This is a genomic window from Streptomyces sp. UC4497 (genome assembly GCF_054871485.1).
In genome coordinates this window covers 1-82,408 of sequence record NZ_JBTYHB010000038.1, presented here as the reverse complement: position 1 = coordinate 82,408, position 82,408 = coordinate 1, and the positions used below count along the sequence as shown (strand labels likewise).

Here is an 82,408-nt window from a genome sequence, read left to right as displayed (position 1 = left end):
GGGGGGGGGGGGCCGGGGGGGGGGGGGGGGGTGGGTGGGGGGGGGGGGGGCCCCCCCGGGGGGGGGGGGGGGGGGGGGGGCCCGCCCCCCCCCCCCCCCCCCCGCCGTGCTGTACGGGCCCGTTGGCCGGTGCACGTATCTTGACGTGGGTCGGGCCGCCGGACGTACCGTCCGACCATGGACGCTGATGCCGTGGATTCCGTGGAAGCGCTGCTGACCGCTCCGGGCGCCCCCTTCGCCGTCGTACGTGGCGAGGACGGGCGCCTTTCCTATGCCGACGGGCCCCGTACGTTGCGGGAGTTCGTCGAGACGACGTGGGCGTTCGGCGACACGCCCTTCGTCATCTCCGAGAACGGGCGCATGACCTACGGGGAGTTCTTCGCGGCGGCGTGCGCGCTGGCCCGCCGCTTCCTCGACGACGAGAGCGCGGGCGGGTACGGGCTGCGGCCGGGGGACCGCGCCGTCATCGCGATGCGCAACCACCCGGAGTGGCAGGTCGCCTTCTGGGGCGCGCAGTTGGCGGGGCTCGTGGCGGTGCCGCTGAACGCGTGGTGGACCGCCGAGGAGTGCGCGTACGCCCTCGACGACTGCGGCCCCGCGGTGCTGGTCGTCGACGGGGAGCGCTACGAGCGGGTGCTCCCGTGGCTCGACGCGGCGAGCCCCCGGCCCTGGACGCTGGTCTGCCACGAGGAGGGCCGGGAGGCGGCCGGCGAGCGGACCGAACGGTGGGCGGACCTGCCCACCCCCGACCCCCAACTCGGGCCGCCCGACGTGGACATCGACCCGTCCGCGGACGCCACGATCCTCTACACCTCGGGTACGACGGGCCGCCCCAAGGGCGCCGTCGCCACCCACCACGCCCACATGGGCGCCGTCACGGGGCCCCGTTACGCCGCGGCCCGCACGGCGCTGGCGCGCGGAATCATGCCCGGCCAGGGGCCGGCCCCCGTCGGCCTGCTCACCTTCCCCTTCTTCCACGTGGCGGCGTTCACCGGCTTCTACGCGGCGATGGGGGTGGGCGGCACGATCGTAGTGCTGCGCAAGTGGGACCCGGACACGGCGCTCGCCATGATCCGCGAACACGGCATCACCAGCTTCGGCGGCGTCCCGGCCACAGCCCTCCAACTCCTCGAACGAGCCAAGGAGTTGGGCGACGAACTCCCCTCCCTTACGGGGTTCAGCACGGGCGGCGCCGCGGCCCCGCCCGGCATCGTGGCCCGCCTCACCGACCGCTACGGCGAGCGCATCGAGCCCCGCAACGGGTACGGCCTCACCGAGACGCTCGGCGGAGTGCTCTCCAACGCCGGTGAGGAGTACCGGAGTTGGCCGGGCAGCGTGGGCCGTCCGGCGCCGGCCGTGGAGGTACGGATCGCGGATCCCCTCGGTGAACCGTTGCCGGACGGTGAGGTGGGCGAGCTCTGCCTCCGCGGCCAGCCGCTGATCCGTGGCTACTGGAACGCTCCGGACGCCACCGGGGCGGCGTTCACGGAGGACGGGTGGTTCCGTACGGGGGACCTGGCGGTGCTCTCGGAGGGCCGGGTCAGTGTCGTCGACCGGATCAAGGACCTGGTGATCCGGGGCGGCGAGAACGTCCACTGCGTGGAGGTGGAGGCGACGCTCCACGACCACCCGGACGTCCTGGAGGCGGCCGTCGTGGGCATCCCGCATCCGGTCCTGGGCGAGGAGGTGGCGGCGGTCCTCCGCACCCGCCCCGGCTCGACGGCGACCCCGGACGACATCCGCGCCTTCGCGGCGAAGTCCCTCGCGGCGTTCAAGGTCCCGAGCCACGTGGTGCTCCAGTCCTCCGAACTCCCGCGCAACGCGACGGGCAAGATCCTGAAGCGCGAGCTGCGGGAGTCCTTGGCGTCCGGGTGACGTGGGGCGGGGCCGGGGCCGTCCGTTTCCGTTGGGCGGCAGCGGGGGGCGGGGTGCTGTGCCGGGGTCGACGCCTATGCGTTCGGCGCGCGGCAGCGGGGGCCGGGGCCTTGCCGGGGTTGGCGCCCCTGCGTTCGGCTCGCGGCACTGGCCCCTGTCCGGCTGCGCCGGTGCCCGCTCATCTCCCACCCGCCCGCCCCCTCCGGGGGCTTGGGCCTGACCGGGGCCCGGGTTGCTGTGCCGGGGTCGGGGCCTCTGGTGCGGGGCGCCGGGGTCTGGAGCTTTGCCGGGGTGGGTGCCTATGCGTTCGGAGCGGTACCGGTCCTTTGCCAGGCTGCGGCGGTACCCGCTCATCTTTCTCCCGCCCGCCCCCTTCGAGGGCTTGGGCCTGTCCGGGGGCCGGTCGCTGCACCGGGGGTCGGGGCCTGCCGTGAGGTGCCCGCGACGCTGGGGCCTTGCTGTGGTCGGCCCCCTCGGCCGCATTGCGCGTCCCCGTGCGGTTCAGGCTGCGCCGCCGGCTCATCTCCTGCCCACCCCTCCGGGGGCTTCGGCCCCGTGGTCCGGGTGTGACAGGTGCGCGGCACCGGACCTTTGGCGAGGTCGGCCCTTTTGGCCCGGTTGCGGGGCACCGTTCCGTTCAGGCTGCGCCGCTGGCCCATTTCCCACCGCCCGCCCGGGGGCCGGGTTGCTGTACCGGGGTGGGGCTCGTTGTGAGGGGTGCGCTGCACGGGGGTGCCGCCTTGCCCACCCTGCCGCCCCAGGCGGCAGATTGCCCAAGGCGGGGGCGGTCGACCGCAAAGGGTGGGGAGTCGTGGTGGGCGGCAGGCAGAGGGCGCGTGTGGTTGACCGTCACGGGTGGGGTGCCGGGCCGGCGGCGGGTTGTCCAAGGTGGGGGTGGTGTCGGCCGTCAGGGGCGGGGAGCCGTGGTGGGTGGCAGGTTGCCCAAGGCGGTGGCGGTCGACCGTCACGGGTGGGGAGCCGTCGTGGGCGGCGGATTGCCCACGGCGGGGGCGGCCTGCTGCCGCGGGTGGGGAGCCGTCTTTACGGTTCGCTCACTCGTGGCGGAGCGGTGGCTGCTCGTGCCCCGTTGGGCCGACGCCCCCGGAGGGGGCGGGTGGGTGGGAGATGGGCGGGCCAACGGCGGGCATTTCAAGCGACACGGCCTTTTGAGCCCCGCGACGGGTGGGCCAATCAAGCCCCGCCGGCGTTTGAGGCGCGGGGTCCGGGGCGGAGCCCCGTGGCGTGTGGCGGGTCGAGTGTGTCGGGGCAGCGCCCCGTGGCCCAGTTACGGGTGACGTACAGCCGCGGCCCCGTTACGAGTGACGTACACCCGTCGCCTAGCTACGCGTCACGTACACCTGATAGTCACCGCCGGACGTGATCCCGCCGACGGTCACCCGCACACCCGCCGACTTGTCCCGGAAGACCTCGCCGGACTGGTACGCCGCGTCGGACAGCTCCGCGTGCACATTGGGCTGCCGGGTGCAGCCTCCGCTGTCCGGCGTCGCGTCCTCGACTTTGACCGGGCCCTGGCCCGTGTCCACGTCCGCGTCGACCTTGTAGACGAGGACCCCGGACCGGCACACCGCCTCGTCGTTGCCCGCCTGCGTACGCACCTCGATCGCGTAGCCCGTCTTCCGGGTCAGCGGCACGAACACCAGCTTCGACCTGCCGTCGTTGCGGGCCAGCGGCGACAGCCGGTACTCGGTCGTGCCGGGCTGCGCGGCGCAGCCGACCTGGCTGTCGTCGAGCCATCCGAGCTTCCACTTGTGCCAGCCGAGCAGATCGTTCCCGGCCCCCCAGTCCTCGCTCATGATGTCCCAGTGCCCGGCGGCCCCACCGCCGTCCTGCGTGTAGAGGTCCGGCAGCCCGAACACGTGCCCGTTCTCGTGCGGCAGCACCCGGTACCCGGTCTGGGCGTACGAGCCCGAGCCGTCGTCCTGCCGGGAGTACACGAACGACGCGTTGGACAGCGGCACCCCGTCGGCGACCGGCGCCTCGTGGTTGCCCGCGAACGTCACCGACAGCACGGTGTCCAGCGCGGAGGGCCCCGCGTTCGGGGTGACCAGGATGTTCACCAGGTCGTACCGGCGGAAGTCCACCTCGGGGTCGGCCGCCGCCGCGATGTCGTCGGCGAGCTTGCGGTAGCCGGGGTCGAAGGGGGCGCCGCGGTCTATCCCGTACGCGGTGAACGGCTTGGGCATCCGCAGCCAGTGGTCGACCGGGGCCTCGGGGACGTAGTCGAGCTTTCCGTACGAGCCGGTGCGGAACCAGTCCTGGGTCTGCGGGAAGAACTCGCCGAGCCGGTCCTTCGCGGTGCCCTCCCCGGGCGCGTCGGGAAAGTCGACCATGAGGTTGAGGGCCCGCACGGTGCCGGTGGACCGGGCGTAGCCGGGGGCGGTGGGCAGGCCCTCCGACATCTGGACGCCGAACGAGCCGCGGATCATGCAGGGCGCGAGGGAGGTCGTGCGCGAGACGGCGACGGGGCCCGCCGCGGTCGTCGAGTCGTCGAGGAGTCTTCCGGTGCTCGCGGTCATCGTCACGGCGAGCGCCACCGCCGTGCTCGCGGCCAGCAGCACCCCACGGCGGCCCCTGCGTATCCGACGCACTGCTCGCATCCGCACCGCCTCACGCTCGGGTCCCTTTCGATCACCCTGTGTCGGGGCGTGGCGGGCCGCTCGCTGGGTGCGCCGATCGTGGGTTTCCGAGGTCAGGGGTGTGTGAGGCAGGTCACATGAAGGGCGGGAAATAACCGGGGACGGTCTCCCCGTTTAGACCCGTGTCCGCACGAAACGGGGACCAGCTCCCCACTTCATCCGAAGCCGAAGCCGAAGCCGAAGCCGAAGCCGAAGCCGAAGCCCGTGCACCCCGACCCGTGAAGGAGGCCGCCGTGACCACCGCGACCGAGAAGCCGCAGCGCCGCGCCCCCCGCCCGCGGGCCGACGCGGTGCGCAACCGGGAGCGGATCGTCGACGCCGCGCGCGAACTGCTCGTGGAACACGGTCCCGTGCTGCCGCTCGACGAGGTCGCCCGCCGCGCCGGCGTCGGCAACGCCACGCTGTACCGGAACTTCAAGGACCGCGGCGAGCTGATGCACCACGTGGTCATCACGGTCACCGACACCATCACCGAGCACGCGGAGCGGGGGCTCGCCGCCGAGGAAGCCGGCGAGACGACCGCGTTCGGCGCGCTGCGGACGTTCGTGCACGCCGCCGCGGAGGAGCGGATCGGCGCCCTGTGCCCGATGCTCGACGCCACCTTCGACAAGGACCATCCGGAGCTGATCGCCGCCCGCGACCGGCTCACCGACGCCGTCGAACAGCTCACCGAACGGGCCCGTGCATCCGGTGACCTGCGCTCCGACGTCGGCGTCGGGGATCTGATGGTCGCCCTCTCCCAGCTCACCCGGCCGCTGCCCGGCACCGGCTGTCTGGGCTTCGACCGGTACGTCCACCGTCATCTGCAGCTGTTTCTCGACGGCCTGATGGCACCCGCCCGCTCGGAACTCCCGGGCGAGCCCGCGACCTTGGAGGACCTCCGCCAGGACTGACGTCCTCGCGCCTCTCCACCTCTCCGTATCCACCTCTTCGTAGCACCACGTTCGCCATGCGACACGCAGCTTCGTAACAACCCGATTTCTCACGCTTATTCACGACTTGGAGTCCCGCTGTGGGTACCCCCTTGCCGGAAACGGCATCCGATTCACGACGCTGGAAGGCACTCGCCTTCATCGCGCTCGCCCAGTTGATGGTGGTTCTCGACGCCACCATCGTGAACATCGCCCTGCCCGCCGCACAGCAGGACCTCGGCATATCCGACGGCAACAAGCAGTGGGTCATCACCGCCTACGCGCTCGCCTTTGGAGGCCTGCTCCTGTTCGGCGGGCGCATCGCGGACCTGTGGGGCCGCAAGCGCACCTTCGTCACCGGCCTGATCGGCTTCGCCCTCGCCTCGGCGCTCGGCGGCGCGGCCGGCGGCGAGGCCATGATGTTCGGCGCCCGCGCACTTCAGGGCCTGTTCGGCGCACTGCTCGCGCCCGCCGCCCTGTCCCTGCTCGCCGTCATGTTCACCGACGCCAAGGAGCGCGCCAAGGCGTTCGGCATCTACGGTGCGATCGCCGGTGGCGGTGGCGCCGTCGGTCTGATCCTCGGCGGCTTCCTCACCGAGTACCTGAACTGGCGCTGGACGTTCTTCGTGAACATCCCGTTCGCGATCATCGCCGCGCTCGGCGCGTACTTCGTCATCCGTGAGCCGGCCGGCACGCGCAACCGCTCGCCGCTCGACATCCCCGGCGTGCTGCTGTCCACGCTCGGCCTGGTCTCGCTCGTCTACGGCTTCACGCGCGCCGAGACCAACGGCTGGTCCGACGCGACCACCGTCGGCATGTTCGTCGCCGCGGCCGTGCTGCTGCTCGCCTTCGTCGCCGTCGAGGCTCGCGTGAAGCACCCGCTGCTGCCGCTGCGCGTCGTCGCCGACCGCAACCGCGGCGGTGTCTACGCCTCGCTCGGCCTCGCGATCATCGCGATGTTCGGCCTGTTCCTCTTCCTGACCTACTACCTCCAGGTCGTGAAGGGCTTCTCGCCGGTCAAGACCGGCTTCGCGTTCCTGCCGATGATCGCGGGCATGATCACGGGCTCCACGCAGATCGGCGCCCGCCTGATGACGCGGGTCCGCCCGCGCCTGCTGATGGGCCCCGGCTTCCTGCTGGCGGCGCTCGGCATGCTGATCCTGACCCAGCTGTCCGTCGACTCCTCGTACGCCGGCCTGATCCTGCCCGCCCAGCTGCTGCTCGGCCTCGGCATGGGTACGGCGTTCATGCCCGCCATGTCGCTCGCCACGATCGGCGTCGAGCCCCGGGACGCGGGTGTCGCCTCCGCGATGGTCAACACCTCGCAGCAGGTCGGCGGCGCCATCGGCACGGCCCTGCTGAACACGATCGCGGCCTCGGCCACCACCGCGTACATCGCGGACCACGCGGCCGGAGCCACGAACCAGCGGCTGCTTCAGGCGCAGGCCATGGTGAGCGGCTACACCCACGCCATCTGGTGGGCCGTCGGCATCCTGGCCGTCGCGTCCCTGATCGCCTTCACGCTGGTCAACACCGCTGCCCCGGGCGCCGGTTCGGCCTCGGCCTCCGGTGACACGGAGGGCGCGGAGGACGAGCTGCTCGTGCCGGTGGTCGCGCACTGACCCCCTGACAGGGGGCTATCGGAGCCAGGGGAGGTCCGCCCCGGCCTCCTTCGGCTGAAGTCCCTCGGCGACGATCATCATGATCTCGCCGAGGGACTTCTGCTGTTCGGGGGTGAGCCGCGCGAAGAGGGCCTGGCGGACGGTCTCGACGTGCCCCGGCGCGGTCCTCTCCAGGACCTTCAGGCCGTCGTCCGTGAGGATCGCGAACTGCCCGCGCTTGTCGGAGGGGCAGTCCTCGCGCCGCACCCACCCGCTCTTCTCCAGACGCGCGATCGCGTGCGAGAGTCGGGAGCGGGTGATCTTCGTTTCCCTCGCCAGCTCGGTCATCCGCAGCCGGCGCCGGGGCGCCTCGCTCAGTCGCACCAGGAGTCCGAAGTAGACGTGCGGCATCTTCGCGTCGCGCTGGAGTTGCCGGTCGAGGTGGTCCTCCAGGAGCGTGGTGGCATGGAGGTACGCGCGCCAGGTGCGCTGCTCGTCCTCGCTGAGCCAGGTGGTGGCCTGCGCGTCGTCGCTGCCCGTGCCCGTGTGCTGCTGCTCCATGGTTCCCATCGTAGTCCCCCTTCTTGAAGATTAAACAAAGAAGGCTTACTTTTGTGGGTAGCCAAAGCTTGAAACTTCAAGGAGGTCGTCGTGAACCGGATGCCTGCGCTCTACCTCTCCCACGGTGCGCCGCCGCTCGCCGACGACGCCCTGTGGCCGGGCCAGCTCGCCGAGTGGTCGGCCGACCTCCCTCGCCCCAAGGCGATCCTGATGATCTCGGCGCACTGGGAGAACGCGCCGCTGGCCCTCGGTGCCACCGAGACCGCGCCGCTCGTGTACGACTTCTGGGGCTTCCCCGAGCACTACTACCAGGTGACGTACGCGGCGCCGGGCGCGCCCGAACTCGCCGATTCAGTAAGGAAGTTGCTGCGCGGCCCCGGCATCCCGGTCCAGGACGTGCCGGACCGCGGGCTCGACCACGGCGCGTACGTCCCGCTGGTCGAGATGTACCCGGACGCCGACATCCCCGTCCTCCAGGTCTCCATGCCGACGCTCGACCCGGCCCGGCTCATGGACATCGGCCGCCGCCTCGCGCCGCTGCGCGACGAGGGCGTGCTGATCGTCGGCTCCGGCTTCTTCACGCACAACCTCGCGGCGCTGCGGCAGGGCGGGATCCCGGCGTGGTCGTCGGAGTTCGACGACTGGGGGCACCGGGCGCTGGAGGCGGGCGACGTGGACGCGCTGCTCGACTTCACGCGCAAGTCCCCGGCGGGCACGTTGGCGCATCCGCGTACCGAGCACTTCGCCCCGCTGTTCGTGACGATGGGCGCGGCGGATGCCTTCGGCGATCTGGGGGAGCAGCGGAGCGTGATCGACGGGTTCTGGCTGGGGCTGGCGAAGCGGTCGGTGCAGTTCGGATGAGTGCGGGGCTTTAAAGGGCCTTCTCGTACCAGGCCACGTCCCAGTACTCCCCGAACTTCCGCCCCACCTCCTCGTACGTCCCCACATGGCGGAAGCCGAAGCGGGCGTGCAGCCGGGCCGACGCCTCGTTCGGCTGCGCGATGCCCGCGTACGCGCGGTGGATGTCCTGCTCGGAGAGGGCCTCGAAGAGTGCCTTGTAGAGCTGCGTGCCGACGCCGCGGCCACCCGCGTCGGGCGCCAGGTAGATCGTGACCTCCACCGACGTGTCGTACGCGGCTTTCGGGCGGAAGCTGCTGGCTGTGGCGTAGCCGAGGATCCGTTTCGAGGTCGTCTCAGTGGCAACCAGTAGCGGATGCCGTTCGTCTACAAGATGGGAGAGCAGCCAAGGACGTCGCTCTTCGGGAGTGAAGACGGCGGTGTCGAATGTGATCGGCGTCTCACGTACATAGTGGTTGTAGAGGTCCGTGAGGGCCTTGAGGTCGCCCTCGACTCCCGGCCTGACCTGCACCTCTGTGGACTCGGACACCATCCTGACTCCCCTCTTCGCGCGTTGTGGCGCGACAGGTTACTGCATGATCAGAAAAAAGATGGGCGGCTTGGGAATTCTGTCCGGATTCCAGTCGTTGATTCCATCGGATGCAGGGCACCCGTAAGGCCCCTCAGGGGGCGTACAGCCGACCTACCACCGCAAGGGAGCACGCATGGCAACCCGTGCCGTAGCCCGTCGTAAGTCCGCCGCGTCCGGCGAGACTGATGCGGCACGCAGTGTTCGCGCCGTAGGCGGGGAGATCGCCGACCGCGACCTGGTCGGCATGTACCTCGACGAGATAGCGCGCACACCGCTGCTCGACGCCGCCAAGGAAGTCGAGCTGTCCCAGACCATCGAGGCGGGCGTCTACGCCCAGCAGATCCTCGACGGCACGGTCTCCGACAGCAAGGCTGCCGTCGAGGCGTCCCGCGAGGAGCTGGAAGCTCTGGTCGCGGCGTCGGAGGACGCGAAGGACATCTTCATCAAGTCGAACCTGCGGCTCGTCGTGGCGGTCGCCCGCCGCTACCCGCGGTCAGGACTGCCCCTGCTCGACCTGATCCAGGAGGGGAACGCGGGCCTGGTGCGCGCGGTCGAGAAGTTCGACTACCGCAAGGGCTTCAAGTTCTCCACGTACGCGACGTGGTGGATCCGCCAGGCCATCACGCGCTCGATCGCCGACCAGTCCCGCACCATCCGCCTCCCCGTCCACCTGGTCGAGGAGCTGGGCCGGATCCGCCGCGTGCAGCGCGAGTTCAACCGCGAGCACGGCCGCGAGCCGGAGCCCACGGAGATCGCCGCCGAGCTCGGCGCGAAGCCGGAGCGCGTCGTCGACGTCCTGGACTGGGCCCGCGACCCGGTCTCGCTGAACATGTCGGTGGACGACGAGGGCGAGACCCAGTTCGGCGACCTGCTCGAGGACACGTCGGCCGTGTCGCCCGAGCAGTCCGTGCTCACGCTGCTGCGCAGCGAGGAGCTGGACGACCTCATCGGCCGGCTCGACCAGCGCACCGCGTCGATCATCAAGATGCGGTACGGGATCGAGGACGGGCGCGAGCGGACGCTCACGGAGGTCGGCAAGGAGCACGGGCTCACGCGTGAGCGGATCCGTCAGATCGAGAAGCATGCGCTTCTTGAGCTGAAGAAGTTGGCGCGCGACACCGGATTTGACGCAGCCGCCTAATGTTTCGGTCGGCCGGGGAACGGTCTCGGGGCTCTGCCCCGGGCCCCGCGCCTCAATCGCCGGCGGGGCTCAAGTTGGTCGATCGCGTCAGTCGCGCGGCCAACTCGCTTACCGCTGTTGTCAGTTCCTCCGGGCCCCGTACCTTGAAGTCGTAGCCCGTCATCGCCAGACGGATCGCCGTCCAGTGGAGCGGGTCCGTCGAGGTTGTGCGGAGGCGGCAGCGGTCGTCCGAGAGCGGTTCCGGGACTCCGACCGCCGCCGGGATGCGCTCCGCGATCGCCTCCGCGGGGGCGTCGAACTCCACGTCCAGTTCGTACGCCGCGCCCGCGCCCCACGACGACACCGAGCGGCGTACGTACTCCGCCGCGTCCCCCTCCGGCACCTCCCGCGGAGCGAACCGCGCACCCGTGGCGAACGGGTCCGCGATGCGGTCGACGCGGAACGTGCGCCAGTCCTCGCGGTCGATGTCGTACGCGACGAGATACCAGCGGCGGCCCGTCGACACCAGCCGGTGCGGCTCCACCAAGCGGCGCGATTCCGCGGTGTCGCGCGCCCGGTAACCGAAGCGCAGGCGCTCGCTGCCCGCGGCCGCCGAGGCGATCACCGTGAGCGTCTCCGGCGCGATCGTCGCGCCGTCTCCCGAGGTCAGGGGGATGGTGGCCGTCTGGAGCGTGGCCACCCGGTGGCGCAGCCGCGAGGGCAGCACCTGTTCGAGTTTGGTGAGGGCCCGTACCGAGGCCTCCTCGACGCCCTCGACCGCGTGTCCTGCCCCGGCCCGCAGGCCCACCGCGATCGCCACCGCCTCCTCGTCGTCGAGCACGAGCGGCGGCAGCGCCTTGCCGGCGACCAGGCGGTAGCCGCCGTCGGCGCCGAGCGTGGCCTGCACGGGATAGCCGAGGTCGCGCAGCCGGTCGATGTCGCGGCGCACGGTGCGGCGCGAGACGCAGAGCCGGTCGGCGAGTTCGCCGCCCGGCCACTCGCGCGGGGTCTGGAGGAGCGACAGAAGTTGGAGGAGCCGGGCCGGGGTGTCCGTCGGGGACGGCGTCATGTTCTCCATGGTTTCAGAATGCCGCCCATCTAGGACACGATCTGGCCTAGATGGCTTCTAGCTTTCCGGCATGACCTCAACGACGACCTCAACCGAGGAACACACCACCGACCGCCGGCGCTGGTTCGCCCTCGCCATCGTGATGACGGCGGCCTTCATGGACCTCGTCGACGTCACGATCGTCAATGTCGCCCTGCCGACCATTCAGCACGACGAGGGCGCCTCGACCGGGCAGATCCAGTGGATCACCGCCGGTTACGCGCTCGCCTTCGCCGCCCTGCTGATCACGGGTGGCCGGCTCGGCGACATCTTCGGCCGCAAGCGGCTCTTCCTGCTCGGGGTCGGCGGATTCACGCTCGCCTCCGCGCTGTGCGGCTTCGCCGCGAACCCCGAGATGCTGGTCGCCTCGCGGATCCTCCAGGGCGGCATGGCGGCGCTGATGGTGCCGCAGGTCCTCTCGATCGTGCACGCGACGTTCCCCGCGCACGAACGCGGAAAGGTCTTCGGCCTGTTCGGCGCGATTGTCGGCATGGGCGCCGTGACCGGGCCACTGCTGGGCGCGCTGCTGACCGAGTGGAACATCTTCGGGCTCGAATGGCGCCCGATCTTCCTCATCAACCTGCCCGTCGGCATCGCCGCCCTGATCCTCGGCTCGCGCGTCATCAGCGAGTCCAAGGCGCCGAAGGCCCTGAAGCTGGACCTCGTCGGCGTCGTCCTCGTCACGCTCGCCATGCTGGCGCTCGTCTACCCGCTCACCCAGGGCCGCGAGAACGGCTGGCCGCTGTGGGGCTACGTGATGATGACGGCGTCCGTCGTGATCGTCGGCGTACTCGTCGCGTACGAGAGGGCGAAGACGCGGCGCGACGGATCGCCGCTGATCGAGCTGTCGCTGTTCAAAGTGAAGAGCTTCGCGGCCGGTATCGCCGTGCAGACCGTCTTCGGGCTCGTCATGGGCATCTTCTTCCTGACCTGGACGCTCTACATGCAACTCGGCCTCGGCTGGAGCGCGTTGCGGGCGGGCCTGACCGGGGTGCCGTTCTCGATCGCGGTCTCGGTCGCCGCCGGAATCTCCGTGCAGAAGCTGGTGCCGCGGTTCGGGCGGAAGGTGTTGCAGGCGGGCGCGCTCCTGATGGCCGTCGGCGTGCTGATCTACGTATACGAATCCGGGCACTACGGGCTCGGCATCGCCTCCTGGCAGATGGCGCTGCCGCTGGTCGTGATGGGGCTCGGCATGGGCCTGATCGTCGCGCCGCTGACCGACGCGGTGCTCTCCGAGGTGCCGCGCGAGCACGCGGGTTCGGCGTCCGGGCTCATCAACACGGTGATGCAGATGGGCAACGCGCTCGGCCTCAGCCTGGTCTCCGTCGTCTTCTTCAACATGGTGGAGGACAAGCTCGCGGCGGGGGTGGGGAACCTGGCGTTCGTGGACGGGTTCCGCAGTGCGTTGGTGTGGGCGGCGGGGATTCTGGTGGGGATCTTTGTGCTGATGTTCGCGCTTCCGAAAGCCTCGGGTGGGTCCGGTGGGGTTGTTTCGGGGGACGTGGAGGACGGTGCGGTGGAGCGGGAGTCGGAGCCGGAGCGCGAGTTGGTGTGACGGTTGCGGGGCTCTGCCCCGGGCCCCGCGCCTCAATCGCCGGCGGGGCTTATATAGGGGCTCACGTTGTCCAGAGACTCCAGGACCTGTGCCGGGTTGCCGCCCGGGGCCACCGCCCCGCCGATCCGCTCACGCACCGCGGAGCGCACCTTGGGCCAGGAGCGCAGGCCCACCGGGTGGAACTCCGCGTCCGGCATCTGGTCGACGAACTTCCACAGCTTCCGCTGCGAACGGTCCGCCCGCAGCTCGTCGGAGGCCGTCACGGTCACCGGCAGCGTGGCCTGTGCGCCGCCGTACGTCTTCGCGGAGCCGGTGCCGAACAGGAACGTCAGGAACTTCCCGGCCTCCTCCACGTGGCCGCCGCTCCTGAACGCCATCATCCAGTCGTTGAGCCCCACCGGGGGCGCCGCCTCGTTCCCCTCCTTGAGCGGGAACGGGGCGTGCGCGTACGGCAGTCGGGCCTTGTCCGCGGCGCCGAGCAGCACCGGGTGGGCGATGAGCATGCCGGCCCTCCCGCGGAGGAACTGGGCGTACGCCTGCGTCCTGGTGAGCCTGCCCGGGGCGGCGCCCGCGAGGCCGGGCCCGACCAGTTCGTCGCGCAGCCAGGTCAGCGTCGCCTTGTTCTCGGCGGAGCCGAAGTCGTACCCGCCGAGATCCGCGTAACCGCCGCCGCCCGAGAGCAGCCACGCGAGAAGCTCGTCCTCCGCGGCCTCGGGGCCGAACTGCAAGGCGTACGGGGTGGGGACCCCGATGGCCTTCAACGCCTTGGCGGCGGCGCGGAGTTCGGCCCAGGAACGGGGCGGGCCCGCGAGGCCGGCCCGCTCGAAGAGGCCCGTGTTGTAGAAGAGGCGCGGGGTGCTGGCGAGGATCGGGATGCCGTACTGCACGGAGTCGACCCGGCCCGCGTCGGCGAAGGAGCGGACGAAGCTCGCCTGCGTGGGCACGTCGAAGAGCCGCTCCGCCGGGTACAGCAGGTGGTCCTCGGCGTACGGGGCGAAGAGGTGCCCCTGCGCGATGTCGGGGGCGCGGCCGTCCTTCACGCGGCGGGCGAGGACCGCGTCGATCTTCAGGAACGGGACGCGCTCCACCTCGACGTGGATGTCCGGATGCTTCTTCTCGAAGGCCCGTACGACGTCGTCCCACTGGTCACCGATGGAGGCGCCGACGCTCTTGTTGTAGCTGGCCACGAGAAGGTCGAGCGTGACCTTGCCGCCGTCGGCGCCGTCGCTCCCGTCGCCCGAACCGCAACCGGTCAGGGCCAGGGCGCCCGCCGCCCCTGCTCCGGCCAGGCCCGTCGTCCTCAGAAAGTGCCGCCGCCGCACTGCTCTCGCCTCGCTCCGCTCGCCATGACCCCTGCTTGGCATGATCATTACTTGATGGTGGCAGATTGTGCCACAGAGACATATCATGCACGCATGGCAGGTATGGCGGGAATGGCAGGTGCTGCGGTGACGAGCCCGACGCTGACGGAGCGGCGCAAGGCCGCCACGCGCCTGGACATCGCCCGCGCCGCGGCCGAACTGTTCACGCGGGACGGCCTGCGGGCCACGCGCGCCGAGGACATCGCGCGGGCGGCGGGCGTCGCGCCGCGCACCTTCTACCGCTACTTCGCGACCAAGGAGGAGTCGGTCGCACCGCTCCTCGACGCCGGGGCCCACCAGTGGGCGGAGGCGGTCCGCGAGGCGCCCGCGCACCTGCTCGTACCGGCCGCGCTGCGGTACGCGGTCGAGCGCGCGCTCTCCGGGGACGACGAGGCCACGCTCCTCTGGGTCCGCGCCCTGCTCCGCCTCACCGACGAGAGCCCGGCGCTGCGCGCGGTGTGGGCCGACACCTGCCGGGTCTCGGAGTCGACCCTCCTCACGGTCCTGGCGGACCGCACGGACGCGGGGCCCGACCCCGACCTGCCACTGCGCCTGCTCGCGGGCATGGCGACCACGGCGGTGCGGGTGGCGGTGGAGACGTGGGCACGATCGGAGGCCCCGCCCACGGGCCCGGGGGGCCCGGCAGCACTGGCACTGGAGTGCCTGGCCCAGTCAGGCCTGGCCGCCACATCGAGCGCCACCGGCAATTCAAGCCCCGCTCTTGGACGAGAGCCCGCGGGGTCCGGGGCGGAGCCCCGAGTCGTAGGCCATGGGGGCCGCAACCAAAAAGGGAGCCGAACATGAACAACCTCACCGGCAAGACGATCCTGGTCACCGGCGGAGCCCGCGGCATAGGTGCCGACATCGCCCGCCTCGCCATCACCGCCGGCGCCAACATCGTCATCGGCGACGTACTCGACGACGAAGGCAAGGCCCTCGCCGCCGAACTCGGCGCCAAGGCCCGCTACACCCACCTCGACGTGACGTCGGAGGGCGAGTGGCAGGCCGCGCTCGCCCACGCCACCACCGAGTTCGGCGGCATCGACGGCCTGGTCAACAACGCGGGCATCTCCACCGGCATGCCCTTCGAGACGGAGAGCGTGGAACGCTTCCGCCAGGTGCTCGACGTCAACCTCGTCGGCGTCTTCGCGGGCATGAAGACCGTCGTCCCCGCGATGAGGGAGGCCGGCGGCGGCTCGATCGTCAACATCTCCTCCGCGGCGGGCCTGATGGGCCTCGCGCTCACCTCCTCGTACGGCGCCTCGAAGTGGGGCGTGCGCGGGCTCACCAAGATCGCGGCGGTCGAGCAGGGCACCGCGCGGATCCGCGTGAACTCCGTGCACCCCGGCATGACGTACACCCCGATGACCGCGCAGGTCGGCATCCAGCAGGGCGAGGGGAACTACCCGAACACGCCGATGGGCCGCGTCGGGGAGGCCGGCGAGATCGCGAAGGCGGTGGTGTTCCTGCTGTCGGACGACGCCTCGTACGTGACGGGCGCGGAGCTGGCCGTGGACGGCGGCTGGACCACGGGTCCGACGGTGAAGTACGTGATGGGGCAGTAGCCCCCGCAGTCCGCACAGGGCCCGGCCCTCCTCTCTGGAGGACCGGGCCCTGTGGTGTGTATGCACTGTATGCATCGGACCGGATGCCCGTTTGTGTCTGCTGGATGCCCGAACCTGTTTACTTTCTGGAAATGCGGTCGTAGCCTCAAGTCAGAGCCACAGATTCGGGCACGCTCGCAGAAGAGGACACAGGTAACCGGACATGTACGCACCCGAGCGCCAGCAGGAGATCCTCCGCCTCGCCCGCGACGGCGGACGGGTCGACGTGCTGTCGCTGGCCGAGGAGTTCCAGGTCACCGCCGAGACCATCCGGCGCGACCTGAAGGCCCTCGACCGCGCGGGCCTCGTCCGGCGCGTGCACGGCGGCGCCATCCCGGCCGGTCGCCTCGACTTCGAGCCCGACCTCGCCGAGCGCGAGGGCACCGCCGCCGACGAGAAGGACCGCATCGCCCACGCCGCGCTCGCCGAGCTGCCGGCCGAGGGCAGCGTGATCCTCGACGCCGGATCGACGGTGTCCCGGCTGGCGACCGCGCTGCCGCTGGAGTCCGAACTGACCGTCGTCACGCACTCGTTGCCCACCGCGGCCCGGCTCGCCGACCACCCCGGCATCCAGCTCCACCTCGTCGGCGGCCGCATCCGGCACCGCACCCGCGCCGCCGTCGACGCCTGGTCGCTGCGCGCGTACGGGGAGATCCGCGCGGACGTCCTCTTCCTCGCGGCCAACGGCTTCTCCGCCGAGGCCGGACTCACCACGCCCGACCTCGCCGAGGCGTCCGTGAAGCGGGCGACCGTCGCCGCGGCCCGCCGCGTGGTGCTGCTCGCCGACTCCGGCAAGTGGGGCCAGGAGCACTTCGCCCGGTTCGGCGACCTCGCCGACGTGGACCTGCTGATCACGGACACCGGCCTCGCCCCCGAGGACGCGGCGGCGATCGAGGCGGGAGGCACGGAGGTGCTCCGCGTATGACCCCAAGAACCAGCACCGGCCACATCAGTACCGGCCCCACCAGCACCACCAGCACCATTCGTACGCAAGCAACGGAAGCGGCGACCCCGGCATGATCCTCACCGTCACCCCCAACCCCTCCCTCGACCGCACCTACGAGGTCCCCGGCCTCGACCGCGGCGAGGTCGTCCGCGCGAGCGGCGAGCGCATGGACCCGGGCGGCAAGGGAGTCAACGTGTCGCGGGCCGTGGCCGCCGCCGGAGCCCCCACGCTGGCCGTCCTCCCGCTGGGCGGCGCCCCCGGCGCCCTGGTCGCCGAACTCCTCGACGGACAGGGCATCAAGGTCGCCCCGGTCCCGGTCGAGGGCCACACCCGGTCGAACATCGCGCTCGCGGAAGCGGACGGAACCCTCACGAAGATCAACGCGCCGGGCCCCGAACTGTCCGCGGCGGAAGCCGAGTTGCTGCTGGGTGTCGTAGGGGAGCGATCGGCGGGCGCCGACTGGATCGCCTGCTGCGGCAGCCTGCCGCGCGGCCTGGAGCCGTCCTGGTACGCCGAGTTGGTGGCCCGCGCGCACGCCGCGGGCGCCCGCATCGCGCTCGACACCTCGGGCCCCGCGCTCCTCGCGGCCCTCCGCGAACGCCCCGACGTCGTGAAGCCCAACGCCGAGGAGCTCGCGGAGGCAGTCGGCCGCCCGCTCGCCACGGTCGGCGACGCGGTCAAGGCGGCGGAAGAACTAAGGGAGTTGGGCGCGGTCGCCGTGCTCGCCTCGCTCGGCGCGGACGGCCAGATCCTGGTCGACGCGAGCGGCGCCTGGTTCGCCTCGGCCCCCGTCGACGCGGTGCGCAGCAACGTCGGGGCCGGCGACTCCTCCCTCGCCGGCTTCCTGATCGCGGGCGGCGAGGGCCCGAAGGCACTGGCCTCGGCGGTCGCCCACGGCGCGGCGGCGGTCCAGCTGCCGGGCAGCGCGATGCCGACCCCGCGGGACCTCCGCCCGGACGCGGTGGAACTGACGGCAGAGGTCCCGGTGGACCGCCCCTTGAAGGAGCCCACGCGATGACACCAGCCGCACGCGCACACCGAAAACCCACCCCAGTGGCCACCCGTGCAGTCGCCCCACCACCCACCCCACCCATGCGTAGGCAAAGGAGCCCGCGATGACGGAGATGATCACCGCGGACCTGGTCGACCTCGACCTGTCCGCCGGAACGAAGGAAGCGGCGGCCAGGTCGCTGGCCGAACGCATGGTGACCCTCGGCAGGGTCACCGACCTCGACGGCTTCCTCGCCGACGTCGCGGCCCGCGAGGCCCAGATGCCGACCGGCCTGGACGGCGGCATCGGCATCCCGCACTGCCGCAGCGAGCACGTCACCGAGCCGACGCTCGCCTTCGGCCGCAGCGCCGACGGCATCGACTTCGGCGCCCCGGACGGCCCCGCCGACCTGATCTTCCTGATCGCGGCCCCGGCGGGCGCGGACGACGCCCACCTCACGATCCTCTCGTCGCTGGCCCGCCAGCTGATGGACGAGGACTTCAAGTCGGCACTGCGCGCGGCGACCGACGCGGGGGCAGCGGCGGCACTGATACGCGGCGACGAGCCGACCCCGGAACCCGCAGCACCGACGGAGCCGACGGCGCAGACGGAGCCGGAAACAGAGACCCCCTCCGAGCACCCGGCCACGTTCAAGATCGTCGCGGTCACCTCCTGCCCCACCGGCATCGCCCACACCTACATGGCGGCCGAGTCCCTGGAGAACACCGGCCGCGACACCGACGGCGTCGAACTCGTCGTCGAAACGCAGGGCTCCTCCGGCTTCACCCGCCTCGACCCGGCCGTCATCGCAGCCGCCGACGGCGTGATCTTCGCCCACGACGTCCCCGTACGCGAGAAGGAACGCTTCGCCGGAAAGCCCACGGTCGACGTCGGCGTCAAGGCCGGCATCAACCGCCCCGCCGAACTCATCACCGAGGTCCGCGAGAAGGCCGCCCGCGGCGAGACCACGGCCCACGCCGACGCGTCATCCACACCTGTGGACAACTCCGGCGACTCCACGGACGGTTACGGCACAAAGCTCCGCAAGTGGCTGATGTCGGGCGTCAGTTACATGGTGCCATTCGTGGCGGCGGGCGGTCTGCTCATCGCGCTCGGCTTCGCGATCGGCGGCTACGAGGTCGCCGACGTCAAGGTCCAGGCGCTGCTCAACAGCTTCGACTGGGGCTCGACGACCAGCTGGGCCGCGCTCCTCTTCTACACCGGCCAAGCCGCCTTCGCGTTCCTGGTCCCGGTCCTCGCCGGCTACATCGCGTACGGCATGGCGGACCGGCCGGGGCTCGTGCCCGGCTTCGTCGCCGGTTCGATCGCGGTGACCACCAACGCGGGCTTCCTCGGCGGTCTGGTCGGCGGACTCATCGCGGGCGCCGTGGTCATGGCGATCCAGAAGGTGAACGTCCCGGCGGTGCTGCGCGGCATCATGCCGGTGGTCGTGATCCCGCTGCTCTCCTCGATCGTCGTCGGCTTCCTGATGTTCGTGGTGATCGGCAAGCCGATCGCCTCGCTGCAGAGCGCCCTGACGGACTGGCTGAACTCCCTGTCCGGCGCCAACGCGATCGTCCTCGGCGTCATCCTCGGCCTGATGATGTGCTTCGATCTCGGCGGTCCGCTCAATAAAGTTGCCTACGCCTTCGCGGTCGGCGGTCTCGCCAACCCCACTGACGGCTCGCTCAAGGTGATGGCCGCGGTGATGGCCGCCGGCATGGTTCCCCCGCTGGCGATGGCGCTCGCCACCACCGTGCGAGGCAAGCTCTTCACCAAGACCGAGCGGGAGAACGGCAAGGCGGCCTGGGTCCTCGGGGCCTCGTTCATCACCGAGGGCGCCATCCCGTTCGCCGCGGCCGACCCGCTGCGCGTGATTCCCGCCTCCATGGCGGGAGGCGCGGTCACCGGCGCCCTGTCGATGGCCTTCGACGCCACGCTGCGCGCCCCGCACGGCGGCATCTTCGTGGTCCCGCTGATCGGCAACGCCTGGCTGTACCTGGTGGCGATCGCGGCCGGTACGTGCGTCACCGCGGCGCTGGTCGTCCTGCTCAAGTCGGTGCGCAAGCAGCCGGCCGCCGCCGGGCAGCCGGAGGCCGTGCAGGCCCCGTCGCAGACGGTGACCGTCGCCGAGCCAGAGGCGGTGCAGCCCGCGAAGGTGTGAGGCTTGCCGCGGTTGGTGCGATTGGCGCGGTTGGCATGGTTGGCGGGGCGTTAGGAGCCTTGCGAGATACGTCACGGTCCGGGACCAAAGTCCCGGACTGTGGTGTTCACTGGAACGCATGCCTGAGCACGTGTCGATCCTTCAGCAGCTGGGCCTGGCTCTGGTCGCTCTTGCGGCCGTGGCATGGGTGATCGGACTGGCCCGCCTGGCGCGCGCCGTCGCTTTCGGGCCGCCGCAGCCGCGGACGCAGCTGCCGATGGGCGCGCTGCCGGCGCAGTCCCGGGCGCCCGCGCTGGAGTCGGTGCCGCTGACGGCCGACGAGCAGGACGCGTTCGCAGGCCTGGTACGGGAGTTCAGCCGCCGGTAGTCCGGGGGAGTGCCGGCGTCGGCAGTCCCCCGGACTACCGGCGGGCCCGTGGGGATGACGCCGCTCGGTGGTCCATTGCCGCTCGCGCCGCCTCCTGCGTCGCGTAGACCTCGCACATGTGGCGGCCGTCCGGCGTCGTCGTGTGCTCGACCTCCCAGAGGCTGAGCTCGCAGCCGTCGTGCAGCAGGAACGCGTGCTCGTACAGGGCGAATCCGTGGCTGACGCGGCAGCCGAAGGCCTGCGTGATCTGGTGTGCGCACGCCTCCCGCAGCAGTCGCGCCGTGCCGGGGCCCGGTCGGGTCGTGACGTCGGGGTTCTCCGCGCGGCGCAGCAGGCGGCGCGCGTGGTCGACGGAGCGTTCCGGGTCGCCGGCGCCGAAGGTGCGGCGCATCGGCGGGGCCGGGGGGAGCTTGACGGGGGTCATGGGGACGTGGAGGTCGAACTCCGGCTCGGCCTCCTGGGGGAGCGGGAGCCGTCCCGTCGCCAGGTGCAGCTCGTCCTCGGACACGTAGACCTCGTGCTGCGGTGTGCCGTCCCGCCCCGTGTTGTGCACGAGTTCCCAGAGGGTGAGCGAGCCGCCGTCGACCAGCAGCCAGTTGTGCCGGTACGTCTCGCGGTGGCGGCCGCCGCTGTGGTGGGCCGAGTGCAGGGAGCCCGCGTATGCGAGCGCGCCGTCGAGCCGCTCCAGCGCCTCGTCGGGCAGGTCGAAGGAGTTGAGCGCGCGGCCGAGGAGTCGCCCGAGCTGTGCTTCGGGTGACGCGTCCGGCTCGGTGCCGAACCCGACATTGGGCTCGGAATCATGCGGAACGCTCAAGGCACCTCCCAGTATTGCTTCGTGTCACCTCGTGGGTGCATACCGTAGTCCTTCGCTCGGACATCATGTCCGTGAAATGACAAACGGGGGGCGGGATTTGAGCGACGTGCCTGGACAACGCGCGGGCCACGCGGGGGGTTCCCGCGCGGCCCGTGTCGGTGAGGGTGCGTGTGTGTCGGTGGGGGCCTGTGTGTCAGGCGGCGCTGCCGGCCGTCCACTGGCTCCACGCCATGTTCCAGCCGTTGAGGCCGTTGTCGGGGGCGATCGTCTCGTCGTGCGAGTTCTTCATGACCACGACGTCGCCGACCAGTGAGTTGTCGAAGAACCACTTGGCGGTCGTGTCGCCGCCCGCGCCCTTCACGTCCCGCATGCCTACGCAGCCGTGGCTGGTGCCCTGCGAGCCGAAGATGCCCGGCGAGCTCCAGTAGTTGCCGTGGATGAACGTCCCGGACTGGGACAGGCGCATCGCGTGCGGCACGTCCGCGATGTCGTACTCACCGCCGAAGCCGACCGTGTCGCCGTTCATGCGCGTCTGCACGAACTTCTCCGAGATCACCATCTGCCCGTTGTACGTCGGGTGTTCGTTGCTCCCGGTCGAGACGGGGACCGTCTTGATCGTCTTGCCGTCGCGGACGACGGTCATCTCCTGCGTGTTCGCGTCGACCGTGGAGACCTGCGAGCGGCCGACGGTGAACGTCACCGTCTTGTCCTGCACGCCGTGCACCCCGTTCGCCCCCTCGACGCCGTCGAGGTCGATCTTCATGGTGACCTTGGAGCCGGCCTTCCAGTACTCCTGGGGCCTGAAGTCCAGGCGCTGCGCGCCGAACCAGTGGCCGACGACCTTCTGGCCGCCGCTGGACGTCACCGTGATGTGCGACTGCACGTCCTTCTTGTTGGTGATCGCCTTGTCGAACGTGAACGAGACCGGCATCCCGACCCCGACCGTCGACCCGTCGTCCGGCGTGTACGTGCCGATGAAGCTGTTGGCGCCGGAGACCGTCGTGAAGATGGAGTTGGCGGCGGCCTTCTGCCCGCTGTCGTCCTTGGCGGACGCGGAGATCCGGTACTTGGTGCCGCGCTCCAGCTGCTCCTTCGGCTTCCACGCCGCGCCGTTCTTCACGATCGTGCCGGGCACGGCCTTGCCGCTCGCCGACTCGGTCATCTTGACGGTGGTCAGCTTGCCGTCGCTGACCTTCACGCCCGTCGTGTTGATCGACGCGCCGGTCGAGCCGTCCTTGGCGGAGATGGTGATCTTCGGGGCGTCGTCGTTCTTGTTGTCGGCGGTGGCGTCGCCCCCGCAGGCCGTGAGGGTCAGTGCGCCGACGGCGATGGTCGCGCACACGACGGCTATGTTCTGCCTGCTCACGGTCTGCTCCCCTTTTCGTGGTTTCTGCTGTTCCGCTGCTTCTCTACCGATGTGTGGGAAGAGCGCGAGACGGCCGGAGGGGTTCCCTCCGCTTGTTGTGAACGCAGCCACAGGGACAGTTCTGTTACGCGGTGGTGGATCTCTGTTACACGGCGTCGGGACGGCCCCCGCAGGGGTCGTTCTACGAGTAGGGGCCGCTCTACGAGTAGAGGTCGTTCTACGAGTAGAGGTCGCTGTACGAGAGGTGGGTGCGGCCGCCTGCCGCTACGGACTCCGCCGCGCGCACGGCCCGCACGATCGCCCGCGTCACGAGGTCCGCGCCCGCCGCGAGGATCTCGTTGAGGGCAAGGGGGTTCGCGGCGTCGAGCGGGCGCTCCCCGGTGGCGAGCGCGAACACCGTGTCCCCGTCGTTGAGCAGGTGCACGGGGCGTACGGACCGCGCGATCCCGTCGTGCGCGGTACCGGCGACCTTCTGCGCCTGGGCGCGGGTGAGGTCGGCGTCGGTGGCGACGATGGCGAGGGTGGTGTTGAGGGGCGCCGGGTCGGTGGGAGCGGTGGGCGCGGTGGCACCGTCCCGCGCGCCGGCCCCGTCCAGCGGTCCCGCCCCGCTCGCCGCGGCCGCCTCCGCCAGCCGCTTGCCCGCCGCCTCGTGCGCCTCCGGCGTCGGGTACGTCACCGGTCCGCGCCCGGTAAAGAACTCGCCGTACAGCGCCCCGGTGGCCGGGTCCACGGCGGAGCCCGCGGCGTTCGCGACGACCAGGGCGGCGACCGTGATCCCGGAGTCGAGGACCGTGGACGCGGTGCCGATGCCGCCGCGCAGCTTCCCGACGAGCGTGCCGGTGCCCGCGCCGATGTTGCCCTCCTGGACGGGGGAACCGGGCTCCGTCGCGGCGGCGGCCTCGACCGCGGCGCGGCCCGTCGCCGCGTCCGGCCGGGCCCGCCAGTCGCCGCCCCGGCCGAGGTCGAACACGCACGCCGCCGGCACCACCGGCACGACCTCCCCGGGGCGGGCGCCGGCCGGGACCCCGCGCCCCTGGTCCTCCAGCCACGCCATCACGCCCGACGCCGAGTCGAGCCCGAAGGCGCTGCCGCCCGTGAGCACGACCGCCTCGATCCGCTGCACGAGGTTGCGCGGGTCCAGCGCGTCGGTCTCCCGCGTGCCGGGGCCGCCTCCGCGCACGTCCACGGCGGTGACCGCGCCGCCTTCCGGGGCGAGCACGACCGTCGTACCGGTCAGGAATCCGTCCCCGACACGGGTGGCGTGTCCGACGCGCAGGCCGGGGACGTCGGTGAGGGCATCGTTGCGTGTCGTCATGTCCCATGCCTACCACGCGAGTTGGTGCCCACCCGGGGTGCTCGGGGCGACCGTGGGGGGTGTGGCGCCCGGGGTGGCCGGTTGTGCCGGGACCCGTCAGGCGGCCTGCGCCTCGCCCGTCCGCGAGGTCAGCGTCACCCCGACCACCACCGTGAGCGCCGCGACGATCCCCGCCGCGAGCACCGCCCAGTGCCCCGCGAACGTGCACAGGAGCACCAGCAACGCGCTGACCGGCAAAGCCAGTTGCTGCGCGGCGCCCACCTTGAAGTACCGCGAGTGCAGCGCCCACACCAGCAGCAGGAACACCGCGGACGGGACCGTCACGGCGGCGGAGGCCGCGGTCGTGGAGATGTGCGCCTCGCCCACCGCCTGCTCGACGGCGACCTCGATGCCGGCGCCGATCGACGCCGCCGAGGCGAGGATGAAGAAGTGGCCGTAGCCCCACACGAACGCCTGCCGGTTGCTGCGCAGCCGGTCGTGGATCGGCACCGCGAAGTAGATCCACCAGGCGGCGAAGACGACGAGGAGGCCGCCGGCCGCGATCGGCAGGAGCTCGCCGAGCGCGTCGTTCTCCTCGATGCCCGACTTCACCGCGACCGTCGCCGCGGCGATCGACTCGCCGAGCACGATGATCGTGAACAGGCCGTAGCGCTCGGCGATGTGGTGCGGGTGCCAGGACGTCTGCCGGTCCCGCTCCGCGTACACCGGTACGCACATCTCCAGGATCACCATCGCCAGGAACACCCAGCCCTGCGCCGCCGTGGGCGTGAACAGCAGCGCCAGCCAGCCGACCTGGCAGGTGAGCACCCCGCCCGCGTACCGCAGCGCCACCCGGCGCTCGGCTCCGGTGGTGGAGGCGGCGGCCCGCAGCCAGTGCGTGGCCATGGCGACCCGCATGATCAGGTAGCCGAGCCAGACCACCATGTAGTTGTCGTGCACGAATGCCTGCGAGACCCCGGCCGCGAGCACCAGCACGCCCGCGATCTGGACGAGGGTGATCAGTCGGTAGAGCGCGTCGTCGTTGTCGTAGGCGGAGGCGAACCAGGTGAAGTTCATCCACGCCCACCAGATCGCGAAGAAGACGCGCGCGTAGTCGATCACGCCGGCGCCCGAGTGTCCCTCCGCGACCGCGTGCACCAGCTCCGCCCCGCCCTGTGCGACGGCGACGACGAAGCACAGGTCGAAGAACAGCTCCAGCGGTGAAGCGGCCCGATGTTCCTCGTCGCGCCCCCTCTCGACCATGCGGCGGATGGGGGAGCGCTTGTCTGGCGTGGTCGTCATGCGCCCACCCCAGCAGATCGGGCCGCGCCGCGGGGGAATCGGCACGCAGTCCACACGTGCGCGGCGGCCTTCGGTACCACGGAAATCCGGCACGTCTCTTGTGAATGCGTTCACAAGCGAACATGGGGCGAAAGTCCCGGAAGAAACCCGAGGTCAACCAGGGTGTGCCAGCGGATTTCGGCCCGAAGTAGGGCCCTACGGTCCTGAACTCAGGACCATTGCCGCCCCTCCGGCGAGCCCCGCAGGAGTGCAATGAACACGTAGCAACCCACTGGTCGAAGAGATGGGGAAGGTGCCGCAGATGACTGCCACTCCCGCGGAAAAGACGACGCACGGCGAGGCCTGGGACGGCTTCAAGGGAGGGCTGTGGCGGGACGCCGTCGACGTCCGCGACTTCGTCCAGCAGAACTACACCCCCTACGAGGGCGACGGCTCCTTCCTCGCGGGACCGACCGAACGCACAACCGCCGTATGGGACAAGCTCCTCGGGATGTTCCCCGCGGAGATCGAGCGCGGCGTCCACGACGTCGACGTGAAGACCCCGTCCCGCATCGACGCCTTCCGCCCCGGCTACATCGACGGCACGCCCGCCGACCACACCGACCTCATCGTGGGCCTCCAGACCGACGCCCCGCTCAAGCGCGCGATCATGCCCAACGGCGGCTGGCGGATGGTCGAGGGCGCCCTCAACGCGTACGGCTACGAGGCCGACCCCGAGGTCCGCGAGATCTACACCCACCTGCGCAAGACCCACAACGAAGGAGTCTTCGACGCCTACACCCCCGAGATCCGCGCCTGCCGCTCCTCCGGCATCATCACCGGCCTCCCGGACGCCTACGGCCGCGGCCGCATCATCGGCGACTACCGCCGCGTCGCCCTCTACGGCGTCGACCGCCTCATCGCCGCCAAGCAGGCCGACAAGGACAAGCTCGCCGCCGAGTGGCCCACCGAGCACGTCATCCGGGACCGCGAGGAGATCTCCGAGCAGATCAAGGCCCTGAACGAGCTCAAGGCCATGGCCATGTCGTACGGCTACGACATCTCGGGCCCGGCCCGCACCGGCCGCGAGGCCGTCCAGTGGCTGTACTTCGCCTACCTCGCCGCCGTGAAGGAGCAGAACGGCGCGGCCATGTCGATCGGCCGCATCGACAACTTCCTCGACATCTACCTCCAGCGCGACATCGAGGCCGGCCGGATCACCGAGTCCGAGGCCCAGGAGTTCGTCGACGACTTCGTCATCAAGCTCCGCATCGTCCGCTTCCTGCGCACCCCCGAGTACAACGACCTCTACTCCGGCGACCCGACCTGGGTCACCTGGTCGATGGCCGGCATCGGCGAGGACGGCCGCCCGCTCGTCTCGCGCACCACCTTCCGCGCGCTGCAGACCCTCTACAACCTCGGCCCGGCCCCCGAGCCGAACCTGACGGTCTTCTGGTCGCGTGAACTGCCGCGCGGCTTCAAGGACTTCGCCTCCCAGGTCGCCATCGACACCTCGGCCATCCAGTTCGAGTCCGACGAACTGATGCGCCCCAAGTACGGCGACGACACCGCGATCGCCTGCTGCGTCTCCGCGATGGCCGTCGGCAAGCAGATGCAGTTCTTCGGCGCCCGCGTGAACGTCGCCAAGGCGCTCCTCTACGCGATCAACGGCGGCCGCGACGAGAAGTCCGGCAAGCAGGTCGTCGAGGGCTTCGAACCCATCGAGGGCGAGTACCTCGACTACGAGACGGTCGCCCGGCAGTACGACGCGATGCTCGACTGGCTGGCGAGGACCTACGTCCACGCGCTCAACGTCATCCACTACATGCACGACAAGTACGCCTACGAGCGCATCGAGATGGCCCTGCACGACCAGGAGATCCTGCGCACCATGGCCTGCGGCATCGCGGGTCTCTCGGTCGCCGCGGACTCCCTCTCGGCGATCAAGCACGCGAACGTCAAGGTCATCCGTGACGAGACCGGCCTCGCCGTCGACTACGAGATCGAGGGCGACTACCCGGCCTACGGCAACAACGACGACCGCGTCGACGAGATCGCCAAGAGCATCGTCCACGGCTTCATGGAGAAGGTCCGCAAGCACCCGACCTACCGGAACGCCGTGCACACCCAGTCGGTGCTCACGATCACCTCGAACGTCGTCTACGGCAAGAAGACCGGCAACACCCCGGACGGCCGCCGCGCCGGCACCCCCTTCGCCCCCGGCGCCAACCCGATGAACGGGCGCGACGAGCACGGCTACATCGCCTCCGCCCTGTCGGTCGCGAAGCTGTCCTACGACGACGCCGAGGACGGCATCTCGCTGACCAACACGATCACCCCGGACGCCCTGGGCCGCACCCCCACCGAGCGGATCGGCAACCTGTCCGGCGTGCTCGACGGCTTCATGGCCAGCGACGGCTTCCACATGAACGTCAACGTCCTCGACAAGGCGACGCTCGAGGACGCCATGGAGCACCCGGAGAACTACCCGCAGCTGACCATCCGGGTCTCCGGGTACGCGGTGAACTTCGTCCGCCTGACGCGCGAGCAGCAGCTGGACGTCATCAACCGCACCTTCCACGGCTCCCTCTGAGCCGGTCCTCACGACCGAGACACCCCGAAGGACACGAGGAGGAACGCCATGACCGTGCTGCTCACCCGGACCGCGAGTGACCTCGGCGCGAACGACGCCGCCACCCCGGCCGCCGCCGCGACCCACCGCCCCATCGAGGGCTCGGTGCACTCCTGGGACCTGTCGACCGGCGTCGACGGGCCGGGCACCCGCTTCGTGACGTTCCTCTCCGGCTGCCCGCTGACCTGCCTGTACTGCCACAACCCCGACACCTGGAGGATGCGGGGCGGCAAGCGCACCGCGGCCGACGCGATCGTCGCCGAAGCCGCCAAGTACACCCGGTTCATCGATGCCGCGGGCGGCGGCGCCACCATCAGCGGCGGCGAACCGCTGCTCCAGCCGGTCTTCGCCGGTGAGCTGCTGCACCGCTTCAAGCACGAGCTGGGCCTGCACACCGCCCTCGACACCTCGGGCTTCCTCGGCGTACGCGCCACCGACGCCCTGCTGCGCGACGTGGACCTGGTGCTGCTCGACATCAAGTCCTGGGACCGCGACACGTACAAGCACGTCACCGGGCGCCCGCTTCAGCCCACCCTCGACTTCGCGCACCGCCTCGCCGACCTCGGCAAGAACGTGTGGGTGCGCTTCGTGCTCGTCCCCGGCCTGACCGACGACCCCGCCAACATCGAGGGCGTCGCCGCCTTCGCGGGCTCCCTCGGCAACGTCTCCCGGGTCGACGTGCTGCCCTTCCACAAGCTCGGCGAGGCGAAGTGGCAGGCGCTCGGCAAGGCCTTCACGCTGCACGACACCCCCTCGCCCACCCCCGAGCAGGTCGCCTCCGCCAAGGCGATCTTCGAGTCCCACGGCCTCACGGCCGTCTGACCCGGCGACGTACCCTGGAGCCATGAGCAGCCCCGCCCCCGACCCCAAGAAGCGCGACCCCAAGGCCGCGCTGATCTTCGACGATCCGCTGACGGCGCAGTCCTCCGACGACACGGACCGCGGCTGGGGCGAGCGGCCGACAGCCGGCGACAACAGCGCCGCCGACCTGGCCCGCTTCCTCGACGAGAAGCCGCCCCACCACATCTGAAGGGCCGCGGCGAGCCCCGCTAGGACTCGGTGTGCCCCGAGCCGCGCTGCGCCACGAGCGCGTCGCGGATCTCCTTGAGCACCTCCAGCTCGGAGACCTCCAGCACCTCCTGGGTGCCTTCCTTCTCGGCCTTCTTCGCGGCCTGCCGTGCGAGGTACTTGGCCATCGGCAGCACCATCAGGAAGTACACGACGGCAGCCGTGATCAGGAAGCTGATGGCGGCACTGAGGACAGTGCCCCACATGATCTGGATGCTGTCGTCGCCCTTGCCGTCGCACGTGCCCTTCAGGCAGTACGCGTACTTGTTCAGGTCCTGCGTCCCGAACGCTCCGACGATCGGGTTGATGACCCCTTCCACCACCGCGTTCACGATGTTGGTGAATGCGGCGCCGATGACCACGGCGACCGCGAGGTCGATCACATTCCCGCGCATGAGGAAGGCTTTGAAGCCTTCCCACAGGCTCGGCCCGTTGTTCTCGCTCACCAGAAGGCCTCTCTTCACATGTCCAGGTAGTGGAGCAAACGCTTCCGCAACCTAAGACAGTTCGGGTCAGACCTGTCCAATTCGGTAGCTCGAACGGGGGACTTGAGGAGATATACGTCACCACACCGTCACCGCCAACCTAGAGGCGGCTCCGGTACCCGCGAGCCGCGCCGCGGTCGCGCGTTCCACCGTCAGCACCACCAACGCCCCGCTCGTCGTCGAGGTTTCGCCGATGTCGCCGCCTTGACCGAGAGTTGGCCTCGGCTTCGGCACGGACGCCACGCGCGCTCCGGACGCGAGCACCCGCACCCCCGGCCTGCCGTCCGCCCGCGCCGCCACCACGTCGACCCGGTCGCCCGGTCGCAGCAGCCGCACCGCCCCCGCGTCCGCGATCCGCACCGGCGCCGACACCGGCGCGGCGGACGCGACGGACGAGGCCCCCCGCCCACCCGGCCCCGCCCCCGCGTGCGGAGGCTCGGGCCCGCCTCCCGCCCCGGACGACGGCACCGCGACCGCCAGCGCCGCCGCGGCCAGGACGAGCCCCGCCGCCACGGCCGGCCGGTGCCGGCGCCTGCCCGCGCGCCCCGGCCGCCACCGCGCGCCGCGTACGTGCACGGGAGGGAAGGGCGGCACCTCGGACGTCGGGGGAATGCTGAGCTGGTACGGAACGGGAACAGATGCGGACACAGTCGCCACCGCCTGCGGATCGGTCGGGCCGGACGGGCACCACGCCCGTCTCGCCGACCACGATCCGCCTCCGCGCCACATCCCGCCGGAGCCCGTGCACTACCGAGCGGTTGTGGACAACTCCCTCACCCGAAGGGGAGATTCAGGCCTCACGAGGGGAGCTTCAGGCCTCACGGCAACCGGAACCCCGGATCCATCCCGCCCAGCGCCCCTGCGCACGAGCAGTCCCGCTCCGCGTCCGCCGGCAGCCCCGCCACCGCGTCGAACAGCACGGTCCGCAGCCGGTCCACGTTGGCCGCGAACACCTGGAGCACCTCGTCGTGCGAGACGCCCTCGCCGCTCTCCGCGCCCGCGTCCAGGTCCGTGACGAGGGTCAACGACGTGTAGCAGAGCTCCAGTTCACGGGCGAGCATCGCCTCGGGGTGCCCGGTCATTCCGACCACCGACCAGCCCATGGCGGCATGCCACTGCGACTCGGCGCGGGTGGAGAACCGCGGCCCCTCGACCACCACGAGCGTCCCGCCGTCCACCGGTTCCCAGCCCTTGCCGCGCGCCGCCTTCACCGCGACCCTGCGCCCCGCGGGGCAGTAGGGGTCGGCGGGCGAGACGTGCACGACGTTCGGCACGGTCCCGTCCGGGAGCGGATGCCCGTCGAAGTAGGTCTGCGCCCGCGACTTCGTACGGTCCACGAACTGGTCGGGCACGAGCAGCGTCCCCGGCCCGTACTCGGGCCGCAGGCCGCCCACCGCGCACGGGCCGAGGACCTGGCGCACACCCACGGAACGCAACGCCCAGAGATTGGCGCGGTAGTTGATGCGGTGCGGCGGCAGATGGTGGCCGCGGCCGTGCCGGGGCAGGAAGGCGACCCGGCGCCCCGCCACCTCACCGAGGAAGAGCGAGTCGCTCGGCGGTCCGTAGGGGGTGTCGACGCTGATCTCCGTCACGTCGTCCAGGAACGAGTAGAAGCCGGAGCCGCCGATCACGCCGATCTCGGCGGCGGCGCTTGCGTTCACGTTGCTCGCGTTGGTCCCCATGGATCAGCACAGTAGTCACACGGGGAACGCCGAAGACCCCGTCGTCCGAAGACGACAGGGTCTCGTAAGAATTGCGCTGCTTACGCGGCGGAGGACGTCGAAGAGGTCGAGGTCGACGTCGAGGACTTCGAGTCCGAGGACGACTTCGACTCCGCGGGCTTCGAATCCGAGGACTTCGACTCGGTCGACGACTTCGAGGACGACGCCGGGCTGCTGCTCGACGAGGAGCCGCGGCTGTCGTTGCGGTAGAAGCCGGAGCCCTTGAAGACGATGCCGACGGCGGAGAACACCTTCTTGAGGCGGCCGTTGCAGCTGGGGCACTCGGTCAGGGCGTCATCGGTGAACTTCTGCACCGCCTCGAGGCCCTCGCCGCACTCGGTGCACTGGTACTGGTAAGTCGGCACTGTGTCTTCCTCCTGGCACTCTCACTCGATGAGTGCTAACGACGATCCATAGTGACCTATTCCGCGGGATCAGTCCACTGCCACGGGCTCGCGGTGACCCACACCACGTGCCACGGTCCGTCCCGTCGAGGGCGGCGCGAGCCGCGAGCGCAGCAGGAACATGACCACCAGGGCCAGCACGGTGCCGCCCATCGGGACGAGGAATCCGGCGCCGTCCCAGAAGCGGTCCTCCAGCTGTCCGGACACCGTCACGGCGGCCGCCTGGCCGAGCGCGACGGCCCCGGTCAGCCAGGTGAAGGCCTCGGTGCGGGAGCCCGCGGGGACGATCTTCTCGACCAGCGTGTAGCCCGTGATCAGGGACGGCGCGATGCACACGCCGACCAGCAGGCCGAGCCCGGCGAGCAGCACCACGGACTGCGCCGCCCACAGCCCGGAGGCCATGACGGCGAGGGCCGTGTAGCCGACGAGGAGCCGGCGCTGCGGGGAGATCTTCCACGCGATGGCGCCGCAGACGAGGCCCGAGAGCATGTTGCCGGCGGCGAAGATCCCGTAGAGGACGCCGTTGAGGCCGGGCTCGCCGATCGACTCGGTGTACGCGGCGAGCGAGACCTGCATGCCGCCGAAGACGGAGCCGATGCCGAGGAACGTGACGATCAGGACGCGCACACCGGGCACGCGGAGCGCGGAGGCGTGCTGCACGCGCGCGTGCCCCTCCAGGCCGGCCACGGGCGGCTGGGTGCCCTTCTGGGCGGCGAACAGGAGGCCGCCGACGAGCGTGAGCGCCGCCTCGGTGATCAGGCCCGCGGCCGGGTCGATGCCGGTGCACAGGGCCGTCGCGAACAGCGGGCCGAGTACGAACGTGAACTCGTCGGTGACCGACTCGAAGGCGGCGGCCGTCTGCATCAGGGGCGAACCCTGCAGCTTCACGCCCCAGCGGGAGCGGACCATGGGCCCGATCTGCGGGGTCGAGGCACCCGTGGGCACGGCGGCCAGGAACAGCGCCCACGTGGGCGCCCCGGACAGTGCGAGCACGGTGAGCGTGAGCCCGGCCGCGGTGTGCACGAGGACGCCGGGCAGCAGCACGGCACGCTGCCCGAAGCGGTCGGCCAGCTTGCCGCTGTAGGGCGCGAAGAGCGCCATGGCGACACCGGTCGTCGCGGAGACCGCGCCCGCGGTGCCGTAGGAGCCGGTGGTGTGCTGCACGAGCAGCACTATGGAGATCGTGAGCATCGCGAACGGCTGGCGCGCCGCGAAGCCGGGAAGCAGGAATGTCCAGGCCCCGCGGGTGCGCAGGAGCTGCCCGTAGCCGGGGCGCTCGGCCCGCTGGTTGCCGGGATCGGTGACCGTGTCCTTCTGTGGCACGGCCCTTGCCTTTCTGCCGCCTGGTAGCGCGCGGTCCTCCTGGTCGAGGAGTGCGCGCCGAGAGCCGTCCTCATGCGCCGGGAACCGAGTGATACCTACGGTCCGCGCCAGGAGAGGCCCTGGGCCGAGCAGATGGGGCGCTGTGAAGCGCGGTGCTGCAAGGGGACCGCGGCCGCTTTGCGGTCGCGCCGGCTCTACGTCAGGCAGAGTCGGTCGTACTTGGTCTGTGCACCCATGCTAACGGGCTTCCGGGCCCGCGGTACCCAACCAGCCGGCCAGCTTGCCGCCGAGGGCGACGGCCCGCAGGCGCGCCTCCGCGGCGTCCCGCACCGGGTCCGTGGCGACCACCAGGAGTTCGTCGCCCCGGCGGAGCACGGTGGTCGGGGCGGGCACGGAGGAGGTGCCGTCGCGGACGACGAGCGTGACGGCGGCGCCCTTGGGCAGCCGCAGTTCGCCGACCTCCACGCCGTGCATCCGCGAGTTCTGCGGGATGGACACGGACAGCAGGTGCCCGCGCAGCCGCTCCAGGGGCGCCGATTCGATGCCGAGGTCGGCGGCTTCGGAGGAGCCGGCCAGGCGCAGCTTCCCGGCGAGCCACGGCAGCGTGGGGCCCTGGATGAGGGTGTAGACGACGACCAGGACGAAGACGACGTTGAAGATCCGCTGGCTGTCGGCGACGCCCGTGACCATCGGGATCGTCGCCAGGATGATGGGCACGGCGCCGCGCAGCCCGGCCCACGACATGAGGGCCTTCTCCGCCCACGGTATGCGGAAGGGCACCAGGCTGACGACGACCGACAGGGGGCGCGCGACCATCGTGAGGACCAGGCCGATGAGGAGCGCGGGCACGATGTCGTCGGCCAGTTCGTGCGGGGTCACCAGCAGGCCGAGCAGGACGAACATGCCGATCTGTGCGATCCAGCCGAGTCCTTCGGCGAAGCCGCGGGTGGCCGGCCAGTGCGGCAGCTTGGCGTTGCCCATCACCATCGCGGCCAGGTAGACGGCGAGGAATCCGCTGCCGTGGGCCATGGCGCCCGCGGCGTACGCGGCCGTGGCGATGGCCATGACGGCGATCGGGTAGAGGCCGGACGCGGGAAGGGCCACGTGGCGCAGGCCGAAGGAGCCGAGCCAGCCGACCGCGAGCCCGATGGCGGCGCCGATCGCGAGCTCCAGGGCGATCTCGCCGATGAGGACGTACCAGTGCTCTATGGGGCCCGCCGCGGAGAACGCGACGACGAGGATGACGACAGGGGCGTCGTTGAAGCCGGACTCCGCCTCCAGGACGCCGGTCACGCGCGCGGGAAGCGGCACCCTACGTAGAACGGAGAAAACCGCCGCCGCGTCCGTGGAGGAGACCACCGCGCCGATGATGAGTGCCTGTCGCCATTCGAGGCCCACCAGGTAGTGCGCTCCGGCGGCCGTCACTCCCACGCTCACCGCGACGCCCACGAGGGAGAGGGCGGCGGCTGCTGGGAGTGCGGGTTTGATCTGCTTCCACTTCGTGCCCAGACCGCCTTCGGCGAGGATCACGACGAGTGCCGCGTAGCCGATGACCTGTGTCAGTTCGGCATTGCTGAAGTCGACGTGGCCGATCCCGTCCTGGCCCATCACGACGCCGATGCCGAGGTAGAGCAGGAGGCTCGGCAGTCCGCTGCGCGAGGAGATGCGCACGGCGGCGACCGCCACGAGCAGCACGAGTGCGCCGACGAGCAGGAGCTGGTTGAGCTGGTGGACAGTCAGGGGCTGTTCCTTTCAGGAAGGACACTGCGACAGGGAAGTTACTTCGTTACCTTACCTAATCGTTAACGCTTTCTTGATGCCGAATTGGTCACGCCGCTCTTCGTAGAACGCTGCTTCCCGACTCCGCGTCCGGAGCCGTACCCCAGTGCTCGTAAGGTTGCTCTCGCCCGCAGCCAGCGAAGGACAGCAAGGATCCCGATGCCCTCCACTACGAACGCCTCTGCCGGCAGCCCGCCCGGTAAGAAGAAGGGGCGCCGAGCCCGACTGATCGTGATCGTCCTCGTGTTGGCCGTTCTCGCGGGCATCGGATTCGGTGCCTACTGGAGCGTCGACAGCGTCCGCGCGTCCATGCCGCAGACGACGGGGTCCATCCAACTGGACGGGCTCGACGGGCCGGTGCAGGTCAAGCGGGACAGCTACGGGATCCCGCAGATCTACGCGTCCACGGACCACGACCTGTTCATGGCGCAGGGCTATGTGCAGGCGCAGGACCGGTTCTACGAGATGGACGTGCGGCGCCATACGACCTCCGGTCGGCTCTCCGAGATGTTCGGCAAGGGCCAGGTCAAGAACGATGAGTTCCTGCGCACCATGGGCTGGCGCCGGGTGGCACAGAAGGAATACGACTCCAAGCTGTCGCCCTCGACGAAGAAGTACCTCCAGGCGTACTCCAAGGGAGTCAACTCCTATCTGGGCGGCAAGAGCGGCAAGGACATCTCCGCGGAATACGTCGCGCTCGGCTTCGAGAACGACTACAAGCCGCAGAAGTGGTCGCCGGTGGACTCGGTTGCCTGGCTCAAGGCGATGGCCTGGGACCTGCGCGGCAATATGCAGGAGGAGATCGACCGCTCGCTGATGACGAGCCGGCTCGGCCCGAAGCAGATCGCCGACCTGTACCCCGACTACCCGTACTCGCGGCACAAGCCGATCGTGCAGGAGGGCGGGTACAACACCGCCACGAAGTCGTACGACGCGTCCTCGGGCGGCGGCACGGGCACGCAGGCGGCCGGGGCGGCGGGCACCGGCCTGGCGGGCGACACGGCGGCCCCTGGCGGCCTCCAGAGCCAGCTCGGCGGCCTCTCCAAGGTCCTGGACGAGATCCCCGACTCCGCGGGCCTCGGACCCAACGGCAACGGCATCGGCTCCAACTCCTGGGTGGTCTCGGGCGACCACACCATCACCGGCAAGCCGCTGCTCGCAAACGACCCGCACCTCGCGCCGCAACTGCCGTCCGTCTGGTACCAGATGGGCCTGCACTGCACGAGCGTCTCCAGCAAGTGCCAGTACGACACGTCGGGTTACACCTTCGCCGGCATGCCGGGCGTGGTCATCGGCCACAACCAGAACATCTCCTGGGGCCTGACCAACTCGGGCGTCGACGTCACCGATCTCTACCTGGAGAAGTTCAGCGGCGACGGCTACCTGGTCGACGACAGGACGGTGCCCTTCAAGACCCGCAAGGAGACCATCAAGGTCGCCGGCGGCGACTCCAAGACGATCACCGTGCGGGAGACCGACAACGGGCCGCTGCTGTCCGACCGCAACTCCGAACTCGTGAAGGTCGGCAAGAAGGCCGGCGTGGACGCGGCGGCCCCCGACCGCGGCGACGGCTACGGCATCGCGCTGCGCTGGACCGCGCTGCAGCCGGGCAACACCATGGACGCCGTCTTCGGGCTCGACAAGGCGTCGAACTGGTCGGAGTTCCGCAAGGCCTCCGCCGACTTCCAGGTGCCCTCGCAGAACCTCACCTACGCCGACACCGAGGGCAACATCGGCTACCAGCTGCCGGGCCGGATCCCGACCCGCGGCGAGGGCGACGGCTCGCTGCCGTCCCCCGGCTGGGACTCCGAGTACCGCTGGACCGGCTACATCAAGCAGGACGAGCTGCCCTACGAGTTCAACCCGAAGCGCGGCTACATCGTGACCGCCAACCAGGCCGTGGTCGACGACAGCTACCCGTACACGCTGACCAAGGACTGGGGCTACGGCACCCGCAGCCAGCGCATCACCGACCTGATCGAGTCGAAGATCAAGGACGGCGGGAAGATCTCCACCGACGACATGCGCACCATGCAGATGGACAACAGCAGCGAGATCGCCAAGCTGCTCGTGCCCTACCTGCAGAAGATCGACGTCCAGGACAAGGACGTCAGGGACGCGCAGCAGCTCCTGGACAACTGGGACTACACCCAGAACCCGGACTCGGCGGCCGCGGCGTACTTCAACTCCGTGTGGCGCAACATCCTGAAGCTCGCCTTCGGCAACAAGCTGCCCAAGGAGCTGCGTGTCGAGGGCCAGTGCCTGAGCGTCGAGCCGGTCGACAAGACGGGCCCCGCCGACGAGGACCGCAAGGTCCGCGAGTGCGGCGAGCGGGACACGCACTCGGCACAGCCGGACGGCGGCGACCGCTGGTTCGAGGTCGTCCGAAAGATCATCAAGGATACGAAGAACGACTGGTGGAAGACGCCGGGCAGCCGCACGAACGAGCCCACCGAGAACCGTGACCAGCTGTTCAAGCGCGCCATGGAGGACGCCCGCTGGGACCTCACGGCCAAGCTCGGCAAGGACATCGACACCTGGAGCTGGGGCCGGTTGCACAAGCTGGAGCTGAAGAACCAGACCCTCGGCACCGAGGGCCCCGGCTGGCTGCAGTACGTGCTCAACCGCGGCCCCTGGAAGCTGGGCGGCGGCGAGGCGGCCGTGAACGCGACCGGCTGGAACGCCGCGGGCGGCTACGGAGTCGACTGGGTGCCGTCCATGCGGATGGTGGTCAACATGGCGGACCTCGACAAGTCCAAGTGGATCAACCTCACGGGCGCTTCGGGGCACACCTTCAGCGACCACTACACGGACCAGACCGAGAAGTGGGTCAAGGGTGACCTGCTGCCGTGGCACTTCTCCGAGAAGGCCGTCGGCGACAGCACCGAGGACTCGCTGGTCCTGAAGCCGTAGCCGGACCGACACCGAAAGGGGCCTCACGCGTGCGCGCGTGAGGCCCCTTTCGCATGTGCGGTGCGGTGTTCAGAAGCGCCGCACGCCCGAGGGCGTCACCACCGCGTCCACGGCCTTGTCGTGCGCCTCCTGGGGGAGGTGCGCGACGACCTCGCTGTCGTGGAGCAGTACGACCAGCGTGGGCCGGGCACCGGCCGCCTCCAGGCGCGCGAGCACCCGGTCGTACGAGCCGCCGCCGCGGCCGAGCCGCATCCCGCGCGCGTCCACGGCGAGCCCGGGCAGCAGCACCACGTCCGCCTCCAGGACGGCGGCAGGGCCGAGCCGCTCGCCGCCGGGCTCCAACAGGGCCATCTTTCCCGGGTGTCGCACCGTGGTGAGCGAGTCCGCCCCGTCGTACGCGCCCCAGTCCAGGTCGTTGTCGGGCAGCAGGGCAGGCAGCAGTACGCGCGTCCCGCGCGCGCGAAGGGCGTCGAGGAGCGCGCCCGTCCCCGGCTCGCCGCCCACGGAGACATACGCCGCCACCGTGCGGGCGTTCGCCAACTCGTCGAGTTCGAGAGCCCGGCGGGCCACGGCCCGCTCCGTCTCCCGTGTGTCATCCTCCGTCAATGCGTTCCTCACCCGGAGGAACTCCCTGCGCAATGAACGCTTGTCAGGGTGGGCGCCGAGCGGATCTTTTGCGGGCTCATCGGTGTGCGGACTCATAGCCGGGTCACAAACCTCTCCTATTCGACGCATATATGTGCCTTCAAAGCGGACCCACAGATTCCGCCCATAGCAGCCGGATATGGTGACCCGCATGACTGACGCGCACACCAGGATCACCAAGGCTGTCATCCCCGCAGCGGGCCTCGGCACCCGGTTCCTGCCCGCCACGAAGGCGACGCCCAAGGAGATGCTCCCGGTCGTCGACAAGCCGGCGATCCAGTACGTGGTCGAAGAGGCCGCGGCCGCGGGGCTCGGCGACGTACTGATGATCACAGGTCGCAACAAGCGTCCGCTGGAGGACCACTTCGACCGCAACCACGAGCTGGAGGCGGCCCTTCAAAAGAAGGGCGACGCGGACCGCCTGGCCAAGGTCCAGGAGTCCAACGACCTCGCCACGATCCACTACGTGCGCCAGGGCGACCCCAGAGGTCTCGGCCACGCGGTCCTGTGCGCCGCCCCCCACGTGGGCGACGAGCCGTTCGCGGTGCTGCTCGGCGACGACCTGATCGACCCCCGCGACCCGCTGCTCCAGAAGATGGTGGAGGTCCAGGAGGAGCACGGCGGCAGCGTCATCGCGCTCATGGAGGTGGAGCCCTCCCAGATCCATCTCTACGGATGTGCCGCGGTCCAGGCCACGTCGGACGGCGCCGTCGTCCAGGTCACCGACCTCGTGGAGAAGCCGGATCCGGCCGACGCCCCCTCCAACTACGCGATCATCGGCCGCTACGTACTCGACCCCGCCGTCTTCGACATACTGCGCAAGACCGAGCCCGGCCGCGGCGGCGAGATCCAGCTCACCGACGCGCTCCAGCAGCTCGCCGCCGACGAGAAGATCGGCGGCCCCGTGCACGGCGTCGTCTTCAAGGGCCGCCGCTACGACACCGGCGACCGCGGCGACTACCTCAAGGCGATCGTCCGCCTCGCATGCGAACGTGAGGACCTGGGGCCCGAGTTCCGCGCCTGGCTGCGCGGCTACGTCGCCGAGGAGGTCTGACACCCCGCTCCCCGGCGGACCTGCGCCCCGGTACGGCACACCACCTCCAGGGCGTCGCACAAGGCCCGTGGTAATAACACCGGAGTATCAGGAACACCGGCACGAGGAGCAGGGAGCAGCAGTGAACAGTTTCAGTGCCACGACGGACCGGGCGCAGATCTGGTCGGTGGACGAGCATCTGGAGGACATCCTCGGCACCGTCACCGCGCTCGACCCCATCGAGCTCCAACTCCTCGACGCGCAGGGCTGTGTGCTCGTCGAAGAGGTGACGGTCCCGCTGTCGCTGCCGCCGTTCGACAACAGCTCGATGGACGGGTACGCGGTGCGAGTCGCGGACATCGCGGGCGCGAGCGAGGAGTTCCCCGCCGTCCTCACGGTGATCGGCGACGTCGCCGCGGGCCAGGCCGAACAGCCCACCGTCGGCCCCGGCGAGGCCGCCCGCATCATGACGGGCGCCCCGCTGCCGCCCGGGGCCGAGACCGTGGTCCCCGTGGAGTGGACCGACGGAGGACTCGGCGCGGGCCCCGTCACCTCGATGTCCGCGCACAGCGCGGCCCCTGAGGGCGCCTCAGGAGAGGTCCGCGTGCACCGCCCCGCCGAAGCACGCGCGCACGTACGCGCGCAAGGCAGCGACGTGCAGGCGGGCGACCGTGCGCTCACCGTCGGCACCGTCCTCGGCCCGCCGCAGATCGCCCTGCTCGCCGCCATCGGCCGCGGCACCGTACGCGTGTGCCCGCGCCCGCGCGTGGTCGTCGTCTCCACCGGCACCGAACTCGTCCAGCCCGGCGAGCAGTTGGCGCCCGGCCAGATCTACGACTCCAACAGCTTCGCCCTCACCGCCGCCGCCCGCGACGCCGGAGCCATCGCCTACCGGGTCGGCGCGGTCGACGACGACGCGGAGACGCTGCGCTCCACCATCGAGGACCAGCTGATCCGCGCCGACCTCATCGTGACGACGGGCGGCGTCAGCGTCGGCGCGTACGACGTGGTCAAGGAGGCCCTCACCGGCATCGGCGACCCGGACGACGAGGAGGGCATCGGGGCCGGCAGCGGCGTCGAGTTCCGCAAGCTCGCCATGCAGCCCGGCAAGCCGCAGGGCTTCGGCTCCATCGGCCCCGACCACACCCCGCTGCTCGCGCTGCCGGGCAACCCCGTGTCGTCGTACGTCTCCTTCGAACTCTTCGTACGCCCCGCGATCCGCACCCTCATGGGCCTGCCCGAGGACTCCGTGCACCGCCCGACGGCCCGCGCGACGCTCACCGCCGACAAGGCGCTGACCTCGCCCTCCGGCCGACGCCAGTTCCTGCGCGGCGTGTACGACGCAGAGGCCGGCGAGGTCGCCCCCGTCGGCGGCGCCGGCTCGCACCTCATCGCGGCGCTCGCGCAGGCGGACTCGCTGATCGTGGTCCCCGAGGACACGACGTCGGTGGAGCCTGGCACCGAGGTGGACGTGGTTCTGCTGGGCTGAGGGCGTGGTCCTGGTGGGCTGAGAGAGCCGACTGTCGGAGGCTCGCGATAGCGTGTCGCGCACAAATCGTCCGGCGCGCCGCACCGCGCACGGCTCGGATCGGGAGCGCCACAGCCGCATGAGTACTTCGCCAGACCAACAGGACCAGCAGGACAGCACCGACCGGCTCACGCACATCGACGAAGCGGGCGCCGCCCGCATGGTCGACGTGTCGGAGAAGGCCGTCACCGCGCGCACCGCCCGCGCCAGCGGCCGCGTCCTCGTCTCGCCGCGCGTGGTGGAGCTGCTGCGCGGCGAGGGCGTGCCCAAGGGGGACGCCCTCGCCACGGCACGCATCGCGGGAATCATGGGCGCCAAGCGCACCCCCGACCTGATCCCGCTCTGCCACCCGCTGGCCGTGTCCGGCGTGAAGCTCGACCTGTCCGTGGCGGACGACGCCGTGGAGATCCTCGCCACCGTGAAGACCACGGACCGCACGGGTGTCGAGATGGAGGCGCTCACGGCGGTCTCGGTCGCCGCGCTCACCGTCGTCGACATGGTCAAGGCGGTCGACAAGGGCGCGGTCATCTCGGACGTCCGGGTCGAGGAGAAGTCCGGGGGCAAGTCCGGGGTCTGGAACCGGGAGACGCGGGCATGACCGACAGCTACCGCGCCCTCGTCGTCACGGCCTCCAACAGGGCCGCCGCCGGGGTCTACGAGGACAAGGGCGGCCCCCTGATCGCGGAGGGCCTGAGAAAGCTGGGCTTCGCCGTCGAGGGCCCCCAGGTGGTGCCGGACGGCGACCCCGTGGAGGCCGCCCTGCGGGCCGCGGTCGAGGCGGCGTACGACGTCGTGATCACCACCGGCGGCACCGGCATCTCGCCCACCGACCGCACCCCCGAGGCGACGGCCCGCGTCCTTGACCGCGAGGTACCGGGCATCCCGGAGGCGATCCGCGCGTACGGCCGGGAGAAAGTGCCCACAGCGGCGCTCTCGCGTGGCCTCGCGGGGGTCGCCGGGCGCACACTGATCGTGAACCTGCCGGGTTCCAGCGGGGGCGTGAAGGACGGGCTCGCCGTTCTCGGGCCGCTGCTGACCCACGCCGTCGACCAGATCCACGGCGGCGACCACCCCAGAAGCGATCCCAGACCCGATGTCCAGGCACCCGGGGGTGCGCACTGAACAGCCCGTCGTGGCCCGTCGTGCTGGTGGAGGGCGATGTGGTCCTCCGCCCCATAAAGCTGCGCGACCAGCGTGCCTGGCGCGAAGTGAACCGGCGCAACCGCGACTGGCTGCGCCCCTGGGAGGCGACCATCCCGCCGCCCACCCCGAGCGGCCCGGTCACCCATCGCCCGACATACCGTCAAATGGTGCGCCACCTGCGCTCGGAGGCGAACGCGGGCCGGATGCTGCCCTTCGTCGTCGAGTACCAGGGCCGCCTCGTCGGCCAGTTGACCGTCGCAGGGATCACCTGGGGGTCGATGTGCTCGGGCCATGTCGGGTACTGGGTGGACCAGTCGGTGGCGGGCCGGGGCGTGATGCCGACGGCCGTCGCGCTCGCGGTCGACCACTGCTTCCGCACCGTGGGGCTGCACCGCATCGAGGTCTGTATTCGGCCGGAGAACGGGCCGAGCCGCAGGGTCGTGGAGAAACTCGGATTCCGCGAGGAGGGGATCCGTCCACGATATCTTCACATCGACGGGGCCTGGCGCGATCATCTCGTCTTCGCGCTCACCGCCGAAGAGGTACCGGAGGGACTCCTGAAGCGTCGCCGTCGTGAGCGGCGCGGGAACGCCGCAGGTCCGGGTGCCCCCAATGCGGTCGATCCCGGCACCACCTCGAAATGAAATAAATGTTCGAAATTGATCGATGAGGCACCGTCAGGGGTCATTGAATTCCCCCGAAGGGCGTCCTGTTGATCACATCGACCGCAAAAAAGCTCGGATTATCAGCCAGATCGTGCGACACACCGGCTCAATTGGCGGATGGCCCCCCGCAAACCCCTCTACGGTGTGTCCGTGAGCAGCAGCGGCCTCATCTACGCAGTCATCGTCGGGGCCTGGGCCGCCTACTTGGTGCCGATGTGGCTCCGTAGGCAGGACGAGTTGAACGAAGCTCGTCCGACGGAACGCTTCAGCACCGCCATCCGGCTTCTCTCCGGCCGGGCGGGCATGGAGCGCCGGTACGCCAAGGACCTGCAGGCGCGCTCGCCCGAGTCGGACGAGCGGCGCGGCGACCCGGTCGACCCGGACGCACCCACCGAAGGGGTGGACGTCCGGGACGTCGGCATGTCTCCGTCCGGGGAGCGGCGCTCCCCGCACGCGGGGCGCGAACGTCGCGAAAGCCGTGAACATCACGATTCCGCCCGGGAGTTCGCGGAACCCAGCCGCGAGCGGGCGGAACCCACCCGCGAGCGCGCGGAATCCGCCGCCCGCGAACCCGAACCGGCGGCCGAGCCCACGGCACCCGCCAAGTCCCGGGCCGCCCGCGCCGCTTCCGCCGCCGCTGAGGCACAGGCCGCGCGCGCCCGGCGCACCAAGGTGCTCGCGCGCCGCCGCCGCACGACCGTGCTGCTCTTCGCCGCCTTCACGATCGGCGCCGTCGTGGCCGCCGTCGGAGGCGTCGCGTTCCTCTGGGCGCCCGCGGCACCCGCCCTGCTCCTCAGCGCGTACATCGTCTACCTGCGCACGCAGGAACGACGCCGCTTCGCCTACGTCATGGACCGCCGCCGCGCCGAGGTCGCCGCGCAGCGACTGCGGGAGCGCCAGCCGCGCAGGCGGCAGCCGGCCGCGGCACGCGCCGCGGCCGAGGACCAGGAGGAAGGACCATCGGTGGACGAGACCGCCACCGACCCCGGCCTCGAGGCCCTCGCCGCCGACCGGCGCGCCCTCGTCGAGCAGACCGACCATCAGGAATGGGTCGACCAGCAGCGCGAGCGGCAGCGCCACCCGGGCCCCGGCGACAGCTGGGACCCGGTCCCCGTGCCGCTGCCCACGTACGTCACCGCCCCCGTCGCCCCGCGCGCCACCGGCGGCATCGACTACAACGCACCCGAGACATGGAGCTCCGCGCGCTCCTCCGCCGCGGAACAGGCCGCGCAGGAGGAGCCCGCCGCGGAACCGGCGGAGCCCACCGCGGACTCCGCCGAGCCGGTGGCCGACGACGGCCGCAGCGACGCCCGCCGCGCCGCCTCCGCCCGCCGCTCCCGCGAGCGCGGCCGCACGCCGCTCTTCGACCAGTTCGACGACGACGCCGACGGTAGGCCGCGCGCCGCCAACGAGTGAGCCGGACCACTTCGGAACCCGCCCGGCTGACCAGCCAGGGAACGGATTTCCAAGCACCCGGATCGGGGTGCTAGAGTTTCACTCGTTGCAAGGGCGTGTGGCGCAGTCCGGTAGCGCACCTCGTTCGCATCGAGGGGGCCAGGGGTTCGAATCCCCTCACGTCCACTGCAATGAAAGCCCCGACGGGAAACCGTCGGGGCTTTCGCGTTTCTCCCTGAGGGGAGGGCGCCGCCTACAGCTTCTTCGCGAAGCACCGGCTCAACTCGTCGAACCGGTAGTGGCCGAACTTGGCGCACGGCTCGTAACCGCTCGACGTGTACAGGGCTATCGCCTCCGGCTGCTTGAGGCCCGTCTCCAGAACCATGCGGGTGCGCCCCGCCGCCCGGGCGTCCTCCTCCAGCGCCGCGAGAATCTGCCGGGCCAGGCCCAGGCCGCGCGCCTCCGGAGTGACGTACATGCGCTTCAGCTCGGCGTCGCCGTCCGCGTACCCCTCCTCGTTCTCCTCCTGGCCGCGCCAGCCGCCGGTCGCGAGCGGGGTGCCCGAGGCGTCGTACGCGATCAGGTAGAGGCCGCGCGGCGGCTCGAACATCGTCGGGTCCAGCGGCGTGACATCGCCCTCGTCGCCGTAGCGCTCCGCGTACTCGAGCTGGACGCGGTCGTTCAGCGCGATCGCGTCGCGGTGGCCGAAGGAAGTGGGGAGCAGGACCGGGCCCCCGACACCAGAAAGCTGAATACTCATACGCGCCATCGTAACTCTATGCGGACGCCTGCGGTCGGATAGTCCAGTCTGCCGGTATCGTGCCGGGGTGCTGACTGTGACCTCTGTGAATGTGAACGGGCTCCGGGCCGCCGCCAAGAAGGGCTTCGTGGAGTGGCTCGCCGAGACCTCCGCCGACGCCGTCTGCCTCCAGGAAGTGCGCGCCGAGCCGCACCAGCTGCCGGAGAACGTGCGTGAGCCCGAGGGCTGGCACGTCGTGCACGCGCCGGCCGCCGCCAAGGGCCGGGCGGGCGTCTCCCTCTATACGCGGCGCGAGCCGGAGCGGGTGCAGATCGGGTTCGGCTCGGCCGAGTTCGCGGACAGCGGCCGCTACGTGGAGGTGGACCTGCCGGGCGTCACCGTCGCCAGCCTCTACCTGCCCTCCGGCGAGGTCGGCACGGAGCGCCAGGACGAGAAGCTCCGCTTCATGGGGGAGTTCCTGCCCTACCTGAAGTCCCTGCGCGAGCGCGCCGCCGCCGACGGCCGCGAGGTCGTGGTCTGCGGCGACTGGAACATCGCCCACCAGGAGGCCGACCTCAAGAACTGGAAGGGCAACAAGAAGAACTCCGGCTTCCTGCCGGAGGAGCGCGCATGGCTGTCGTCCGTCTTCAACCCTTCGGGCGGCGGCTACGTCGACGTGGTGCGGGCCCTGCACCCGGACGTCGAGGGCCCGTACTCGTGGTGGTCGTACCGGGGGCGGGCTTTCGACAATGATTCAGGTTGGCGCATCGATTATCAGGTGTCGACGCCGGGGCTCGCCGGGCGTGCGGTGAAGGGCTTCGTCGAGCGGGCCGCCACGCACGACGAGCGGTGGTCGGACCACGCACCCGTCACCGTCGTGTACGAGTAGTCGCCGCAGCCAGGCCGCCGGGCAGCCAGGAAGCCAGGGAGCCGACATGACGGGGCCCCGTCCGGATTTCCGGACGGGGCCCAGTCACATGTGTTCAGGTGGCGTCACTGCTGGAAGCGGTCCTTGGCCTCCTGGGCGGCGTCCTGCGCCTTGTCCTTGGCCTGGTCCGTGCCTTCCTTGGCGCGGTCCTGGCCTTCCTCGGACTTGCCCTCGGAGCCGCCCATGGCGTCCTTGGCCTTGTCCTGCAGCTGCTCGGCCTTGTCCTTGAACTGGTCAGAGATACCCATTTGATGCACTCCATGAAGGGTGGGGGTTGGGCCTCGACCAGACTTGCACGGTGTCCGATTCGCCGCATTTTGATCAATGACGGACTGTGTTCGGGACAGCGGGTGGGGCTAGGAAAGTGCAGGTCAGTGGCCTCGTGCGGCTTCGTCGGCGGCGCCGCCCGCGCCCACGAGGCCCTTGGAGACGGTGTCGAGGCGGCCCTCGAAGCGGCGCATCCGCTGCTGGCCGATGACTCCGATCGCCGCGGGCAGGTAGCCGCGTATGCCCTGCATGCCGCGGAGCCACCACTGCGCGTACACGTGGGGCGAGCGGCGTTCGATGCCGGCCACGAGGCGGTCGACCGCCGGGCCCAGCGGGTACGTCTTGTTCGACGGCCACGGCAGCTGCTGGCGCAGCTCGCGCATCACGTCGTCCTGGTCGGCGCCGCGCACCATGTCGGTGTCCGTCCACGACAGGTAGCCGACGCCGACGCGTACGCCCTTGTGGCCGACCTCGGCGCGCAGGCTGTGGGCGTACGCCTCCACGCCCGACTTCGACGCGCAGTAGGCGGTCATCATCGGGGCGGGCGTGATCGCGGCGAGGGAGGCGATCTGGAGCAGGTAGCCGCGGGACTCCGTCAGTACGGGGAGGAAGGCGCGGGCCGTCACGGCGGAGCCGATGAGGTTGACCTCGATGACGCGGCGCCAGGCCACCGGGTCGGACTCGGCGAAGGGGCCGCCGGTCGCGACGCCGGCGTTGGCGACGACGATGTCGATCTTCCCGAAGCGGTCCTTGACCTCCTGGGCGACCTGCGCCATCGCCACGTGGTCCGTGACGTCCGCGTGCCACCAGTCGGCGTCGGAGTGCAGCCGGCCGGCCACCTGCTTGAGCTCGTCCGGTTCGAGTCCGACGAGCGCGATCTTCGCGCCGCGTGCCGACAGCTTGCGTGCGAGCAGTTCGCCCACGCCGCGCGCGGCTCCCGTGACGACCGCGACCTGACCTTCGAGACTGACCTTGCTCATGCGGCATCCGCCCCCTTCTGCGACTGCGACTGTGACTGTGACTGCGGCTCTGACCTCGGCTGGGCGTGTTTCTGCGAGAGTTCGCGGATCTTCGTCGTGACGGCCTCGGGGGCCTCGACGGGGGTCATGTGGCCGAGGCCCGCCAGTTCGGTCAGGCCCGCGGAGTTGGGCAGCGCGGCGGCGATCCGGCGGGCGTGCGCGACCGGGGTGAGGCGGTCGGCGGTGCCGGCGATGACGGCGACCGGCATGGTCAACCCCTCGACACCGGCATCCAGTTGGAGGTGTTCGAGTACGTGCGACCAGCCGTAGCGCACGTCGCGCGGGCAGGCGTGCACGATCCGGGCGCAGGCCTCGACCTTGTCGGCGGCCGAACCCGGGCCCATCGTCGCGTACTTGAGGACCCGCTTGCCGATCGGTGTGACGGGTCCGAGCGGCGCCTTCGAGCCGAGGATCGCGCGGGTGAACCGGGTCCGCAGGGTGCCCGCCTTCATCAGCGGCACCACGGTCGCCTCGGCCACGAGCTGCGAGCTTCCGGTGCTGCACAGCAGGACGGCGGCCGCGTGCTCCTGGAACTTGGGGCGTCCGGCGGCGGCCATCATCGTCATGCCGCCCATGGAGTGTCCGACGAGCACCGCCTGCTCTCCCGGCTCCAGCGTCGCGCCGAGCACGGCCTCCAGGTCGTCCGCCAACATGTCGGTGGTGTACGGGAGTTGGGTGGCGGCCGGGCTGCGGCCGTGCCCCCGCTGGTCGTACACGATCACCCGGTGGTCGGTGGCGAGGGCCCGCGTCTGCGCGGCCCAGAACGCCGTGGAGCAGGTCCAGCCGTGCGAGAGCAGCACGGCCGGTGCCCCCTCGGGGCCGTGCACCTCGACGTGGAGCCGTGCCCCGTCCGCGGAGGTGACGGTCAGCTCGCGGGCGGCGACGGGCGGTGCGTACGGTCCCGTCGTCACATGGCGCATCAGACGGCTCATGCGGCGTTCACCTCGGCCTTCTTCTTGGTACGCGTGGGCGCGGCCGGCTCCGCGGGCGCGCGCACCACCTCGTACTCGCCTACGTCGACATGCCGGGTGGCGTGCCGGAATTCGGTGGTCGTGCCCGGCCACACCGTCGTGTTGACCCCGTTCTCGTCGAGGTACCAGCTGTTGCAGCCGCCGGTGTTCCACACGGTGCGCTTCATGCGGTCCTGCACGCGGTTGTTCCAGCCGTTGACGGCGGTCTCGCGCGGGTTGAGGGCGACGCGGCCGCCGAGGACGTGCAGCTGGCGCATGTAGTCGGCCAGGTAGTTCAGCTGGGCCTCGATCATGAGGATCATCGAGGAGTTCCCGAGGCCGGTGTTCGGGCCGATGACGGTCATGAAGTTCGGGAATCCGGCGGCCGTGGCGCCTCGCAGCGCCTTCATGCCGTTCTTCCACGACTGCATGAGCGTGTCGCCGTCGGCGCCGATGACCCGGTCCGCGATCGGCATGTCGGTGACGTGGAAGCCGGTGCCGAAGACGATCGCGTCGACCTCGGCCTCGCTGCCGTCCGCCGCGACGAGGGTGTTCCCGCGGATCTCGCTCAGTCCGGAGGCGACGACGTCGACGTTGGGCCGGGCGAGCGCCGGGTAGTACGTGTTGGAGAGCAGGATCCGCTTGCAGCCGATGCGGTAGTCCGGGGTGAGCTTGGCGCGCAGCTCCGGGTCCTTGATCGCCCGGTGCATGTTCCGTTTGGCGAGCCGCTCGACCATGCCCAGTTCGTTCGGGTGCTTGGTGAACGCCTGGACCTGCAGCTCCCGGATGCCCCACAGGAGTCCGCGGCGCGCCTGGGTGGTGAAGGGCAGCTGCCGGTGCAGCCAGCGTTCGGCGGGCGAGATGGCCCGGTCGGCGCGCGGCATCACCCACGGCGGCGTGCGCTGGAAGAGGGTGAGGCGCCCGACCTCCTTCTGGATGGCCGGCACGATCTGGATGGCCGACGCGCCCGTGCCGATCATGGCGACGCGCTTGCCCCGCAGGTCGTACTCGTGGTCCCACTGTGCGGAGTGGAAGACCTTGCCGGGGAAGGTGTCGAGCCCGGCGATGTCCGGCGTCTTCGGGTCGGACAGCGGTCCGGTGGCGGACACGACGACGTCGGCGGTGAGTGTCCCCTTCGCCGTGTCGATCTCCCACCACAGCTTGTCGTTGTCCCAACGCAGCTGGTTCACCTCGGAGTTGAGGCGGATGTGCGGCCGAAGGCGGAAGGTGTCGGCGACGTGCTCCAGGTACTCGCGGATGTGCTCCTGCCCGGAGAACGTCCGCGGCCAGTCCGGGTTGGGCGCGAACGAGAAGGAGTACAGGTGGGACGGGACGTCGCAGGCGCATCCCGGGTAGCTGTTGTCGCGCCAGGTCCCGCCGACCGCGTCGGCCCGCTCCAGGACCACGAAGTCGGTGATCCCCTCGCGCCGCAGCCTGACCGCCGCGCCGAGGCCGCCGAAGCCGGATCCGATCACCGCCACCCGTACGTGCTCGTGCTCGTGCTCCTGCTCGGGCATCCCGGCGCCTCCTTTGCCGCAGCGACTCTGCCAGTGAACACTGGCGTAATTCGGAGAGTAGAGGCTCCGCGTACTCATGGGTAGGGGTCGGGCCAAGGAAAGTTACCGGCAGTACGGCATAAGGTTTCCGACGTGGCACAAGATGAGACGGGACCCGGAAAGCAGCGCGAGTACCGCATGGAGGAGCTGGCGAAGGCGGCCGGCATCACGGTCCGCACCGTGCGCTTCTACCGTGAACGCGGGCTCATCAAGCCACCCCGCCGCGAGGGCCGCATCGCCTGGTACGACGAGACCCACCTGGACCGGCTGCGCACGATCGCCTCGCTGCTGGACCGCGGCCACACCCTCAACGGGATCAGCGAGCTCTCCGAGGCCTTCGACCGCGGTCGCGACGTCGGCGAACTCCTCGGCGTGCAGCCCACGGAGGAGGTCCCCGTCCGCCTCTCGGCCGCCGAGCTCGCCGACCACTTCGCGGACGACGTCACGCCCGAGAACCTTCAGGCCGCCCTGGATCTCGGCTACTTGGGCATCGACGGCGAGGAGATCGTGCACATCAGCCGCCGGCTGCTCGACATCTCGGCGGCCCTGGTCCGCGAGGGCATCCCGCTGGCCGACGTCCTGGCGGCGGCCAAGCGCGTGCGCGAACACGCCGACGCCCTGGCCGGCCTCTTCACCGACCTCGTCGCCGAGCACGCCTCCGACAAGGACATCGACCGCCTGCGTCCGCTGGCGAAGGGCGTGGTGGAGGCGGAGTTGTCGCTCGCGATCGACCGCAGGCTGGAATCGTCCGACGGGTCACCTGGGTAGCCAGCAACTCACCTGGGTAGCCACCAACGGGCCTTGTAGATACCGCCGTTGACGTACTTGAAGGACCCGGCGGGCCGGTGCAGGCTCACGGTCGTCGTCCACCAGGTCTCCCCGAGTCCGCGCTCCGGCACGGTCGTGACCACCCGCCCGGTGCGCGGATCGTCCCCCACGCACTTCACGGACTTCCGGACGATCTCCGACGCTCCCGCGAAGTCCTGTACGAAGCTGCGGCTCGCGATGTCGTACTGGAACACCGCCGCGGACGTCGTCACCCACATCCGCCCCGGGACCCCGGCCACGGGGAACAGGTCGTGCCCGCCGGCGGACTTCCCGGGAGTCGCGACCGGCAGGGGCACGCCGAACCGCCGCACCAGCGAGGGCCGCACCCGCGTCCCCTCCACCCCATAGGCCACCAGCTCGTCGTCGCCCATGGCCCACAGCACCTCGCGCGCCCGGTCCCAGTGCAGCCCGTGCGCCCCCTTCAGCCCGGCCTCCGTGTACCGCGTGGAGTGCGGCCCGAGGGACGCCGCGTACAGGCGCACCCGCGCGCCCGTGCTGCACGCGACGGCGACGTTCCCGTCGGGGAGGATCTCGGCGGTGTGCGGGTTGATCAGATCGTCCCCGGGGCCGAGCGCCCCGGCCCAGTAGCGGCGCCCGCTCGGCCACTCCACCACTCCCGCGAACCCGAACGAGGCCGTGGTCAGCACGAACGTACGCCCGCGATGGCGCCGCACCTTCGCCTCGCTCGGGTACACCCAGCTGATGTCGGGCTCGACGTCCCGGTACCGGGGGTCGCCCAGGGGTGAGAACGCCCAGCGCACGACATCGGGATCCACCGTCGGGTCCCACACGCCCACCCGCGAGTCCATCACCAGCAGCCGTTTGCTCGCCTGCTCGGTGATGAGGACGGGTGGCGGCCCGGGAGTCGCGGCCGCGGCTCTCCCCGTACCGCCGAGTGCCAGCCCCGCCCCGATCCCCACGGCGCCGAGCAGTACCTCTCTTCGCGAACCGTACGACGAACCGCGCAACGAGCCGTACGACGAGCCGTGCGACATGAAACCCCCCTGGGAGACAGGTAGTTGACCGCGTCATCGCCATGTACGCGCCCAGAATCTGTCATGCCAGGGGGGAGGGGAAGGGGGTGAGCCCTCCGCAGGACATTGGTCCGGCACTGGTCCGGTGTCGGTCCTGCGGAGGAGCCCGTCAGCGTGGCGGCAGCCGCGGCCGCCTCCGGTCGGGGACGTCCGAGTAGTCGGGCGGCGTCGTCGCGCCCTGTTCCGTCAACAGGTTGAGCGCCAGCTCCACCGCGTCGTCGAGCTGCGCGTGCCGGCCCTCCGCCCAGTCGAGGGGGGTGCGCAGGGCCTCGATGTCCGGTTCCACGCCCCGGTTCTCGATGGACCAGCCGTACTGGGGGAACCAGGCCGCGTTCATCGGCACCGTGATCACCGTGCCGTCGCCGAGCTTGTGCCGCCCGGTCATGCCGACGACGCCGCCCCAGGTGCGCTGGCCGACGACCGGGCCGAGCGCGAGCAGCTTGAACGCGGCGGCGATCATGTCGCCGTCCGACGAGGTCGCCTCGTCGGCGAGCGCGACGACGGGACCGCGCGGGGCGTTCGAGGCGTACGAGACCGCCTGCGCGTTGCGGGTCAGGTCCCAGCCGATGATCTTCCGGGTGAGTTTCTCGACGACCAGCTCGCTGATGTGGCCGCCCGCGTTGCCGCGCACGTCGACGATGAGCGCGGGCCGGGAGACCTCCATGCGCAGGTCGCGGTTGAACTGGGCCCAGCCGGAGCCGCCCATGTCGGGGATGTGCAGATAGCCGCACTTGCCGCCGCTCAACTCCCGTACGACGGCGCGGCGTTTGGCCACCCAGTCCTGGTAGCGCAACGGGCGTTCGTCGACGAGCGGGACGATGGCGACGCGGCGCGGGCGGCCGCCACCCTCCGCGCACGTGAAGGTCAGCTCGACGGTCGTGCCGCCCGCGCCCGCGAGCAGCGGGTACGGGCCCGTGACCGGGTCGACCGGGCGGCCGTCGACGTGGGTGAGGACGGCGCCGTCGCGGATGCCGGTACCGGCGAGCGGGGAGCGGGCCTTGGAGTCGGAGGAGTCGCCGGGCAGGATCCGCTGGAGCGTCCAACGGCCGTCGCGACACACGAAGTTGGCGCCGAGCAGGCCCTGGGCCCGCTGGTAGTGCGGCGGTCCCTCGTTGCGGCGGGCGGCGGCCACGTAGGCGTGGGACGTGCCGAGTTCGCCGAGGACTTCTCGTAGGAGGTCCGCGAACTCGTCGGGGGACGCGACCCGTTCGACCAGCGGCCGGTACTGGTCGAGCACCGCGTCCCAGTCGATGCCGCACATGTGCGGCTCCCAGAAGTAGGCGCGGATGATCCGGCCCGCCTCGTCGTACGCCTGCCGCCACTCGGCCGCCGGGTCGACCTCGTGCAGGATGCGGCGCAGGTCGATCCAGACGGTGGTGTCGTTGTCGCCGGCCTCGGTGGCGGGCACGGCCTCCAGTTCGCCCTCGTCGACGACGACGAGCCGGGTGCCGTCGCCGCTGACCGCGAACCAGTCCATGTGGGCGACGAGTTGGGACTTCTTCCCCTTGACCAGGTCGAAGTGTTCGAGGGTGGGCTGGGCCGAGGGGTCGGCCGGGTTGGCGAAGGTCTCGCCGAGCGCGCCCGAGATCGGCCAGCGCAGCCACACCAGGCCGCCGCCGGCGACCGCGTGCAGCGACGAGTACTTGGACGCGGAGACGGGGAACGGCACGACACGGTTGGCGAGGCCCTCGATCTCCACGGTCGGCGTGCCGTCGCCGCCCGCGTCCTCGACCGGGTCGAGGCCGCCCGCCGCGGTCCGCCCGTCGGGGGAGAGGGCGAACGGGGACGGCGTCGCGGACGACAGCGGTACGAGGTAGGGGCGGCAGCCCAGCGGGAACGACAGGTCGCCGGTGTGCACGTCGTAGACGGGGTCGAAGCCGCGCCAGGAGAGGAAGGCGAGATAGCGGCCGTCCCGCGTGAACACCGGGTTCTCGTCCTCGAAGCGGCCGTTGGTGACGTCGACGATCGTCGCCGACTCGCCCTTGCCCGGGGGGACCGCGCCGATCGCGGTGGAGCCGCCGCCCCGGTTGATCCGGGCCATCTTGATCTGTCGCAGCGAGCGGCCGATGCCCGGGTGCGACCAGGTCAGCCAGGCGCCGTCGGGGGAGAAGGCGAGATCGCGGACCGGGCCGTTCGTGGAGCGGATCAGCTCGGTGACGGTCGGTTCCTCCAGCGGTGCCTCGCCGCCCTCGTCCTCGCCCACGTCGACGAGGAGCAGCCGCCCGTCGTTCGAGGCGATCGCGAGCCGCTCCCCGTCCGGGTCCGAGACCAGCTCCTGTACGCGGCCCAGCCGGCCGGAGGCGAACCGGCGCGGCGCCCGGTCGCCGCTGGCCCGCGGCAGGTAGGCGATCTCGACGGCGTCCTCGCCGTCGGCGTCGGTGACGTAGGCGACCTGGCCGCCGGAGCCCAGCATCTCGGGCAGGCGCACGCGCACGCCCGGGGTGTCGGCGATGGTGCGGGCGGGGCCGTCGCGGTGCGTGAGCCAGTACAAGCTGCCGCGGACGACGACGGCGCTGGCCCGGCCCGTCTCGTCGACGGAGAGCGAGTCGACGTGCTGGGCGGCGGGGACCTGGTAGCTGCGGCGCCCGGCGCGGGGGCCACCGAGCCTGACCCGCAGCTTGCGCGGCACCGAGTCGGGGTCGAGGTCGTCGAGGATCCACAGGTCGCCCGCGCACTGGTAGACGACGCGGGTGCCGTCGGTGGTGGCGTGCCGGGCGTAGAAGGAGTCGTGGTCGGTGTGGCGGTGCAGGTCGGTGCCGTCGGGGCGGCAGGAGTAGACGTTGCCGATGCCCTCGTGGTCGGAGAGGAACGCGATGCGGCCGTCCACGAACATCGGGTCGTCCAGATGTCCGTCGAGGTCGGCGAGGATGCGCTGCCCGTGCACCCACAACCGGCCCTGGGCGCCACCCCGGTAGCGCTTCCAGGCGGCCGGTTCGTGCGGCGCCGTACCGGTCAGGAGCAGGGTCTGCCGCTCGCCGTCGATGTCGGCGACCTGGATGTCGGAGACCGGGCCCCAGGGGAGCTTGCCGCCGGGGGAGCCGTCGGTCGGGACGCTGTAGGCGAAGGTGAAGTACGAGAAGGGTTCGCCGTGCGAGGCGACCGCGAGGATGTCGCACCGGCCGTCCTTGTCGGGGGGAGTCCAGCCGCGCACCTGGGTGTCGACGCTGCCCCAGTACGTGAGCCGGCGCGCGGAGCCGCCGTCGACGGGCGCCACATGGATCTCCGGGTCGAGGCTGCGCCACGTCGTGTACGCGATGTGCCGGCCGTCGGGGGAGAAGCGCGGGTGGCTGACCTTGGTGCGGTCGACGGTGACCCGCCAGGCCCGTGTCGAGCCGTCGAGCGGCGCGACCCACAGGTCGTCCTCGGCGGCGAAACACAGCCGATCGCCGCTGATGTGCGGGAAACGCAGGTACGCCCGGCCGTCCGCATCCTCGGTTGCCTCAGTCGCCTCAGTCACGTCCTCATGCTTTTCCGCGACGCGGGCTCCGGCAACCGGGACTCACTGAGAAGGGTGGACGGGAGGGGGTGCGGGAAGGGTGCGCGGGACGATGTGGCGCAGCGCACGTACGAAACCGTTTCGTTTCGCTAGCGGGCAGGGTACTTTTATGGCGTACGCATACGGAGAGGTCGGGTGGGTGACATGGTCGCCGAGGCAACGACGCGTCGCAGCCGGATCACGCCCGAGCGCGAGGCCGAGCTGTACGGCGCCGTGCTCGAACTTCTCCGCGAGGTCGGCTACGACGCCCTGACCATGGACGCCGTGGCCACCCGGACGCGGTCCAGCAAGGCCACGCTCTACCGCCAGTGGGGCGGTAAGGCCGAGCTGGTCGTGAAGGCGCTGCGGAGCCAGAAGCCGCACTTCGACGTGGTCGACACTGGTTCGCTGCGCGGTGATCTGCATGCGATGGCCGTCCGTGAGGACGACTGCCACATGGAGCAGAACAGCGCGCTGATGCGCGGCCTGATGGTGGCCGTGCACGCCAATCCGGATCTGCTCGCGGCCTTCAAGGAGTGGATCGTCACTCCCGAGATGTCGGGCCTCGACCGGATGCTGCGCAGAGCGGTGGACAGGGGCGAGATCCGGGCCGACAACCCGGCGCTCGGCTACGCGCTCCACATGCTGGTCGGCGCGTTCGCGACCCGCACGCTCATCGACGAAGAGCCGCCGACGCAGGCCTACCTCTCCGCGTACATCGACGCTGTGGTCCTCCCCGCCCTCAGCGCCTGACCCACCTCTTCCCCACGGTTCCACCTGACGCACAACCGCTCATGTCGTCGGGCCGATCACACCTGCCCCGTTGTCCTGCTGGACCCACGACCTGACCGGGAGTACGCCTCCGTGGCCACATTCCTCTACAAACTCGGCAAACTCGCGTTCCGCCGACGGCACTTCGTCGCGCTGATCTGGGTGGCCCTGCTCACGCTCGCGGGCGTGGGCGCCGCCTCCGCGCCGACCGCCGCCTCCAGTTCCTTCTCCATACCGGGGACCGAGGCACAGAAGGCCTTCGACCTGCTCGACCAGCGCTTCCCCGGATCCGCGGCCGACGGGGCCACCGCCCGCGTCGTCTTCGAGGCGCCGAAGGGGGAGAAGCTCACCGACGCGGCCAACAAGGCCGACATCCAGGACACCGTCGCCGAGATCAAGTCCAGCTCGAAGCATGTCGCGTCCGTCGCGGACCCGTTCGTCGCGAAGACGCTGAGCAAGGACGGCACGATCGCCTACGCCTCGGCGACGTACAAGGTCTCCTCGATGGAGCTGACCGACGCCGACCGGGACGCGTTGCAGGACGTCATCGACGAGGCGAAGCAGACCGGTCTGACCGTCGAGGTCGGCGGTGACGCGCTGCAGGCCATGCCGGAGACGGGCGCCACCGAGGTCATCGGCATCGCGGTCGCGGCCGTCGTCCTGGTGATCACGTTCGGCTCGCTGATCGCGGCGGGTCTTCCGCTGCTGACCGCGCTGATCGGTGTCGGCATCGGCGTCTCCGCCATCACGGCGCTCGCCAACGTGCTCGACCTGGGCAGCACCACCTCCACCCTGGCGATGATGATCGGCCTCGCGGTCGGCATCGACTACGCGCTGTTCATCGTGTCCCGGTACCGGGGCGAACTCGCGGAGGGCCGGGACCGGGAGGAGGCCGCGGGGCGGGCCGTCGGTACCGCAGGGTCGGCCGTCGTCTTCGCCGGGCTCACCGTCGTCATCGCGCTGGTCGGCCTGGCCGTCGTCAACATCCCGATGCTGACCAAGATGGGCATCGCTGCCGCCGGCACGGTCGCCATCGCGGTGCTCATCGCGCTCACCCTGATCCCGGCGCTGCTCGGCTACGTCGGCAAGCGGGTGCACGGCCGCAAAGCCCGTAAGGACCTGTCCGAGGAGAAGCAGCCCAAGGTCAACATGGGCACCCGCTGGGCCGGCTTCGTCCTTCGCCGCCCGGTCACCGTCCTGATCGCGGGCATCGTCGGCCTCGGCGCCATGGCCGTCCCGGTCGCCTCGCTCGAACTCGGCCTGCCCGACGACGGCGCACAGCCGACCAGCACCACCCAGCGCAAGGCGTACGACCTGCTCTCCGAGGGCTTCGGGCCCGGCTTCAACGGCCCGCTCATGACGGTCGTCGACGCCAAGGGCGCGGCCGACCCGAAGGCCGCCGTCTCCGAGGTCGTCCGGGAGATCAAGGGCACGGACGGGGTCGCGGCCGTCACCCCGGCGACGTTCAACAAGGCCGGGGACACCGCCGTGATCAGCGTCGTCTCCAAGTACAAGCCGTCGTCGGTCGACACCGAGAACGTCGTGCACGACATCCGTGACGCGGGCGCCGACATCAAGGCGGACACCGGCGCCGAGCTGAGCGTCACCGGCTCGACGGCGATGAACATCGACGTCTCGCAGAAGCTCAACGACGCGCTGATCCCCTACCTGGCGCTGGTCGTCGGCCTAGCGTTCCTGCTCCTGATGGTGGTCTTCCGCTCGATCCTGGTCCCGCTGAAGGCGGCGCTCGGCTTCCTGCTGTCCGTCCTCGCGGCGCTCGGCGCCGTCGTCGCCGTCTTCCAGTGGGGCTGGCTCGGCTCGCTGTTCGGCGTCGAGCAGACCGGCCCGGTCATGTCGATGATGCCGATCTTCATGGTGGGCGTGGTCTTCGGCCTCGCGATGGACTACGAGGTGTTCCTCGTGACGCGCATGCGTGAGGCGTACGTCCACGGGGAGCGGCCCGCGCAGGCCGTCGTCACCGGGTTCAAGCACGGGGCGCGGGTGGTCACGGCCGCGGCGGTCATCATGATCGCGGTGTTCGCGGGCTTCATCGGAAGCTCCGAGCAGATGGTGAAGATGATCGGCTTCGGTCTCGCCATCGCCGTCTTCTTCGACGCGTTCATCGTCCGTATGACGCTCGTGCCCGCCGTCCTCGCGCTGCTCGGCAAGAAGGCCTGGTGGCTGCCGAAGTGGCTGGCGCGGGTGCTGCCGAACGTGGACGTGGAGGGCGAGGGGCTGAAGACGGCCGACGCCGACCGTCCGGACGACGAGCGGGAGCTCGTCAGCGCGTGACGCCGTTCAACGGGTGACGCCCTTCAGCGGGTGATGCCCTTCAGCGGGTGATGCCCTTCAGCGGGTGACGCCCTTCAGCGGGTGATGCCTTGAGGGGCCTTGGCCGGGGTGACGGTCGTGTAGGTGCGGCGCAGGAAGCGGACCAGCGCTTTCGTGTCGAACTGCACGACCGTCACCCCGCTCGGCTTGTGCGGCGCGTGGAACTCGATGACCGTCTGCACGCGGCCGCACGGCCAGATCCGGACGGCGCCGCCGGTGACCGGGGCGCGCAGACCGCCTTCGAGAAGCTCGCGGGGGAAGGCTCCCCACTCGCCGGAGCCGGGCAGTGCGACATGGACCGTGCCGCTCTCGTGGCGCAGGACGACGGGGACCGCCTGGCCGGCCTCGGGGGAATCGGTGACGACCCGGGCCCGCGCGTACTGCTCTACGTACTGCTCGACAACCGTCATGTCCTTAAATGTCGCATATGTAGGCGTGTACAGACCAGGGGTGACCGGACGCAATCGGTGCTGAGACGCTATTGCAAGGCGTTCGCAACAAAGCACTATCATCGAACGGTTCACCGGACGCCGAAACCGGACGCTGCCCCCGGACCCGAGCGGAGCCCCCACCCATGCATGTCCCCGACGGATTCATCAACGCCCCCGTGTCGGCCGCCGCGGGCGTCGTCGCCGCGGGCGCCGTCGCCGTCAGCCTGCGCGGTGCCCGCCGCGAGCTGGGCTCCGAGCGGGCGGCGCCACTCGCGGGCCTTGTCGCGGCGTTCATCTTCGCCGTGCAGATGCTCAACTTCCCCGTCGCCGCGGGCACCAGCGGACACCTCCTGGGTGGCGCGCTGGCCGCGATACTCGTGGGGCCCTATACCGGGGTCCTCTGCGTGTCCGTGGTGCTGCTCATGCAGGGCGTGCTCTTCGCCGACGGCGGCCTGACCGCGCTCGGCGTGAACATCACCGACATGGCGATCACCACGACCGTCGTCGCCTACCTCGTCTTCCGCGGCCTGGTGAAGCTGCTGCCGAAGAAGCGCCGCTCGATCACCGTCGCGTCCTTCGTCGCGGCGCTGCTGTCCGTCCCTGCCGCCGCCGTCGTCTTCACCCTGATCTACGCCATCGGGGGGACGACCGACGTCTCCATCGGCAAGGTCGCCACCGCGATGGTCGGCGTGCACATCCTCATCGGCATCGGTGAGGCCGTGATCACCGCGCTCACCGTCGGCGCGGTCGTCGCCGTGCGCCCCGACCTCGTGTACGGGGCCCGGGGCCTGCACCAGCCGCTGAAGCTGAAGGTGAACGGGGAGCTGGTGGACGCGGCCACGCCGGTGACCGCCCCCGTGGCCGCCCGCTCGCACCGCAAGGTGTGGCTCGTCGGCCTGGCCGCCTCCCTCGTCCTCGCCGGCTTCGTCTCCTTCTACGCGTCGGCCAACCCCGACGGCCTGGAGAAGGTCGCCCACGACAAGGGCATCGACCGTACGGAGAAGCAGCACGCCTCCTCCGACTCGCCGCTCGCCGACTACGGCGTGAAGGACATCGCCAACGGCCGACTCTCCGGCGGCCTCGCCGGGATCATCGGCGTCGGCGTCACCGTCGTCGCCGGGACCGGGATCTTCTGGGCGCTGCGCAGGCGGCGCACCGGCGACGCGGCCTCGGCCGAGGTCCCCGCCGCTTCGGAACGGGTGTCCTGACATGGGCGCCGGTCACGCCCACCAGCTCTACCGCGCCGGGGCCTCGCCCGTGCACGCGCTGCCTCCGCACACCAAGCTCGCGGCCGTCTTCTGCTTCGTCCTCGTCGTCGTCTCCACCCCGCGCGAGGCGATCTGGGCCTTCGGCCTGTACGCGGTGCTGCTCGCGGCGGTGGCGGCGACAGCGCGGGTCCCGGCGGGCTTCCTGCTGAAGCGGCTGCTCATCGAGGTCCCCTTCGTCGCCTTCGCCGTCCTCATGCCGTTCGTGGCGGAGGGCGAGCGGGTCCAGGTCCTCGGGATGTCGCTGAGCGAGAGCGGGCTGTGGGGCGCGTGGAACGTGCTCGCCAAGGGCACGCTCGGCGTCGCCGCCGCGGTCCTGCTCGCCTCGACCACCGAACTGCGCGAACTGATCCTCGGCCTGCAACGCCTCAAGCTGCCGCCGCTGCTGGTCCAGATCGCCTCGTTCATGATCCGCTACGGCGACGTCATCACCGACGAGATGCGCCGCATGAAGATCGCCCGGGAGTCGCGCGGCTTCGAGGCCAAGGGCGTACGGCACTGGGGCGTCCTCGCCAAGTCGGCGGGCGCCCTGTTCATCCGCTCCTACGAGCGCGGGGAGCGGGTGCACCTCGCCATGGTCAGCCGTGGCTACGCGGGGGCGATGCCGGTGATCGACGACCTGGCGGCGACCCGGACCCAGTGGTCGTACGCGCTGACCCTGCCGGGTGCGGCGCTCGTGGTGTGCCTGATGGGATGGACGCTGTGACTACTTCTGCTTCTTCCTCCGCGCTGGCTTCCCTGGAGGTCTCCGGGCTCGCCTTCGCCTACCCCGACGGGCACCAGGCCCTCTTCGGCGTGGACCTGCGCATCGGCAAGGGCGAGCGGGTCGCGCTCCTCGGGCCGAACGGCGCGGGCAAGACGACCCTCGTCCTGCACCTCAACGGCATCCTGACGGGTGGCGCGGGCACGGTGACGGTGGCCGGGCTGCCGGTCTCCGCGAAGAACATGGCGGAGATCCGCCGCAAGGTCGGCATCGTCTTCCAGGACCCGGACGATCAGCTGTTCATGCCGACGGTCCGCGAGGACGTCGCGTTCGGCCCGGCAGCCGCTGGCATGAAGGGCCCGGAGCTGGAGGCGCGGGTCCGCAAGGCGCTCGCGCTGGTCGGCATGGAGGAGTTCGCGGACCGGCCCCCGCACCACCTCTCCTTCGGCCAGCGCCGCCGCGTGGCGGTGGCCACGGTCCTCGCGATGGAACCCGAGATCCTGGTCCTCGACGAACCGTCCTCCAACCTCGACCCGGCCTCGCGCCGCGAACTCGCCGACATCCTGCGCTCGTTGGACGTGACGGTCCTGATGGTCACGCACGACCTGCCGTACGCCATGGAGCTCTGCCCCCGCGCGGTGATCCTCAGCGGCGGCGCGATCGCGGCGGACGGGGCGACCGGTGACCTGCTCGTCGACGAGGACCTGATGGCGGCGCACCGCCTGGAGCTCCCCTTCGGCTTCGATCCGAGGTCGGTGGCGGGGCGGACGGCGTGACCTCGGCCACGTGAGCGGCCCGCGGAAATCAACGGCTGCCGCGACCTGTTGCACCCTCCGTGGACACAGCAGTGAACGGTACGGTCGCCCCCGGATTCGAAGGTGTGCGCACCGCCTTCGGTGAGAATTTCACGGCTCGCGGAGAGCGCGGCGCCGCGCTCGTCGTGTACCGGGACGGGCGCAGGATCATCGACCTGTACGCGGGCACGCGGGACGTCGACGGGGACGCGCCTTGGGAGCCGGGCACGGCCCAGATCCTCCGCTCCGGCACCAAGGGAATCGCCGCAGCGGCCCTCCTCCTGCTCCACCAGCGCGGCGAACTCGACCTCGACGCGCCCGTCGGCTCGTACTGGCCCGAGTTCAAGGCGCACGGCAAGGAGGACGCGCTGGTCCGACACGTCCTCGCCCACCGCGCCGGCGTCCCCGCCCTCGACCGCCCGCTCACCCCTGCCGAGGCCGCGGACCAGGACCTCGCCGCGGCGGCCGTCGCGGACCAGGCCCCGTCTGGCGGCCCGGCACGGACCACGGCTATCACGCGCAGACGTACAGCTGGCTCACGGCGGAACTGGTGCGGCGGGTCACGGGCCGGTCGATCGGCGAGTACGTCGCGGAACAGATCGCCGCCCCGGTCGGCGCCGACGTCTGGATCGGCCTCCCGGACGGCGAGGCCCACCGCGTCGGCCGCGTCGGCCCGGTCGAGCCCCCGGCCTCCACCGGCGGTCTGCGCTCCCGCCCCAAGCGGGCCATCGTCGAGGCGTACGACAACCCGGACTCGCTCACCCGCCGCGCCTTCGGCACGATCACCCCGGCCGCGGACGAGAACGCCCCGGCCTACCGCGCGGCCCAGCTCCCCGGCTCGAACGGCATCGGCACGGCGGAGGGCCTGGCCCGCTTCTACGCGTCGCTGATCGGCGAAGTGGAGGGCGGGGCGCGCCTGTTCACCCCGGAGACGGCCCAACTCGCCCGCACCGAAGCCTCATCGGGCCCCGACCGCGTCCTGATCTCACCGTCCCGCTTCGGCCTCGGCCACATGCTGCACGGCGTGGCCTCGCCGCTCCTCTCCCCGAACTCCTTCGGCCACCCGGGCCGCGGCGGCGCCCTCGGCTTCGCCGACCCGGAGTCGGGCATCGCGTTCGGATACGTCACGAACGGCATGCAGAAGGGAGTCACGGCGGACCCGCGGGCCCAGGCCTTGGTGAAGTCCGTGCGGGAGGCGCTGAACGCGGGTTAGCGTCCGCGTATGAAGCGCTTCGAGGGGTACGTGGCACTGATCACCGCGGCCGGGAGCGGCATCGGTGCCGCCACCGCGCACCGGCTGGCCGGGGAGGGCGCGAGCGTCCTCGTCACCGACATCGACGAGGCGGCGGCCGGGAAGGTCGCCGCCTCGGTCCGTGAACAGGGCGGTACGGCAAGGGAGTTCGCCTGCGACGTGGGCGACAAGGCCGCCGTGGAGGCCGCGGTCGCGTACGCCGTCGAGACCTTCGGCCGGCTCGACGTCCTCGTCAGCAACGCCTGCGCCTGCCACCCCGACGCACCGCTCTTCGAGGACGAGGACGACGAGGAGTGGGCCACCGACCTCGACATCACGCTCACCGGCGCCTACCGGTGCGCCCGCGCCGCGCTCCCGCACCTCGTCGCCTCCGGACGCGGCGCCATCGTCAACATCGGCTCCGTCAACGGCATCCAGGACTTCGGCAACCACGCGTACAGCGCCGCGAAGGCGGGACTCGCGTCGCTGACCCGCACGTTGGCCGGCCACGCGGGACCGCGCGGCGTCCGCGTCAATCTGATCGCACCCGGCACGGTCCGCACCGCGGCCTGGGCGGGCCGCGACGAACAGCTCGACGCGATGCGGAAGTTGTACCCGCTGGGGAGGGTGGGCGAGCCGGAAGACATCGCGGCGGCGGTCGCTTTCCTCGCGTCGAGCGACGCGGAGTGGGTGACCGGGGTGGTGCTCCCGGTCGACGGCGGGACGACCGCGGTCAGCAGCGGCTTCAAAATCATGCGCGATTGAGCCCAACTCCGGCTTAGGGTCACGCCCATGAGTTCACTGGTGCGCCACATCACATTCGACTGTGCCGACCCCTACGCCCTGGCGACGTTCTGGACCGGCGTCCTGGACGGCAAGCTCTCCGAGGAGGACTTTCCGGGCGACCCGGAGGCCCTCGTGCACAGCGCGAACGCGACGCTGCTGTTCATCCGCGTCGACGAGGGCAAGACCGTCAAGAACCGGGTGCACCTGGACCTGCAGCCGCAGGACCGTACCCGCGACGAGGAGGTCGACCGTATCCTCGCCCTGGGCGCCACGCTCCACGAAGACCACCGCCGGCCCGACGGCAGGGGCTGGGTGACCCTGCACGACCCCGAGGGCAACGAGCTGTGCGTGGAGCGAGAAGCCGGCGCCCGTACCGCTTGACGCCCCGGGGCGGAGCCCCCGAAGCCACGGGTCACCCTCACCCGGCGTGCAGCATCAGCCCGATCCCCGCCACCACCACACCCGCCGCCAACAGCCTTGGCGCGCCGAAGCGTTCCTTGAAGAAGAGCGCGCCGATCGCCGCCCCCACGATGATCGACGACTCCCGGAGCGCCGAGATCGGGGCGAGGTCGGCCCGCGTCTGGGCCCAGAGGACCAGGCCGTAGGCGAGGACCGAGAGCGCCGCGCCCAGCAGGCCCCGCCACGCGAACGGCCGCAACCGCTGCACCAGTTCACCGCGCCAGCGGTACGCCGCGTACACCGGGACCGCGATGCCCTCCAGCACCATCAGCCACGCGATGTAGCCGAGCGAGGAGCCGGACGCGCGTACGCCCAGGCCGTCCACCACCGTGTACGACGCGATCGCCACACCCGTGGCCAGCGCGGCGCCCAGCGCCCGCCAGTCCGGCCCCCGCCCCGATCCCCGTAGACCCCACAGCGCCAGGCCGGTCAGGCCCGCGCTGGACACCGCGACGCCCGCCGCCTGCCAGCCGCCCGGCACCTCGTTCGCGAAGACCGCCGCGAGCACCGTCACCACGAGCGGCGCCGTGCCGCGCGCGATCGGGTAGGCCTGACCGAAGTCGCCCAGTTTGAAGGAGGTCATCAACAACGCGTAGTAGGCGACGTGCAGGAGGGCCGACGCCACCAGGTAGGGCCATGCGGCCGCCGCCGGGAGCGGTGCGAAGGCCGCCAGCACCAGGCCGATCAGCGTCCCGCCGCCCGATATCAGCGTGAAGCCGACCAGTTTGTCCGTGATGTGGTGGGCGAGGGCGTTCCACGAGGCGTGGGTGACCGCGGCGAGCAGGACCGCCGCCGCGACCAGCGGAGTCATGCGCGCACGTCCACGAGCGCGGCACCCGCGTGCGCGATCAGCTCCTTGGGCTCCATGGGGAAGACGGCGTACGGGCTGCCGGCCGCCGCCCACACCGTGTCGTGCGTGAGGAGGGAGCGGTCGGCGAGGACCCGCGTCTTGTTCGCGTGGCCGAAGGGCGGGACGCCGCCGATCGCGTAGCCGGTGAACTCCCGGACGACGTCGGCCTTGGCGCGGGTGACCTTCTCCGCGCCCAGTTCGTCGCGGACGAGGTCGAGGTCGACGCGGGACGCGCCGTCCATCAGGACGAGGACCGGCACCCTGTCCGCCGCGAAGATCAACGACTTGCAGATCTGGCTCAGTTCACAGCCGATCGCCTCCGCCGCCTCCTGCGCGGTGCGGGTCGCCTCGGGGAAGCGCCGCACCCGCGGCAGGAGATCGGTGAGGCCCATCGCGGTGACGGCCTCGGCGAAACGGGGGTGTGCGGCCGTGCCGTTGCTGCTTTCTGCTGTCGTCATGCCCCGCACGCTAGCTCTGCGTGTACGGGGCACGCGACCCCGTATCGGTCCCCGGTCAGCCGCCCGCGAGCAGCATCTTGCGGACCACGGGACCCGCCGAGTCGCCGCCGTGCCCGCCCTGCTGCACCACGGCCGCCGCCGCGAGGTCCCCGCGCCAGGCCGTGAACCAGCCGTTGGGGTCCTTCTGCCCGTCGACCTCCGCCGAACCGGTCTTCGCGCCCATGTCGGCGCCGAGCCCGGACATCGGCTTCACGGCCGTGCCGGCGATCGCCGTGTAGTGCATCAACTCCCGCAGCTTCGAGGCCGTCGAGGCGGAGATCGGCTTCGACGCCTTCGCCAGCGTCCGGTCGTCGAAGTCGGGGGAGACCAGGTACGGCTGGTGGAAGGCGCCCGCCTTCACGGTCGCCGCCACCGACGCCATGTTCAGCGGGTTCATCCGGACCCCGCCCTGCCCGATCAGCGAGGCCGCCATCTGCGCCTGCGACATCACCGGCACGGCGCCGTCGAAGCTCGGCACCCCGATCGACCAGTTGTTCATGCCGAGGCCGAAGACCGACTGCGCCTGCTTGGTCAGCGAGTCGTTGTCGAGCTTCGGGGCCTGGCTGATGAAGGCCGTGTTGCAGGACGCGGCGAAGCTCGCCTTGAACGTGCCGTCCTTGATCTGGAACTTGTCGTCGTTCTGGAACTTCCAGTGCCCGTACGTGAAGTACTTCGGGCACGGGTGCTTCTTGTCGACGTCGGTGATGTTCTTGTCCAACAGCATCGACGCCGTGATGACCTTCATCGTGGAGCCGGGCGCGAGCGAGCCCTGGAACGCGGTGTTGAAGCCCGGGTTGGAGTTCGCCACCGCCAGGATCTCGCCGGTCGACGGCTTCACGAGCACGACCGAGGCCTTCTTGCGCGACTTCACCTGGGCCTCGGCGGTGGCCTGGAGCGCCGGGTCGAGCGTGGTCTTCACGGTGCCCGGCGTGCCCTTGGAGAGCGTGAGCAGCGTCTTGTCGGGCAGGGCGTTCTTGTCCGACTTCCCGCCGGACTCCTTGCGTACGACGCGCAGTTCGACGCCCGCGGTGCCGCCCGCCTTCTTCCCGTACTTCTCGCGCAGCCCGTCGACGATGGTGCCGATCGAGGGGTACTTCTTCGCGTCCAGCTCGGTGCCGTCCCGGTCGACGGCCTTGACCGGCGGGTCGCCCGCCTCGCCGGTCTCCAGGTGGTCGCCGTCCTTCAGGTCCGGGTGCACGACGGAGGGCTGCCAGTCGACGAGGACCTTGCCGTCGCTCTTGCGGCGCTCGGCGGTCAACTCGGAGTCGTACGCGAGCGGCTTGGTCAATTCCTTGTACTTGACCGTGGACGTGACGTGGAAGGGGACCTCGGCGCCCTTGCGGGTGCCGGGAGCGAGCTTCAGGCCGGTGAGGTGGGCGTCCTTGGTGAGGCCTGCGAGCGCCTTCTTCGCGGCCGCCGCGTCGTTCGTGTACGCGGCCGCCTTCGCGGTGTCGCCCTGCTGCCAGGCGGTGAGGAAACCGTCGGCGACGGCCCGTACCTCCTTGGCGGTCGGCGGGCCCTTCGGGATCTCGGGCTTGCCGTCGTCCGCCGAGGCCGAGGTGCTGCCCGCCTGATCGCCGCTCCCGATCAGCGCGTACGCGCCGACGCCTGCCCCGATGACGGCGACGGCGGCGACGCCACCGATCACCAGGGCGTTCGTGTTGCGCCGCGTCTCACCGCGACGCCTGCCTCTGCTGCCCACCTGAGTCCTCCGGAGATCTACGGGTGGCCCAGGGTACGGGGTGGTCCTGAGCGCACTTTCCGTAGGACAGAACGACGTGGTAGCGCCTGGCGATGCGTGGATTCACCGCCAGGCGCAGGGAGTCGTAGGGGATCTACGCTCCGGCCCGTAGTCCGGACGTACGGATCCATGACCCGGCCCGTGGTCGTGGCATACGGATCCATGACCCTGCCCGTGGTCGTGGCATACGGATCTATGACCCGGCCCGCAGCACCGCCGCGACGACCGGGCCCGCCGCGTCTCCGCCGTGCCCGCCGCGCGGCACCGTCGCGGCGGCCGCCACGTCGCCGCTGTAGCCCGTGAACCAGGAGTTGGCGTTGCCCTGGCCGTCGACCTCCGCGGAGCCGGTCTTCGCGCCCTTGTCGCCGGGCACGCCCGCCATGGCCGCGGCGGCGGTGCCGTTGGTCGCGGTCAGCCGCATCATCTGCCGCAGCTGGTCGGAGGTTCCGGGCTTCAGCCCCTTCGCCGTGGCGAGCGGGTGGTCGTCGACCTTGCGGGAGACGAGGACCGGCTGGCGGAACGTGCCGGTGATGGCGGTCGCCGTGACCGACGCCATGTTCAACGGGTTCATCTTGACCCGGCCCTGGCCGATCATCGCGGCGGCGTCGTCGGAGTCGCCCGGCAGCTCCACCGAGCCGTCGCGCGAGACGATCCCCGTCTTCCAGTCCTTGCCGAGGCCGAACCGGTCCTCCGCCTCCGCGGCGAACTTCGCCGGGCCCAGGTCGTCGGAGAGCTTGATGAAGGCGGTGTTGCAGGAGCGGGCGAAGCTGTCGGCCAGCGTCGCCTTCTCGTTGGGCCGCATGCCCTTGAGGTTGTGGAAGGTCTGGCTGAGCGCGACCGCCGAATCGGGGCAGGGCGCCGAGCCGTTCGCCGAGGTCACACCGTTGTCGATCAGCGCCGCCGCGGTCAGGATCTTCATCACGGAGCCGGGCGCGGTGCCGCCCTGGAACGCCGCGTTGAACTCGCCCGGCGCCTGGTTGGCGACCGCGAGCACCTCACCGGTGGACGGCTTGACCGCCACCACCGACGACTCCTGGTACTTCTTCACCGCCTGCTCGGCGGCCGCCTGCGCGGTGGCACTGATCGTCGTACGCAGCTTGCCGGGCTTGCCCTTGGCGAGCGTGAGGAGCGTCTTCGCGGCGCTCGTCTCCCCGCCCTCGTCGGTCCGCTCCACGTACGTCTCGATACCGGGCGAACCCCCGGCGGAATCCCCGTACTTGGCGCGCAGCTGGTCCAGGACCGGGCCGAGCGACGGGTACGCGTCCTTCGTCAGCACGGTGCCGTTGCGGTCCACGGCCTCGATCGGGGGCGCGGGCGCCTCACCGGTGACGAGCGTGTCGCCCTTCTTCATCGCCGGGTGCACCACGGCCGGCGACCAGTCGACGAGCGCCCGCCCGGTGGTCTGCCCGCGCACGACCGTGAGCGAGGAGTCGTACGACAGCGTCTTCGTCTTCTTGCCGTACGCGACGGTGGCCTTGACGTGGAAGGCGACCTTCGCGCCGTCCGCCTTCGTCGGCGTCAGCTCGGTGCGCGTGACGTGCGCCTTGTCGTGCCAGTCCTCGATGACGCGCATCGCGTTGTCGGCGTAGTCCGTGAGCCGCGCCGCGGCCGCCGCGTCGTTCTTCTCCCACGCCGCCAGGAACTGCTCCGAGGTCTCCTTCACCTCGTCGCCGCTCGGCGGCCCCGACTTGTACTCCGACCCCTGCGACGACACGGTGTTCCCGCCCGTGACCGCCGTGACGAGGTTGTACGCCCCGTAGCCCGCGCCGCCCACCATCACGGTGCACACTCCGCCGACGATGGCGATCTTGACCCCCTTGCGCATGAAGCGCTCCCCTCCCCAGGTTTACGAGAGGGACTGTAAGCACGAGGAGTGCCTCAGGGGGCGCGGGTTCTTCAGATGATGTCCGAAGGTGTCCGGATTGAGATCACAAAGGTGACCGAAAGCGGGTCACACCCACGTGTCCAGCCACATCCGTGAACGCCAGGAGTCGACCGGGATCGCGTCGCCCGTGTAGATGGGCCAGAAGTAGATGAAGTTCCATGCGATCAGCAGCACCAGGGCGCCCGCGGCCGTCGCGCCGATCACCCGCCGTCGTTCCTGGGAGCCCGGTTTGCCGATGATCGCGCCGAGCATCATCGCCAGGGCCAGACAGAGGAACGGGGCGAAGACGACCGCGTAGAAGTAGAAGATCGTCCGCTCCTGGTAGTTGAACCAGGGGAGGTAGCCCGCCGCGATGCCGCACAGGATCGCGCCCGCCCGCCAGTCGCGGCGGAAGAACCAGCGCCACAGCACGAACAGGAGCGCGAAGCACGCCGCCCACCACAGCAGCGGCGTGCCGAGGGCGAGGACCTCGCGGGCGCACTTCTCGGTGGCGTCGGCGGGGCAGCCCTGCGCGCCCGGCTTCGGCGACTCGTAGAAGTACGAGACCGGGCGGCCGTCGACCATCCAGCTCCACGGGTTCGACTGGTAGGTGTGCGGTGAGCTGAGCGTGGTGTTGAAGTTCCACACCTCGTGCTCGTAGTGCCACAGGCTGCGCACCCAGTCCGGCAGCCAGGTGAAGCTGCCGCCCTTGCCGTCGGTCGCCGCCCAGTTGCGGAAGTAGCCGCCGCTGCCGTCGCTGGGGGAGAGGATCCAGCCGAGCCAGGACAGCACGTACGTGGCGATGGCCACCGGGACGGTCGAGACGAAGGCGGGCACGACGTCCCGCTTCAGGACCGCCCGGTACGGGCGCTCGGCGCCCGCCACCCGCCGCGAACCCACGTCCCACAGCACCGACATGAGGGCGAACGCGGCCAGGAAGATGAAGCCGTTCCACTTCGTGGCGGCGCCGAGCCCGAGGCAGAGGCCCGCGAGCAGCCGCCACGGCCGCCAGCCCAGGCGCAGTGTCTGTGCGATCTCCGCGTCGGGGTGCGGCAGCCCGTGCTCGTCCACCGGCAGCGCGGCGGCCAACTGCCCGCGCGTGCGCTCCCGGTCGAGCACCAGGCAGCAGAACGCCGCCACCACGAAGAAGACCAGGATCGAGTCGAGCAGCGCGGTGCGGCTCATCACGTACGAGAGCCCGTCGACGGCGAGCAGCGCGCCCGCCAGACAGCCGAGGAACGTGGAGCGGAAGATGCGCCGCCCGATCCGGCAGACCATGAGCACGCACAGCGTGCCGAGGACCGCCGTCATGAACCGCCAGCCGAACGGGTCGAACCCGAACATCCACTCGCCGATACCGATGACGTACTTGCCCACCGGTGGATGCACGACGTACGAGGCGTCGTGCGGGATCGGTACGTTTCCGCCCGTGGCCAGGATCTTGTCGTTGGCGTCCTTGGGCCAGTTCACCTCGAAGCCGCGGTGGATGAGCGCCCACGCGTCCTTCGCGTAGTACGTCTCGTCGAATATCACGGCCTTCGGGCTGCCCAGGTTCCAGAACCTGGCGAGGCCGGCGACGAGCGTGACGAGTAGCGGCCCGACCCAGCCGACGATCCGCTCCGCCTGCGCGGCGGAGAACCGGCTCAGCCCGAAGGACGCCCACAGGCGGCCCCCGAGCGGCGGGAACGGCGGCACCAGGCGCGTGCCCACGTCCCCGCCTCTGGCCTGCGCCCGGTATCCGAACCTGCGCAGCCCGCGCAGCCACGACGACTGCTGCGGCTCCACGCCTGCGGCCTGCTCGGTCGGTGCGCTGGTCGGAGTCGCCCCGGACGACGACGCGGTACTGGTCACGCGCGCCATCGTAGGGAACACGACTGTGCGAGTGCTGTTCCCTGTGCCTGCGAGACTGGAAACGTGACTGGAACCGCAGAATCCCCCGAGTCCGCCGGAACCCTCGTGCTCGCGGGCACGCCGATCGGCGATGTGGCGGACGCACCGCCGCGGCTGGCCGAGGAGCTGGCCACCGCCGATGTCGTCGCCGCCGAGGACACCCGGCGCATGAAGCGGCTCACGCAGGCGCTCGGGGTGCAGGTCGGCGGGCGTGTCGTGTCGTACTTCGAGGGCAACGAGAGCGCCCGTACGCCGGAGCTCGTCGAGGCGCTCGCCGGCGGGGCGAGGGTGCTGCTCGTCACGGACGCGGGGATGCCGTCCGTGTCCGACCCCGGGTACCGGCTCGTCGCCGCGGCCGTCGAGCGGGACATCCGGGTCACGGCGGTTCCCGGCCCCTCCGCCGTGCTCACCGCACTCGCGCTGTCCGGGCTCCCCGTCGACCGCTTCTGCTTCGAGGGCTTCCTGCCGCGCAAGGCGGGCGAGCGGCTCTCCCGGCTCAAGGAGGTCGCCGAGGAGCGCCGCACCCTCGTCTACTTCGAGGCCCCCCACCGCCTCGACGACACCCTCGCCGCGATGGCCGAGGCCTTCGGCGAGGACCGCCGCGCCGCCGTGTGCCGCGAGCTCACCAAGACGTACGAGGAGGTCAAGCGCGGCCCCCTGAAGGAGCTCGCCGAGTGGGCCGCCGAGGGCGTACGCGGCGAGATCACCGTCGTCGTCGAGGGTGCGCCGGAGAAGTCCGCCGACGACCTCACCCCCGATGAGCTGGTGCGCAGGGTGCGGGTGCGCGAGGAGGCGGGGGAGCGCCGCAAGGAGGCGATCGCCGCCGTGGCCGCCGACGCCGGGCTGCCCAAGCGGGAGGTCTTCGATGCCGTCGTGGCGGCAAAGAATGCGGCTCGGACCGCCCCATAAGTGCGTAAAGGACTAACCTGAAAAGCAAAGCGAAGACCGCGCGTCGGGGCCGTTTCGGCAGGGAAAGGCCAAATCGGATCCAATAGTCGACAGGCCTTTTGCGCTCGGCCCAGCGGAGGCGTCCACTGGTTGAAGGGGACGCACCCGTCCCCACGCTGCCGCAGGGCAGCGTTTGTCCAGCGGGCAAGAGGAGCTGGCATGAGCGAGTTCGCAGTCTCCAAGACAGCCATTGGTGCGCAGACGCCCCCGGTCCCGAATCGCAGCGCGGCGACATCCATCGTCCACGAGTCGTATTCGTTCGCCTGCATGCGGTGCGGGCACGGCTGGGAGCAGTCCTACGAGATCGAGCACCACGTCGACGGGGAGGGTGCGGAGTTCGTGATGTACGTGGTCGGGGGCGAGCGGGTGCCGTCGCCGCTGACCAGGCCCACGTGTGTGAACTGCGAGGGCCATGTCGTACGCATCATGCGCGCCGGCCGGGTCTCCTCGGCCCATGACGCGCTGCAGCACCACCGCACCCCGCAGGCAGGCCCGGTGGAAGTGCCGGAACCGGACGCGGCGGAGCGCGAGGGGCACCACCACTGGCACCTGTCGGACCTGCTGCACCCCTTCAGCCACCACCACAAGCGGGACGAGTGACACCGGCTTCGTAGGATCGGGGGCATGAGCCCCAGCACCAAGGACGTCACCCCGCCGCCGCTGCCCGCGCCCCTGGAGGTCGAGGTCGCCGACTCCCACACCCACCTGGACATGCAGGAGGGCACCGTGGAGGAGGGCCTCGCCAAGGCGGCGTCGGTGGGTGTGACCACGGTCGTCCAGGTGGGCTGCGACCTCGCGGGCTCGCGGTGGGCGGCCTCCGTGGCCGAGGAGCACGCGCGCGTGCACGCGACCGTCGCCCTGCACCCCAACGAGGCGCCGCGCATCGTGCACGGCGACCCCGACGGCTGGTCCCGGCAGGGGGCGCGTGAGCCGCTGGGCGACGCCGGGCTCGACGAGGCCCTCGCCGAGATCGACCGACTCGCCGCCCTCCCGCACGTGAAGGGCGTCGGCGAGACCGGCCTCGACTACTTCCGTACGGGCCCCGAGGGCAAGGCCGCGCAGGAGCGCTCCTTCCGCGCCCACATCGAGATCGCCAAGCGCCACGGCAAGGCCCTGGTCATCCACGACCGTGAGGCCCACGCCGATGTGCTACGCGTCCTGAAGGAAGAAGGGGCGCCCGAGCGCACCGTCTTCCACTGCTACTCCGGCGACGCGGACATGGCCCAAATCTGCGCGGAGAACGGCTACTTCATGTCGTTCGCGGGAAACGTGACGTTCAAGAACGCGCAGCCGCTGCGCGACGCGCTCGCGGTGGCCCCGCAGGAGTTGGTCCTGGTCGAGACCGACGCACCCTTCCTCACGCCCGCCCCGTACCGCGGTCGGCCTAATGCCCCGTATCTCATTCCGGTCACGCTGCGCGCCATGGCCGGGGTCAAGGGCGTCACGGAGGAAGCCCTCGCGACGTCGGTCTCCGCCAACACCGCGCGTGCCTTCGATTACTGAGCGATAACGGTCACGGGCGCTCGCGTCCGCTCACCTTCGGGCAAAGTAGCCACGCAGAGTAGTTGCGGTGCTTTGGAGAGTGACAGGTGCTCCGCTAGGTTCTGCTGGCCCGATCCGCCCCTCACCGGGGACCGGAACCTGTGAGTGGCCTGGAGCGTCGTCGTGAGCATTACGCCGCAGGAGACGTACGAGCGGCATGAGCCGTACGAACCGTATGAGCGGAACGAGACGTACGGAGCGTACGAGGCGCACGAGGCCTACGAGGAGGAGACCCAGGTCCCCGCCTCTGCCTCCGCCTCCGCGCCGACCGTCGGGCGGGCCGCCGCGCGGCGTGCCGCGCGCCGCAAGAAGGTGGCGCAGCGGCCCGAGTCGCTGCGCAGGCTGTTGCCGCAGGCGCTGGTCGTCGCGTTCCTCGCGGGCGGCACGTCCGCCTTCGTCGTCGACGACAAGGCGATCCACCTCAGCGTCGACGGCAAGGAGCGCACCCTGCACACCTTCGCCGACGACGTCACCGAACTCCTCGCCGACGAGGGCGTGGACGTCGGTGACCACGACGTCGTGGCGCCCGGCGAGGGGGCCGCGCTGGCCAGTGGGGACGAGGTCGCGGTCCGGTACGGGCGTCCCGTCCGGCTCACCCTCGACGGGCAGCGGCGCGAGGTGTGGACGACGGAGCGGACCGTGCACGGGGCGCTCAGACAGCTCGGGGTGCGGGCGGAGGGCGCGTACGTCTCGGCCTCGCGCTCCCAGCGCATCGCCCGCCACGGACTGGACCTCGACGTACGCACGGAGCGCAGCGTCACGATCATGGCCGACGGCAACCGCCGCACCATCCGCACGAACGCGGCGACCGTGGGCGAGGCCGTCGAGGACGCGGGCGTCACGCTGCGCGGGCAGGACACCACGTCGGTGCCGCAGAGCAGCTTCCCGCGCGACGGGCAGGTGATCACGGTGATGCGGGTGACGGGGGAGAAGGAGGTCCGCGAGGAACCGATCCCCTACGCGACGGAGCGCACGGAGGACGCCTCGCAGTTCCAGGGCACGGAGATCGTCACGCGGGCCGGCGAGCCGGGCTTGAGGCGGGTCACGTACTCGGTGCGGACCGTGAACGGGGTCCGGGGGAAGCCGCGGCGTGTGCGGCAGGAGGTCGTGCGGGAGCCGCGTACGCAGCAGATCAGGGTGGGTACGAAGCCGATGCCGACGTCGGTGGCCGGGGCGGACTCCCTCAACTGGTCCGGCCTCGCCGCGTGCGAGTCGGGGGGCCGGCCGGGGGCCACGGACGCGACCGGCACCTACGGGGGCCTCTACCAGTTCGACACGCAGACGTGGCACAGCCTCGGCGGCTCGGGCCGCCCCCAGGACGCGCCTGCGGCGGAACAGACGTACCGGGCGAAGAAGCTGTACGTCAGCCGGGGCGCGTCCCCGTGGCCCCATTGCGGCGCGCGCCTCTAGGGCACAACCAGCCCCGCCGGCGTTTGAGCCCGATCAAGCCCCGCCGGCGTTTGAGGCGCGGGGTCCGGGGCGGAGCCCCGTGGCGTTACGACCGGCGCCGGTATCGCGGTCCTGGGCCGCTGCCCCGGCCCCCGCGAGTCCCGTCCCGGAGAGGCTTGATCGACCGGCACCGGCCGGAGGCCCTGGCCCGGCTACCCTTGAACGGTGAGCACCAGTGACCCCCAGGGCCCCCTCCTCGGCGCCGCGGACATCCGCGAACTCGCCGCGGCGCTGAACGTCCGGCCGACCAAGCAACGCGGCCAGAACTTCGTGATCGACGCCAACACCGTCCGCCGCATCGTCCGCACCGCGGAAGTGACCGAGGACGACGCCGTCGTGGAGGTCGGACCCGGCCTCGGCTCGCTCACCCTCGCCCTCCTCGAAGCGGCCCGCCACGTCACGGCCGTGGAGATCGACGACGTACTGGCCGCGGCCCTGCCCGCCACCATCGCGGCCCGCCTCCCGGCCAAGAAGGACTCCTTCGACCTGGTCAACATCGACGCGATGCAGGTCACCGAGCTTCCCGGCCCGGCGCCCACCGCCCTCGTCGCGAACCTCCCGTACAACGTCGCGGTCCCCGTCCTGCTCCACATGCTGGAGAACTTCCCGACCATCGAGCGGACCCTCGTGATGGTGCAGGCCGAGGTCGCCGACCGGCTCGCCGCCGGGCCCGGCTCCCGCGTCTACGGCGTCCCGTCCGTGAAGGCCAACTGGTACGCGGAGGTCAAGCGCGCCGGCAGTATCGGCCGCAACGTCTTCTGGCCCGCCCCGAACGTCGACTCCGGCCTCGTCTCCCTCGTGCGCCGCACCGAGCCGATCCCCACCACCGCGTCCCGGCAGGAGGTGTTCGCGGTGGTCGACGCCGCGTTCGCCCAGCGCCGCAAGACGCTGCGCGCGGCGCTCGCCGGGTGGGCGGGTTCGGCGCAGGCCGCCGAGGAGGCCCTCGTCGCGGCGGGCGTCTCCCCGCAGGCGCGCGGCGAGGCGCTCACCGTCCACGAGTTCGCCCGCATCGCGGAGGCCAAGCAGCAGTGACATCGGATACGTCGGTGACCGTACGCGTACCCGCCAAGGTCAACGTCCAGCTCGCGGTCGGCGGCGCCCGCCCCGACGGCTTCCACGACCTGGCGAACGTGTTCCTGGCCGTGGGCCTCTACGACGAGGTGACGGTGTCGGAGGCGGACACGTTCGAACTCACCTGCACGGGACCCGGCTCCGACCAGGTCCCCCTGGACCGTACGAACCTGGCGGCACGCGCCGCGTACGCCCTGGCCGAGCGTCACGGCCTCGGTGAACCCTCCATCCGTATCCACATCGCCAAGGACATCCCGGTCGCCGGCGGCATGGCGGGCGGGTCCGCGGACGCGGCGGGCGCGCTCGTCGCCTGCGACGCGCTCTGGGGTACGAACGCCTCGCGCGAGGAACTCCTCGACATCTGCGCCGAGTTGGGCAGCGACGTGCCGTTCAGCCTGGTCGGTGGTGCGGCGCTCGGTACGGGGCGGGGCGAGAAGCTCGAACTCCTCGACGTGGGTGGGGAGTTCTGGTGGGTGTTCGCGGCGGCGGACGGCGGCCTGTCCACGCCGGCGGTCTACCGCGAGTTCGACCGCCTCAGCCCCGACGCTCCCGACCCCGTCGCCGCGCCGGCCCTTCTGGAGGCGCTGGGCACCGGCGACGTCGAGGCGCTCGCGGCCACGGTCACCAACGACCTCCAGCCCGCGGCGCTCTCCCTCTTCCCGTCCCTGAAGGACACGCTTGACGCCGGTACGTCGGCGGGGGCGCTGGCCGCGCTGGTCTCCGGATCGGGCCCGACGACGGCGTTCCTGGCGGCGGACGAGGCTTCAGCGCGCGCGGTTGCGGCAGCACTGACCGCCACGGGGTTGTGCCGCACGGCCCGCGTGGCCCCTTCCCCGGCCCCGGGCGCGACACTCCTCTGACCCGGGGTCCCTGTTGCCCGGCACGGGGATCTGACCGTGCCGTGGTCGGCGCCTGCGGTGCTGTTCGCGGCACCGGTCCTTTCCCCGGCTGCGCCGGTGCGCCCGCTCATGTCCCACCCTCCCGCCCCCTCCGGGGGCGTCGGCCGCCCGGGGCCCGGGCGCTGCTCCGCCGAGGTCGGCGCCTGTGGTCATCTGCGCAAGGCACCGGGCCCAGAGCTTTGCCCGGTCGGCGAACACGGCCATCGGTGCGCGACACCGGGGTCCCGAGCTGTGCCGGGGCCGACGCCCACGGTCACCGATCCGCGACACAGGGGCCCAGGGCCGTGCCGGAGTCGGCGCCTGCGGACACCGGTCCGCAGCACCGGACCCCAGAACTGTGCTGGGCCCGACGCCCGCGATGCTGAATGCGCGGTACCGGAGCCGAGAACTACGCCGGGGTCGACGCCTGCGGTGCTGGTTCGCGGTACCGGTCCCTTGTCCGGCTGTGCCGGTGCCCGGTCATCTCCCTCCCGCCCGCCCCCTCCGGGGGCTTCGGCCTGCCCGGGGGCCGGGTTGCTGTGCCGGGGCGGGGCCCGTCGTGATGGGTGCGCGGCGCCGGGGTGCCGCCTTGCCCACCCTGCCGCCCAAGGCGGCAGATTGCCCAAGGCGGGGCGGCGCCGACCGCGACGGGTGGGGAGCCGTGGTGGGCGTTACCCAAGGCGGGGGCGGTGTCGGCCGTCAGGGTGGGGAGTCGTGGTGGCGGCGGATTGCTCAAGGCGCGTGCGGCCGACCGCAACGGGTGGGGGACCGGGCGGCAGATTGCCCGAGGCGCGTGCAGTTGACCGCAGCGGGTGGGGAGCCGCGGTCGGCGGAAGTCGCCCAAGGCGGTGGCGGCGTCGGACGCAATGGGTGGGATCCGTGGCTGCCGCCGGATTACCCAGGCGGGGCGCGCCTCGCCGTCCCGGGTGGCGAGCCGCGGCCGCCGGATCGGCCAAGGCGGTGGCGGCATCCCGTGCTGCCTACGCCCCCGGAGGGGGCGGGTGGGTGGGAGATGGGCGGGTGCCGGGCGATTGCCTGCGGCGGGGCAATTCGAGCACCGTGGCGGGTGGGCGATTCAAGCCCCGCTCTGGGACGAGACTCGCGAGGTCCGGGGCGGAGCCCCGAGGCCGTAACGCAGGTTCGGCGAAACCAGCCCCGCCGGCGCTTGAGGCGCAGGATCCGGGGCGGAGCCCCGATCTTTGATCCCGTCGGAGCTTGAGGCGCGGGGTCCGGGGCGGAGCCCCGTGGCGTGGGACCGGCCGGGTCCGGGCGGAGCCCTGTGGTGTGGGCAACCACCCGAGACCCGGGGTGCAGCCCCGAACTCCCAGCACGGGGCCCGGGGCAGCACCCCGCGACCACCACCCCGGTGCCCCGCGACCGGCGCCCCGGCCCCCCGGCCCCCCCCGGACCGCCCCCGGCAGCCCGCGCCGCAAAGGCACTCCCGCACCCCCACTACGCTTGAAGACCGGCCCACCCCCGTGGCCCACCCCCCGGAGCGGAGCGAAATGGCAGTCAATCTGGTCAACGTCGAGAACGTCTCGAAGGTCTACGGCACCCGTGCCCTCCTCGACGGCGTCTCCCTCGGCGTACAGGAAGGCGACCGGATCGGCGTCGTGGGACGCAACGGAGACGGCAAGACCACCCTCATCCGGATGCTCGCCAAGCTGGAGGAGGCCGACACCGGCCGCGTCACCCACAGTGGCGGCCTGCACCTGGGCGTGCTCACCCAGCACGACTCGCTCGACCCGAAGGCCACCGTCCGGCACGAGGTCATCGGTGACATGGCCGACCACGAGTGGGCGGGCAGCGCCAAGATCCGTGACGTACTGACGGGGCTGTTCGGCGGGCTCGACCTGCCGGGCTTCCCGCAGGGGCTCGACACCGTCATCGGCCCGCTGTCCGGCGGCGAGCGGCGCCGTATCGCGCTCGCCAAGCTGCTCATCGCCGAGCAGGACCTGATCGTCCTCGACGAGCCGACGAACCACCTCGACGTCGAGGGCATCGCCTGGCTCGCCCAGCATCTCCGCAACCGCCGCTCGGCGCTCGTCTGCGTCACCCACGACCGCTGGTTCCTCGACCAGGTCTGCACCCGCATGTGGGACGTGCAGAAGGGCGACGTGTACGAGTACGAGGGCGGGTACAGCGACTACGTCTTCGCGCGCGCCGAGCGTGAGCGCATCGCCGCGACCGAGGAGGCCAAGCGGCAGAACCTGGTCCGCAAGGAGCTGGCCTGGCTGCGCCGCGGCGCCCCCGCCCGCACCTCGAAGCCGCGCTTCCGCGTCGAGGCGGCCAACGAGCTGATCGCGGACGTCCCGGAGCCGCGCGACAAGAGCGAGCTGATGAAGTTCGCGAACGCCCGGCTGGGCAAGACCGTCTTCGACGTCGAGGACGTCACCATCCAGGCCGGTCCGAAGGTGCTGCTCAAGCACCTGACCTGGCAGCTCGGCCCCGGCGACCGCGTCGGCCTGGTCGGTGTGAACGGCGCGGGCAAGACGTCCCTGCTGCGTGCCCTCGACGAGGCCGCCCGCAGCCAGGGCGACGTACAGCCGGCCGCCGGGAAGATTGCCGTGGGCAAGACCGTACGGCTCGCGTACCTGTCGCAGGACGTGACCGAACTGCCCTCCACGCTGCGGGTGTTGGAGGCCGTCCAGCAGGTCCGTGACCGCGTCGACCTCGGCAAGGGCCGTGAGATGACCGCGGGCCAGCTGTGCGAGCAGTTCGGCTTCGCGAAGGACAAGCAGTGGACGCCGGTCGGTGACCTGTCGGGTGGTGAGCGCCGCCGCCTCCAGATCCTGCGCCTCCTGATGGACGAGCCGAACGTCCTCTTCCTCGACGAGCCGACGAACGACCTCGACATCGAGACCCTCACCCAGCTCGAGGACCTGCTCGACGGGTGGCCGGGCTCGATGGTCGTGATCTCCCACGACCGGTTCTTCCTGGAGCGCACCACCGACAACACGTACGCCCTGCTCGGTGACGCCACCCTGCGGATGCTGCCGCGCGGCGTCGACGAGTACCTGGAGCGCAGGCAGCGGATGATCGAGGCCGCGTCCCCCGCCCCCGCGGTTGCCCCGGCCGCGGCCGAGAAGGCGGGGCCCTCCGCAGCCGATACGCGCGCCGCGAAGAAGGAACTCCAGAAGATCGAGCGGCAGATGGACAAGATCTCCGAGAAGGAGACCAAGCTGCACACGCAGATCGCCGACAACGCCACCGACTTCGGGAAGGTCGCGAAGCTGGACGCGGAGCTGCGTGATCTGGTCGCGCAGCGCGAGGAGTTGGAGATGCGCTGGCTGGAGCTCGCCGAGGACGCGTGAGCCGGACAGGTCCCAGGCACACCGCGGGCCGGTCCTCCCCTGGGTACGGGGACGGATCGGCCCGCTGCCTGTCGCCCGCTGCCTGTCGGTCGCGAGTGACAGACGCGAGTGACAGACGCGAGTGATAGAAAAGGGCCGCCGGGACGAGAACGTCCGATCCGGCCCACGGCGACTGGCCTTGCCGCAACTCAACGTCCCCGAGGTACCCAGGTCATGACCCAGCCACCCCCACCCCGCCCGCCGAACGAACCCCCGTCCCCACAGGGCGAATTCGGCTCCCCACCGCCCATGCCGCCGTACACCAGCCCCGGTTACGGCACCCTGCGCACACCGCTCCCGCCCGCGAGGCGACAGTCGTACGAGCAGTCCCAGTACGGCCACCCGCAGCCGCCCACCCGTAAAAAGGTGCCGCCGATCGCGCTCGTCATCGGCGCCGCGGTCGTGGCCCTCGCGCTCATCGTCGGCGGCGGCTTCCTCTACGCCACGAGGTCGGGCGACGACCCCGGCGTGGGCGCCACGGGCTCCGGCGACAAGGACGGCGACGGCTTCGGCGGATCCGCGGCGGAGCGGGCCCCGGCCGACCCGTCGGCGAGGGTGACGCTGCGGCTGCCCGCGCCGAAGGTGGCGGAGCGGCAGGTGGACAGCGTCCAGGGCTCCTGGCTGACCGACAAGACGTACGCCAAGGCGGGCGTGAACCAGCTCGTCGGGTACGACGCCGCGAGCGGCAGGAAGACCTGGACGCTCCCGCTGTCGGGGCAGACGTGCGCGGGGACGGACACCGTCACCGACGACGCGCTCGCGGCCGTGGTCAGCGAGGCGGGCAAGCGGCCCAAGAACGGCGACCACAAGCCGTGCAGCCAGATCACGGTCTTCGACGTCAACACGGGGCACAAGCTCTGGACGCAGAGCCTCGGCCAGGGCTCGAACCGGCGGATCTTCGAGGAGCTCTCCCTCTCGGGCAACACGCTCGCGGTGGGCGGCGGTCTCGACGGCGGCGCCGCCTTCGACATCAAGTCGGGCGCCATCCGGTGGCAGCCCGACACCGGCGAGTGCCAGGACCTCGGCTACCACGGCGGCGCCCAGCTCGTGACGGTCCGCAAATGCGGCACCTACGGCGACCACGCGACGTACGACGTCCAGCTCCTGGACCCCGTGACGGGCCAGCCCAGGTGGTCCTACAAACTCGCCAAGGGCCTTGCCGACGTAAAGGTCCTGTCCACCAAGCCGGTCGTCTTCGGCGTGGGAAGGGGCGCGAACTCGGCGGGAACCATCACCGACGTCTTCGCCCTGGACAGCCGTGGAAGGCTCGCCAGCAGGATCTCCATCGATCCCAAGAAGTACGACTTCGCCTGCGAGGTCGGAAAGACCGAGGGCTGCGCGAAGATCGCCGTCGGCAACGGTCGGATCTATCTCGCGACCCGGCCGCACGAGACCGACGGCGGCCCGGGGCCGGCCGACGAGATCGTGTCGTACTCCCTGGAGACCGGCAAACGCACGGGCGACCGCATCACGGGAGGCGACCACCACGACATCTTCCCGGTGCGCATGGACGGCGGAAACCTCCTGGCGTTCAAGACGGGGGCCGCCGACAAGGGGAGCCAGATCGTGACGATCGACCCCCGGACCATGAAGCAGTCGACCCTGGTGGAAACGCCGGCCACGCCCGCCGTCCGGAACATGATCAGTGGGATGGCGCCAGGCCGCTCGAATTCCGAACTCCACTATTCCGAGGGAAGATTGTTTCTCGGTCAGCCACTGATCGGCGAGCCCTACGCGGACGACGGAAAGCGGTACACGGCGGTCGGTTTCGGTACCGACTGAAAGAGGTCGCGAAGTCGCCCCGGGTGAAAGCTTGTTGGCGCTGGCTTTGCGTTCCTGTACTCCCAAACATCCCTCAATGCACTGGATTTCAGCATTGAGGGCCGCTTCTGGCCGGTAGGGGGCGCGCATCCTCGAACAAGCGTGTAGCTTCCGGGGGATGAAGGAGGACGGGGAGTCGGGGGGCTCGCCTGTCCTTGGGGGGCCCGGGGGTTCGCGGGGACACCCGGGGTGGATTGGGGGGTTGGCCCGATGGGAGTGCGGCTGATGGTGGTCGACGACCACCGATTGCTGGCCGAGGCGTTGGCCTCGGCCCTGAAGCTGCGCGGGCACCGGGTGCTCGCGGCGGCCGCGCCCGCGGCCGGTGCGGCGGATCTGGTCATCTCGCGGGCGCCGGAGGTCTGCCTGCTGGGCACGGCGACCCCCGCGGAGCCCGGCACCTTCGACCCGGTGATCCGTATCAAGCGCGAGCGCCCGCAGGTGGCGGTGGTCGTTCTCGGCCCCGTCCCCTCACCGAGAGGCATCGCGTCGGCCTTCGCGGCCGGCGCCTCCGGCTACGTACGGCACGACGAGCGCATAGAGGGTGTCGAGCGCGCCCTGATGAAGGCCCGGGCGGGGGAGGCCGCGGTGGCCCCCGCCCTGCTCCAGGGCGCGTTCGCGGAGCTGCTCAACCCGGCGGCCCAACCGGACGACGAGGGGCAGCGGTTGCTCCAGATGCTCACGCCGCGCGAGGTCGAGGTCCTGGTGCGGGTCGCGGACGGCGAGGACACCCGGCTGATCGCGGCGGGCATGGGCATCGCCCCGTCCACGGCCCGTACGCACGTCCAGCGCGTCCTGATGAAGCTGGGCGTGGGCTCCCGCCTGGAGGCGGCGGCACTCGCGGCCCGCACGGGCCTGCTGGACCGGGCGGGCCCGGTGGGCTCGCCAGAACCCGAGTCCTGAGCTACAGTTGATCTTGTTGGTCGCCGCAACTCGCGGCGGGTGACCGTGCGTTGGTGGTCCAAGGAAAGACGCCCCGCTTCCTGCGGGGAAATGCAGGTGCAAGGCCTGCCCGGCGCTCCATCTGGTTCAAGGCCCGTTCCGCTTCGGCGGAACGGGCCTTGTGCGTTGCTGGAGCGACCGACTGTGACGTCCGACAAAGGGTTTCCCGGTGTCGGACGTCACAGTCCGGTGGCGCGACACGGGCGCCTCCGCCACCGCCCGTTCTTCCGCCGTCGGCGGCTCCGGGGGGGGCAGCGTC

At 71.1% G+C, this 82,408-nt stretch carries 69 protein-coding genes, 1 tRNA gene and 1 pseudogene; 42 read left to right on the top strand and 29 right to left on the bottom strand.

Features of this window, described 5'->3' with window-relative positions; translation table 11 throughout:
- Nucleotides 1–177 precede the first annotated feature (177 nt).
- The gene (locus tag ACYSUO_RS35165) at nucleotides 178–1,875 is read left to right on the top strand and encodes a class I adenylate-forming enzyme family protein (protein WP_461780267.1); all 1,698 of its coding nucleotides are present in this window, start codon (nucleotides 178–180) and stop codon (nucleotides 1,873–1,875) included.
- Between the two features lie 1,337 nt (nucleotides 1,876–3,212).
- Here ACYSUO_RS35165 and ACYSUO_RS35160 read toward each other — a convergent pair.
- The gene (locus tag ACYSUO_RS35160) at nucleotides 3,213–4,493 is read right to left on the bottom strand and encodes a M6 family metalloprotease domain-containing protein (RefSeq protein ID WP_461780266.1); all 1,281 of its coding nucleotides are present in this window, start codon (nucleotides 4,491–4,493) and stop codon (nucleotides 3,213–3,215) included.
- A 272-nt stretch (nucleotides 4,494–4,765) separates the two neighbouring features.
- On the opposite strand from ACYSUO_RS35160, the gene ACYSUO_RS35155 reads away from it, so the two are divergent.
- Together ACYSUO_RS35155 and ACYSUO_RS35150 are read left to right on the top strand one after the other, a co-directional pair.
- Nucleotides 4,766–5,425 (top strand): TetR/AcrR family transcriptional regulator, encoded by a 660-nt coding sequence (locus tag ACYSUO_RS35155; RefSeq protein WP_461780265.1) that lies wholly within the window; start codon nucleotides 4,766–4,768, stop codon nucleotides 5,423–5,425.
- Between the two features lie 119 nt (nucleotides 5,426–5,544).
- On the top strand, nucleotides 5,545–7,065 hold the full coding sequence (locus tag ACYSUO_RS35150; RefSeq protein WP_461780264.1) for an MFS transporter: 1,521 nt from the start codon (nucleotides 5,545–5,547) through the stop codon (nucleotides 7,063–7,065).
- Nucleotides 7,066–7,080: 15 nt separating this feature from the next.
- Here the strand turns inward: ACYSUO_RS35150 and ACYSUO_RS35145 are convergent, their stop codons facing one another.
- Nucleotides 7,081–7,614: a MarR family winged helix-turn-helix transcriptional regulator gene (locus tag ACYSUO_RS35145; RefSeq protein WP_461780263.1), complete on the bottom strand. Its 534-nt coding sequence runs from the start codon at nucleotides 7,612–7,614 to the stop codon at nucleotides 7,081–7,083.
- Nucleotides 7,615–7,704: 90 nt separating this feature from the next.
- Here ACYSUO_RS35145 and ACYSUO_RS35140 point away from each other — a divergent pair, with 90 nt between their 5' ends.
- A complete protein-coding gene (locus ACYSUO_RS35140) occupies nucleotides 7,705–8,466 on the top strand; it encodes a dioxygenase family protein (protein WP_461780271.1) in 762 nt (253 codons plus the stop codon).
- 10 nt (nucleotides 8,467–8,476) lie between these two features.
- On the opposite strand, the gene ACYSUO_RS35135 is transcribed toward ACYSUO_RS35140, so the two are convergent.
- Nucleotides 8,477–8,995, bottom strand: a complete 519-nt coding sequence (locus ACYSUO_RS35135; RefSeq protein ID WP_461780262.1) for a GNAT family N-acetyltransferase — start codon at nucleotides 8,993–8,995, stop codon at nucleotides 8,477–8,479.
- Nucleotides 8,996–9,167: 172 nt separating this feature from the next.
- On the opposite strand from ACYSUO_RS35135, the gene ACYSUO_RS35130 reads away from it, so the two are divergent.
- Nucleotides 9,168–10,175 (top strand): sigma-70 family RNA polymerase sigma factor, encoded by a 1,008-nt coding sequence (locus ACYSUO_RS35130; protein ID WP_426903103.1) that lies wholly within the window; start codon nucleotides 9,168–9,170, stop codon nucleotides 10,173–10,175.
- 52 nt (nucleotides 10,176–10,227) lie between these two features.
- On the opposite strand, the gene ACYSUO_RS35125 is transcribed toward ACYSUO_RS35130, so the two are convergent.
- A complete protein-coding gene (locus ACYSUO_RS35125) occupies nucleotides 10,228–11,223 on the bottom strand; it encodes a helix-turn-helix transcriptional regulator (protein WP_461780270.1) in 996 nt (331 codons plus the stop codon).
- Between the two features lie 70 nt (nucleotides 11,224–11,293).
- On the opposite strand from ACYSUO_RS35125, the gene ACYSUO_RS35120 reads away from it, so the two are divergent.
- The gene (locus ACYSUO_RS35120; RefSeq protein ID WP_461780261.1) at nucleotides 11,294–12,817 is read left to right on the top strand and encodes an MFS transporter; all 1,524 of its coding nucleotides are present in this window, start codon (nucleotides 11,294–11,296) and stop codon (nucleotides 12,815–12,817) included.
- 32 nt (nucleotides 12,818–12,849) lie between these two features.
- Here ACYSUO_RS35120 and ACYSUO_RS35115 read toward each other — a convergent pair whose 3' ends face one another.
- Entirely contained in the window at nucleotides 12,850–14,181 is a 1,332-nt protein-coding gene (locus ACYSUO_RS35115; RefSeq protein ID WP_461780260.1) for an extracellular solute-binding protein, read from the bottom strand.
- 51 nt (nucleotides 14,182–14,232) lie between these two features.
- Between ACYSUO_RS35115 and ACYSUO_RS35110 the strand changes: the two genes are divergently transcribed.
- From ACYSUO_RS35110 to ACYSUO_RS35085, 6 genes are all read left to right on the top strand, one after another.
- A complete protein-coding gene (locus tag ACYSUO_RS35110) occupies nucleotides 14,233–14,982 on the top strand; it encodes a TetR/AcrR family transcriptional regulator (RefSeq protein WP_461780259.1) in 750 nt (249 codons plus the stop codon).
- Complete coding sequence (locus tag ACYSUO_RS35105; RefSeq protein WP_461780258.1) at nucleotides 14,979–15,743, top strand: glucose 1-dehydrogenase; 765 nt, start codon at nucleotides 14,979–14,981, stop codon at nucleotides 15,741–15,743. The genes ACYSUO_RS35110 and ACYSUO_RS35105 overlap by 4 nt, the downstream gene beginning before the upstream one ends.
- Before the next feature lie 202 nt (nucleotides 15,744–15,945).
- A complete protein-coding gene (locus ACYSUO_RS35100; RefSeq protein ID WP_426903107.1) occupies nucleotides 15,946–16,707 on the top strand; it encodes a DeoR/GlpR family DNA-binding transcription regulator in 762 nt (253 codons plus the stop codon).
- Between the two features lie 91 nt (nucleotides 16,708–16,798).
- The gene (gene pfkB / locus ACYSUO_RS35095; protein ID WP_461780257.1) at nucleotides 16,799–17,746 is read left to right on the top strand and encodes a 1-phosphofructokinase; all 948 of its coding nucleotides are present in this window, start codon (nucleotides 16,799–16,801) and stop codon (nucleotides 17,744–17,746) included.
- Between the two features lie 97 nt (nucleotides 17,747–17,843).
- Nucleotides 17,844–19,883: a PTS fructose transporter subunit IIABC gene (locus ACYSUO_RS35090; RefSeq protein WP_461780256.1), complete on the top strand. Its 2,040-nt coding sequence runs from the start codon at nucleotides 17,844–17,846 to the stop codon at nucleotides 19,881–19,883.
- A 118-nt stretch (nucleotides 19,884–20,001) separates the two neighbouring features.
- Nucleotides 20,002–20,250 carry a hypothetical protein gene (locus ACYSUO_RS35085; RefSeq protein WP_461780255.1) on the top strand — a complete coding sequence of 83 codons (249 nt, stop codon included), beginning with the start codon at nucleotides 20,002–20,004 and terminating at the stop codon, nucleotides 20,248–20,250.
- A gap of 34 nt (nucleotides 20,251–20,284) precedes the next feature.
- Here the strand turns inward: ACYSUO_RS35085 and ACYSUO_RS35080 are convergent, their stop codons facing one another.
- From ACYSUO_RS35080 to ACYSUO_RS35065, 4 genes are all read right to left on the bottom strand, one after another.
- Complete coding sequence (locus ACYSUO_RS35080; RefSeq protein ID WP_461780254.1) at nucleotides 20,285–21,064, bottom strand: DUF6227 family protein; 780 nt, start codon at nucleotides 21,062–21,064, stop codon at nucleotides 20,285–20,287.
- 193 nt (nucleotides 21,065–21,257) lie between these two features.
- Nucleotides 21,258–22,430, bottom strand: a complete 1,173-nt coding sequence (locus ACYSUO_RS35075; protein WP_461780253.1) for a L,D-transpeptidase — start codon at nucleotides 22,428–22,430, stop codon at nucleotides 21,258–21,260.
- A 217-nt stretch (nucleotides 22,431–22,647) separates the two neighbouring features.
- Nucleotides 22,648–23,745 carry a P1 family peptidase gene (locus ACYSUO_RS35070; protein ID WP_461780252.1) on the bottom strand — a complete coding sequence of 366 codons (1,098 nt, stop codon included), beginning with the start codon at nucleotides 23,743–23,745 and terminating at the stop codon, nucleotides 22,648–22,650.
- Nucleotides 23,746–23,841: 96 nt separating this feature from the next.
- A complete protein-coding gene (locus ACYSUO_RS35065; protein ID WP_461780251.1) occupies nucleotides 23,842–25,026 on the bottom strand; it encodes a low temperature requirement protein A in 1,185 nt (394 codons plus the stop codon).
- Between the two features lie 301 nt (nucleotides 25,027–25,327).
- Between ACYSUO_RS35065 and pflB the strand changes: the two genes are divergently transcribed.
- From pflB to ACYSUO_RS35050, 3 genes are read left to right on the top strand one after another with little or no spacing between them, the layout of a single operon-like run.
- On the top strand, nucleotides 25,328–27,598 hold the full coding sequence (pflB, locus tag ACYSUO_RS35060; protein WP_461780250.1) for a formate C-acetyltransferase: 2,271 nt from the start codon (nucleotides 25,328–25,330) through the stop codon (nucleotides 27,596–27,598).
- 48 nt (nucleotides 27,599–27,646) lie between these two features.
- A complete protein-coding gene (pflA, locus tag ACYSUO_RS35055) occupies nucleotides 27,647–28,459 on the top strand; it encodes a pyruvate formate-lyase-activating protein (RefSeq protein WP_461780249.1) in 813 nt (270 codons plus the stop codon).
- A 22-nt stretch (nucleotides 28,460–28,481) separates the two neighbouring features.
- Complete coding sequence (locus tag ACYSUO_RS35050; RefSeq protein ID WP_461780248.1) at nucleotides 28,482–28,667, top strand: hypothetical protein; 186 nt, start codon at nucleotides 28,482–28,484, stop codon at nucleotides 28,665–28,667.
- A gap of 19 nt (nucleotides 28,668–28,686) precedes the next feature.
- On the opposite strand, the gene mscL is transcribed toward ACYSUO_RS35050, so the two are convergent.
- The 6 genes from mscL to ACYSUO_RS35020 all read right to left on the bottom strand — a co-directional run bounded on the left by mscL (nucleotide 28,687) and on the right by ACYSUO_RS35020 (nucleotide 34,378).
- Entirely contained in the window at nucleotides 28,687–29,151 is a 465-nt protein-coding gene (mscL, locus tag ACYSUO_RS35045) for a large conductance mechanosensitive channel protein MscL (protein ID WP_461780247.1), read from the bottom strand.
- A gap of 117 nt (nucleotides 29,152–29,268) precedes the next feature.
- On the bottom strand, nucleotides 29,269–29,550 hold the full coding sequence (locus ACYSUO_RS35040) for an RcpC/CpaB family pilus assembly protein (protein WP_461780246.1): 282 nt from the start codon (nucleotides 29,548–29,550) through the stop codon (nucleotides 29,269–29,271).
- A gap of 458 nt (nucleotides 29,551–30,008) precedes the next feature.
- Nucleotides 30,009–30,872, bottom strand: coding sequence for an S-methyl-5'-thioadenosine phosphorylase (locus tag ACYSUO_RS35035; RefSeq protein WP_461780245.1), 864 nt, complete (start codon nucleotides 30,870–30,872; stop codon nucleotides 30,009–30,011).
- 80 nt (nucleotides 30,873–30,952) lie between these two features.
- Nucleotides 30,953–31,276 (bottom strand): FmdB family zinc ribbon protein, encoded by a 324-nt coding sequence (locus ACYSUO_RS35030; protein ID WP_426903121.1) that lies wholly within the window; start codon nucleotides 31,274–31,276, stop codon nucleotides 30,953–30,955.
- A 69-nt stretch (nucleotides 31,277–31,345) separates the two neighbouring features.
- Entirely contained in the window at nucleotides 31,346–32,638 is a 1,293-nt protein-coding gene (locus tag ACYSUO_RS35025) for an MFS transporter (protein ID WP_461780244.1), read from the bottom strand.
- Nucleotides 32,639–32,875: 237 nt separating this feature from the next.
- Nucleotides 32,876–34,378, bottom strand: a complete 1,503-nt coding sequence (locus tag ACYSUO_RS35020; protein WP_461780269.1) for a potassium/proton antiporter — start codon at nucleotides 34,376–34,378, stop codon at nucleotides 32,876–32,878.
- A gap of 198 nt (nucleotides 34,379–34,576) precedes the next feature.
- On the opposite strand from ACYSUO_RS35020, the gene ACYSUO_RS35015 reads away from it, so the two are divergent.
- Entirely contained in the window at nucleotides 34,577–37,330 is a 2,754-nt protein-coding gene (locus ACYSUO_RS35015) for a penicillin acylase family protein (RefSeq protein ID WP_461780243.1), read from the top strand.
- A gap of 69 nt (nucleotides 37,331–37,399) precedes the next feature.
- Here ACYSUO_RS35015 and ACYSUO_RS35010 read toward each other — a convergent pair whose 3' ends face one another.
- Nucleotides 37,400–38,032: a 5-formyltetrahydrofolate cyclo-ligase gene (locus tag ACYSUO_RS35010; protein WP_461780242.1), complete on the bottom strand. Its 633-nt coding sequence runs from the start codon at nucleotides 38,030–38,032 to the stop codon at nucleotides 37,400–37,402.
- 94 nt (nucleotides 38,033–38,126) lie between these two features.
- Here ACYSUO_RS35010 and galU point away from each other — a divergent pair, with 94 nt between their 5' ends.
- The 7 genes from galU to ACYSUO_RS34975 all read left to right on the top strand — a co-directional run bounded on the left by galU (nucleotide 38,127) and on the right by ACYSUO_RS34975 (nucleotide 43,925).
- Nucleotides 38,127–39,029 (top strand): UTP--glucose-1-phosphate uridylyltransferase GalU, encoded by a 903-nt coding sequence (gene galU, locus ACYSUO_RS35005; RefSeq protein WP_461780241.1) that lies wholly within the window; start codon nucleotides 38,127–38,129, stop codon nucleotides 39,027–39,029.
- Between the two features lie 121 nt (nucleotides 39,030–39,150).
- Nucleotides 39,151–40,497 (top strand): molybdotransferase-like divisome protein Glp, encoded by a 1,347-nt coding sequence (glp, locus tag ACYSUO_RS35000; RefSeq protein WP_461780240.1) that lies wholly within the window; start codon nucleotides 39,151–39,153, stop codon nucleotides 40,495–40,497.
- Nucleotides 40,498–40,615: 118 nt separating this feature from the next.
- On the top strand, nucleotides 40,616–41,134 hold the full coding sequence (gene moaC, locus ACYSUO_RS34995; RefSeq protein WP_461780239.1) for a cyclic pyranopterin monophosphate synthase MoaC: 519 nt from the start codon (nucleotides 40,616–40,618) through the stop codon (nucleotides 41,132–41,134).
- Nucleotides 41,131–41,658, top strand: a complete 528-nt coding sequence (locus tag ACYSUO_RS34990; protein WP_461780238.1) for a MogA/MoaB family molybdenum cofactor biosynthesis protein — start codon at nucleotides 41,131–41,133, stop codon at nucleotides 41,656–41,658. Before moaC ends, ACYSUO_RS34990 begins: the two co-directional genes overlap by 4 nt.
- A gap of 20 nt (nucleotides 41,659–41,678) precedes the next feature.
- The gene (locus ACYSUO_RS34985; protein WP_461780237.1) at nucleotides 41,679–42,323 is read left to right on the top strand and encodes a GNAT family N-acetyltransferase; all 645 of its coding nucleotides are present in this window, start codon (nucleotides 41,679–41,681) and stop codon (nucleotides 42,321–42,323) included.
- 171 nt (nucleotides 42,324–42,494) lie between these two features.
- Nucleotides 42,495–43,760, top strand: a complete 1,266-nt coding sequence (gene sepX / locus ACYSUO_RS34980; protein ID WP_461780236.1) for a divisome protein SepX/GlpR — start codon at nucleotides 42,495–42,497, stop codon at nucleotides 43,758–43,760.
- Nucleotides 43,761–43,851: 91 nt separating this feature from the next.
- Nucleotides 43,852–43,925: transfer RNA gene (locus ACYSUO_RS34975), tRNA-Ala, on the top strand.
- 67 nt (nucleotides 43,926–43,992) lie between these two features.
- Here the strand turns inward: ACYSUO_RS34975 and ACYSUO_RS34970 are convergent.
- Nucleotides 43,993–44,499: a GNAT family N-acetyltransferase gene (locus ACYSUO_RS34970; RefSeq protein ID WP_461780235.1), complete on the bottom strand. Its 507-nt coding sequence runs from the start codon at nucleotides 44,497–44,499 to the stop codon at nucleotides 43,993–43,995.
- Nucleotides 44,500–44,566: 67 nt separating this feature from the next.
- Here ACYSUO_RS34970 and ACYSUO_RS34965 point away from each other — a divergent pair, with 67 nt between their 5' ends.
- Nucleotides 44,567–45,367, top strand: a complete 801-nt coding sequence (locus ACYSUO_RS34965; RefSeq protein ID WP_461780234.1) for an exodeoxyribonuclease III — start codon at nucleotides 44,567–44,569, stop codon at nucleotides 45,365–45,367.
- 104 nt (nucleotides 45,368–45,471) lie between these two features.
- Here ACYSUO_RS34965 and ACYSUO_RS34960 read toward each other — a convergent pair whose 3' ends face one another.
- The 4 genes from ACYSUO_RS34960 to ACYSUO_RS34945 all read right to left on the bottom strand — a co-directional run bounded on the left by ACYSUO_RS34960 (nucleotide 45,472) and on the right by ACYSUO_RS34945 (nucleotide 49,159).
- Entirely contained in the window at nucleotides 45,472–45,654 is a 183-nt protein-coding gene (locus tag ACYSUO_RS34960; protein ID WP_327662937.1) for a hypothetical protein, read from the bottom strand.
- A 123-nt stretch (nucleotides 45,655–45,777) separates the two neighbouring features.
- Nucleotides 45,778–46,653, bottom strand: coding sequence for an SDR family oxidoreductase (locus ACYSUO_RS34955; protein ID WP_461780233.1), 876 nt, complete (start codon nucleotides 46,651–46,653; stop codon nucleotides 45,778–45,780).
- Nucleotides 46,650–47,624: an alpha/beta fold hydrolase gene (locus ACYSUO_RS34950; protein ID WP_461780232.1), complete on the bottom strand. Its 975-nt coding sequence runs from the start codon at nucleotides 47,622–47,624 to the stop codon at nucleotides 46,650–46,652. Before ACYSUO_RS34950 ends, ACYSUO_RS34955 begins: the two co-directional genes overlap by 4 nt.
- Complete coding sequence (locus tag ACYSUO_RS34945) at nucleotides 47,621–49,159, bottom strand: flavin-containing monooxygenase (protein WP_461780231.1); 1,539 nt, start codon at nucleotides 49,157–49,159, stop codon at nucleotides 47,621–47,623. Before ACYSUO_RS34945 ends, ACYSUO_RS34950 begins: the two co-directional genes overlap by 4 nt.
- A 177-nt stretch (nucleotides 49,160–49,336) precedes the next feature.
- Between ACYSUO_RS34945 and ACYSUO_RS34940 the strand changes: the two genes are divergently transcribed.
- Complete coding sequence (locus ACYSUO_RS34940) at nucleotides 49,337–49,966, top strand: MerR family transcriptional regulator (RefSeq protein ID WP_461780268.1); 630 nt, start codon at nucleotides 49,337–49,339, stop codon at nucleotides 49,964–49,966.
- Between the two features lie 8 nt (nucleotides 49,967–49,974).
- On the opposite strand, the gene ACYSUO_RS34935 is transcribed toward ACYSUO_RS34940, so the two are convergent.
- Entirely contained in the window at nucleotides 49,975–51,021 is a 1,047-nt protein-coding gene (locus ACYSUO_RS34935) for a DUF6528 family protein (protein ID WP_461780230.1), read from the bottom strand.
- Nucleotides 51,022–51,169: 148 nt separating this feature from the next.
- The gene (locus ACYSUO_RS34930) at nucleotides 51,170–54,517 is read right to left on the bottom strand and encodes a S41 family peptidase (RefSeq protein WP_461780229.1); all 3,348 of its coding nucleotides are present in this window, start codon (nucleotides 54,515–54,517) and stop codon (nucleotides 51,170–51,172) included.
- Nucleotides 54,518–54,700: 183 nt separating this feature from the next.
- On the opposite strand from ACYSUO_RS34930, the gene ACYSUO_RS34925 reads away from it, so the two are divergent.
- Together ACYSUO_RS34925 and ACYSUO_RS34920 are read left to right on the top strand one after the other, a co-directional pair.
- A complete protein-coding gene (locus ACYSUO_RS34925) occupies nucleotides 54,701–55,288 on the top strand; it encodes a TetR/AcrR family transcriptional regulator (RefSeq protein ID WP_461780228.1) in 588 nt (195 codons plus the stop codon).
- Nucleotides 55,289–55,399: 111 nt separating this feature from the next.
- Complete coding sequence (locus ACYSUO_RS34920) at nucleotides 55,400–57,598, top strand: MMPL family transporter (protein ID WP_461780227.1); 2,199 nt, start codon at nucleotides 55,400–55,402, stop codon at nucleotides 57,596–57,598.
- Nucleotides 57,599–57,672: 74 nt separating this feature from the next.
- Here ACYSUO_RS34920 and ACYSUO_RS34915 read toward each other — a convergent pair whose 3' ends face one another.
- A complete protein-coding gene (locus ACYSUO_RS34915; protein WP_461780226.1) occupies nucleotides 57,673–58,047 on the bottom strand; it encodes an SsgA family sporulation/cell division regulator in 375 nt (124 codons plus the stop codon).
- A gap of 164 nt (nucleotides 58,048–58,211) precedes the next feature.
- Here ACYSUO_RS34915 and ACYSUO_RS34910 point away from each other — a divergent pair, with 164 nt between their 5' ends.
- The 6 genes and pseudogenes from ACYSUO_RS34910 (at nucleotide 58,212) to ACYSUO_RS34885 (ending at nucleotide 63,228) form a co-directional block, all read left to right on the top strand.
- Complete coding sequence (locus ACYSUO_RS34910) at nucleotides 58,212–59,276, top strand: energy-coupling factor ABC transporter permease (protein ID WP_461780225.1); 1,065 nt, start codon at nucleotides 58,212–58,214, stop codon at nucleotides 59,274–59,276.
- A 1-nt stretch (nucleotide 59,277) separates the two neighbouring features.
- Nucleotides 59,278–60,039 carry a cobalt ECF transporter T component CbiQ gene (cbiQ, locus tag ACYSUO_RS34905; RefSeq protein ID WP_461780224.1) on the top strand — a complete coding sequence of 254 codons (762 nt, stop codon included), beginning with the start codon at nucleotides 59,278–59,280 and terminating at the stop codon, nucleotides 60,037–60,039.
- Nucleotides 60,027–60,812: an energy-coupling factor ABC transporter ATP-binding protein gene (locus ACYSUO_RS34900; RefSeq protein ID WP_461780223.1), complete on the top strand. Its 786-nt coding sequence runs from the start codon at nucleotides 60,027–60,029 to the stop codon at nucleotides 60,810–60,812. The genes cbiQ and ACYSUO_RS34900 overlap by 13 nt, the downstream gene beginning before the upstream one ends.
- A gap of 59 nt (nucleotides 60,813–60,871) precedes the next feature.
- Nucleotides 60,872–62,043, top strand: a pseudogene (locus ACYSUO_RS34895) (serine hydrolase domain-containing protein).
- Between the two features lie 9 nt (nucleotides 62,044–62,052).
- On the top strand, nucleotides 62,053–62,826 hold the full coding sequence (locus tag ACYSUO_RS34890) for an SDR family NAD(P)-dependent oxidoreductase (RefSeq protein ID WP_461780222.1): 774 nt from the start codon (nucleotides 62,053–62,055) through the stop codon (nucleotides 62,824–62,826).
- Nucleotides 62,827–62,853: 27 nt separating this feature from the next.
- Nucleotides 62,854–63,228 (top strand): VOC family protein, encoded by a 375-nt coding sequence (locus ACYSUO_RS34885; RefSeq protein ID WP_461780221.1) that lies wholly within the window; start codon nucleotides 62,854–62,856, stop codon nucleotides 63,226–63,228.
- A gap of 37 nt (nucleotides 63,229–63,265) precedes the next feature.
- Here ACYSUO_RS34885 and ACYSUO_RS34880 read toward each other — a convergent pair whose 3' ends face one another.
- The 5 genes from ACYSUO_RS34880 to ACYSUO_RS34860 all read right to left on the bottom strand — a co-directional run bounded on the left by ACYSUO_RS34880 (nucleotide 63,266) and on the right by ACYSUO_RS34860 (nucleotide 70,109).
- Nucleotides 63,266–64,117 (bottom strand): EamA family transporter, encoded by an 852-nt coding sequence (locus ACYSUO_RS34880; protein ID WP_461780220.1) that lies wholly within the window; start codon nucleotides 64,115–64,117, stop codon nucleotides 63,266–63,268.
- A complete protein-coding gene (locus ACYSUO_RS34875; RefSeq protein ID WP_461780219.1) occupies nucleotides 64,114–64,614 on the bottom strand; it encodes a YbaK/EbsC family protein in 501 nt (166 codons plus the stop codon). The genes ACYSUO_RS34880 and ACYSUO_RS34875 overlap by 4 nt, the downstream gene beginning before the upstream one ends.
- A 55-nt stretch (nucleotides 64,615–64,669) precedes the next feature.
- Entirely contained in the window at nucleotides 64,670–66,355 is a 1,686-nt protein-coding gene (locus tag ACYSUO_RS34870; RefSeq protein WP_461780218.1) for a penicillin-binding transpeptidase domain-containing protein, read from the bottom strand.
- A 232-nt stretch (nucleotides 66,356–66,587) separates the two neighbouring features.
- On the bottom strand, nucleotides 66,588–68,219 hold the full coding sequence (locus ACYSUO_RS34865; protein ID WP_461780217.1) for a penicillin-binding transpeptidase domain-containing protein: 1,632 nt from the start codon (nucleotides 68,217–68,219) through the stop codon (nucleotides 66,588–66,590).
- Between the two features lie 126 nt (nucleotides 68,220–68,345).
- Nucleotides 68,346–70,109: a dolichyl-phosphate-mannose--protein mannosyltransferase gene (locus ACYSUO_RS34860; protein ID WP_461780216.1), complete on the bottom strand. Its 1,764-nt coding sequence runs from the start codon at nucleotides 70,107–70,109 to the stop codon at nucleotides 68,346–68,348.
- A 63-nt stretch (nucleotides 70,110–70,172) separates the two neighbouring features.
- Between ACYSUO_RS34860 and rsmI the strand changes: the two genes are divergently transcribed.
- From rsmI to ACYSUO_RS34815, 9 genes are all read left to right on the top strand, one after another.
- Complete coding sequence (rsmI, locus tag ACYSUO_RS34855; protein ID WP_461780215.1) at nucleotides 70,173–71,057, top strand: 16S rRNA (cytidine(1402)-2'-O)-methyltransferase; 885 nt, start codon at nucleotides 70,173–70,175, stop codon at nucleotides 71,055–71,057.
- Nucleotides 71,058–71,255: 198 nt separating this feature from the next.
- Nucleotides 71,256–71,696 carry a hypothetical protein gene (locus tag ACYSUO_RS34850; RefSeq protein WP_461780214.1) on the top strand — a complete coding sequence of 147 codons (441 nt, stop codon included), beginning with the start codon at nucleotides 71,256–71,258 and terminating at the stop codon, nucleotides 71,694–71,696.
- A 24-nt stretch (nucleotides 71,697–71,720) separates the two neighbouring features.
- Entirely contained in the window at nucleotides 71,721–72,599 is an 879-nt protein-coding gene (locus ACYSUO_RS34845; RefSeq protein WP_461780213.1) for a TatD family hydrolase, read from the top strand.
- 162 nt (nucleotides 72,600–72,761) lie between these two features.
- A complete protein-coding gene (locus ACYSUO_RS34840) occupies nucleotides 72,762–74,048 on the top strand; it encodes a ubiquitin-like domain-containing protein (protein ID WP_461780212.1) in 1,287 nt (428 codons plus the stop codon).
- A gap of 204 nt (nucleotides 74,049–74,252) precedes the next feature.
- Nucleotides 74,253–75,119 (top strand): 16S rRNA (adenine(1518)-N(6)/adenine(1519)-N(6))-dimethyltransferase RsmA, encoded by an 867-nt coding sequence (gene rsmA, locus ACYSUO_RS34835; protein ID WP_461780211.1) that lies wholly within the window; start codon nucleotides 74,253–74,255, stop codon nucleotides 75,117–75,119.
- The gene (locus ACYSUO_RS34830) at nucleotides 75,116–76,018 is read left to right on the top strand and encodes a 4-(cytidine 5'-diphospho)-2-C-methyl-D-erythritol kinase (protein ID WP_461780210.1); all 903 of its coding nucleotides are present in this window, start codon (nucleotides 75,116–75,118) and stop codon (nucleotides 76,016–76,018) included. Before rsmA ends, ACYSUO_RS34830 begins: the two co-directional genes overlap by 4 nt.
- A gap of 1,523 nt (nucleotides 76,019–77,541) precedes the next feature.
- On the top strand, nucleotides 77,542–79,350 hold the full coding sequence (locus ACYSUO_RS34825) for an ABC-F family ATP-binding cassette domain-containing protein (RefSeq protein WP_461780209.1): 1,809 nt from the start codon (nucleotides 77,542–77,544) through the stop codon (nucleotides 79,348–79,350).
- A 213-nt stretch (nucleotides 79,351–79,563) separates the two neighbouring features.
- Nucleotides 79,564–81,171, top strand: coding sequence for an outer membrane protein assembly factor BamB family protein (locus ACYSUO_RS34820; RefSeq protein ID WP_461780208.1), 1,608 nt, complete (start codon nucleotides 79,564–79,566; stop codon nucleotides 81,169–81,171).
- Between the two features lie 249 nt (nucleotides 81,172–81,420).
- The gene (locus ACYSUO_RS34815; RefSeq protein ID WP_266711072.1) at nucleotides 81,421–82,110 is read left to right on the top strand and encodes a helix-turn-helix transcriptional regulator; all 690 of its coding nucleotides are present in this window, start codon (nucleotides 81,421–81,423) and stop codon (nucleotides 82,108–82,110) included.
- Nucleotides 82,111–82,408: the final 298 nt, after the last annotated feature.

What these genes read in the sequence shown, in the direction of transcription:
- ACYSUO_RS35165 (WP_461780267.1), top strand. Translation starts at nt 178, where the DNA reads ATGGACGCTGATGCCGTGGATTCCGTGGAAGCGCTGCTGACCGCTCCG.
- ACYSUO_RS35160 (WP_461780266.1), bottom strand. Translation starts at nt 4,493, where the DNA reads ATGCGAGCAGTGCGTCGGATACGCAGGGGCCGCCGTGGGGTGCTGCTG.
- ACYSUO_RS35145 (WP_461780263.1), bottom strand. Translation starts at nt 7,614, where the DNA reads ATGGGAACCATGGAGCAGCAGCACACGGGCACGGGCAGCGACGACGCG.
- ACYSUO_RS35140 (WP_461780271.1), top strand. Translation starts at nt 7,705, where the DNA reads ATGCCTGCGCTCTACCTCTCCCACGGTGCGCCGCCGCTCGCCGACGAC.
- ACYSUO_RS35135 (WP_461780262.1), bottom strand. Translation starts at nt 8,995, where the DNA reads ATGGTGTCCGAGTCCACAGAGGTGCAGGTCAGGCCGGGAGTCGAGGGC.
- ACYSUO_RS35130 (WP_426903103.1), top strand. Translation starts at nt 9,168, where the DNA reads ATGGCAACCCGTGCCGTAGCCCGTCGTAAGTCCGCCGCGTCCGGCGAG.
- ACYSUO_RS35125 (WP_461780270.1), bottom strand. Translation starts at nt 11,223, where the DNA reads ATGACGCCGTCCCCGACGGACACCCCGGCCCGGCTCCTCCAACTTCTG.
- ACYSUO_RS35120 (WP_461780261.1), top strand. Translation starts at nt 11,294, where the DNA reads ATGACCTCAACGACGACCTCAACCGAGGAACACACCACCGACCGCCGG.
- ACYSUO_RS35115 (WP_461780260.1), bottom strand. Translation starts at nt 14,181, where the DNA reads ATGCCAAGCAGGGGTCATGGCGAGCGGAGCGAGGCGAGAGCAGTGCGG.
- ACYSUO_RS35110 (WP_461780259.1), top strand. Translation starts at nt 14,233, where the DNA reads ATGGCAGGTATGGCGGGAATGGCAGGTGCTGCGGTGACGAGCCCGACG.
- ACYSUO_RS35105 (WP_461780258.1), top strand. Translation starts at nt 14,979, where the DNA reads ATGAACAACCTCACCGGCAAGACGATCCTGGTCACCGGCGGAGCCCGC.
- ACYSUO_RS35100 (WP_426903107.1), top strand. Translation starts at nt 15,946, where the DNA reads ATGTACGCACCCGAGCGCCAGCAGGAGATCCTCCGCCTCGCCCGCGAC.
- pfkB (WP_461780257.1), top strand. Translation starts at nt 16,799, where the DNA reads ATGATCCTCACCGTCACCCCCAACCCCTCCCTCGACCGCACCTACGAG.
- ACYSUO_RS35090 (WP_461780256.1), top strand. Translation starts at nt 17,844, where the DNA reads ATGACGGAGATGATCACCGCGGACCTGGTCGACCTCGACCTGTCCGCC.
- ACYSUO_RS35085 (WP_461780255.1), top strand. Translation starts at nt 20,002, where the DNA reads ATGCCTGAGCACGTGTCGATCCTTCAGCAGCTGGGCCTGGCTCTGGTC.
- ACYSUO_RS35070 (WP_461780252.1), bottom strand. Translation starts at nt 23,745, where the DNA reads ATGACGACACGCAACGATGCCCTCACCGACGTCCCCGGCCTGCGCGTC.
- ACYSUO_RS35065 (WP_461780251.1), bottom strand. Translation starts at nt 25,026, where the DNA reads ATGACGACCACGCCAGACAAGCGCTCCCCCATCCGCCGCATGGTCGAG.
- pflB (WP_461780250.1), top strand. Translation starts at nt 25,328, where the DNA reads ATGACTGCCACTCCCGCGGAAAAGACGACGCACGGCGAGGCCTGGGAC.
- pflA (WP_461780249.1), top strand. Translation starts at nt 27,647, where the DNA reads ATGACCGTGCTGCTCACCCGGACCGCGAGTGACCTCGGCGCGAACGAC.
- ACYSUO_RS35050 (WP_461780248.1), top strand. Translation starts at nt 28,482, where the DNA reads ATGAGCAGCCCCGCCCCCGACCCCAAGAAGCGCGACCCCAAGGCCGCG.
- ACYSUO_RS35035 (WP_461780245.1), bottom strand. Translation starts at nt 30,872, where the DNA reads ATGGGGACCAACGCGAGCAACGTGAACGCAAGCGCCGCCGCCGAGATC.
- ACYSUO_RS35015 (WP_461780243.1), top strand. Translation starts at nt 34,577, where the DNA reads ATGCCCTCCACTACGAACGCCTCTGCCGGCAGCCCGCCCGGTAAGAAG.
- ACYSUO_RS35010 (WP_461780242.1), bottom strand. Translation starts at nt 38,032, where the DNA reads ATGAGTCCGCACACCGATGAGCCCGCAAAAGATCCGCTCGGCGCCCAC.
- galU (WP_461780241.1), top strand. Translation starts at nt 38,127, where the DNA reads ATGACTGACGCGCACACCAGGATCACCAAGGCTGTCATCCCCGCAGCG.
- moaC (WP_461780239.1), top strand. Translation starts at nt 40,616, where the DNA reads ATGAGTACTTCGCCAGACCAACAGGACCAGCAGGACAGCACCGACCGG.
- ACYSUO_RS34990 (WP_461780238.1), top strand. Translation starts at nt 41,131, where the DNA reads ATGACCGACAGCTACCGCGCCCTCGTCGTCACGGCCTCCAACAGGGCC.
- ACYSUO_RS34970 (WP_461780235.1), bottom strand. Translation starts at nt 44,499, where the DNA reads ATGAGTATTCAGCTTTCTGGTGTCGGGGGCCCGGTCCTGCTCCCCACT.
- ACYSUO_RS34960 (WP_327662937.1), bottom strand. Translation starts at nt 45,654, where the DNA reads ATGGGTATCTCTGACCAGTTCAAGGACAAGGCCGAGCAGCTGCAGGAC.
- ACYSUO_RS34955 (WP_461780233.1), bottom strand. Translation starts at nt 46,653, where the DNA reads ATGAGCAAGGTCAGTCTCGAAGGTCAGGTCGCGGTCGTCACGGGAGCC.
- ACYSUO_RS34950 (WP_461780232.1), bottom strand. Translation starts at nt 47,624, where the DNA reads ATGAGCCGTCTGATGCGCCATGTGACGACGGGACCGTACGCACCGCCC.
- ACYSUO_RS34945 (WP_461780231.1), bottom strand. Translation starts at nt 49,159, where the DNA reads ATGCCCGAGCAGGAGCACGAGCACGAGCACGTACGGGTGGCGGTGATC.
- ACYSUO_RS34940 (WP_461780268.1), top strand. Translation starts at nt 49,337, where the DNA reads ATGGAGGAGCTGGCGAAGGCGGCCGGCATCACGGTCCGCACCGTGCGC.
- ACYSUO_RS34935 (WP_461780230.1), bottom strand. Translation starts at nt 51,021, where the DNA reads ATGTCGCACGGCTCGTCGTACGGCTCGTTGCGCGGTTCGTCGTACGGT.
- ACYSUO_RS34925 (WP_461780228.1), top strand. Translation starts at nt 54,701, where the DNA reads ATGGTCGCCGAGGCAACGACGCGTCGCAGCCGGATCACGCCCGAGCGC.
- ACYSUO_RS34915 (WP_461780226.1), bottom strand. Translation starts at nt 58,047, where the DNA reads ATGACGGTTGTCGAGCAGTACGTAGAGCAGTACGCGCGGGCCCGGGTC.
- ACYSUO_RS34910 (WP_461780225.1), top strand. Translation starts at nt 58,212, where the DNA reads ATGCATGTCCCCGACGGATTCATCAACGCCCCCGTGTCGGCCGCCGCG.
- cbiQ (WP_461780224.1), top strand. Translation starts at nt 59,278, where the DNA reads ATGGGCGCCGGTCACGCCCACCAGCTCTACCGCGCCGGGGCCTCGCCC.
- ACYSUO_RS34900 (WP_461780223.1), top strand. Translation starts at nt 60,027, where the DNA reads ATGGACGCTGTGACTACTTCTGCTTCTTCCTCCGCGCTGGCTTCCCTG.
- ACYSUO_RS34890 (WP_461780222.1), top strand. Translation starts at nt 62,053, where the DNA reads ATGAAGCGCTTCGAGGGGTACGTGGCACTGATCACCGCGGCCGGGAGC.
- ACYSUO_RS34885 (WP_461780221.1), top strand. Translation starts at nt 62,854, where the DNA reads ATGAGTTCACTGGTGCGCCACATCACATTCGACTGTGCCGACCCCTAC.
- ACYSUO_RS34880 (WP_461780220.1), bottom strand. Translation starts at nt 64,117, where the DNA reads ATGACTCCGCTGGTCGCGGCGGCGGTCCTGCTCGCCGCGGTCACCCAC.
- ACYSUO_RS34875 (WP_461780219.1), bottom strand. Translation starts at nt 64,614, where the DNA reads ATGACGACAGCAGAAAGCAGCAACGGCACGGCCGCACACCCCCGTTTC.
- ACYSUO_RS34865 (WP_461780217.1), bottom strand. Translation starts at nt 68,219, where the DNA reads ATGCGCAAGGGGGTCAAGATCGCCATCGTCGGCGGAGTGTGCACCGTG.
- ACYSUO_RS34850 (WP_461780214.1), top strand. Translation starts at nt 71,256, where the DNA reads ATGAGCGAGTTCGCAGTCTCCAAGACAGCCATTGGTGCGCAGACGCCC.
- ACYSUO_RS34845 (WP_461780213.1), top strand. Translation starts at nt 71,721, where the DNA reads ATGAGCCCCAGCACCAAGGACGTCACCCCGCCGCCGCTGCCCGCGCCC.
- ACYSUO_RS34825 (WP_461780209.1), top strand. Translation starts at nt 77,542, where the DNA reads ATGGCAGTCAATCTGGTCAACGTCGAGAACGTCTCGAAGGTCTACGGC.
- ACYSUO_RS34820 (WP_461780208.1), top strand. Translation starts at nt 79,564, where the DNA reads ATGACCCAGCCACCCCCACCCCGCCCGCCGAACGAACCCCCGTCCCCA.
- ACYSUO_RS34815 (WP_266711072.1), top strand. Translation starts at nt 81,421, where the DNA reads ATGGGAGTGCGGCTGATGGTGGTCGACGACCACCGATTGCTGGCCGAG.